Raw genomic sequence first — 81,445 nt, forward strand, 5'->3', positions numbered from 1 at the left:
ACGAAACCCAGCATGTCGCGTTCGTCGAAGTACTTGAAACCGTGCACCTCGTCCTGAGGCGTCACCGCGCCACGCAGCCGGCCCATGATCTCGGTAGCGAGTGCGAAGCACAGGTCCAACCGTGAAGCCCCGATGTGGAAGAGCAGGTCACCCGGGGTGGCGACCGCCCGGTGCACCGGCCCGTCCAGCTCCCGGAACGGACGCAGCCCGGCCGGACGCGCCAAATCCGCAAGGCCGACCGTCGGCGGCTGGTCAGCTGCTGCGGCCGAAGGCGCCGAGGATGGCCGAGCGGCTGGTCGAGGAGATCTCTGCCGCGTTGGACGAGCAGACCGTTGCCGTTCCGGGCACCGAGGCGGCCGCGCTGATCGTCCCGACTCTGGCTGGCTCCCTGGCAGCGGTTCTCGACCAGCGCGAACTGCCGGCCGGGCGGATCGAGGAACTCCTGGAGGCTCACCCTCTTTCGAAGGTCCTGCCTTCGATGCCGGGGGCCGGCGTCAGGAGGCGCCACCATCGCGGAGACGCGCTTCGGCGAGTGGGCCGCAGGGCAGCGGTAGGCCTGTCCCGGGCCATCGTGCCGGGTTCCCGCTCTCGGGGGGAGCGGGAACCCGGCACGACCGGTGACCCGCGGCCGGTGGGCGGAGAGGTCACCAGAGCCGCTCACACCGTTTCGGTGGGCGGGAAGAACACGACCTGAGGCTCGGCGTTCTCGTCCAGGCGAAGGCTGTGGTACATCGTGAGCGTGTGGTTCACCCCGAGGGTCTCCACCCCGGCCAGCCGCCCGGACCACTTCTCGAGGAGCGGCTGCGACGCCTCCGCGGCGGCCGCCTCGTACATGGTCTTGAAGTAGACGTAGATGTGGTCCAGACCGACCGTCTCACGAGCCAGTTCGCGCTTCTGCGGCGTGATCTCCAGCGCGTGCCGGGCCGCGGCGCGGACGTCGTGCATGTATTCACGCTGGATCTCGATGTCCTCCCGGGTGCCGAGACGGGTGAGGTGCCCCGTGATCATCGTGTCGAAGTCGAACGAGAGCGCGTGGTCGTGGTGCGCCATGAAGCCCGGGATGTTCTTCGACTGGGCGATGTTCGTGAAGGGCACCCAGCCCGGGTAGATCACGTCGACCAGCATAAGGATCCGCTGCTGCGGCAGGTGGATGAAGCTGTTGCCCGGCGCGTGATTGCTCCCCTTGTAGTGCAGGTCGATCACCTGGCCGCCCACCTCCAGCCGGTACGAGTCCTTGAAGGTCACGTCGGGCAGTCGGCGCAGCGGATCGCTGTGCTCGCGCAGCATCGAGTGGGTCTCCTGCTGCGCGACGCGGACGGCGTCGTCCGGAAACTGGTTCACGGAGCCGATGTGGTCGCCGTGGTAGTGCGTGTACACCACGTGGGTGATGGGTTTGTCGGTCACGTCCCGGATGGCCCGGGTGACGAGTCCGCCGAGCGAGGGCGGCGCGTCGATGGCGACGACTCCGTGGTCGTGCACCACAAACGCGCACTGGTAACCCCCGTCCGTCACCCAGTGGACGCCGGCGGTGATCTCCTCGACCAGGTACCCGCGCGCCGGCACCCTGGGGCCGATCGCGTTCCGGGGAACCGGTGGGATCTCGAATCCACGGGCTGTCTGCGTCATCGTTTCTTCCTTCGGAACAGACGGTTCGCCGGGGCTCGGCCTGCTGGCGGTGGCCCCGGCACGGTGTGGGGACGCTCGCGGCGGCCGGCGATCCGGTCCTGCGGGCGTTGAGCTGCGAGTGCGGTCGGTGCACGGACGGCGGCCGGCCACCGGGCGCGAGCTGAGGCGGACCGGCGACCGGCGGCCGAGGACCTCGGACGGTCCGGACCGGCCGCGGGGAGAGATCGGCGTCTCCCGCCGGGTGGACGGGCCGTCTGCGTGGCCTACCGGAGCACGACGGGTTCGCCGCCCCGTACCGGGAGCACGGGGCGGATCGACTCGTACGTCACCGGGTCTCTCCGGCCTCGGGCAGGGCCCGCCAGTCGTCGGGGAAGAAGAAGGCGTCCGAGGTGGGCGGCACCGGCGACTGGACCTCGATCCAACGGGCGGGCTCGTCACGCTCGTTGACGAATCCGTGTGTGCCGTCGGTGCTGACCCAGACCAGGTCGCCGGTCTGGGTGACTTCCTCGTTGCCGTCGATCCAGCCGCGCATGCCGCCGCCGATGAAGTAGTAGATCTCCTCGAAGGGGTGGTAGTGGACCTTCGCGGCCCGGCCAGGCCCGGAGCGTCCGGCGATGCTGGCGATGAAGGTCGTGTGGTGCTGCGCGCCGAGCAGTTGGTCGACCATCATGCGGATGCCGATGTTCTTGATGTTGGGCCCGTGATAGCCCGGCATGGACAGGTCGCCGAAGGGGACCACGTCGGTCGACTCGCTGTAGTGGCCGACGAACCGGTGCCGCGGGTCGTTCTCCGACGGCCGTCCCAGGTACTCGCCGGACAGCGGCTCGGTCGAGATGTGGCTGCGCGCGCCGTCGAACGTCGGAGGCTTCGGCGCCCGGACCGAGAACCAGCTCAGGCCCTGGTCGCCGGCCGACAGCGAGTGTGGCATGCCGACGGGGGCCACCCCGTAGTCACCGGCACCGAGGTCGTACTCGAGGCCCGCGAGGGCCGCGCGGCCGTTGCCCGCCGTCACGAACCATGACTCCTCGAACGGGCAGCGGTTCCAGCCCAGGGTGGCGCCGGGCGCCAGTTCGTACAGGGAGATCTCCATGTGGTGCGACCCGTGGACCTCGCCGACCATCAGCGCCTGGCGCAGCCCGGGCACGTCCTTGACGTCGATCCATTCGCGTTCGGCGGCACGTGAGATGTGGTATGCCATGAGTTCCCTCCACGGTTGGTGCGTAGTGGCGGGACCGAGTGTGGTAGCCGGTGTGTTAATCCACCGGAAACCGTGCGGACCGTTCAGCGGCGCAGACGGGAGACGAGGCGGCGCATCTCGGCGGACGGTGCGACGCCGAACTCGCGCATCACCGTGGTGTACCGCCGGTACAGCCCGAGCACCGAGTCGTCGCTGCCGCTGGCGTGGGCCAGGGAGATGGCCAACTGCCATGCCTGCTCACGGTGCGGGCTCGTCCTCAGTACTTCGTTCACGAGCCGCCGTGCCTCGCGGTACCTACTGAGCCGGAACGCGAGTCGCGCCGCCTCGATCCGGCCGCCGGTGACGCGTTCGTCGATCTCGGACCGGCGTTGCTCCACCCACAGGCTGGACACGGGCTCCAGGTAGGGCCCCCGGTCGGCGTGGGCCAGCGCCTCGGTCATGGTGCGCAGCCGGATCTCGCCGTCCTGGTGGTCCGCCTGCACGAGTGAGTCGAGCACGACCTGCGCGGTACCGCTGACCAGGTCGGGGCAGGCGAGGGAGAACCGGTCGCCGTCCTGGTGCGGCACCAGTTCCTCCGGCAGCACCTCACGCAGTCGGTAGAGCGTCTGCCGCAGGTAGCTGCGCCCGGCCGCGTTGTCACGGCCGTCGAACAGCGCGTCCAGGAGTTCCTGGCGTGGCACCTCGCGCCGGGCGCCGAGCAGATAGCTGAGCAGTTCCATGCTCTTGCTCAGCCGCGGCGCGGTCTCCCGCCCGTCGACGGTCAGTACGGGCTCGCCGAATTCCTCCAGGGACAGCCGCGGCGCCCGTGCACTGACCCGCAGCGGGTCCTGACTGGACAGCGTGGCGATCAGTTCGTGCCAGCGCGACATCCGGGTCGGTGAGGCGTCCGCCTCCCTCACCGCGACGGCGGGCACGTCCGTCAGCGCGGCCAGCAGCAGGTGCTGGGACCCCTGTGCCGCGGATTCGGTGAGGGCGAGTTCGGCGGCGGCATCCGAGGCCTCTTCCTCGCCCAGCCGCCAGTACGCCTCCGCCAGGTAGGCGGCGGCGGTGGCGAGTTCGAGCCGCCGGTCGCCGCGGCGCATTCCGTCGACGCAGGCCTCAAGTTCGGTGCGTGCCTCGGTGTCACGGTTGCGGATGAGGAGGCTGAGTCCGCGCCACAGTTGACCCAGTTCCCTACTGAACGCGTGCTCGGAGGCGCCGCTCGCCTCCGCCTCGGCGAGCGCGCGGTCGGCCGCGTCGGTGTCGCGGTGCAGGCGCAGGCACAGTTTCGCCTCGTTGAGCAGGCCGAAGACGTGGTACAGGCGTGAACCCGTCTCGGCGATCAGTCGCCGGCCGCGTTTCAGCGCGGCCCACGCCTCGTCCGGCCGTCCGAGGTCGACCATCAGGTCCACGGCGTCGAACGCGTGCAGCCAGGGCGGCTGCCACGAGTCCCGGCGCACCTCGTACATCTCCATGGCCTCGTCCAGGCGGCCTGTCGCGCGCAGCCCGGCGATGATCCAGGGTGCGCCCAGCACCGACCTCCACGGGTCGAACGCCCCAGGCCGTTCGAGCCCGCCGAGCCGGCCACGGAAGTAGGCGATCCGCATGAGCAGACCGTCCACGGTCCCCGAGGACGCCGATACCGGGTCGGGGAAGGGCGGCGCATCGGCACCGGACAGCGCCAGCAGGTTGTCGGCGCCCTCCCGTGCCCGGCCGACGGGCAGCCGGTCGGCCACCGTACGCGCCTCGGCGAGCCGGCCAGAGTGCCACAGGCACCAGGTCGTCAGCAGCAGCGCCTCCTCGAAGTGCGGTGACCCCGGCCCCGGGAGCCAGTCGTAGCCATGCCGGTCCAGTAACTCGTTGCCGCGGCCCCACTGTTCGAGGGCGAAGGAGACGCGCAGGACCACGGTGCCGACCTCGGGGGTCGGCGTCCTGCGGGAGGCGTCCATCGCGTCCAGCCACCGGGCAGCCGAGGCGAAGTCCATCCGCGCCACCAGGTCGGGAAGGGCGACCGCGGCCTGCCGCCAGGCGTCCTCCGTGTCCCCCAGGCGCAGGAGCGTGTCCACGGCCTCCTCCAACGCGCCCTGCTGCACCAGCAGGTCGGCGTGGAGCCGGTGCAGTCGCCGCACCTTCTCCGGGTGCTCCGTCCGCTCGAGTTCCCCGGTCAGGAACTCCCGGAACTGGGGGTGCGGGGTCAGCCGGGTCCCGTCTCTCGACCAGAGCACCGGCAGCCGCTGGGACCGCAGGCGGGTCATCAGCCGGGCCGCGTCGCTCTGGCCGAGTGCCACCGCGTCGGCGACCGAGATCTCGGCCAGGGGGCTGGTGTGCAGCAGGAAGGTGCGTTCGTCGGCTGGAAGGGCGCGCAGGATGTTCGCGGACAGGTAGTCGCGCAGGGCGTCGGACCTGTCGTCGGCCGCCTCGGCCGACCGCCACCCCTCGAACAGCACCCCCGCCACCCAGCCGCCCGTCATGTCGACGACGCCCTCGGCGTCCGCGTCGGACTCGCCGATCAGCCGCAGGGCCTCCTCGGCCTCGCCGGCGTCGAAGGCGAGATCCTCCTCGCCCAGTTCACCCACCCGGAAGACGTCGCCGATCGACCCGAAGTCGAGCGGAACGCGGGTGCGGGAGAGGAGGACCAGGTTGACGCCGGCGGGCAGGTACCGGGCCAGCGCGGACAGGACGGCGACGCATCCCTCGTCGGAGCTGATGCGTTCGACGTTGTCGCACACCAGTACCAGTTCGCTGTCCTGGAGGCTCTCCGCGAGCAGGCCCGCGGCCTCGCCGGTCTGGATGCCGTCGCGCAGGGCGTCGGTGGCGACACGGCCTGCTGCGGGGACGTGGCCCTCGACCGCTGCCTCCAGGTAGACCAGCAGCCGTCCCGGGGCCTGTTCCGTACCGTCGAGCGACAGCCAGGCGACGGGACGGCCGAGGTCCCGCAGGGCCACGGCGACGGCCGTGGTCTTGCCCCCGCCGGCGGTGGCACACACCGTGACCACGGGGTGACGGTCGACGAGCGAGCGGATCCGCTCGGTCAGGCGGTCGCGCCGTACGATGTCGTCGACCGGCTCGGGCGCGGTCAGCTTCCGCCGGATCACCATCCGCCGGCCGTTCGCGTGAAGCCCGTCCTCGTCGCGCAATGTGGCCCGCCCAACTCGAAGTCAGAACACCGTTTCACCGGGCTGGCATCGGCCGCGGCAGACCGATGCCACGTGACGCCCGAACGACCCCACGGTGTCATGGTCGAGAACACCGTGGCGACGGTCAAGCCCGGTTTCCCCGGGATTAACAGAACGGACCGCGACACCGCCGCTTTCGAGCGGGTCAGGCGAAAGCTTCCGGGTTGCGGAAGTACGCCTTGCCGTTCGGGTACGACACCAGTTCGCACTGGAGCCCCCACGGCGAGAGGAAGTACACCCACCGCTGTCCTTCGTGCGGACCCTTGCTGTCCGTGGGGTCCCCGAGGACGCGCAGGCCGCGCCGCCGCAGGTCGGCCACCGCCGCATCGATGTCCTCGACGTACAGGGCGAGGTGGTGTCCGCCGATGTCGCTGTTGCGCGGGGGCTCCAGCCGCTGGTCGGGTGACTGGTACTCGAAGGCCTCCAGAACGGCATGGCCGCCGATTCCGAAGAAGAAGATGCGCGGTGACACGGCCCTGTCGTGCACGTTGAGGTGCTCGCTCATCCAGTGGCCCTCGTCGTCACGCAGCGGTCCGAGCCGGTACAGGTACGTGAAGCCGAGCACGTCTTCGAAGAACTCGCGCGCCTGGTCCAGATCGGGGACGGTGATTCCGAAATGATCGGCGCGGGTGAGTCCGGGTATGGGCATGGGTGCCTCCGTGTGATGCGGTTTGCTTGCGGGTCCGGGCGGTTCACGGGAAGACGACGGTGCGCTTCCCGTCCAGCAGGACGCGGTTCTCCGTATGCCAACGCACCGCTCGGGACAATGCCAGGCATTCGACGTCCCGGCCGAGGGTGGCGGCGTCGGCCGCGTTCATGGAGTGATCGATGCGCGCCACCTCCTGCTCGATGATGGGGCCTTCGTCGAGGTCGGGGGTGACGTAGTGCGCGGTGGCCCCGACAAGCTTCACCCCTCGGGCATGGGCCTGGTGGTAGGGGCGTCCGCCCTTGAAACTGGGCAGCATCGAGTGGTGGATGTTGATGGCCCGCCCCTCCAGCCTCTTGCACAGTTCCGGGGAGAGGATCTGCATGTAGCGGGCCAGGACGACGAGGTCCACCCCGAGGTCCTCGACCAGGCCGACCAGTTCCTTCTCGGCGGCCGGCTTGGTCTCCGGCGTGACCGGGATGTGGTGGTAGTCGACGTCGTACGTCTCGGCCAGGTGCCGCAGGTCCGGGTGGTTCGACACCACGGCGGCGACCTCGGCGTTCAATCCGCCGTTGAAGGCCCGGAACAGCAGGTCGTTGAGACAGTGGCCGTACCGGCTGACCATGATCAGGAGTCGCTGGGGCCTGGAGGCGTCGATCAGCCGCCATTGCATGGAGAACCGCTCCGGCACGCTGGTGAATCCGTCGCGTAGCGCGTCGATCGTGGTCAGGGGGTCGAGGGGCTCGAACTCGATCCGCATGAAGAAGGTGCCTGCACCGCGCTCACTGAACTGCTGGCTTTCCACGATGGTGCACCCGTTGCCCAGCAGGAACGTCGAGACGGCGTGGACGATCCCCGGCCGGTCGGGGCAGTTCAGGGTGAGGACGTAGCGGGATGCGGTCATGAGGAATCACGTCCTCCACGATGGGGGGCTGAGCCCCGAGGGTCCTGGCGTGGCACGGTCACACCAGGGGCCGGGTGCGGAGCGTGGCACGGATGTGGCGCTGGACGTGCGGTTCGACGGTGGGCTTGGCCGAACCGCCGTCCGGCTCACCGACCACGATCGTCACCTCGCGGCCGTCGACGGCCTCGTGTTCGTCCACCATGGCCAGCGAGGACCAGCCCCCGACGTTGACGGTGTATCCGGCGTTCGCGGAGATGCCCACGGGCCGGCCGTCGACGAGGATCCGGTCGTAGGACCCGGTGGCGTAGTTGGAGACCGGCATCTCCAGGTACTTCGCGTGCGGACCCGAGCCGAACAGGCTGTCGGCGATCAGCTCGGCCGTGTCCCGGTCGTTCCAGCGCAGCCACACCTTCCGGCGGTGGGGCTTGGCGGCCATCCCCTCCAGTGCCTCGCGCCCGATGAAGTCGTGGTCGAACTTGATCACCCGGCCGTAGCCGAGATCCCACGGCGTGACGTAGTAGTCCTCAATCTTCTCCGACACGAAGCTGCCGCCGACGGACGCGTTCGCCTCGAAGCCGTCCGCGGACAGCCACTCCCGGAACGGCCTCATCGACTCCCCCGTGTAGATGGCCGGCACCGGCGCGGGGATCCAGCCGGACTCGATGGCGGTGGAGGGGTAGGCACGTGAACCGCCCAGGCGCAGACCGAACTCCTCGCCTGCCGCGAGGAGCGCCTCGCGGACCGTTTCGCCGTGCTCCGAGGGGCCGACCAGTTCCAGTCCGGTGAACTCCTCCCCGGGCGCCCCGATCATGGTGTGGTTGAGAGCGCGGACAGGGACTCCCGCGATCTCGAACTCGCCCATGGCGAAGAACCTGATCCGCGGGAGCGGCGCACCCACCGCCTTCTCGACGATCCGGTGGGTCGCCGGGCCGTTGAGCTGGAACCGGAACGTGAGGCGCCTGCCGTTGTTGGCCACGGACCGCTCGTCGCGCGTCACCGTGACGCGGTAGTTGCCGTTCTCGGCGTGGAAGGCGGCCCAGTTGGGTGCGACCGGCCGCCCCACCAGGCTGAACTCGTCGTCCTCGAAGGCGAACAGGATGGCGTCCCCGACGAAGTATCCGTCGTGGTTGCACGCCACGAACTGCTTCGCCTTGTTCCTGCCGAAGTTCTTGAATCCATTGACGCCGAGGTCGGACATCAGCCGCAACGCGTCCGGACCCTTGAAGTATATGTCCGTCATATGGTGCGACTGGTCGAAGAGTACCGCCGTCTCTCGCCACGCACGCTGTTCGTCCCGCCAGTTCGTGTACTCGGCGCGCATGGGGTACACGTAGGGACCCTGCGGAGCGTTGCGCAGCATCTCCACGACGTTTCCGGACTTCTGGATCTTCTCTTCCAGATTCATGAACACCCTCGTTCCTCTGTCCGCGGATTCGTTTGTGCCGGAATTGCCGTTCAGTGACATCAGCCGGCCTTCTTCACACCGCTCGCGCGGTACAACCATTCGAGCGTGGTGTCGACCTGGTTGAAGGAGAAGAGATGCAGTCCTTCCACCGAGAGATCGGTGAAGGAGATTTCCTCTCGAACGGCCAGCAGCAGATCCAGCGGCTCATAGGCGCGCCCGAGCAGCAGATTGCCGACCATTCCGTGCTGTTTGGACAAGAATCGCAGTGACTGGCCAACCCCGATCTTGACCGAGAGTTCGATCAGTTTCCTGATCTGCAGCGGGGCCGCGACGCCCATGCGCAAGGGCAGGGTGACGCCGCGTTCGCGGGCCGAACGCAGCCAGCCGGCCAGTGCGGAGGCGTCGAAGCACAGTTGACTGACCATGTAGTCGGAGTGCTGCTGCTTGCGCAGCAGTGCCTCGAACAGCACGTCGTCGGCGATCTTCGGATGCCCTTCCGGGTAGCAGCCGACGCCGATCCGGGACAGGCCGTGGTCGAACTCGCCCAGTTCCTCCAGGATTTCCGCCGCCTCGCTGAACCGGCCGACGGGCTTCTCGCCGTCGCCGCCGATGACGAAGAGCTCCTCGACCCCGAGATCGGTCACCCCTCGCACGAAGTCGCGGAGCGCGGCCCGGTCCTCCACCATGCGTGCCGCCAGGTGCGGCACGACCCGGTGCCCGGAGCGGCGGGCCGCGGCGACGTGATCGAGTGTGCGCGCGAGACCGAACCGGGGAGAACAGGTCACGCTGACGGTGGTGCCGACGGGTACGGCGTCCACCTTCTCCTGCGCGCCTTTCAGCGGAACTATCTCAATGCTCGAATTGCGGACGAGCTCGTCGACCGAAAGTTCCGGGTCAGCAGAATGCGCCATTGCGGTTCTCCGCCTTCTTGAGCTGGAGCACATCGGGGTCCCTCATGCGGTGAACACCGGAGAGAACGCAAGTGACCTTAGGGCAGCAGACGTTAGCCACTTGTTAATCGAATCCAGGCGGAGTTAGCGGAGCCGTTAGCCGGTCTTGCCGCCCGGGCGCTCCCCGGAGACGCTCGCCGTGGCGGTGCCGAACCACCGCGCAAGCAATCCGCGAATGGAGACCTCAGCAATGACTCTTGGGATTCGACTGGACGGACGGACGGCGCTGGTGACGGGAGGCGGCAGCGGTCTCGGCCTGGCCATGGCCGAGGCCCTGCACGCACAGGGCGCCGCGGTGGCCGTACTGGGGCGCACCAAGGCCAAGCTGGACGCCGCCGAGCGGCAGATCGCGGCGGGCGGCGACGGCCGCGTGCGTTCCGTGGTCGCCGACGTCAACGAGGACGACGCGGTGGCGGACGCGCTCCGCCAGGTGCACGAGTGGCAGGGCCGGCTGGACATCGTGATCAACTGCGCGGCACCACTGCTGGCCGTGAGCCCGCTGGCGGAGGCGGACGAGGCCGTCGTGACCGAGGCGCTCAACGCCAAGACCGTCGGTTACCACCGGGTCGCCCGCGCCGCGCTCCCCCTCATCGAGAAAGGCGGCACCGGGCGCATCATCAACGTCGCGGGTATGGCGGCGCACGTGCTCGTTCCCAACATCGGCGTCGCCGCGGTGGTGAACGGCGCCGTCGTCGCCCTGACCAGCTACCTTGCCGCCGAGGCGGCCCCCCACGGTGTCCTCGTGAACGGCATCTCGCCGGGCATGACCCTGACCCAGGTCTGGCACGACCGGCACGCGGCCACCGCGAAGGCGAAGAACATCACCCCCGAGCAGGTGCGGGACGGGATGGTCGAGAACCTCGGTATCCGGCTTGGCCGCTGGGGACGCCCCGAGGAGATCGCGGCCGCCGCCCTGTTCCTCGCCTCGGACCTCTCCTCGTACGTGACCGGCCAGACCCTCCAGGTCGACGGTGGGCTCGGCAAGTCCGTCATCTGACGGCCGGAAGTGGCAAGTGAGGAGCTTCGCATGACACACGTGTCGGTTGCCGGTCTCGGCAACATGGGCCGCGGCATGGCCCGCCGCCTGCTCGCGGAAGGGCATGGGGTGACGGTCTGGAACCGCTCCCCCGAGGCCGTCGACGAACTCGTGGCGCTGGGTGCCGAGCGTGCCGGCACCGTCGCCGAGTTGTTCGCCGCCGGGCCGGTGCTGTCGGTGCTGTCCGACGACACCGCCGTGGCCGAGGTGTTCGACGAGTCCGTGCTGGCCCAGGCGGGGCCGGACGCCGTCCATGTCGGGATGTCGACCATCTCGGTCGACGCCGGTCGCGCCCTGGCCGAGCGTCACGCGGTGGCCGGGGTCCGCTATCTGGCGGTCCCGGTTCTGGGGCGGCCGTCGGTGGCGGAGGCGGGGCAGCTCAATCTCCTCGCCGCCGGCGACAGCACTCTGATCGAGTCGCTGCGCCCTGTGTTCTCCTCGCTCGGCCGGCGGACCTGGCAGGTGGGCGACCGGCCGTGGCAGGCCAACGTCGTCAAGATCACCACGAACCTTCTGATCATCCACGCGCTGGAGGCGATGGCGGAGGGCTTCACCCTGGCGGAGCGGCACGGAGTCAACGCGCACCACCTGCACGAGCTGATCGTCGGGACCGTGTTCCCTGGTGCGGTGTACGAGGGCTACGGCAGGGCGATGGCGGACCGCGTGTACCTGCCCGCCGGCTTCCGTACCGCGCTCGGCAGCAAGGACCTGTCTCTGGCCGGGGCCGCGGCCGCATCGGCCGGACTGGAGCTGCCCACGCTGTCCGCGCTGCGCGAGACCTTCGAAACGGCCGTCGGCCGGGGCATGGCCGACCACGACTGGGCGTCCATCGCCGAAGTGCTGCGCGGGGACTGACCCCCGCGGCTCCATCCACCACCCCCCGTCCGGCCCTGCGCGCAGATCCGTCCGGGCCGGACCCCATCTGATACGAGGAGGGTGCTGACATGGCACTCGTACCGTTGGTTCCCAAGGCACGCGTGGACGCGGCCGATCTCCCCCTGATCGAGGCGGGCGAGGAGTCGTTCGGCACGCTGCTCAACACCTGGCTGGCCATCGCCAACTGTCCCGGGATGTTCTCGACGTACCTGCCCTTCATCCGCTCCGTGACCGGTCCCGGTGCGTTGGACGGGCGAGTCAAGGAACTCACCGCCGTCTACGTGTCGTTGTTGAACCACTGCCGGTACTCGGCGAGCCACCGCTGCTACTCCGCCCTGCGCAAAGGCGTCGCCGAGGCCGACCTGGAACGGCTGGCTGCCGGGGACTTCGCCTCGTTCTCCGAAACCGAGCAGCTCGCCCTGCGGTTCACCCGTGCGCTGACGCTCGACATACCGGTGACCGGCAGGGACGCCGGTGTGACCGGTGTCGATCCCGAGTTGCTGGCACAAGTTCGGGACGCCTTCGAGCCTCCGGCTCTGGTGGAGTTCGTCATGTCCGTCAGCCTGTGGAACGCCCTCACCCGCTTCCACCGGGTGATGGACTTCGATCTCGACCTCGGCGAGCCGCCGGCCGCGGTGGACGCCGCCGTCTGAGCACGTGGACCCGTCTCCCGGCCGACCGAGGCGGCGGGGTACGCCGGACTGTCAGCCGGGCGCCACGGTCGCGCCGTCGATGAGCCGACGGGCCGCGGCGTCGGTCCGGGTGACGTCGTGGGTCACCAGACGGTCCTGGCACAGCCCACGCAGCCCGGAAACGAGCAGTGTGGCGTCGGCCCGTGCCTGCTCCGGCGGGTGACCCAACCGGGTGTAGGCGGCGGCGATCGGGGCGACCATCGTCTCGACGGTGTCGGCGGCGAGGTCGCCGTACTGCCGTGGATCCGTGGTGGCCAGGCTCAGCAGTTGCAGCAGCATGCGCACCGCCCCGGCCTGGTCCCCGACGGTCATCGCCTCCCACAGGGCGTGTGCGGCCCGCCGGAGGCCGGCGTGGTCATGGACGTCCTGGAACATCGCGTGGGCGTCGGGACGATTCGCGAGCAGTGCCTGCGCCAGCAGGTTCTCCCGGCTGCCGAAGTAGTACAGGAGCATTCGCTTGGTGGTGCCGACGGCCTCGGCGAGCGGGCTCAGCGACATCTGCGCGACACCGTGCTGCTGCAGGTAGGAAACCACCTGCAGCAGCAGTTCGGTTCGTTTGGCGACATTGACGGGGCGGGGCATGACTTTGACTGTACCGGTCGGTACGCGTAAGGTCCCCACGTATTAATGATCCGATCGGTTCATTAATGGACCGACGCTGCGGCAACGGCCGAGCGCGGAGCACGTAGAGGGGCATCATGGAACTGGCCGCACTGCCGGGGACGATCACGGAGCGCAGGGCAGGAGGGTCCGCAGGCACGATGCCGCGGAGATCCGGTCGCGGGCAGGTCGGCGGCATGCGGGTGGTGGGGCTGTGAAGCACCGGATGGAACGCCCCCGGGGCGTTTCGCGGGCCAAGCATCTGGCAGAGATCCTTATGTTCCCGACCGTGCTCTTCCTCGGCCTCCTGTTCTGCTTCTCGGCCGCGTTTCACGCCCCCCAGCCGCACCACACGAAGGTCGTCGTGGCTCAGCCGGCCCTGGAACGCCAGGTCGACACCGCGCTGCGGCAGGAACAGCCCGGCGGCTTCGACGTCACCGCCGTGGCGGACGCCCGTGAGGCCCGACGCGCGGTGCTGGAACGAGACGCGGTGGCGGGTTACGCCGTCGAGGGGACGCACAGCGTGCTCTACATGGCCCAGGCCAACGGCATGTCCCTGGAGCAGGCCCTGACCCAGGGATTCGCCCGGATCTCTGCCCACGACCACCAGAAGCTCACGGTGGAGGACGTGGCGCCCACCGTTCGCGAGGACCGGAACGGCACGACCCTGGTCTATCTCGGAGTCGCGTGGAGCGTCCCCGGCTACATCCTCGCGACGACCCTGCTGCGGGCGGTGACCTTCAACCGCCGCAGGAAGCTGATGACGATCGCGGCGGTCTCGGCGCTGTTCGCCACCGTGGGGTACCTCGTCGCCGTCTGGCTGGACTACCTTCCGAACGAGCCCTCGGCCCTGGTGATCGGTTGTCTGCTCACCGCTGCCGTGGCCACGTTCTCCGCGGGGGTCGCGCCCTTCACCAAACAGTTCTTCCCCCTGGTGGGCATGGGCCTGTTCATCGTGTTGAGTGTTCCCACCAGCGGCGTGGCTCCCATCCCCCTGCTGCCCACGTTCTTCCAGGACCTGCACCTCTTCATGCCTCTCGGCAACGCGGTGGACGCCCTGAAGGGCGTCCTGTACTTCGACGGCGCGGGCGTCCTGAGGCCGGTCCTCGTGCTGTGCGCATGGGTGGCGGCTGGTCTCGCCCTGCTGGGGCTCGACGCGTGGCGACACCACCGCGAGGCGGTGCGCGGCGAGGCGGACGACGAGGAAGAAGACGTTCCGGAGCCGCCTGTGGAGGACCCGTCCCTGGAGGCGCCCATGCCGACCGCGCTGCCGGTCCACCGCCACCACCACTTCGGCGAGGCGCTCCCGATGCTGGAGGGCAGCGTCCATGACGTCGACCACCGGCCCGTCCACCACGCCGCCGTGACCGTGATGGACACCCGGGGTCACCAACTGGTGCGAACCGCGACGAACGGCCAAGGCGAGTACGCCGTGACCGGTCTGCCCGAGGGATACATCACCGTGGTGGTCTCCTGCCCCGGCAGGAGTCCCGTCGTGGACCAGAAACTACTGCAGTCGGGTGTGGCCGTCCGGGCCGACTTCCTGCTGGACACCCGCTCCCCCTGGCCGCCGTCCACCTTGTTGACGCAGCACTGAAGCCCGCACTTCCTCCCGGCTTCGGCGCACAGGCGGAGCCGTCGTCCAGGTCGACGACGGCTGGCAGCGGGGGTGGTCGACCGCGAGGCCAACGTCAAGTCCGCCACCGGCATGCGGGCGCTGGCCGGGAGGATCACCGACGCGGGCCGCGCCCCGGTCTCCGGCTCACCCTCTAACCTGCATCTCCGAAACCGTTTGGCGAGCTGCCGCGCTCCTGCGCTCCTGCGCTCCTGCGCTCCGCCATGTGGCTTGGGCTTCTCCCCCACCGCGACACTCTCCGTCGTCCTGCTTCAGCCGCCGGGTATGTGAGCGCCCACCATGACCGCAGAAAACGACGGTGGCGTGCAGAAGCCGCACGCACATTCGACAGAGGCGGAGAAGGAGAGGCGGACACGGCGCGGGCATGTCGTTGCGACTCTGGGAGACAGGTGTGCGGACCGCGTCAGCTGTGGCCGCAGATGAGGAGCACCGCCCGGGCGGGAGTCGCAGGCGCAGGGTTCCGCTGCTTCTCCCGGCCGGTCGGCGCCGGCTCCCCCGGTCCGGCGCCCGTCCTGTCGATTTCGGCCGGCATCTGGTGCAGGTTGAGCGACCAGGTCTGCCCATCGGCCTGATGTCGACGAACGCCACCGTGCTCCAAGAGGCCGGGAGGCTGGGGACGCATCTCGTGGACTCGTCCCTGCTGCTGCGTGGATCTCAGGGGGAGAGCGTTCCGGGCCGGGCGGCACACCCGACGGCCGGTTCCAGTGAGCCCCGCACATGCGCCGGCGCCGCGGTCGCGTCTCCTTCCGGCCCTCGCGGAGGGCAACACCCACAGGGTCGGCCCCGCTGGACGGGCCGGGCGATGATCGTGCCGCCCTGGGTCGCACCCCGATTTCCTGTGGATTAACGCCCAGCCCACCACACTCGGGCCGGCCAACGGTAGGCCGGGACAGCGCCTCCGCGGAGTCTCAACTCGCCGCTCGAACAAGGAACACCGTACTCAGCCCTGACCACGACTCCGCCTGGTCGCCGAACGGCCCCTCGTCACCGGAACCACCGGGACGGCCCTTTCGAACCCGACCTCCAGGAGAACGTGATGACACAATCGCCACCCTCGACCGAGTCGGCGGGCACAGCACCCCCGGGTGCGAGGACTCCTCGATGGTATCGCTCCCTCTCGCGGCAGCACCGACCCGTGTTCTGGGCCGGATTCGCGGGATGGGGTCTGGACGCCTTCGACTTCAACACCCTCCCGCTGGCGTTGGGGGCGATCGCCACGGCCTTCTCCCTCAGCTCCACGGAGTCGGGCTGGATCATGACGGTGACCCTGCTGGCCTCGGCGGTCGGCGGGGCCCTGGCGGGACTGCTGTCGGACCGGATGGGTCGGGTGCGGATCCTGATGATCACCATCGCGACCTTCGCGGTGTTCACCGCGCTGTCCGGCCTGTCCCAGAACTACGAACAGATGCTGGTGTTCAAGGGCTTTCAGGGTCTCGGATTCGGCGGTGAGTTCGCTGCTGGTGCTGTACTGATCGCCGAGGTGGCCCCCGCCGAGCAGCGCGGCCGACTTCTGGGCTATGTCCACAGTTCCTGGGCGATCGGGTGGGGTTGTGCCGTTCTCGCCTACACACTGATCTTCAGCCACGCCGGACCTGATGCCTGGCGCTACCTGTTCTTCCTCGGGATCCTGCCGGCCTTCGCGCTGCTGTTCGTGCGGCGCAACGTCAAGGACTCCGACGCGTCGAAGGAGAACCGCCGACGGGCCGCCGGGCAGACCACTTCGCTCTGGAGCGGCCTCGCCGTCCTGTTCCACCACGACCTGCGGCGCACCACGCTGCTCGCGGTTCTGGTCGGGATCGGTGTGCAGGGCGGGTATTTCGCCGTGTTCACATGGCTGCCGTCCTATCTGCACACGGAGCGCGGACTGACGGTCGTCGGGACCGGCGGCTACCTCTCCGTCGTCATCGCCGGCTGCTTCCTCGGCTACGTCTGTGCGGGACATCTGCACGACCGGCTCGGCCGCCGGACCACGTTCATCCTGTTCTCGGTCAGCGGGGTGGTGTGTGTCGTGGCCTACACATGGATACCGCAGGGGGCCAACAGTCTGCTGCTGGTGCTGGGCGTGCCGTTGGGAGTGGCGGCGTGCGGATCCCTGGCCGGCACGGGCGTGTTCTTCAGCGAGTTGTTTCCCAGCCGGGTGCGCGGCACGGGAGTCGGTATCGTCCACAACTTCGGTCGCGGAGTCGCCGCGTTCTTCCCCTCCCTGGTCGGGACGCTGTCCTCCGTGCTCGGGCTGAAGGCGGCGATGGGGGTCGGGGCCCTCGGATACGTGCTGGTGATCATCGGGGTGCTGGGGCTGCCGGAGACCAAGGGCCGGCAGATCGCGTAGCGCCTTGTCCGTGGCACGGTCCGCCTGCCGTCGTGACGGTCGGCGGGCCGCGCCGCGAGCGTCGCGGAAACCTGGCCGCGGACCGCCGGTTCCACGACGATCACGGCCCGCGGCCATCCCCCTACACCCCGGTTCGCTCTGCCCGGTCCTCTTCGGCACGGCGAAACCCTGGCCGCCCCCGGTTCCGCCCAGGGCCTCCACCTGATGGTCTCGGACATCGACAAGGCGCGGGACGGGCTGATTGGCCGGGGCGTGGAGGTCGGCGAGGTCTACCACGACACCAGCGACATCTTCCACCGCTGCACGGGCGAGAAGTGGATCAGCGGACCCGACCCGCAGCGCCGCAACTACTGCACGTACGCGAAGTTCACCGACCCCGAGGCAATGGCTGGGTCCTCCGGGAGGTTCCGAACCCGTGGGGCGACGGTGAGCGCGCCGCCGCGGCGCCAGACCTGGCCTCTGCACCACCGTCGATACGGAGTTGCGCTGTTCACCACCCCGGGGAGGAGCTGAATATGGCTTCCCGTTCTCCCGGTCCGGCGAGACCGGCTGCCTCGACGAGGTGAGGTCGCCCGTCGCACGACAGATGAACGACGACACGGTCGATCTCACAGACGTATCGGCCGAGTGTCCGCGACAGCTGCGGGTCGCACCACACGGGTGCGGATCCCTGGTCCCGCCTCAGCTGCTGCGCTGGTTCCAGGAACTAAGCAGCCAGTGCGCTGACAGTGGTCAGCAGGGTGCGTTCGTCCCGCCACCGGCGGCCGTGTTGAGGTGGGACTGCGAGTCGCGCAGGGTCGGCAGCGCCCCACCCACGGCGTAGTACCTCTGCCCGGCGACGATGAGATCCTCGGCGGGGAACTTCGTGATCACCTCGCAGCCGTCGGCGGTGACCACGACCTCCTCCTCGATGCGTGCCGCACCCACGCCGTCCGCCGAGGGCCAGTAGGTCTCCAGGGCGAACACCATGCCCTCCTGAAGCACTTCGGGATGCTCGAGCGAGACCAGCCGGGAGAAGATCGGCTTCTCCCAGATGGACAGGCCGACGCCGTGGCCGTACTGGAGGGCGAACGCCGCCTCCTCGTCGGGGAAGCCGAACTCCTGCGCCGTGGGCCACACCGAGACGATGTCGGCAGTGGTGGCTCCGGGGTGTACCAGTGCGATCGCCCGGTCCATGTACTCCCGGGCCCGCTTGTAGGCGTCGTGCTGGGCCCGGCTCGCGGAGCCGACCGCGAACGTGCGGTAGTAGCAGGTGCGGTAACCGTTGAAGCTGTGCAGGATGTCGAAGAAGGCCGGGTCGCCGGGGCGGATGAGCCGGTCGGAGAAGACGTGGGGATGGGGCGAGCACCGTTCGCCGCTGATGGCGTTTACGCCTTCGACGTATTCGGAGCCGAGGTCGTAGAGCTTCTTGGCGACCAGGCCGACGCACTCGTTCTCCCGTACGCCCGGGCGGAGGAACCGGTAAAGCTCGTCATAGGCGGCGTCGACCATGGAGGCGGCCTGGGTCAGCAGGGCGATCTCGTCGTGGCTCTTGATCCGCCGGGCCTCCATGAAGATCTGCTGGCCGTCGACGACGTCGATGCCCTCGTCGCGCAGAGCGAAGAGGACGGGCAACTCGATGACGTCCACACCGAGCGGCTCGTTCGCCAGACCGTACTTCTCCAACTCCCTCTTGATCTTGCGGGCCACCGAACGGGCGGCGTCCGCGTCGGGACTGATGGCCCCGCGGAGGGTGGATATACCGGCCCGTGCGCCGGACTCGGCGCGCGGCCGCACCGCACCGTGGTGCGGCGCGTGCGGGTCCGCGTCGGCCTCGGCCGTGGTCTCCGACAGCCAGGGGTTGTACAGCTGGTGGTGCTTGGCGGCGGAGCCGAAGTCCCAGGAGATCGGGTCGGTCATCCGGGTGAGCAGACTGAAGCGGATGAGCTTGTCCATCGCCCACGTGCCGATGTGTGTGGCGGTCATGTACCGGATGTTGGAGAAGTCGAAGGCCAGTACGGCCCCGCAGTCCGAAGCGTCGAGCTGCGCCTTGAGCCGCGCCAGTCGGTCGCCGCGCAGGCGCGCGTAGTCGATCCTCTCCTCCCAGTCGACCGCGTTGATTCCCGTGCTGGCCACGCTGCTGATCATGTGGAGCTCTCCTCGCTGACCAATTCGTTCAGTCCCACTCATACCGTGTGTTGTCACTGAACACTATGAGGCGTGACATCTCCCCGCAAGACTGAGTGGCGATGCTCTTCTGGTGCCGCATTACATAGCAACACGACAAGTCATGAGGGATGAGGCGATGTTTTCCCCACGTGGACCAACCTCGGCAGCGAGGTTGGCAGCACTGACTTCGTTATGCACTACTGAACACCCGGCAGGTCGATGCCCGCTTGGACCCCGAGGCCGTCTTCGCCCACCTCTACGACACCACTCCGATACCGGTATCCGGCATCCTCCGGACGCAGGAACCGGCACCGGCTCAATCGCGGCGCCAACCAAGCCCTGCACACCATCGTGCTCAGTCGCATGCGCCGGCACGCTGTCTGAACGCCATGTCGCCCGCGATCTCTACCGCTTCCTCATGATGTCGCTCCGCACGCAGCGCAACGGCCCCAACACCGCCCAGAGCGGCCTCGTCGAAGTCGCTTGACAGCCACAGAAGCATCCTTCGTCGACAGGTCCGGGCCGCAAGTGCGGTCCGGACCTGTCGAGTCACACCAGCAGCCGGTACGGCCGGGCGACAGCGTCCACCAAGGCGTCGAGCCACTGCGCCGCGAGCGCACCGTCCACGGCACGGTGGTCGACGGAGAGCACGAGGGACATGGACGAGGCGGCGACGACCTCCGACTCGCGCACCACGGGCACGGATCGGATCGCGCCCACGGCGAGGATCATCGACTGCGGAGGGTTGATGATGGCGGAAAACTCGTCGACCCCGTGCATGCCGAGATTGGTGACGGTGATCGACCCGCCCTCCAGGTCCCGCTGCCGCAACGCCCCCTCCTCCGCCGCGCGGACGAACCGGCGCACCTCTGCGGAGACTGAACCGACCGACTTGTCTCCGACGCCGCGCAGCACCGGCGTCACCAGCCCACGCGCGGAGGCTATCGCGACGGCGACATCGGCCGCCTCGTAGTGGAGCAGCGCGTCCTCGGTCCACACCACGTTGGCCTGCGGTACGGCGGTGTGCGCCGCGGCGACGGCCTTGACCAGCAGGTCGTTGACCGAGATCCGCACGCCCGCACCGGCATTGAGGTCCGCGCGCAGCCGCAGCAACGCGTCCACCTCGACCGACCTCTTGAGGTAGAAGTGGGGCACGTCGTGCTTGCTCTGCGTGAGCCTGGTCGCGATGGCGCGGCGCAGTCGGCTGTGCGGTGTGGCCTGGGCCGGTTCAGTGAACCCCAGGGGCAGTTGTGTACCTGTGTCACCGGCTGCCACCGCGGGCGTCGGCGGCGCGGGCGGTGCCGCTGCCTGCGCCGCCCGTTGGACTGCCTCTTCGGCGTCGCGCCGGACGATGCGTCCGCCCGGTCCGCTGCCGGTCACCGTAGCGATGTCGATGCCCGCGGTGCGCAGCAGCCGGCGTGCGAGCGGGCTGGCGAAACGACGGCCGCCGGAGACGCCAGTGCCGGGATCCTGCGGGCCCACCGGTTCCGGCGCCTCAGCGGGTGACACGGACGAGGCGTCCGCGGGCGGAGCGTCCTGGGCAGGAGGTGCCCCGGGACCTGCCTCCTCCGGGGTGCCGACGGCTTCGATACCCAGCCCGGCCAGGACGGCGTCCAGGTCGGAGTTCCGTTCGGCGTCGGTGCCGAGCAGCGCCATCGGCGCGCCGACAGGGACACGCGTGCCCGGTCGCACCAGGGTGCGCAGCAGCACCGTCTCCGTTTCCGCCTCCACTTCGACCTGCGCCTTGTCGGTCTCGACGACCGCTAGCGGGGCGCCCGCGGTGAGTTCCGCGCCCTCGGGCACCAGCCATTCACCCATGATGACGTCGGTGGCTCCGGCCGCGACCTCGGGCACACGCATGAGTTCAGTCATGATTTCCACCTCAGGCGTTCTTGACGGCTCGCAGAGCGGCCACTACTTCGTCGGTTCGGGCGACGGCGGCCCGTTCCAGGACCTTGCTGATGCTCGGGGACGCCTCCCCTCCAGTGACCCGCTGCACGGGGGCGTCGAGCCAGTCGAACAGGCGCCGGGCGATCTCGTCGGCCAGCCAGGCTCCGTACGAGGTACCTCGCGCGCCCTGTTCGACGACGAGGACACGGTTCGTACGGCGCACGCTCTTCTCGATCGTCGTCCAGTCCAGGGAGGCGCGGTCGAGCCACCGCAGGTCGATGAGGTCGGCCTGCACGTCGGTGACGATGTCGAGCGCCTCCAGGCAGTGGCCGACCATGCTCAGGTAGGAGATGACGGTGACGTCGTCGCCGTGGCGCCGCACTGCCGCCCGGCCGACCGGAAGTGCGTAGTCCAGGTCACCGGCCGGCACCCGGCCCGAGGTCGGGTACAGGTCGACGTGCTCGAGGACCACGACCGGGTCGTCGCAGGCGATCGCCGTGTTCATGAGGCCGATGTAGTCGGCCGGGTCCGAAGGTGCCACGATCCTCAGCCCGGGAGCGGTGGCGAGGATCCCGGCCGGGTCCATGGAGTGCTGTGAGCCGTAGCCTGTCCCGGCCGCGAGCTTGCTGCGCAGTACGAGGGGCACGGCGGTGGTGCCGCCGAACATGTGCCGGGCCTTGGCTACCTGGTTGAACAACTGATCCGCCGCGACCCACATGAAGTCGGCGTACATGAACTCCACTACGGGCCGGTAGCGTCCGTCGATCGCCATCCCGGCCGCCAGGCCGGTGAACGCGTTCTCGCTGATCGGAGTGCCCAGCACCCGATCGGGGAAGCCCTGCAGGGGTGCCTTGGTCGCCCCGTTGGTCCCGCCGTTGAGCCGGTGGACGTCCTCCCCGAGGACCACGATGCGGCCGTCCTGTCCCATACGCCGGGCCAGTACGCCGGAGACGGCGTCGATGAAGCGCATCTCCTCCTTCTCCCCCGCCGGTTCGTCCGTGGCGTATCGGAGCCCCTGCAGCTCGGAGAGCTCTCCGCGTACGCCGACGTCGACGAAGGCGGTGTCCGGCCACAGGTCCCCGATGATGCGCCTCTCTCCGGGCTTGCCGCCGGACACGGCTTCGAGGAAGGAGTCGCCGATCTCCGCCATGGCGTCGGCGGCCCGTGTCCGCAGCGCGCTCACCTGCTCCTCGGTGAGCAGTCCGGCCTCGATCGCGTGGGTCTGCAGCCGGATGAGCGGGTCGCGGTCGCGCCACTCCTTCTCCTCGGCCTTGCTGCGGTACCCGAAGGCGCTGCCGGGGAAGGGGCCGTTCTGGTGGAAGTAGCGGTAGACCTCGGCCTCGACGACGGTCGGACCGTTGCCCGCCCGCATGTGTGCCACGGCCTCCGCCATCGCCGCACGTACGGCGAGGGGGTCCATACCGTCCACCCGCCAGGACGGAATGCCGAAGCCCGGACCGCGGGCCGAGAGCCGGGGCTCCGCGGTCACGTCCGCGACGTGGGTGGAGACGGCGTAGAGATTGTTCTCCACGAAGAAGCACAGCGGCAGCTTCCAGGCCGCGGCGAGGTTGAACGTCTCCAGCACCGACCCGATGTTCACGGCACCGTCGCCGAAGTAGGTGACGGTGACCGCGTCGGTGCCTGCCCTGCGCTGGTTCCAGGCGAATCCGGCGGCCTGGGGCACCCCGCCGCCGACGATCGCGTTGGTTCCCATCGCGCCGGCCTGCCGCCACATCAGGTGCATCGACCCACCGCGGCCCCGGCTCCAGCCCTGGTCCAGTCCGCAGATCTCCGCGAGGGTTCGCCGCAGCACGTCCTTGACCTCGCCGGTCAGTTCGGGCAGGCCGGTCCCCGGTGCGACGACGTGGCCGAACGCCTTCGCGAGGAACTGGTGGTGGCCGCGGTGGGATCCATTGACGAAGTCGTCGGAGCGCAGGTCCAGCAGGGAACCGACGGCGCCGCCCTCCTGGCCGATGCTTGAGTGCGCGGGGCCGTGCACGAGGCCCTTGGCGGCGAGTTCCAGGACGTACTCCTCGAAGGTCCGCACCCACTGGGTGAAGGCCAGCATGCGAAGCACCACGTCCGGGTCGGCTTGCTTCCGGTCCGCTGCGGTGAGGCTTAGCTCGACCCACGGTTGTGCCGCGGACAGCTTGGAACGTTTGGCCACGATCAGCCCCTCTCGTCTCGATGAATCCAATACGGGTGACCCAGGGCTGAGGTTTCACGGGTTCCCGGTGGGTAAGTGCGGCTAATGTAGGGCGATGATTGGATCCAATGCAACGGGTAAGAGTGAGACGCCCCTCCTCTGCCCGGGGTCCGCCGCTCGACCACATCGGGCCCACCGTGCCGGACCCGGAACAGGCCCGCCGCTTCTTCGTGGAGGTGCTGGGATGCGAGTACATGTACCGGCTCGGCCCCTTCGGGCCGTCGCCCGAGTCGGCGGCGCGGCTCGTTGTTGAGGACACCGTCATGCACGAGTGGCGGTTGGTCCGCCTGCAAGCGCACGGCATCGACGCGATGGGAACGCCCACGGCCGGCACCAGCCCGGGCCAGGGCCGGCGGTGGGTGTACTTCAAGGCGCCCTGGGGCCTGTGGTGCGAACTGGCCTCGTCCCCCGGCGGGAAGACCTACGACCTGGACCCGCACGCCTTCGGCCGGCCGCCGTCACAAGCCCCCGGCGAGGTGCCGCGCCAGATCCGAAGCAACTGCCAAGCCGCGCACACTCGGAGCCCGGGCCATAGCGACGATGTCACTCAAGGATCCAATAGCGAGCTCACCCCCGCGTCGTGAACTGATCGATTCCTCCCATGATGACGGAGAGAGTCGCGCCATGATGGATCCAATCAAGACAGGCCGCCGTGCATCAAGGAGAGACTCATGCCGATCGCCACTGTCAATCCGGCCACCGGTGCGCTGGTCCGGTGCTTCCACTGGATTCGATGGGCCGGAGGAGGTGGAGGAGCGGCTGGCGCTAGTTCCCCGCGGCCGCCCGTCTCGGTCGCGAGCGGTCCGACGGTGTCCCGTGACTCGTCTGTCGCCAGATCGGCGGCGGTCCACGCGGCCCGCTCGGCGAGGGTGGTCCTCCTCATCTCCCGGGCCGCTTCGACGCTCAACTGGTCGAGCTGGTGGAGGACGCCGTCTCGCTCGGACCGCCACTGCGGTGCGGTGGCGCGGCGATCGAGGGACCGGGCTGGTTGTTCGAACCCACCGTGCTGGAGAACGTCACGCCCGAGATGCGACTGTACCGGGAGGAGGCGTTCGAGCTGTGGCGGTCGTCCTCCGGGTTGCTGATGTGGAGGAGGCCGTGTCGGTGGCCAATGGCACGGCGTTCGGCTGAGTTCCTCGGTGTGGACCACGGAAGCGGAAGAGGAGCAGTCTGAACAAAATTCCTGACCCGGACGCCCAGGAGGCGTCGTCGGCCTACTCGGCGATCCTGGAGACGGCGTCCGGGGAGACCAGCACCACGCGAACGCAGCGTGCACGGGCGGCCAGGCCGGTCACAGTGACGGCGAATTCGCGGCGGGCCGCTCCGGCGGTACCGCCCGGAACAGGGCGACGAGACCCGCCCGGTGCGTTCAGGTGCGCAGGGAGGGCAGGTGCGTGACGTCGGGTGCGGGGGCGGCTGCCGTGTGGGCCCGCTCGTCGCTCCGCCCGCCGACGACGAACCACACGGCTTCGACGGGCGCCTCGGACTCGTTGCTCAGGCGGTGCGGCGTCATGGAGTCGAACGTGACCGAGTCTCCCTCGGTCAGATCGTAGGTCTCGAAGCCGATCTGGACACGGATCCGGCCGGACAGGATCAAGGCGTACTCGCGTCCGCCGTGCCGCATCATGTCGTCGGGGGCGCACGATGCGCTACCGGGCTCGTAGCGTACATGCAGGAAGTCCACCAACGGGTCCGACGCCTGCGTCAGCCGCTCCCAGACCACTCCCGGGAACCGGATCCGCGCCCGGTCCTGGACGTGAAGCACCGGACTGTCCACTGCTCCGAACCGGCTCACCACGGCACTCGGAACGCCCGGGGCCGGCGAGTCCGGTTCGGCTGCCGGAGGGGTGGGCCGTGCCGCTCCCGGCGATCCGGGATCCGCCGACACGAGATGGTCCAGGGACAGGTCGAGGGCCTCCACCAGGGTGTACAGGGTGCCCACGCTCGCATTGGTCTTGTTGCGTTCGAGCTGGGAGAGGAAGCTCGGAGAGACACCGATCTGGCGCGCCAGCGCCCGCAGTGACATCCCGCGCGCTTCGCGTGCGGCCCGCACCGCGGGGCCGATGCGCTGTCCTGCCGATGTCGCCGACCGTACTCCGTCAGGGTCCGTTGTGCTGTTCACGCGATCTCCCTCACCGTGACGACCTCGTCGCGGGACGTTGCGCACCGATCACGCGCCGTCCGGTCCGACAGAAACGGCGCTCGCCGACAATGTTGAGTGTCACTGTACAGATGACTACGGCCGCTGAACACGCGTCCTCCGCCGGAAGGCCGGGTACGGCTCTGTCTCAGCCGGAAGTGGCGACGCCCTCAATTGCCGCCGCGCCCCGCCCATGCCCGTACATGTCTGGACGGCCACATGGGCTACCACCGGTGCGGACCGTCAGTCTTGGGGTGTCACAGCAGCGCTGCTCCGACGACGGCCGCCGCCACTCCGAGGATCAGTGCCACGGTGCCGCAGGTGATGTCGAGCCGGCGGGAACGGTCCTCGGACGCGAGGTTCGGGGGGTGAAGACGGCGGGATCGTCGGGGTCGGTAGATGATCGGCTCGAAGGCGTTGAGCTGCAGTTGCCCGCCCTCCGCGGCGAGGGTGACGGTCACGTCGTTGCCCACCGCTTCGAACGCGATCTGGTTGACCGCCTCCGGGATCACCGGATTCACCTTGCCCGGCATGATGGACGAGCCGGCCTGGCGGGCGGGCAGGTTGAACGCCGACGTCCTGTGTGGCCTCGATCAGGTCCGGCGAGGACACCAGGGTGGGGATGCCGGTCAGGTCACGCAGGTGCGCCACCGCGCGTTCCCGGTAGCCCGGGCGGGCCAGGGCGCTGACACGGCCGAGGCACGCTCGCCGGCGAGCTGCTCGCTCATCCGCTCAAAAACCGTCTCGGCCACGGCGAGTTCGTCCCGCTCGGCCCGTATCTCCGCCAACTGCGCGGCCAACTGTTCTTCGAGCTCGTCCAGTTCGGTGTGCCGTGCAGTGATCCGTGCCAGCAGCTCAGGATCCAGCATGCAACGGATCGTAGAGGCCGTGCGGCCGGCGCGAGCAGGAACCGGCGAACCGACCGTGCTGACGGGCGATCTACTCCGCGGACAGTCGCCCACGACGGGCATGAGCACCCCGTACACCGGTCACACCAGCCCTTTGAGCTGCGACTTCAAGTTGGCGGAGGCTCGGTCTGGCGCAGGTCAAGGTAGCAGCGCAGCCTCACCCCCGGTTGGCCCGCATCCCGCGTCGTACGTTCTACCGCCGAGGTCGCCCAGCGAGCGGCCGACACCGTGTGGAACGCGAACGCGAACGCGTCACCGGCCGCGGCGACATCGACCACAACCAAACCGGGCTCCGACACGTACACTTCGTTGACCGCATCCCTGCCCCGCATCACGCACTGCCACGGTGGGCGGGTTCTACCACGACCCCGTATTCACCCGAGCGGGTGCGTCCCGTGAACACAACGTTGTGACCAGGCGCGTAAACGTCTGCTATGTCCAAAGGGCATCGACCCCAAGGCGGCGTCACCCTGGCGGTGCTTCATCTGGGCTGGTCCGACTGGAAGTTCTGAACGCCACGCCTGCCCCGAGACGTCCGACTACGGCGGCGCACCAAAGCACAACGTTGTGATCCGACGTGTAGATCGTCTGCTAGGTTCAAAGGGCATCGACCCCAGGTCGGCGTGGATATCTGATCCGCCGACGGTCGATGAGACCCCCACCTCTGCCCAGAATTGGGAAGTTGATGACAAGAGAGACGACCTCCCGTCGGAAACATGCTCTCCGACGGCGCCCCGTGGTGCTCGGCGCGGCGGCCGTAGCCGTGGCCGGAGCCATCGCCATTCCAGTGGTGGCCCAGGCCACACAGGGCAATCCGGCCGACGACCCCGCCCTCCAGAAGGACTTCGCCGCCGCCGCGGCCGAGTACGACGTCCCCCAGCAGGTGCTGCTCGCGGTGGCCTACGAGCAGTCGGCCTGGGACACCCACAAGGGGCGGCACAGCGCCTCGGGCGGCTACGGCCCCATGCATCTGACCGATGTCACCCCCGAGATGATCGCCGGCGGCTCGGCGGGCATGGCCGGCCGCGCCGAGGCCGCGCACCTCGCCAAGGGTGCGGCGAAGCACACCCTCCAGCGGGCCGCGAAGCTCTCCGGACTGTCAGCCGACAAGGTGCGCACCGATCCCTCGTCCAACATCCGGGCGGGCGCCGCGCTCCTGGCCTCGTACCAGAAAGAGCTGAACGGCAAGACCTCCGAGAACCCGGACGACTGGTACGGCGCCGTCGCCCGGTACAGCCAGGCCACGGTGCGCCAGGGCGCCTCGGCGTTCGCGGACCGAGTCTTCGAGACCATGAAGAAGGGTGCCGCCCGCAAGACGGACGCGGGCGAGACCGTGCGGCTCAGCGCCGACAAGCAGGTCGACCCGGCCACCTCCCAGGTGACCTCACTCAAGCTGCCCAGCGCCCCGGCGTCCACGGACCCCGAGTGCCCGCCTACCCTGGACTGCACCTTCGTCCCGGCGGCCCCGGGCAACGGGCAGGCCTCGAACCGGCCGGCGAACGGGGTCCGGATCGACCAGATCGTGATCCACGACACCGAGTCGTCCTACGAGTCGGCGATCGCCACGTTCCAGGACCCGACCAGCTCCACGTCGGCGCACTACGTGGTGCGGTCCTCCGACGGCGCGGTGACCCAGATGGTGCCCACCAAGAACCTGGGCTTCCACGCGGGCAACTACTCCACCAACCTGCACTCGATCGGCATCGAGCACGAGGGCTACGCCGCGCGCGGCGCGACCTGGTACACCGAGTCGCAGTACCGCGCCACCGCGGAGCTGGTGAAGTACCTGGCCAAGCGGTTCGACATCCCGGTGGACCGGCAGCACATCGTCGGCCACGACAACGTCCTGGCCCCGGCCGACCGGTTCACCAACGACCAGCACTGGGACCCGGGACCCTCCTGGGACTGGGAGCGCTTCATGTCCCTGGTCGGGGCACCGCTGCGGGGACGGCACGGCGTCGGTCCGGTGGGTTCGGCCGTGACCATCGCGCCGGGCTTCACCGACAACGAGCAGACCATGGAGCTGTGCCCGCAGGACGACGGCAGCGGTGCCACCGAGGAGTGTTCGACGGTGAGCCGGCCGGCGAACTTCGTGCCCCTGCGCACCGAACCGCGCGCCGACGCACCGCTGTTCGGCGAACAGTCGATCCACCCCAACGAGCCCGGTACCGACCGGATCAGCGACTGGGGAGCCGCCGCCCAGGCCGGCCAGCAGTTCGTCGTCGCCGACAAGAAGCGTGACTGGACCGCGATCTGGTACAGCGGCAGCAAGGTGTGGTTCCACAACCCGCGCGGCAGCGTCACCATCCCCGCCCACGGCGTCACCGTCGTCCGGCCGGCCGGCACCGAGGCTTTGAAGGTCTTCGGGACCAGCTACCCGGACGCTAACGAGTACCCCGAGGGCCTCTCGCCCTCGACGCAGGCCCCGCTGAGCATGTACGGCGTGCCCGCCGGGCAGGCGTACGTGGCCACGGCGGCACCCGCGCTCACCGACGACTTCTTCCCCTCCAGCGGCAAGGTCGTCTTCGGCGCGAAGAAGATGTACACGATCCAGTACAGCCACAAGACCGCGCTGATACACGCGGACGAGGTCAACGCCAGGCGGCGGTAGTTCCCGCCCGGCCGTACGGATGCCGAGCGCTCGCGGCACCTGAACCGAGCACTCGCCACAGGCCCACCCGCGCCCCGCGCCCGCGTGGGGCGCGGGTGGGCTGTCCATTCCGGGCGGCGTGGTCGATCGGGTCACGGTCCGCTTCATCACGTGGGGCGCCATCATCGACGCGTGCGAAGAGCGGTTGCGCCGGGGTAGCTGGCAGCTGGCAGCTGGACAGTCGTTCAGGACCGTTGCGTCCACGCGACGGCCCGGCGACCGGGGGGTTGCAGTGGCTTCGTGGCAGCCGGTCGGTCAGCGCGCCTGGTCGGTCGGGCGCACGAGGATCTCGTTGACGGCGACGTGGTGAGGTTGGGTGACCGCGTACAGCACGGCGGCCGCGATGTCGTCGGCCCGAAGGGTCCGCATGGACTGGGCCAGCTTCTTGGCCATGGCCCTGCTGGCGGGGTTGGTGGAGTGGCTGATCAACTCGGTGGAGACGAAGCCAGGCTCGATCACGACGACGCGCACGCCCTGCTCCGTGACCTCCTGACGCAGCGCTTCCGAGAACGCGGTGATGCCGAACTTGGTCGCCGAGTAAGCGCCGGTCCCGGCCGACGATGTGCGTCCGGACGTGGAGGATATCTGCACGACAGTGCCCTTCGACTCCAGCAGGTGGGGCAGTGAGGCGTGGACTGTGTACATCGAGCCGAGCAGGTTGGTCTCGATCATGCGGGTCCACTGCGTCGTGTCCGCGTCCAGGACCAGGCCGTTCAGCATGAGCCCCGCGTTGTTCACCACGACGTCCAGGGCGCCGAAACGGTCCACGGTCGCCTCGACGGCGTCCCGTACGGACTGGGGGTCGGTGACGTCCATGTCGAGCGCCAGCATCTCGCCGGGCGCTTCCTCGACCAGGCCGGCGATGCGGCCGGCCCGGCGGCCGCCGACGGCAACCTTGGCTCCCGCCTCGGACAGGGCGAGCGCGGTCGCGCGGCCGATGCCGGAGGAGGCGCCTGTAACTAGGGCGACCTTGGTGTCGAGGGTGGTGCTCATATCTCCTCCGAAAGGGTGGGCCATGCGGCGACATGCCGCGTGTTTGTTGGTTGGCCGCCCGCCGTCTGACATCCCTGTCCCTGCACGGCGTAGGCATCCACGAGCCGTCCCCCGCTCTCCCGGACGTCCGTCCGGCATGCACGGCAGGTGATGACAGACGGGCCGGGAACACCGCCCCGCCAGTCCGAGGGGAACGCTTCACGCTCGCATTCACTGAGACCGGAGAATGTTCGGCCTTGTGACCGGTCGTGAGATTCTTTAGCCCCCTATTACCCGCGGAGGGGGAGCCCTCAAGGCGGCACAGGCCCGGCCTGTCGTCGACGACGACTGGTCCCGCCGCGGCGGTACGTTCGGGCAGGCCACGGCATCAGACGTGCTGCAGCGTTCTTCACGCGGCTGATCGGTGGCAGCCGCCGAGTGCGCGTGTCAGTGGTGGCGGTTGTGGGTGTGCAGGAAGGCAAGGCTGCCAGGGCTGCTGTGGTCGCTGCCGTGCGCGGTGAAGAAGGCGACGGCCGGCGGAGGAAGGCGGGTGTGGTCGTCGACGGCGCAGTGGGTGTAGCCGAAGCCCATGCGCTGCGGACGGCGGGATGACGGTGCCGTCGTTGTCGACGCGATAGAGGGTGCCGGCGTTCGGCGTGTTGTCGTAGGCCATGCTGCCCGCCCAGAAGCGGCCCCATGGTTCGGCGACCCCGTCGTTCATGAGCATGCTCCGCCCGGGGTGGTCCTCGGGTGTGACGAGCCACCGGGTGATGCCGTTGGGGTTGAGGAGGCAGACGGCCGTGCCGGCGGCCGCGATCCGCGTGCCAGGGCATCCGGCGACGGGCTCTACGGCGCCCAGGGGGACGGTATGACACCGTGCGGTACCTACGAACAGCTTCGGGCGTCCGGCGTGTCACACTCCGGGCGTCTGGTCGGTCATTCGGGCAAAAGCGTCACAACAACGTCGAAAGCGCATCGCCATGACCAGCACACCGTACGAAGCGGGCCGGATCGGGCTGCTCCTCATCGACACGACGAACGAGGTCTTCCACGAGAACGGGAAGGGATACCCGTTCTACCAGGCGGAGTTCGACCGGATCGGCACCTTCCGCAACCTCAAGCGACTGCTGGCAGGGGCGCGCGAACTGGGCCTCCCGGTGTTCTTCGCCCCCATGTCATACACAGAGGAGGACTACACCACCTGGAAGCGCCTGGCCGGCATCCACCAGGTGATGTTCGAGAACCGCATGTTCGAGGAGGGCAGCTGGGGCGCGGAGTTCCACCCGGACCTCTCTCCCGCCCGGGGCGAGGTCGTCATCGCTCCGCACAAGAACATCGACGTCCTGGCCACGACCGACCTCGACGTGCAGCTCCGTCAGCACGGGGTGGAATACATCGCCGTCGCCGGGATGATCGGCACCATGTGCGTCGAGTCCACGGCCCGTAGCTGCATGGAGCGCGGCTACCACGTGACCACGTTCACCGACGCCACCGCATCGGACGCGGGGCCCGAGGCCTACGACGCGATGATCAAACGCTATCCGGCCATCTCGCACGCCGTCTACGACGTCGATCAGTACCTGAAGGCCGTCCGCGCGGCCCTCACCTGAGCCACCGGGGGCCTGGGCGTCGGATCGGTTCCACGACGTACCACGACCTGGATGAGGTGCCACAAGGGATGTGTCCGGTCGTCTGTCCGACGATCGTCGGCTTCGACGACGACCCGGCCGGGGAAACGGCCCGCGAGCCCAACGGGCTCCATGGCCTGCCGGCCCAGGTCCACCACGGTTACCGCACCCGGCCGTCCTGGCGCCGCTTGAACGGTTCGGGGCACCGGCGGCATCCCGCCCATGACACCGACGTGAACATGATGTGAGTTCGTTGCGGTGAGTTTCACACGTTAGTGTGGGTTGCGTGATGGGCCGTCACAAGCTTTGATCGCGAACTGTCGTGGAGAGAGTAGGACGGAGTGACCTCGTCACTTCGTCGATGGCTTCGGTCGACGCTCTCCAAAGGACGACAACATGAACCAGATCAACGTCGCACACCCGGACGCACCGATGAGGGACGAAGCAGTTCCGTCGCGCTACGCGCTGAAGGTCGGGGACATCGATGTCACAGTGATCAGCGACGGGGTGCTGGCGATCAACCCCGCGACGCTGGCCACCAACGCCGCCAAAGCCGAGCTGTCGGCCTGGCTCAGTGACAACTTCCTGCCGCCCGAGGTGATCGACTACCCGCTGAACGTGTCGGTGGTGCGGAGTGGGGACCGGACCATCCTCATCGACTCCGGGCTGGGTACGGAGTTCCCGGGCTTCCCCCGGGCCGGGCAGTTGGCCATGAGGCTGGACGCCGCCGGGATCGATCCCGCGTCCGTGACCGACGTGGTGCTCACCCACTTGCACATGGACCACATCGGGGGACTGCTCGTCGAGGGCCTGAGGGGCCGACTGCGCAAGGATCTTCGCGTCCACCTGGCCGCCGCCGAAGCCGAGTTCTGGCAAGCGCCCGACTTCTCCCGCACCGCCATGCCGGCGCCGGTGCCCGAGACTCTTGTCACGACCGCCTCGCGGTTCCTGGACGTGTACCGCGGCCAGTTGCGGCCGTTCGAGAGCGAATTCGAGGTGGCGCCGGGCGTGCTGATCGAGCGTACTGGCGGTCACACTCCTGGCCACAGCATCGTCCGCCTGGAGTCGGGCGGACAGCGCCTGACGTTCGCCGGCGACGCCGTGTTCCAGTGCGGGTTCGACCAGCCCGGCTGGTACAACGGCTTCGAACACGACCCTGAGGAATCGGCTCGGGTCCGGATGCGTCTGCTGAGCGAGATGGCGGCGAGCGGTGAGCACCTGATGGCCAGCCACCTGCCCTTCCCGTCCGTCTGCCACGTGGCGACCGCCGGCAATGCCTTCCGTTTCGTGCCGACGGTCTGGGACTACTGAGCCTCGGCGTCGCCGCCGATTCCGTCAGCTAGGTCCTGGACGGGGGCGGATGCGGGCCGGATGCGGCAAGCGCCGCAGCCTGCCCGCACCGCCGCCTGGCGGCGCGTTCGACGCCATCGCCCGGTGTCTGGTGTCTGGTGTCTGGTGTCTGGTGTCTGGTAATCATGCCGTTCACCTCGCGGCTCTCTGCGAGATGTCCCTACGGCTCGATGAGCACCTTGCTGAGGAGCGGACGGTGCACCGATGCCGTCGGGTCGCCCCTGAGGATCTGAGTGACCAGGGGCGTCACCTTCCGGGTCGCGTAGATGAGATTGATGCGCTCCGTCGGCATCTCGCGATCGAAGGCCCGGGCCGGGGCCACCCACGCCCTGACACCACATCCCGTCCAGGTCGGTGGGAGCCGACGATCCGCCGCTCGGGCATGAATGACTCGACCTCGCGGAAGCTGAGAGGGGAAGCGTTGATACAGCCACGCAAGGGTGACGGCCCTCGACCGGGTACCGGTGACCTTTGCGCGACGGCGGCGTGCTCTCCGCGCCCGGCCTCTCCGGCGTGATCAACGCGAAGATCATCCCCAGGGGAGCGGCAGACTTCCCCACCAGACCGGTTCCTCCGGTCACGGCCCCATGCATGTGCCTCCGTGCGGGCCCCCCGTTCAGGCGGGTGCCGTCGTCGGCCGTTCGGCGAGGACCGTGCGCAGTTGCCGTCTGGAGCTGATCCCGAGTTTGGCGAACACCTTGCGCAGGTGCCACTCGACCGTGTGCGGGCTGAGGAACAGTTGCGCACCGATCTCCGGGTTGGTCAGCCCGTCCCGGGCGAGCCCAGCGATGTGCGCCTCCTGCGGGGTCAGGGCCGCCCCGGCCGCCGTGCCACGCCGCGCCACCGTCTCTCCGGTGGCCCGCAACTCGCCGGCGGCACGGGCCGCGTACCCGCTCGCGCCGAAGTCGGTGAACATGTCGTACGCCGTCCGCAGCTGTTCCCGGGCGTCGCCCCTTCGGTTCTCCCGCCGCAGCCACTCCCCGTACACGAGGTGCGCGCGGGCCAGTTCGACCCGTAGCCGGGTGCGGCCCAGCCGGTCGACGGCCTCCCGATAGGACTTCTCGGCGTTTCCCTCCTTCTCCAACAACGCACGCGAACGCGCCTGCACCCCCAGCGCCCAGTTCGTCCCGGCGGCCTCCGTCGTCCCGGTGAGCCGGTCCAGGGCGTCGTGCGCGGCGTCCTGCGCACCGCTGCGCGCGCCCGCCTCCACCAGCTCGACGAGGTACCAGCCGAAGAAGCCGAAGTCCTCGTACTCGCAGGCCCGCTGGGCACCGGCGAGCGCGGCGCCGTGCCGGGACAGGCCGTTGTACAGGACGGCGGTCACATGGTGAGCCAGCCCGAGGGCCCGTCCCTGGCCCTTGTCGGTTGCCGTCCGAACCGCCTCGTCGATCGCCTTCTTCGCTTGGTACTCGTCCTCGCGCCAGGCGACCAGCAACAGTGAGGTGTAGTCCGGCGGGGCGTTGCCGGTGGCCGTGCTCAGCGCGTCCGCCTCGTCGATCAGGGCGGACGCCTCGGCGAACTCACCGGCCTGCAGGTGCACGCCGGCCCGGTAGGTGAGCGCGACGGGGAGCGACACGAGCGCGCCGGCACCGCGGGCGAGCCGGACCGCGCTGTCCGCCAGGTTGTGCCACGCCTCGTCGTCCCACAGCTCCGGCGCGATGGGTTCGGGAGCCACGGGGCAGGCCAGCCACAGCCAGCGGGCGGTGTCCACGTGTCCGCCTCCGGCCTCCCGCTGGAAGGCCCGCAGAGCCCCCCTGAGCGGTTCCACGGCGGCGGCGTAACCGGCCGTGAACCGCGTCGAGACCCCCTCGAGGATGTGGTCCACGCGGCTGGGCGGGCCGGGCACGCGAGGAGCGGCCCGGGCGAAGTCCGCCGCCTCCCGTACGGTTGTCCCGCCGCCCAGTCGCCCGGCGTAGATGGCCGCCGCCAAGGCCTCGAGACATGTCTCGCGGGTCAGCGCCGCATCAAGCGGTGCCAGGCGGTCGGCTGCCTCCAGGAAGAGCGGGGCGGCCTCGCTGCCGCGGCTGCGGGCGAAGACGATCCGCGCGTGCAACCGCCGCACCCGGGCGGACTGGAGAGGGTCGAGGGGGCCGGCCTCCGCCGCTCTGGCCAGGTGATAGGCGGAGTCGACCGATGCCGCGTCGAATGCCGCCTCGGCGGCCGTCAGGGCACGCGCGCACCGCGTCGTGCGGTCCAAGGTCAGCTCCGTGGCGCGTTCGAAGAAGGCCGCCGCCGCGGCGAGCCCGCCCCTTGCGCGTGCCCGGTCGGCGCACCTCACCAGTTCGGCGGCCACGTCCTCGTCGGGGAGTACGGTGGCCAGGGCGCGGTGCCAGGCCCGGCGGTCCGCGTCCAGCACCGGGTCGGTGGCCTCGGCCAGGGCGCGGTGGGCCTCGGTGCGGTCGTACTCGTCCGCGTGGTCGTAGCAGGCCGAGCGCACGAGCGGATGGCGGAAGCGGACCCGACCGCCGATCTCGATCAGTCCGAGCGCCAGGGCCGGTGACGCCGCGTCCATGTCGATACCGAGCCGCTCCGCTCCTCGACGCAGCAGGGTGACGTCACCGAGCGGTTCGGCCGCCGCGAGGAGCAGCAGGCGCCGCGTGGCGGGCGGCAGGGACCCGATCCGGTCACGGAAGCTCTCTTCGATGCGGCTCGCCGAAGGCTGCGACGCCCGGCGGGGGAATCCGCCGCCCAGATCGGCCATGGTGATGCCGCGCGGCAGTTCCATCAGGGCGAGCGGATTGCCCCGTGCTTCGGCGAGGATCCGGCTGCGGACGTGCGCGTCGATCGGTCCGGGTATCACCGAGCGCAGCAGGTCCAGGGCTTCGTCCTCCGGCAGCCCTTCGAGCGTCAGCGCCGGCAGACCCTCGAGCATCCCCTCGGTGTCAGGCTGCCGCACGGCGAAGACGAGACCGACCGATTCCGCTTGCAGGCGCCGGGCGACGAACCCGAGCACCTGCACGGACGCGCGGTCGAGCCACTGTGCGTCGTCCACCAGGCAGATCAGCGGTCTCTCCCGGGCCGCCTCCGCGACCGTGTTCAGCGTCGCCAGACCAAGGAGGAACGCGTTCGGGGCGGGGCCGGCGGCGAGACCGAACGCCACGTCGAGTGCTTCGCGCTGGGGGGTGGAGAGGTGGTCGGCGTCGTCGAGCAGGGGGCCGCAGAGCTGGTGGAGTCCGGCGAACGGCAGCTCCATCTCGGCCTCGCTGCCCGCGGCACGAAGCGTGCGGCAGCCCTGCGCGTGGGCCGCCAAGTGGTCGAGGAGTGCGGTCTTGCCGATACCGGCCTCTCCCCGCACCACAAGGGCGGCGCTGCGGCCGGCCCCTACTTGCGCCGCCAGTTGTTCCACGGTCTGACGTTCACGGCTGCGACCGAGCACCACGCACCCCGCACTGGACCAGAAGGCAGTGACAGCGACGAGCCTACTCCTGCCGGTGTCGCACGTCCCGCGCTGCGGACGTCGGCACGAGCCCTCCCGAAGCCGTCACCAGCGCGTTTCCTGTCTCGCTTCGGGCGTGAGCTGCGCGCGGGCGTCCTTCCCCTACCGGGTGGTGAACCGCAGCGGGCGCCTGTTCGGCGGTGTCGGGGCCACCTCGCGCAGCAGGATCCACTCCAGAATCTCCAGGTCACCGCCTCGTGCGGCGCCGAGGAACGCCTGCACGAACCGGCGGTGCGTGGCGGCGTCGACGGCCCGCCGCCGTCGTGAGGTGTCCTGGCGCTACTGGTCGCGCGACAGCGGTGTCAGTTTCTTCAGCAACCGCGCTCCCGCCCACTCCAGCGCGTTCTGCCCCTCGACCACCACGTCCGGCTCGGTCTCGTCGTCGTCCGCCGGTTCCGGCAGGTAGGGGTGGCGCAGTATTCCCGGCGCCGGCGAGCGCAGTGGAGGACGTTGACGGCCACCCGGACGGTCATCGTCCGTAGCAGGGCCGCGCGGCTGTGCACGGCCCGAGGGTCGGCGCGCTGCAGGCGCAGCCACAGCTCCTGGAGCGCGTCCTCCGCCTCGCCGGCGTTGCCGAGGACCTGGTGGGCGATCTTGAGGAGAGCGGGCCGAGCACGCCGGAACACCGACGCGGCCTCGTCCAGGTCGTCCATGGCCGGGGATGCCGCCCGACCGTCCGGCACCGCGCGGTGTCCGGCCTCCATCCTGTTCGTGTTCACCGTCGTCCTCCGCTCGGTGGGGCAACGGCCCCAGTCGGCCGCTGCATCCGACCTCGCGCGCCGACCCTGTGACCGCGCCAGGGGAAGTCCGTGGCAACTGGGTGGTGGCCCCCCGGTGGGCCGTAGGGGATGCGTTGCCCCCGTCGGCGGACGCGCCGGTTTCACATGGGCGGGCAGGACGGCCGAGAGAGGGATCAGAACAGAAGCCCTCCGACGGCGGCCGGGTCCGACGGTGTCGGCGAGGTGCTTCGTCACCGTGCGGGCCGCACGCCCCTGCTCGTCGGGGCGCCCAGGCTCGATCTCCCTCCCCTGTTCCTGAGGCCGATCTCCTTGTCACACTTCTGACGGGTATGCGGTCTGTGATCCGTAACCTCCCTGATCCCGAGGAGCCCTCGGATCAATGTCATCGAGTGGCAGCCCGCCGACGACCGGCTGCGCGGTGAGGTTTCCGGCCCGTCCGCCCCCTGACGCGGAGCACAGAGGATCACCATGCAAGAACGCCAGACACTGACCCCCATCCGGCGCGTGCGAACGGACGTCCTGGACGTCGCCTACCACGAGGCGGGCCCCGAGAACGGTGACACCGTCCTGCTCCTGCACGGCTTCCCCTACGACGTCCACAGCTACGTGGACGTGGCCCCGCTGCTGGCCGACCACGGTTTCCACGTCGTGGTCCCCTACCTGCGGGGCCACGGACCCACGGCCTTCCGGTCGCCGTCGACTCCCCGTTCCGGTCAACAGGCAGCGCTCGGCGCCGACGTCCTCGCCCTCATGGACGCGTTGGGCGTCGAACGGGCCTATCTCGCGGGCTACGACTGGGGAGGCCGCGCCGCGTGCGTCACCGCGGCCCTGTGGCCCGAGCGCGTCCTCGGCCTGGTCTCGGTGAACGGCTATCTCATTCAGGACATCGGCGCCGCGACGCGGCCCCTCCCGCCAGAACGTGAGGCCGGCTTCTGGTACTTCTACTACTTCCTCACCGAACGGGGCCGTACCGGTCTGGCCGCCGACCCCCGGGAGGTCGCTCGGGTCATCTGGGAACGCAACTCCCCCGAGTGGGCCTTCCACGCGCGCGACCTGGATCGGACCGCGAGGGCCTTCGCCAACCCCGACTACACCGACGTCGTGGTCCACTCCTACCGGCACCGACTGGGCTTCGCGCCCGGCGCCGATGCGTACGCGAAGCTCGAAGCACGTCTCGCCGGCCTCCCACCGGTTCCCGTGCCGACGGTCACCCTCGACGGCTTGGCCGACGGCAACTTCCCGGCTACGGACGGCTCCGCGACGGCCCGGCACTTCACCGGGCCCCGACTGCACCGCAAGGTGGCCGGCGCCGGTCACAACCTCCCACAGGAACGTCCCGAGGCGTTCGCGGCGGCCGTGTGCGACGTGCGCGTACTGCGGCAGGAGAACACCGGGCCGGGCCGGACCGCCGGGTGACGTCAGCACCGGCATGCCCAGCGAGTGCTGCTCCCGGTGGTAGGAGCGCGACCACCGCTGCGGGGAACGGGGACGCGCCCCTGCCTTCCGCGACCAGCATGTGGTGCGGCCGGTCGGAACCAGGGCATGTGACACGACCGGCGCGGTGGCGTGCGCGGCAGCCGGAGGCGATGCCGGAGTCCAGGCGTCTGGTGGGGCGCGGGTTCCGTGGGCTGATCCGACGGCGCCGTTTCTGGTCTACCCCTTGGATTGGTTACCGTCCCTCTTGAGAGACACGGGGCGTTTGCAGTGCCGACCGGCGGATCGCCTCACTCGTGCTGTCGTGCGGGCGAAGCGGTCGCTCGGGGGGTGGGTGAGTCCGGCCTCCGCCCTTTCCTTCTCCCAGTGCACACCCTGCGTCCTCCTGCGGCGCCCTTGGAATGCCGTGGGCCGATGCGTGAGGCCCCCTGGCGGATCCGTGGCCCCGGGGCGGGCCGGCCGTGGCGGTTCCGTGGCCCCGGGGGCGGACCGGCCGGAGGGAGTGGGCTGCGGGCCCGGAACCGTCGCGGCCGTCGGTCAGTGCTCTTCGGGACGGACGATCCGCAGGGCCGGCCGGCCCCGCCCGCTCGACGTGGTGCCGGTGCCGTCCGGCCCGTACGTCGGAAGCGCCTTGAGATACACGTTCCAGGTGCCCTCGCCGTCCGTGCCGTACCGGTAGTCGCCTCCCGGGTCGTGGGCTCGGTAGGCCGCCAGCGCGGTGACACACTGTGCCCGGCTGAGGAAGGGACCGCCCACGTGCTGCCAACCCGGTCCCGGTGTGATGCTGCCGACCGAGGCTTCCGAGCGCGGTGCCCGGCCCCTCACAGTCACGCGGAGAGCCATCGCAGCTCGGTGTGCCGCGCGCGCCATCCCTGACGCACGGGAAACCAGGAGAGTCAAACGCACGGTGTCACCTGTCCTACTCGGAGTCACTGTACGGACCGATCAAGGGCCTCGTCTGTGACAAGGTCCCGCCGAGTCTCGAGGTGCCGGAGGGCGCGGCCGGCACAGCAACACCTTTGACGGCCCGAGACAGCGGCGTGTCCAGTGGTACGGACGCCATCCGTGCGGCGTTCTTCCCCACTGCGGACACCGCGGCGCTTGAGCCGCCACTCGTAGAGGAAGGGGTCGGCGGAGTCGCTCGGCCATCAGGCAGACCGGGCCGGACGTGGCCGGCCGGGCGCTCAACCTCCGGCTGCGACGGTGTATCCAACGCGCGAGGATCCAGGCTCCCAGTGGCGGCCGTGTGCCCGCGGACATCTCCGGTAGCGGGGTGCGTCACACATCACACCTCCGTGCGGTCTCATGGAGTGAAGAGGATATTCCGGAACATTTACCCGAGAGGTCGTGCCATGAGTGACACGGTCCTCGCGCGGACAATGGAAAGGTCAATCCGATGACATCAGGGAAGCCCACCGTCGTACTCGTCCACGGCGCCTTCGCGGACTCGTCCAGTTGGAACGGCGTGGTGGAATGGCTCCAGTCCCATGACTACAAGGTGGTGTCCGCAAGCAATCCGCTGCGCGGCCTGACCAGCGACGCCGCGTACGTGAGGGAACTCGTGGCCGGCATTGACGGCCCCGTGGTCCTGGCGGGCCACTCCTACGGCGGCTCGGTCATGAGCGTCGCCGCGAAGGGACTGGACAACGTCAGGGCGCTCGTCTTCGCCGCGGCCTTCCTGCCCGAAGTGGGCGAGAGCGCCGTCACACTGTCCGGCAAGTTCCCCGGCAGCACACTCGCGGACGTGCTCCGCCCGGTGCCTGTCACGCTGCTCGACGGAAGCCAGGCCGCGGACCTCTACATCGAGCAGAGCGCGTTCCATCAGCAGTTCGCCGCTGACGTCCCCGCGGAGACCACCGCGGTCATGGCAGCCATCCAGCGGCCCGTGACCGATGCCGCGCTGGGGGAGGGCGCCTCGGCCGCGGCGTGGAAGGACATTGCCTCGTGGGTTCTCGTGGCCACCGAGGACCGCAACATCCCGGCGCAGACCCAGATCTTCATGGCTGAACGCGCGAAGGCCACGGTCATGAGCCTCACCTCCTCGCACGCGGTCAGCGTCTCGCGTCCCGGCGATGTCGCGCGCCTCATCAACGAGGCGGCACAGGCCACCGCCTGAGTGTCCGACGCTCACACAGAGCACCGTCGGGCGGTCGGCCGGGAGAGCCCCCGGCCGCCCGACGGGCGAAACGATGAGTAATGGGGTTACTCAGCGGCTGGAGACCATCCGCTCGACGTGTCCGAGGCGCCGCTTGCGGTCCGAAGGGCGCCGGATACGTCACACCACATCGCATTGCTCGACGGCCAGCCGCTGACACGCGGCTGGCCGTCCCGCGTTCCCGGAGCCGGCAGAGCTGACTGTCCGCCGAGTACGACCGCCGCCCGCCGGAGCGACAACGACCGCTCAGGGAGCGGGCGGTGGGGTGGGAGCGCCGCGTGGTGGGGCGATCTTCGCGTACGTCGCCGTCCCCGCAGCCTGCGCGGGAACGACGGCGGCCGCTTCCGCGGGGGCGGCGGTGATGCCACCGCCCGGGATCCAGCCGCGGTCCACGACCTTCGTCTGCATGATCCAGGCACCGGCCAGGATGATCAGACCGAAGATCAGCATGCCGATCAGACCCACGGTTCCGTCGAGCTTGCCGATGCTGCCGAGCACGGCACCGAACCAGCCGAAGTCGGCGTCGCCGAAGGTCGTGTTGGCCTCTCCGAACGAGCCGAGCGCCTTGAGCAGGATCGCCGGCAGGAACGTGATCAGCAGACCGTTGAGGAAGGAGCCCACCGCGGCGCCGCGACGTCCGCCGGTGGCGTTGCCGTAGACACCGGCCGCGCCACCGGTGAAGAAGTGCGGCACGAGGCCGGGCAGCACCAGCGCCAGCCCGAATGCCGGGTTGAACACCCAGATGAGCGCCGCCAGACCCGTCAGGCCGCCCAGGAAGCTGAAGATGAACCCGATCAGTACGGCGTTCTGCGCGTACGGGAAGACGATCGGGGCGTCCAGGGCCGGCTTGGCACCGGGCACCACTCGGCTGGCGATGCCCTGGAAGGCGGGCACCAGTTCACCGAGGATGGTGCGGACACCGAACAGGATGACCGCGACGCCGATACCGAACTGCAGGCCCTGCATCACCGACTGCATGATGTAGTTGCCCACGTTGGCCGCAGGGTCACCGCCGCTTCCGGCGAACGCCTTGAACGCCGCGTCCTGGCCGACCTTGGACAGGAACAGCAGGGACATCACCAGGTAGATGAGGACCATCGACAGAGCGGTGGCGACCATGGAGTCACGCAGGAAGCGCAGCCCCTCGGGCAGCTTCATCTCCTCAGTGCTGCGGCTGTTCTTGCCCACGAGCTGCCCCGTGGCGCCTGACACGATGTAGCCGGCGGTGCCGAAGTGGCCGATGGCCAACGTGTCGTTGCCGGTGACCTTCTTCGTCCAGGGATGTGCGAAGGCCGGGAGGGCGACCAGCAGGATGCCCAGGAGCACGCCGCCGCCGAGCACCACCGCGACCGAGCCCTGTCCGGCGGTGGCCATGACGATGGTCAGCAGCGTCGCCATGAACAGCATGTGGTGGCCGGTGAGGAACACGTAGCGCAGCGGCGTGAACCGGGCCAGCGCCAGGCTGACCAGGAATCCGAGGATCATCAGCCAGGCGACCCGGGCACCGAACTCGCTCTGCGCGATGCCGACGATGGCCTCGTTGGTCGGAATCACCCCGTGGGTGCCGGTGGTGCCCTGGATCATCCGGCCCAGCGGATCCAGGGACGAGCTGACCAGCCCCGCGCCTGCCCCGACCAGCAGCAGGCCCAGGGTGGCCTTGATGGCACCGCCGACCGTCTGCCCGACGGACTTCTTCAGAGCGGCCAGCCCCACCGCGGTGATGATGCCGATCAGGTAGGCGGGCTGGCTGAGTATCTCGTTGACGAGAAACTTCGCTATGTCTATGACCCAGTCCATGACAGGTTCTCTCTCGTCACACGTCGTAGGTGTCGCGCAGGACGGCGTCGACCTCGGTGGTGCTGCTGAAATCGCGGACGACCTTCACGGGGATGCCGACGTCACCCAGCGTTCTGGCTATCTCCTGAGAGGTGAGGATGGCGACGGCTTCCGACGCCTTCCCCTTGGCGGAGATGGTGTCGGTGGCCTCCACCGACACCTGACGGGACCAGCCCCAGCGGTCGAGCACCTGCTCCAGGGTGTTCTTCAGGAACAGACTGGTTCCCACGCCGTTGCCGCAGACGGTGAGGATCTTGTGCTCCGAAGGGGCCGGAGGAGCCTCCTTGGCCGCGGCAGTCCGCGAGCCTGTCTGGCCGTCGGCGCCGCTGGGCTCACCCTCGAGCACCCGCAGCACTTCCTCGGGGCTCGTCGCCTGCTGAAGGGCGCGGACGTTGTCGCCGTCGGCGAGTATCTTCGCCAGAGCCGCAAGCGCCGCCGTGTGCGCCTGGGAGTCGACGGCGGCCAGCCCCACGACGAGTTGCACCGGATCATTGGTCTCGTGACCGAAGGCCACGGGGGAGGCCAGCCTCACCCAGGACATGCCGGTCTTCAGCACCGCCTCGAAGGGACGGGTGTGGGCCAGAGCGAACCCCGGGGCGATGACGATGTAGGGGCCGTTCTCCTCGACGTTCCGTACCATCGCCTCGGTGTACTCGGCCGTACTGATGCCCTCGTCGACCAGCACCTGCCCGGACGCGCGAACGGCGGACCTCCAGTCCTCCGCTTCTACATCGAGCCGGATGCCGTCGGCCGACAGAAGGTCGGTGAGTGCGCTCATGACAGTGGAACCTCCTTCGTGGGCGTAAGTCGGTCGGTCCCAGCTCATGACTGTTCCGCCGTTACACCCCTTCTTGACCATCCGTGACCTGATATGTGACGCCGCTAAGGTGTGAGGTGCGTCTCGCCGTCCGGAACAGGAAACGGTCGACGACCAGGAAGGGACGCGCCGTCGAGATGCCTGGTGATCTCGAACTTCGCACCTATGCCATCACCGGGAGCGACTCCGGTCAGTCGTCCCCGTCCGCCCGGGCGAAAGCTCCGTCCCCATCGGCCGCCTCGGCCCGGGCAAAGGCGGGCGAGGCGCCTGCGGAAGCGCCAAAAGCGTCCCCGTCGCCCGCCTCGACACGGAAACCGTTCGTTCTCGAACCGGCTCTGGCGCCCGTGACCGCGCTCTTCGGCGACAACCGGATGTCCGGGCGATGCTGGACGTCGACAGCGGTGCCATGGCGACGTACGGACACGACGCCTTCGACACCGCCGGCTTCGTGAAGGCGGACATCCTGGCGAGCCTGCTGCTTCAAGCGCAGGACCAGGGGCGGAGGTTGAGCACCGAGGAGCGCGCCCAGTCCGCTGCCATGAGCCAGAAGAGCGAAAACGAATCGACCAGCACCGTCTGGGGCATCACCCAGACCACAGCGGAAGATCAGATACGCCTGTTCCAGTCCGTGTTCAGCGACAAGCCGCCCCTGAGTGAGGCGTCGCGTGAGTCCGCTGCGGCGTTCTCCCGGAAACTCGGGGAGAAGTCCACTACCTGACGCCCCGACCAGAACCCGGGAGCGTGTCGACGCCTCGACGGGACCGGAGGCAGGCCGCTGCCGGGCTTGAGTCTCCCCCCGGGAGAGGGCCCACGCTGGCGGACATGAACAGCAATGATCTCGACGAACGCGTCGCCGTGGTGGCGGGCGGCAGCAAGGGAGCCGGGCTGGCGACGGCACGGCTGCTGCGGGAGGCGGGGGCGAGGGTCGTCTCCATCGCCCGCACGGCTCCGGAGACGGCGGACGTGGCCTTCGTGCCCGCCGACCTGAGCACACCCGAGGGCGTCAAGGCGTCGTCCGAGGCCGTGGCCGGGCTGGTCGGCGTGCCGGACATCCTGGTGCATGTCGTGGGCGGCTCCCGCTCTCCGGCCGGTGGATACGCGGCGCTCGACGACGAGCGGTGGGCGCAGGAACTGTCACTCAATCTTCTGCCCGCGGTCCGGCTCGACCGCGCGATCGTCCCCGGCATGGTGGCTCGTGGTTCGGGCGCGGTCGTGCACGTGACCTCCATCCAGCGCCGGATGCCGCTGCACGACTCGACCCTGGCCTACGCCGCGGCCAAGAGTGCGCTGACCACGTACAGCAAGGGGCTCGCCAACGAGGTGGCCCCGGCGGGTGTCCGGGTCAACTCGGTCGCTCCCGGCTTCATCCGCACCGACGGCGCCGAGGGGCTACTCGCCCGCCGGATGAGCGAGAACGGCATCACCCGCGAGGCGGCACTCGGCGAGCTGATGCGGGTACTGGGCGGCATCCCGCTGGGACGGCCCGCGGAGCCCGAAGAGGTCGCCGAGACGATCGCGTTCCTGGTCTCGGACCGTGCCGGCGGCATCACCGGGTCCGAGCTCGTGGTCGACGGCGGCACCATCCGCACCGTGTGAACCTTCACCCTCACGACATGGGAGACAGCCGTGCAGGACATCCGTGCCTTCGTCGAGGAGTACGTCGCCGCGGCGACGGGTCCCGACCACGGGCACTACATCGCTCTGTTCCACGACGACGCCGCCGTGCACGACGACGGGCGCAGCCTGAGAGGGCTCGCGCAAGTGCGAAGGTGGCGCGAGGAGACGCCGAACGTCGACTACGACCTGCTGGAGGTGGCCGGCACTCCTACCGCCTGCCGAGCCGTCGCGCAGATCTCCGGGGACTTCCCCGGCAGCCCGGTCACCCTCCGCTTCGCCTTCGAGCGCGACGCACGGGGGAAGATCACCGTGCTGACCATCACTCCCTGACCCCGCGCGGCCGGACGACGGGCCGCCCACGAGGAGGAGCGCACCATGGCGGACAGACTCACGATCGGGGAGTTCTCCCGCATCACGCACCTGAGCATCCGCATGCTCCGCCGGTACCACGAGCAGGACCTGCTCGTCCCCGCCGAGGTCGACCCGGACACCGGCTACCGCTACTACTCCCCCGCGCAGATCCGCCCGGCGCTGACCGTCAGGCGCTTCCGTGACCTGGACCTCCCGCTGGCGGACCTGCGGCGGTTCCTCGCCGCCGAGTCCGCGGACGGGCCGGACGACGGCACCGCGCAGCAGGTCGTCGCGGCGCACCTCCGCAGGCTCGAGGACCGGCTCGGCCGTACCCAGCGGGCCGTCGAAGCGCTCCGGGAACTCCTCGACCCGGAGGCGGAGCGGGCGGTGGCGCTGGAGGAACTCCCCGCTCGGCACGTCCTGGCGGTGTCCCTCGACGTGCCGGAGGGAGCAGGCCTCGACTGGTACGACGAAGCCATGCGGGACTTGGACGCGGCAGCCGGAGAGCGCTCCGTCCTCCCACCGGGCGGCCGGTACGAGCACACCCTGTTCACCGAAGGACATGGCCGCGCCACCGTCTACGTTCCCTTCGAAGCACCGCTGCCACCGGGGGCGCCGGGCACGGTGCGCGAGCTGCACCTGCCGAGGCGCACGGCCGCGGTCGCCACCCATCAGGGACGGCACGACGACCTCGACCTGACCTACGGCGCCGTGGGTTCCTTCGCGGCCCGCAACGACCTGCGCGCGCAGGACCTAGTCGAGGAGGTCTATCTCGTGGGCCCGCGCGACACCGACCGGCCCGAGCGGTGGCGCACCCTGGTGGCGTGGTTGATCGCTCCGGAGAACGGTTGACCCGCGGCGGTCGGTGCCGTCCGCCGCCTGCCCGGCCGACCGGGGCCGCGGGTCAGCGGAGGGAGTGGCCCGCGACGGGCCCGCACACGTAGTTGCCCGGATCGGCGGGGTCGTCACTGATCCAGAACTGGATCCACAGCGCGGCGAACTCGGACCGGCTGAGGTGACCGTCGGCATCCTGGTCGAGACGGTCGAACACGTCACCGGTCGCGATCCCCTGCCCGTGCCACACGTCGATCAGCCCCTGGTGCTCGTTTCTCGAGATGCGGCCGTCACCGTTCTCGTCCACCGCGTCGAAGACCGTGTCGGCGGTGGCGGCCACCGCGTCCCGCATGGTGGGCAGTCGGTCGACCATGGCGAGGAGGTCGTCCATGTCGATCCTGCCGTCGTTGTCCGTGTCGACGGCCTCCGAGTGATGGCGCCACCATCCCAGCAACACGTCCTCCACCCGCGCGGCCAGTTCGCCGTCCGACCGCACGCGGGACAGCCGGCTCCACCGGGTCGTCAGGGCCGCGAAGTCCGCCTCCTCCAGGCAGCCGTCGCCGTTCACGTCGAAGGCGTTGAACATGTCCCGCAGCTTGGTCCGCTGAAACTCACTGGCCATCACAAGCCTCTTCTCTCGCGGTGCTGAGAGGATGCTGTCCGCGCGGGCCGGTCCCCCAACAGCGTGTGAGAGCGCGAGGTGTCACAGCAGCGCCGCCGAGCGCCCTGTCCGTGCGCCGAGCGCGCAGCGCCGCCAGACTCAGCTCCTGATCCCCGGTGTTGATCCAGCCACCCTTGCCCACCAGCTCGGGGGCGCGGACCCGTGCACGCTTCACCATGGTCCGACCCCATCACATCGCCGGCACTCGGACCGGGAGCGTGTGACGCGTGCTCGTCCCGAACCAGGCTGAACGCCGCGTGTGACGGCTGCAGAGGCCCGCCGGACGGAGTCCGGGGTCGCTGCATCCGGCCCGGGCAGGGCCCTCTCTCGGGACACTCGCGGCCGCCGCTCCGGAAGTCCTCAGGGGGCGTGGACCCGGGCTGTGACGAACGCGGCGATCTCCGCCACGTAGGGGAATTCGGGCTCGAGCCGGAGGCGGCCGAAGGGGCCCGGATCCGCTGCGGGCTGGACCTCCAGCCTGTGGGTCCGCTTGAACTCCTTGCCGTACTGATCCCGCACCGACGTCACGGTGTGCCACGCGCCCGCGATCTCGTCCCAGGCCAGGGCCACGGGGACACCACCCTCCGAAAGCCATGCGAGCCCTTCCTCCCACACCACGACCCACGTGGCCGGGTGCTGGAGGCCGGGTCGGCAGGCCCACGCGAGCCACAGTGTCAGGAGGGTCATGACGTAGCCGAACGACAGGGCCATGACGCCCTGCAACGGCACTTCGGGCCACAAGGAGACCATCAGCCAGGTCGTCAGGCCACCGATGACGAGCGCGAAGCCGAGCGCAACGGTCAGCGCGAACCAGGACCCACCGCGTCGTCGTCCCCCGACGCTGTAGCGCGCATCCCCCCAGCCGGTTCCCGCGATCGCTTCCCGGAACGCTGCCAGCACCTGATCGGAGAACTCCACGCGCTCCATCTCGCTCCTTGGTCGAGCAGCCGACCCAACTGATCAGTGGGTCATGGGATTTGAGGTCTGTGCCGACGTCAGTATGCAGCTACCCAAACGTTTGCGCCAAACGTTTGGGTAGCTTCGGTCCGGCCTTCGGCAGCCGGCGCGCGCAGACTCCCTCCCCCTTGGCGGACCGTGCCTCACGGGCCTGCGCGACAATGGGTTCCACCGCAGGCACGGGTGGGCTATTGAACGAAGGGCGGGGTGCGGTCATGACGGGCGAAGGTCCAGTGACGCTCCAGGGCATCGCCGAGCGGCTCGGCTTGCACGTGTCGACCGTCTCGCGGGTGCTCAACGGGTCGCGCGACGACGGCACGCGCGCCGCGTCGGGCACCACGGCGCGACGCATCCGGGAACTCGCGGACGAACTGGGGTATCGGCCCAATCCGTTGGCGAAGGGCCTGCGCACCCGCCGGAGCAATCTCATCGGTGTCCTCGTGCCGAGACTGTCCGAGATCGCGATGGCCACGATCTACGAAGGAGCCGAGCAGGCCGCTTCGGCACACGGACTGTCGGCCTTCGTCACGAACACACACGACGATCCGGACCTCCAGCGAGAGCGGATCGCCATGGTGCTGGCCCGCCGCGTGGACGGCCTGGTCATCGGTGACGCGCACCTGGACGGCGCGGCCCTCGCCCTGCCGGCCCTGCGCGCCACGCCCTTCGTCCTCGTCAATCGCCGGACCGACGCCGTCCACACCTCCGTCACGTGCGACGACCGGCTGGGCGGTCGGCTCGTCGCGGAGCACTTGCTCAGCCTGGGCCACACCTCCGTCGGCGTCATCGCCGGAGAACCCTTCGCCAGCACCGGAACCGACCGGTCCCAGGGGTTCGTCGACTACTACCGGGACGCGGGAGTGCCCCTGCCGGCCCGGCGTGTCGTGCACTCGGCCTTCGACACGGCCGGCGGACGCCGTGCCGCGCTCCGTCTGCTGTCCGCGTCACACGACCGGCCGACGGCCCTTTTCGCCGTGAACGACTTCGCGGCCATTGGAGCCGCGGGTGCCGCCCGCGACCTCGGGCTTCGCCTCGGACGCGACCTCGCGCTGGCCGGCTACAACGACACGCCCCTGGCCGCCGAACTCCCCGTCCCGCTCACCAGCGTCCACTCCCCCATGGCCGAGCAGGGACACCGGGCGGTCGAACTGCTGATCCGGCGCATGGCGGGTCAGGAGGTCGGCTCCGAGAGGCTCACACCGCATCTGGTGGTACGGGAGTCCACGGGTGCGCACACGCCCACACCTCCCGCCCGGCGGCGGCAAGCACCCGAGTGATCAGCCGTCCGGCGGATCACCCACCCGACACCATGGCACCGCACGGGGACGAAACGGCACAACACTCGCTGAATACCGTTGTGCTCGCCCCACTGGGTGCACGGGCGGCCCACGCGCCCGAAGGGGGCGCCGGCCCGGGGCACGGGCGTTTTGCCCAGTGACTGAAGACCGCGTCACACCGTGTGCACCGTGCGGCTTTGGAACGCTAAGCTACGCTGCGACAGTCGGCTCATCATCTTTCCATGACCGCTCCGTGGTTTCCGAGTTCACAGGAGACTGAGTGCCTCCCCAGCCCAAGCCGCAGGACCCCTCGCTCCTCGACGGGGCCTCCTCGCGCTTCGCCGACGCGTTCGTCCGGCGCACGACGAAGTCCTCGCAAGGCACCAACCCACGCCCCCGGCCGTGGAAGTGGCTGGTCGCCGCAGGCGCCCTCACCGCGGTAGCGATCCTGGTCGTCTTCGCCGTCGCCAACCTCCCGTCCGACCCGGCCGACAAGAAGAAGACCGCAGCGGCCGACGTCGTCTCACCGGCCGCCTCGACTCCCGCACCGCACAACACCGCGTCCGCGCCGGGCAAGTCGGACGGTGGCAGGGCTGCCGCGCCCGGCACCGGCGGTTCGGGCGGAGGCGGCTCCTACGGCCTGCCGGTCACGAAGGGATCCGCGGGCACCGGCGGCGACGTCGCGGACCCGCCGGAAGCCGCGGACCCGCCGTCGTCCCCGGCCGGCACCCGTCCCGCCTCCGGATCGGGTTCGGCCTCGGGCGGCTCCAACGGTGGCTCGTCCTCGGGCGATTCGACCGACACGACCCAGCAGAACAGCACCCAGCGGGATCAGGACGTGGCGCCGGGCGTCTCCGTCTACAGCCACGACAGCGGTCGCTGCATCTCCGCGCCGGCCGCCAAGGACGGCACCCGCCTGCAGATCTGGGACTGCGACGGCAGCTCCTCCCAGAAGATCGACTTCCGTTCCGACGGCACGGCCCGGATGTACGGCCTCTGCATGGACCTGGCGGGCGCCTCCGACGGCAGCGGCACCCCCGTCCAGCTCGCCCGGTGCAATGGCGGCTGGGCCCAGAAGTTCAAGGTGAACAAGTCTCACGACCTGGTGAACACCGTGATCGGCAAGTGCGTGGACATCACCGACAAACGCACCGCCAACGGCACAAAACTCCAGCTCTGGACCTGCTACGGCACCGACAACCAGAAGTGGAGCAAGCGCTGACCCGGCGCCGGGCCGGCGCCCCACCCCCTGTCCGGCCTTCATACGATCGGAACGCAGACGTGAACCTCGACGGCGGCCCCGGCCTTCAGAGACTCCTCGACAACACCCGGCAGCTCCAGCAGGACCTGGCCCGTGCCCAGGAGGAGTTCAGCGCGCTGACCGTGCAGGGCACGGCAGGGGGCGGCGCGGTGAAGGCCACGGTCGACAGCAACGGCGTACTCACCGACCTGCGGATCACCCCGGCCGTGGCCACCCCGGACAACGCCCAGGGCCTGGCCGACCTGGTCCTGGCCGCCGTACGGGAGGCCCAGCGGGCGCTGGCGGTGCGGCACGAGGAGCACTTCGTGCCGCTGCTGAAGTCACTCGACTCTCAGCTCGGCAACTTCCCCGGCTGATCGGCCGCGACCTCGCACGGCAGCGCGTCACCACGACGCCGGGGCTGCCCTGGACCTGCCACGGTCCGGGCGGCCCCGGCGTTTTCGCGCCGGGGCCTTTCCTCAGACGACGTGCTTCAGGTTCCCGCCCAGCACCAGTTCGCAGAAGCGGGCCGCTCCGCCGCCTGCCTCGGCGGCCAACAGCCGCGGATCCGGATTGATCACCCGAGCCTGCGGATCGAGGTCGATCGACACCACGATGCCCTGTGCGGTCTGCGGCGCCCCGGTCACCTGAGCCGTGGACTGCTCCAACCAGCGGATCTCGCCCACGATGTTCATCGCCCACACCTGCTCGCCGGGGACCGCGCCCAGGACGAGCGAGCGGGCGCCGGGACCCGCTTCCAGCAGCAGTCGTTCCAGTCGTGCCACCTCCTCCGTCACCGGCCCCTGCCACGTCCGTTTGGCCAGCGCGACGCGTTCGCGGTAGCCGAGCGGCCCGGTGGACGCCGTGTCCATGGGGTCGAGGGACACCTGTTCGGCCTGCCGCCGGTGCCGGGTGGCCCGGGCCTCCGCCTGCCCGGCGAGTCGGCCGACGACCAGGCGGCGCCTCTCGTCCTTCGTGGTGGTCGCGTAGGCGCGGGCTCGGTCCGCCAGCCGATCGAGCGCCTGCGCGCGAAGGGCGTGGTCGTCGGCGTCGATCCGCCCGTACTCGTTCAGCAACCGGTCGACATCCGCCACGCGCGACAGCGACCGGAGGCCGGACGCCGCCGGATGCGTGGTCTGCTGACGGAACCGCTCCAAGTCGAGAAGATCGGCCTGATCGACGCTCTCCGCCTCCTCGGTGAGCGCCGCCTCCTCGGCGGCCGCCGCTGCCGCCTCGGCGGGCTCGGCCCCGTCGTCGGTCAACGGCACGTCGGTCGCGGCGTGTTCCTCGGCCAACGGCAGGGCGACCACGCGGCCCACGTGTCCGACGGGGACGAGATACATCCGTGCATCGTCCGCCGTCAGGCTGTACCGGGCCGGATCGGCCGGCAGCGCCGCCCGCAGTTCGGCCCAGTTCAGTACCCTGCCGATCCAGCCGTGGTCGCCCCGCAGCACGAACCCCTGCTCGTGCAGGAAGTCGTCTCCGAACCGTGTCCAGTCACCGGTGAGTACGGAACCGTCCGGCAGCACCAGCGTTCCTGCGGTGCCCACCTCGTACTGGTACGACCGCGAGGCGTGCGGATACGGACGGTTGAAGGAGCGGAACTCCTCCGCTGCCTTGCCGCCGTGTGCTGCCGGCCCCGTGAACACATGTTCCTGCTCCCGCTCCAGCAGCCCGAAGCGCGGCGCCATGACGGTGATGCCACGCCCGGTCTCCCAGCCCTCGGCCCGCGGATCCAGGCCGTGCTCGCGAGAGCCGCCCTGGAGGGCGGCGGTCACGACGGGCGCGTGCTGCTCCACGGTCGACAGCGTGGCGAGGCCCGTCCGTTCGTGGTCCAGCAGCTCCATCAGGGTCCGGACCTCGGGCTCGGTGAGCCGCTCGGCCGCGCGCGACCGGAGCGACCGCACCCCCCGCTCGATCTCCGCGGCGCTGGTGGACATGGTGCGTACGGCGGGAACCAGTTCGTCCAGCGCCTGCGCCACCCGCTCCGGCGTCTCTCGTCCGGAGAGGATTCCGGCAACCCTGCCCACCTGTGCGGCCAGCATCGCCAGTTCCGCGGCCTTGGTCTCCATTTCCGCCAGGGCCGCTTCGACGCTCACGTCGGCGAGCCCGGCCGCACGGTCGGTCAGCGAGTAGGGAACGCCGAAGTTCGAGGCGACGTCCAACGTCTCGTGGAGCGTGTGGTAGGCCAGCTTCTCCCGGTGGTCGTAGTGCAGGCGCCAGAAGGCGAAGATGCCCCACGCCTCCGCGGCGATCTCGTGCCGGGACGCGCCTGCCCATCGGGCCAAGTTGAACATCCGCATGGCGGTGTTCGACTGTCCCGCCCACACCGGAATGCGCAGCGTGCGCGCCAGGATCGTGGACGGAGCGTGCTCGTCCCGCGTCGAGGGGTGCTTCGTGCCGTCCTTGAGGACGTTCTGCGCGCGGTGCGCCGAGGAGTGGGTGCGTCGGCCGTCCGCGCCGATGACGACCGTTGCCTGCTGGTCGTGCAGGGTGTCCTCGGGCAGCAGTCCGCTGCCGTACGTCTGCGGGTAGTGGGAACTCGCCTTGAAGTACTCCATGAGGTCGTGCAGGACCATCATCTTGTCGCGGAAGCCGAACCCCGCGGGGTCGCGCAGGACGCCCGCCATGCCACCGCGGTCCCCCACCGTCGTCGCCAGGTGCGCCAAGTCCTCCGGCAGGTTCCGCCTGTTGAAGTGTCTGAGATAGGCGCCCAGTGGCGTGCCGTCGACGTGCGAGATGCCTGCTTCCATCTCGGCGAGCATCCGTTGCCCGTCGGGAAGGCCCCGGACGTGCGTGTGAATTCGGGTCAGCAACACGTCCAGGAGCGGTTCGACACGTCCCTCGGACTCGACCCGGAGGGCGAGTTCCTTCTCTGCGTGCCGGTTCGGCTTCGCCGCGATCCACCCCATGACGCCGCGGGCCAGGTCGGAGTAGGTGTCGACCTTGATGTCCTGCCGCTTCGCACCGAAGTCCGGGTGCCTGCCGATGCTCCTGCTCAGCAGGTCGTGGTGGCCCCGGTGCCCGGTGGGCTCCACGATCAGGCGCGACAGTCTCTCGCGGATCCGGTCCCGGTCGGCTCGGAGCTCCTGCCATTCCCGCTCGTCGAGGAGCTCGTGGCGGTACTCGTTCTCCAGGCTCCGTTCGATGTGTCTGACGAGATCGGCGAGGTGCCTGCGCTGCTCGCGCAGCACATCCGCGGGGAGCGCGGCTATCTCGTCGCGGAGCTCCTCGATCTCCTCGGCCGGATCGACGGCGGGCCCCACGGGACGGGAGCGCATGCCGAACCATCCCGAGATCCGGCTACGGACCGACGGCGCCTGCTTGGGGGCGTTCGCCTGCTTGATCCGCAGGTCGAGCTGGGCCCGCAGGTGCTCCAGGTCACGTTCGAGGCCCTCCTCCAGGTCCCTCGCCGTCTCCCAGAAGTCCCTGGTCAGGTCGTGGCCGCCGACGGTGACCGCACCGCCGGGAAGTCTCTCGCGGCTGGTGCCGAGCTGTTCGGAGAGGTCTGCCGCGAGGATGCGGGCCGAGGCCTCGTCGCCCTGCAGCAGTTCGGCCGCGACGGCGACGGTCGCCGCGCGGTACGTGTCCGCAGCCTCGCGCAGGACCCGCTCGGAACCGAACACCACGGCCGGCGAGCCCAGCAGCCGCCCGGCCCGTTCCATGAGGGCGAGGAACCGCGAGGCCGGCAGCTCGCTCAGCTGTGCCGGGAGCAAGGGGTCGTCCCGGCCGGAGAGGTCTCCCAGCCCCACCTCCTCCATGCGACGCTCGGCCGCGTCGAAGCGGGTCAGGGCGCTGTCCAGCGCCTGGGCGTGTGCGGCGGCGGAACGGGTGTCGGCCGACGAACCGGCGCCGTCGGTCCGCTCCCGGAGGGCGGCCTCGCGGGTGAACGCCTCGGCCAGACCTTGCGCCGCCCTGGCGAACTCCTCCATGGCGCCCAGCCGTTCGGCCGGTGCACTACGGGCGAGCGTGTCGCGCAGGGCCGCGGCCCGCGCGAGGCGCACCTGCCGGAGCGTCTGCCACCCGGCGCCGCGCTCCGTTACGGCGGTCCGGGTGGTGCGCGGAACCGCGGCGAGGTAGGCGTCGCCCCTTCGGTAGACGGTTACCTCGGGGAGGGTGGCGGAGTTGTCGTCGACGGCTCCCGGGTACGACGTGTGGGTTCCGTTCTCTTCGACGACGGTCAGGTTCACGGCCAGGGTCCGCGCGGTCGCCCGGGCGGCCGCGTCCGCCGTCTGAGCGTTCCAGCCTCGCGCCGTGCGCAGGTTCCGGCGGACCAGTCCCCGGGTCTCCTGCGAGGTGAGCCGGGAGCGCAGCGCCTTGGGCAGTCGCCCGCCGTCGGCCGACATCCGCTCGCGGATCTGCTCCCGCAGGCCCGGCTCGCCCCGGAAGGCCCGGTCCAGTGCGGCGGCCACTTCCCTGGTGTGGAAGACGGCCTGCGGGTCGAGGCCGAGACCGTCCGGGATGTGCGAACTGCGCGCGACCTGTGCGGCCAGGCGCGCGGGGTCACCGGTCCGGCTTCCCCTGGCTGCGAGGACCGCCGCGTAGAACCCGTTGCCGTCGCCCTCGGGCCGGTGCAGGTCGAAGAGCACGCGGCGACCGTCGGGCTCGGTGGCCGTGATGCTGCGGTGATCGGACGCGGCGTCGAAATACCGGTGTTGTGCGGAGTCCTCGCCGCCCTGCCCTCGCTGCCAGGGTGCGTCGGAGTACGCGGGTCGTGTCTCGTCTTCCTGTCCGGCGGTTGTCGCCACCGTGGACGGCTCCCCCCTCACAGCCGCCGCGTTCGGGGGCTGCGCGTTCGGGGCCTGCGCCTTGGTTGCAGGGAGCTTGCGGCTCGCCGGTTCGGGGGCTGCGGGTTCCGTGAAGACGGCCCGGGGCGGCGCCGGGGTGTCCGCGAGCTGGATGCGCCCCTGCGGGGTGGCGCTGAGCTGGTGCCAGTTCGTCAGGCGGTCAGTGGCCTCGCGCACCTCGGCGTAGATGATCGCCAGACCGTCGGCGTGGGCCCGGAGCGCCGCCAAGTCCTCCTTCACCTCGTTCAGCCGCTGCTCCGCCACCGCCCGCTTCACCTGCGCCCGGGCCAGCTCGATCCGCTCGTCGCGCACCTCGGCCCAGCCGTCGTGGTCGGGTTCGGCGACCGTGTCCTGCCGTTCCAGGGCGTCGAGGGCCGCGCGGGCGTCCTCGACGGACAGCGCGGGCAGCGGCTCGCCGCCGTTGAGTTCGGACACCGTGCGTTCGGCGGCGGTCAGTGCGGTCTCCCGCTCGAAGCCGTCGCCGCGGCGCAGGTTCCAGTAGTTCTCGTCGGCGGTGGTCCAGGCCTTCTCCGCGTCGGCCACCGCGTCCCAGGACGCAGACACCTCGGCCGGGAAGAGGGTGCCGTCGATCAGGCCGAGCTGCCGGGCGACGTCCTCGCGCACCCAGGCGAGCACCGTGGCCTCGGTCTCCACCGCCAGCGGCAGCCGTTGCGGGTTGCCGAAGGCGCTGCGGAGGAACCGGGCCGGGGTGCTGTCCTTGACGTGGTGCCGCACGTGGGCGACGGACAGCCACGTGGTGGGGATGGCGAACAGGAACGTGCGGGCCTTGTCCGGCTTGATGTTCACCGACGCGAGCTGCTCGCCGGTCTGGCCCGAGGCGGCCGAGTCGAGCCCCTGCGCCCCTGACCCGCTGCCGATCTGGTTGGTGCCGAGCGCCGGGGAGGTGGTCGTCGGACCGGCGTGCAGGACGTGCTCGGCCGCCCCCGCCCGGTCGGCTGACGCCCCCGCGCCGTGCGTGCTGCGGTGGGCGTGCTCGAACTTCGCGCCGTCCGTGACGGTCAGCAGCCGCGCCCCGGACAGGTCCGGCTTGGAGTACAGGGTGAGGCTGCCGTCCGCTCCGCCCCAGAAGCCGCGGTCGGTGAGCCCGGCGACCTGGTAACCGTCCGGCGTCAGCGTCTGCCCGTAGAACGCGGCCAGCGCGCCGTTGGACGTGCCGTCCTCCAGGCTCTGGGCCGGTCCGGAGCCCGCCCGGGTCAGGGGCGTGTCCTGTGCCCGCGCCAGCAGGTCGGGGCCGAGCGGGCCGTGTGCGGGCACCGGCAGGGACGCGTCGTAGGCGGCGCCCAGCGCCAGCGTGTTGGCGGCGTGCAGCCCCTCCAGTCCGACGATGCCGCGTACGGAGAAGCCCTGCTCGGGCATCTCGAACGGCTTGGTCCGCGGGCCGCGCCCCGGGTGCGCGACCTCGTGCCAGCCGCCCGCGCCGAACGCCCGCGGCAGCTCGGCCCGGTGCGGTTGTGCGTGCCCGTCCAGCTCCGGCGGCGCCAGCGGATCGGGGCGGTCGGCCGTCGCCACTCCGGCGGCCTGCCCGTCGGTGGTCTGCGGATCGGGGCGCATCAGGCTCATCGGCAGGTGTTCGACGAGCCGTCCGACGCTCTGCTGGACGGAGATGTTGTGCTTGCGCCGCCCCGTCCACGTCCGCCACCAGTCGCCGGCCGCGTCCGGCGCCCGCTCCGCTCCGCGCCGCGCCGGTGCCGGTGTGACGGGTGCGGAGTCCGTGATCTCCAGGTCGAGCCTCAGCTCGTACTGCGTGGCGTACTCACCGTGGGCCTGCGAGATCGCGACCGTCGAGATGTCGACGGTGCCCTCGCTCCACGTCTGCGCCCGGGTCTGCGTCGAGGAGCCCGTCTGCGTGTACGTGGGTCCCGCCATCGGGACCGCGGTGTCACCGGTGTGGGCGCCCTCGGTCACGGCGATGCCGATCATCCGGCCCGTGCTGCGCCCCTCGGCGCGCTGGACGGACTCCACAGCGTGGCGGGCCTCTTCCAGCTCCACGCTGTGGCCCAGGCCGCCGAAGCCGTCCGAGGTGGCACGCAGGGGTACGAGCTGGGCCCGCAGCCTCACTTGGCGGTGGCCGACCCAGGTCTCGGCCCACTCCGCCCCCCAGCGGCCGATACGGGCGGGCACGGAGGCGCCGGTACCGCCGCTCATCTCCTTGCCGAGGGCCCGCATCACGCGACCGGAGACGAGCCGGCGCAGTTGCTCCCGGTCCTGTGTGGTGAGCCCCAGGGGCGCCAGTTGCTCCTCGAACCGCTTCAGTGCCGCCGCCGTGTTGAGCGGGTTGACCGGCCAGCCGCCGAACGCCCCGCGCAGCCAGGGGAAGGGCGACCACGAACGCTGCTTGTACAGGGGTACGTCGCCGAAGGCGTCCTTGAGGGCCCCGAGCCGGTGGGCGTTCTTCTCGGGGACGTGCACCAGGAGGCCGTCGGGGACCACGACCCTGCTCCCCGCGGCCGAGGCAAGGGACGTCGGCATGTGGGGGACGCGGTGCGCCCAGGTCCCCAGCCGGTCGGAGGCGGCAGCGAACTCGTGCAGGAGCGAGGCGGCCACCAGGGCGTGGCGCCCGCTGTCCCTGCGGGTGACCTCGGACACCGCGGAGCGCTGCACCGTGGCCGACGTGGACAGGTCCCGCCGGTAGGGGCTGAGGACCAGGCCGTAGTTGCCGGTGACGCCCGTTCCCGCGTCGTGGGTCCTGCGGAAGCCCACCTGGCCGCCGAAGAACAGGGCGGTGGTGCGGGCGCTGCGGCCGGACGCCTGAAGGGTGCCGCCGACGACGGAGTCGGAGTTGATGGTCTCCGCCCGGGTCAGTGCGGTCAGGCCCGGCAGGACGGTCGTGCGGTGGGCGAGCCACGTCGAACGGTTCAGGTACGGTGCCGCCGCCCACAGCTCCGGTGCCCGCCAGCCCATGGGGGTGGAGGCCTGGTCGTGGTTGGCCCGCAGCGTCTTGCTGTCGGTGAGCTGGATCGCCGCGTCGTGGACCGGGGCGCCCTTCCGGCCGGCCGTCCAGGAACGCCCGGTGGCCTTGTCGAGCGTCGTCTCCAGTGCCCGCGTCATCTCGGGGCCGGACGTGACGGAGACCGTCTGGTGCGGGTGCGATGCCAGCACGGTGGCCTCCCGGCCTGCCGCGTCCTCCAGCGCCTTGCCCGTCCCCAACGCCAGGTCGAGGGCCTCCTGCCGGGTCATCTCCGGCGCCGTCCCCGGGACGTCCTGCGTCTGCGGGCCGGACTCGGTCCGTGTGGTGGTGGCGGACGTGGCGGCCGGGGCGTGCTCGACCGGGACGCTCAGCAGCACCCTCCCCAGCCCCGCCGCCTCCTCCGTGCCCGGCCGGGGGGTGAACAGGGGGCTCTCCGGCTCGCCGAACACGAAGGGCTGGGTGCCCAGCAGGTTCTGGAGCACCAGGCCCCGCATCCACCGGCGGGGGCGGGAGTAGCCGCCGCGCTTGGCGTCGAGGCGCAGGTCGTAACTGTAGAGGCGGGAGCCGCCGGTGTTGTACGACATCTGCTCGTTGGCCGCGGACATGCCGTAGCCGCTCTCGGAGTCGGTGCGCCCGCCCGCACGGATGCCTGCCGTGAGGGTGCCGGTCTGGAGTACGCCGCCCAGGTCGCTGGGGGTGGTGTCGCTCAGCGAGAGCATGCCCTCCACTCCCACCTGGCCGCCGCGGGAACCGCTTCGCTGGCCGCCGACGGCCTCGGTGCCGGGAGCGCTGAGTCGCACCCGCAGGTCCTGCTGGTCCCCCTCGTAGCGCCGTCCGGTCAGCTTGGCGTCGATCCATACGTAGCGGTGGCCGCGGGAGAGCGCGGCCGACTCCACCAGGTCGATGCGGAGCCCGGTGGTCATCATCGTCTCGACGTTCGTCGCCAGGCTGTGGTGGGCGAGCTGGTGGTAGATCTCCAGGGTGTTGTTCAGCACCGTCTTGAAGTGGTCGGCGCCGCGCCAGCGGGGGTTGTCCGGGTTCAGCTCGCGCAGGGGGGCGACCAGGTCCGGATAGGCCCTGCCGACCTCTTTGAGCACGGCGTCGGCGAAGTGTTCGGGGAACGTCACCGTCCTGCCGTCGACGACCTTGCTGACGGTTCCGTCGGTGAACGTGAACTCCTCGACCCGGCTCATGCCGAGCGTCGTCGGATCGTTCTCCGTCAGATAGCGCGGAGCCCGCGGTTCCGGCGTCGTCCGCTCGGGTGTCCTGTCCAGCCCTGCCAGCCGCCGGGCCTCGGTGCGGGTGATCCGTTCAATGGCGTAGGTGTCGAAGACCCGGGTGGCCGGTTCCTCGCTCCACTTCCGCGGCGAGTGCTTGCGCAGCCTGCCGGGACGGTCCCCCTCGCCCGGCCCGGACCTGAGCGGCGCGGCCTGCTTGTTGGGCGGCGCGGTCACCGTGACCTTCTTGTGCACCAGGTACAGGCCGGTGTCGGTGGTCTTGGCCTGCCCGGCGATCTTCACGGCGGCGGTCCCGCCCGAGACGGTGCCGCGGTTGCGCGCGGCGGCGTAGCGGGCGGTCAGTCCCGCCTGCGCCCGCAGGTTGAGCGCGCCGCCGTCCAGGTCGAACAACTGGAAGGCGGGGCCGAGCACGGCGCCGACGTCGACGGTCCGCGCCTTGCCGACCTGCCGTTCGTTGCGCGAGGTGCTCTGCGCGATGTCGCGGAGCTCCGCCGCCTTCGTCTCGCTGATCAGGACCGCTTCGCCGGACTCGACCCGCACCGAGAACACGCCGAGCGGGTCGGCGCCGTGCGTGCCGCCGAGGAGCGGCGGGGTGAACACGGGGCCGGAGTTCAGTACGCGGGACATCGCGTGGAAGCCGCTGGTGGAGAAGAACGCGCCGATCTGTTCCGCGGCCACGGTGTCAGGTCCCACACCGGCCTGCTCGACCACCCAGTCGTGGATGTGGCCCACCGGACCGAAGTCCTCGGTGCTCACCAGCCGGTAGCGGGCGTCGCCCGTCATGGTCAGGCGTTCCGGCAGCTGGCCCGCGGGCGGTGCGCCGCTGGTCGACGAGTCGGGGATGCGCACCGTGAGGCCGTCGCGCACGGCGAAGCCGAACCCGGCCGCCTGCCGGTCCGTGTCGCCGTCGGTGATCGCCCTGCCGTTCAGGTCGACGGGCCGGCCGCGCCGGTCGTGGACCGAGAACTCGTACCAGACGTCGTCGACATGGAGGTGCGATGCGTCCGTGGCGCGGGATTCGGTCTGGTTGATCACCTGGCGCTGCTGGTTGTACTTCACCTGCTTGCCGAAGTTGACCTGCGCGTGCAGCCGGGCCCACGGTGACAGGAACGACTTGAGGGGGCCGAGGGGCACGCTCGGGGACAGACCGAAGGAGGTTCCGTTGGCCTTGACCTGTCCACCGGTCGTGGTCGACCGGCGCATCACGTCGTTCTTGACCGGGTTCGCGTAGCCGAAGGTGAACCGTTCCCAGCTGCCGTAGGGCCGGGCGGTGATCCGCAGGACGCGGGTCCTGCCGTTCGCCGTCCGGTAGCCGAACGTCTTGCCGTCGCCGAAGAATCCCCGTGTGTCGTCGCGCAGGGCACGGCTCACCTGCTCCAACAGGACGGGGGTGCCCTGCTTCTGTCCCCTGGGCAGCGCGGGACGGGTGCTCTCCCGGGTCGCCAGCTCCCGGCCCAGCTCGCCCACGACCTGGTCGATGCCGCGCAGTCGGGGGTTGCTCTGGCCGAAGGCGAACGAGCGGCGTACGACGTCCGGCGGCAGTCCGGTCAGCCGGGTGCCGACGCCCTCGGCCATCTGAACGGGCAGCCGGGTACCGTCGCTGAACTTCACCGGTCCCGTGGTCGTCGGCGCGGGCGGCAGCTCGCGGTCGAGTCGCGGCGGCCGGCGTTCTTCCAGGTCCACACCGATCGTCGCGGGCCGGGTCGTGGCCGTGGGGGTCTCGTGGACAGCTCCCGGAGTCTCCTCCACCTCGGGGACGGTCTCCAACGGAGCGGTGCCGAGCAGGCGTTCGGGGGCCCCAGCCGCGGTGGTGACATCGGCGGCGATGCCGTGGCGCAGGGGGTGACCGGGGACGCCCTCGGTGGTCGGCGGGAACGACGCCGCCCGCTCGGGAGCGTGGACAGGCGCGTCCTGCCCCGCCGCCGCTCCGTGCCCGTCCGTCTTGGCACCACCTGGCGTGAGGTCGCTCCGCATTCCCGCGATGTGCCGCGCGGTCCTCTCCACCCGCGCCCGGAAGTCCAGGTGCGCGAAGGTGTCCCCGGCCGATCCCAGCTCCCGGTATGCCTCGATGGCCCGCTCGGCGTCGACGGGCTCGTGCCCGAGCCGCGTCAGCCGCCGGTTGACCCTCTGGGCCAGGTCCGCGTCCAGCCCCAGCACGCGGGAGACGCCCGGTCCGGCGTACCACCGGCCGAGTCCGGCGTGCCGCTCCCCGGTGAGGGTCATGACGAACTGCGCGAAGGAGTCGGCGTTCATCAGCGAACGCCTGCCCATGGCGTACCAGTTGTGCTGCTTGGCGGGGAGGACCGATTCGTCCGAACCGGTGTAGGTCATCGGATCGCGGGCCTGCCGGTTCTCCAGCCTCGGGGCGCCGAGAGCGTCCTCGACCCGCTCCATCTCGTAGCTGCTGTACTGGTAGTCGTCCGTTCCGGCGTACCGGTGCGTGGCCTCGTGGACGAGGGTCCACGCCAGGTCCCAGTCCTTGTCGTTCGCCTTGGTGAGGTGGATGGGGCCCTTGCGTGCGAAGACTGGTGCGATCTCGTCGCGCTTCATCCGGTGGGGGTCCAGGAGACGGCCGGTCACGTCCCGGGCGACGGGGTCGACCCAGCCCACCGCGCCGGCCCTCTCCGCCAGTGCCGCGGCCAGGTGGTAGGAGGTCCTGCCCACCAGGGTGACGGCCGCCGTGCCGGAGTCGAGTCCGGCGCCCACCCGCTCCAGCACCTGGGTGAGGTGGGCGAGGAAGGGGGCGGCCTCCTGCGGGGTCGCCCGCTGGAACAGCGGGAAACTGCTCGTCAGCGCGTCGAGCAGCGCCCCCTGGGGAGCGCCGTCGGCGGCGCGCAGCTCCCGCAGGGCCAGTTCGACCCGCCGCTTGGTGTCGGGCAGCACCCGGCGCACCGTGTTGGCCCAGCGGTCGGGCGCCGTGATCTCGCCGAGCGTCGAGATCTTGACGTTTCCGCTGCCGTAGGCGCGGTCCGTCACCTCGTCGAACTGGTCGCCGTGCTCCCGGTGGCCGGGCCCGAGCCCCAGTTGCTCCGAGGTCGCGGTGCGGGACGGATTGCGGACGTCCCGCCACAGGCCATCGCCCCGCTGCCCGGTGTGGGTGTGCGGCAAGGCCGTACGGTCGTACCTCCACACGGTGACCGGGACATGGAAATCCTCGGTGACCGTCGGGACGGCGGCCTGCGGGGGCTGCTGCGACACCGGGGCCCGCCGGTCCGTGTCGACCCGGCGGTCGTCCCGGGCCAGCCGGGCGGCCAGTGCCCGGGCGGCCTCGGGACCGTTGCGGTGCAACTCCCAGCCGATGTCGGCCAGCTCCCGAAGTCGCTCCCGGTGCCGCATCCCGGGGACCCAGGATCCCTCGGACTGCCGCATGTGGAAGGCCTCGCGCGTCGCGTCCAGCGGCAGTCCGTGCAGCAGGGGCTCGTCCTCGTAGGCCTCCCGCAGGGCCTGGTCGAGGGTCACCGCTTCCCGGTCCGGCTCCAGTACGCGGCCCGAACTCGCCGAACCCTGGACGAACTCCGGGTCCTCGTCCACCTGGTCCTGTGCGACGCCCTTGCCCTTGCCGACGGCCGTGGTGTCGTCCGCCCGCGTCCGCGGGGGCCGCTGCTCGAAGGTGTCGCGTGCCCCTCCCGGACGACCGGTGTGGGGCAGGCCCGCGAGACGGGTGGCGACCGCTTCCGCGCGGAAGACGCTGTTGCCCCGCGAGAAGGCCGTTCCACGCGAGGTTTCCAGGCTCCGGTGGGTCTGGTGCACCCGCCAGGGCGACACCCTTTCCCGGCCCATGCCGGTGAGCAGGTCGTTGACCGAGTGGACGAAGAGATCGTCCACGTCGGGGTCCCGGGGCCCTCCGTAGAGGGAGTCGGCGATCCGCTCCGCCCGGTCGGCCGGCGGCCCGTTGCGTACGGCGTCGTCCAGTCCGTCGTAGGCGTCCCGGACCCGGAGGTCGAAGAACGCGTCCTCCCTGACGCCCCGGGGCAGCCGGCTCTGCACCTGCCTGCCCAGTTCCGTCCGCTCGTCGTGCGGCAGCCGTTGCCAGGCGCTGGCGCCGGTCACGGCTGCGCTCTCCTCACGCAGGCCCTTGATCCAGTCTTCCAGCCGGGGGGTGACCAGAGCATCGAGGATGCTCCGGACCAGCGGGAGGAACCTCTCCACCTGCTTGCGGTCCTTCTCCAGGCGAGTCCTGGCGTGGTATTCCGCCTCTCCGGTGATGCGCAGGTCGCCGCGCTCCGCCGCGAACCGGTCGGCCAGAACCCACAGGGCGGTGAAGTCCTGCGCCCGGCCCAGCCGGTCGATCTCGCGCCCGATCTGCCCGCGCACCGAGGTGGCGAGGTCGGAGACGGTCTTCGCCACCGCGCCCTTCGGCTTGGCGCCCAGGGCGCGGTTGATCTCGATGTTCACCGTGGACAGGACGCTGTGCAGCTCGGTGCGCGCCTTGCGCTGGTACGACGCGGCCGTCGTCCGCGGGTTCTCCGGGGCCAACTCGCCGCGCAACTGTTCGATCCAGTCCTGGCCCGGCCGGTTGACGAACTGGTCGACCATCCGCTCGGCGTGGTCGCGCCGCGCCGTGACAGCCGCCTTGGTCTTCTCCGTGGTGGCCCACGAGGCCGCCTCCGCGGCGGCCCGCGCGACCTGCTTCTCCAGGTCGGTCCTCAGCGCGGCCCGCCCGTTCGAGAACGTGTCCGCGAGGCCACGCAGTGCGTCGAACGTCGTGGGCGTGCCGAGCAGGCCGATCTCGCCCTGGATGTGCGCGGCGATACGGTCGTGCAGTGCGCGCAGCATCCCGGTGTCCGGGCCCTGGGGTCGCACGCCCTCGATGTTGCGCAACGCCTGCGGCAGGTCCCAGTCGTGCAGTTCGCTGTGGACCAGGCTCTGGTAGGCGGTCTTCGTGTACGTCAGCTCGTGGCCCGGTTCGGTGTGCACCGCGCGGCTGCGGACGCGGGCCAGGGTCGTCGTGGTGTCCGTCGCCCCCGTGTGGGTCTCCTGGCTGACGAACTCCCAGCCGTCCCTGCCGTACGCCATCACGTTGGCGACCTCGAAGAGCTCCCCTTCCGCGACGCCGCCGAAGTACTCGCCCGCGCCGTACCAGTCCGTCGGCCGCTGCTCCCTGCGGAACACCACCGGGGCCGGCATCTTGGTGTCCGGCGACTGGTAGTGCCACACCGTGATCCGGCCCGCCCGCGCCGAGGGCGTGACGGCGTAGGCGCAGCCGTTCATCGTCGGCGTCAGCACCAGGCGGGGGTCCGTCAGGCCGGGATGCGCCAGCACGTCCGCGTGACCGACGTTGTCCGCGTAGTCCTCCGAGCCGCGCGTCAGGTAGGGCACGAAGACGGCGTTCACGTACTCGCCCTCGGGCCTCGGGGCGGGCAGGACCGTGTCCTCGCTGAAGGAGAAGCGGTCGGCGCCGTAGTGCCCGACGTACCACTCGACCGCCGGGGCCAGCGCGAACACCGCCTTCCCCGCGGTGTCCACGCCCCGCTGCGACAGGACGAAGCGGTGCTCGGACAGGTGCCCCGCGTGACCCGGCAGAATCGACAGGGCGTTGATGAAGTCGTCCAGGTCCTTCGGTCCCAGACCCGGCGCATGGGTCTCGAGACCGGTCTTCATGTCCAGGGACAGTACGTGCGTTCCGAGGAACGACTTGGGGTCGGCGCTCAGGTGCGCCTCCGGATGTGCGAAGTGCGCCTGCTCAGTGGTCTGCGTGGCGCCCGAAGGATCTGCGGACCGACCGGCGGTCGAGGTCGCCGCCTGCTCGGAGCTGCCGCCGAACAGGCCCGTTCGGTCTCCGTGTTCGGACAGCCGTCCGGCCAGGTCCCAGGCGGCTTCGGCACCGTGCAGGTGCAGCTCGCGGCCGATCCGGCCCAGGTGCTGCAGACGGGTGAGCCGCTCCGCGCCGGCGACGGCGGGATCGGTGTGCTCCTGGATGCGGAACGCGTCAAGCAGTTCGCCCGGGGTCAGGTCGCGCAGCAGAGGGTCCTGGGTCTGCAGCTCGCGAAGGGCCCGTTCCTGGTCGAAGCCGTCCTCCGGCCCCTCGGTGCGCTCCTGCGGGTCGGGGTCCCGGCCGCGGTCCACGGCTTTGCCCTTGTCCACCGTGCGCGCTGCCGTGGTCTCGGCCCGGTCCTGCCGGGGCGTCCCCAGGATGTGGTCGGCGATGGCCTCCACCTGCGCGGGGACCGACAGGGACGTGAACGCCTCGCCGGTCTCCGACGCCAGCTGCCACGCCGCGTCGCCGACCTCCTCGTAGGACACCGGCCGGCCGGCCCTCGCACCCAGCTCGTCGTTGACCGCGTCGGTCAGCCGCTCGCTCTCGGTCACGAAGTCCGCGACGACCGCGACGCGTTCGGCGAGTGTCGACTGCGGGGTGAGGATGCCGACGTTCAGCAGGTCCTCGTGAGCCCGGTCGATCCGGTCGGCCGGGAGGTCCTCGATGCCGCGTTCTGCCAGGACGCCCCGGATGGTCTCCGCCGCCTCGGTCGGGTCGACGGACGGGACAGGGTGGTACGGGGCCGCCGCCGGCCTGCCGAAGTTCTCGTCCAGGGTCCGGGCGACCACGAGGTCCGCCCGCTGGGCGGGCGTGAGGTCCTGGAACTCGGTGCCGAATTGCTCGAACAGCTCCTGGTGCACCTGGTGGATCCGCTGGTTGTCGGGATAACGGTCCGTGTACCGCAGCAACGTCTGGCTCGCGGCCTTCCGCATCTGCTCCTGGGAGCGCAGCATCTCGTCGGCGACCAACGTCGCCTGCGTCCTGGCGGGGAGCTTCACGACGTCGGGACGCTGCTCCAGCAGCCGCTGGTGGGCGTGCTCCGCCTGGGCCCGGGTGCCGGTGAACTCCGAGGAACCCCGGACGATGCGGCCCACCTCGGCGGGCAGGTCGAGGGTCTGTGCGTCGTCCTGGCGAAGTCCCTGCGCAGGCTGCTGCGCTCGGTGCTGCTGCTCCGAGCCGTGGGCGCTCGCCTCGGGTGTGCGGACCGCGGTCCCGGGCGTGCCGGCCGCGTCCCGGTCCAGGGTGACCTGCGTGCGTACGAGTGCGGGTGCTTCTGGCTTCGGCTGCGCGGACGCCTGCGTGTGCGCGGTGGGGTCCGTCCGCGGGGGCGCCGGTGTCCGCGAGGGCGAGGGGACCGGTGCGTCGGAGGTCGCGTCGTGTGCGGGGGCGGATGTCCGGTGCCCGGGGGCCGCGTCGCCGTCCCCGGAGACGGACCGGTCCGGGGTGTCCGGGCGGGCGGCCGGGTGCCCCTCGGCGGACGGGACGCGATCCGCGCGCCAGTCCCGGAAGGCCGGGTAGGACCAGCTCCGCAACTCGGGCACGAAGTCGCCGTCGCGCAGGTCGTCGAGGCGGGCCTGGAAGCCGTCCTCGCCGCGCGACTCGTGCGACAGCCAGGCCGAGGTCCGGTGTCCCTCGGGGGCGAACAGTTCGTCGTACCGGGTGACGCGCTCCGTGCGGAAGTCGTTGCCGAGTCTGCTGAGGGTGTCCTCGTGCAGGGGGAAGGCCTCGGTGCTGCCGGGGTGTCCCGCGATTTCGTGGAAGGCGTGTGCGGCCTCGCCGACGACGGCCTGGAGGTCGCCCTCGTGCCGGATGCGTTCGGGCAGGGACGTACGCAGGTCGTCGCGGGCGCCGGACCACTCCGCGGCGGTCTCCTCGGCCTTCGCCGGACTGTCCAGCCACTCGTCGAAGTGCCGCTGGGCGGTGGCCCGTACGGCGTCGAGGTACTCGGCGACCACGCGCTCGCGGCCGCCCTCGCCGAAGCGGCCGAGGAAGTCCTCGCCCAACTGGGCCAGGTGGTTCTGCGCGAAGGCGGTCTCCTCGGCCAACCGGGCCCGGACAAAGTGCTCCTTGGCGATGCGGCCGGGGAGTTCGTCGATCGCCCGGCTCGTCCTCAGGTCCCACAGAGCGCGGGGTCCGTCTCCGTCGCCGTGGCGGAAGACGAGGTCGTGGTCGGTGCGCAGGTCGTGCTCGAAGTCCTGGCGCACCTTGGCCACGAAGTCCTCGGACAGCGCGTCGGGGCCCCGCGAGTTCCACCGGATGAGGTCGTCGAACTGCTCGCCGGTCGCGGTCCGGATGTCCCGCTCCCGGGATGCGATGGCCCCGATGTCGTCGGACACGCCCTCCACGAGGGTGTCGATCTGGCGGCCGGTGCGGGCGGGCAGTCCCCCGCCGGTCTCCCCGTGGTGCAGGTACCGGTCGAGGATCCCGTCGAGCTGGGCCTCCTTGGTGAGGTAGTACTGCTCCAGCACGTTGTAGTCGTGCGACCGGTCACGGAAGGGGTCGGCGGGCGCGGTGGTGCCGTCGTCGGGGTGGCCGTACAGCTTGCTGTCGTCCTTGACGAATCGGTTGAGGTCCTTGTCGAAGACGGACTTCGTGGGCGCGTGCTGGAAGTCCGGCAGCAGTTCCCCGTCACCGAACCGGTTCGCCTTGTAGGAGTCGATCCTTTCCTTGACGACAGCGGCGAACCTCTCCTTCTGGTCCGCGCGCACGATGTAGTGGTGGGCGCTCGCCTTGGCGTCGTGGACGATGCGGTCGAACGCCTCGGAGGAGACGCGTCCCGTGCTCTCGACCTCGGTCCGGAACTGCTGGGTGATGTCGTGGCGCCACTGCCAGTGGGCGTTGCGCATCTGGTGCCCGTCCCGGGCGATGCCCGTTCCGCCGAACACGTCGTTCTCGGCGAACGTGTCGTACGCCTTGTTCCACGAGGCGGTGAGTTCCTCCCCGCGGAACTCCAGCCGGGCCTCGGCCTCGACGACGGGCAGGGTCCGCTCGTTTTGCCCCTGCCGGTAGGTGTGCCACCGCTGCTCGGGCGTCGCGCCGCCGTCGGGAGCGGGGGTGTGCGGGCTCTGGGGGCCGAGCGTGTCCTGTGCGGCACGGTCGGGGCGGGCGGGCACGGCGGCGGCCTCGTGGGCGGGCTCGACGGGACGCGCGCCGCGGTGCGGGGCTCCCTGGGGTCCGTCGTGGGCCGTGGTGCCCGCTGCCGCTTCGTGGTGGGCGGGCGCCGGAGCCTCGGCGGCCGAGGAGGACACCGAGTCCGGCCTGCGGACCGGGGCCGCGTGGGTTTCGACGCTCGCCGCCGTCCGCACCGGCGTGCCCTGCGCGGGGCGCTCGCCGGTGCCGGACGCGGGCGTGCCCGGGCGTACGGGGGTGGGTTCGGGCGTGCCGGTGCCGCGGGCGGGGGGCTGCGTGACGCCGGCTCCCTCGGCGGGCGTGCCGTGCGGCGTCGGCGTCGTGGCCCGTCCGGCGCCCGCCCCCGCGGGGCCCTCGGCGAGGGGTGCCCGGGGGTTGCCCGCGTGCGAGGTGACGGTGTTGCGCGGGGTCGTCTCCCCCGAGCCCGGGGCGTGTGACGTCGCGGTGGGGTTGTTCTGTTCGCCCCGGGGGCTGTTCGGGCGTGGCACGCCGCCGGGGCCGGCGGGGGCGGTCTCGCGCACCGCTCCGGCGCCGCCGTGCGGGCTCGGGGAGACCGCCGGGGCGTCCGGGAGGCCGGCGCTGCGCGGACCGTCCAGGAAGGCGTGCGGCGTCTGGGGGGTGGAGGGACTGCTGCGTACGGCGGCGGGCGGTGTGCCGTTGCCGGTGGCGATGTCGTTGCCTGCGGTGTGGGGAACCTGGTTGCCCGGCCGCGGGGCGACCGGCGCGTTCGGCACCGTGGCAGCCGGCGAGCTCCCGCCGGTGCGGACCTCCCCCGGCCAAGGGGCGACCGGCGCGTTCGGTCCCGTGACGGCGGGCGAGCTCCCGCCGGTGCGGACCTCCCCCGGACGCGGGGCGACCGGCGCGTTCGGTCCCGACACCGCCGGGGACGTCCCCTCGGGGTGGACCTGGCCGGGCCGGACGGTGTGGGGCCGCTGTCCGCCGCCCTCGGTCCGGCCCGCGGAGGGGGTGGGGAGGGGGTGGGGCGCCGGGGAGTCCGGCCGGGCCGTGCCGGGTGTCTGCGTGCCCGGCCGCTCCTGCCCGGGGCGCACGGTGCCCGGCAGCGGGGTGGCGCTGCCCGGAGCCCCGGCGTTCGGTCCGGGCGCGGCGGTCACGGGGTTGGTGGCGCCGGCACCGGTGGGCGGTGCGTGGTTGGTCTGGACGACCGAGTTCGGGAAGGGGGCGAGGTCTCCCACGTGTGGCAGCCCGACGTTGGGGATGTTGTTGCCCGCGTGCGGCACGGAGAGGCTGGACGCCTTGCTGGGGCTGGGGGCAGGGCCGGGGGTGGCGATGTTCGGCAGGCCCTTGCCGCCCGCGGCGGTGTTCGGGCCCTTGAGGATGTCGACTCCGCCCATTCCCCAGCCCGTCCACACGCCCAGGCCCATGTTGACGCCCTCGGACTCCCAGTCGATGTGCATGGGCCCGTGCCCCGCTTTGGAGCCCAGCAACCCTGCGAACAGGTCGGTGCCGAGGGTCACGCCCGCGTTGAGCACCGAGTCCGCGGTGAACGCCGCCGCCCGCCCGACGTTCGCGGCCGCGGCCGCGATCCGGGAGATGCTGGAAGCGATGCTCTGCACCAGTTGGCCCACGAGCGAGGTCAGCCGCGCCAGGACGGCGCCGATGCCGAACGAGGCGACGCCGAGGACCATGCCGAAGATCGTGGTCAGCGCTCCGATGAGGGCGGCGCGGTTGATCTCGTCGATGGCCTTCTGCAACTCGTCGGCGTAGTTGATGATCGCCTGCCCGATCTCGACGGCCACCGTGCCCGCCTCCAGCAGCGCGTGCCGGATGTTGTGGTCGGCGACGCCGTTCCAGACGAGTTCCGCCGCCTGGCCCGCCTTGCCCGTCCAGCCTCCGGCCATGGAACTCACGGCGCCGTCCATGATCCCGACGGCTTCCTGCAGCATCTCGCCGGTGGAGATCCACAATTGGCCGAGTTCTCGGATGTGCGCGTCGTCGTAGTGGACTGGCATGGTGTGTCCTCACAAGCGGGGGCCGGGGCGGTAGACCGCGGTCCGGTCAAGAGGTTCGCGTGTCGGTCTCGGTGGTGCGCGGGGCCGTGGACCCCGCGCACCTGCTAGTCGTCGGCCGGGTCGTAGACGGTCTGCAGCAGGGCGGCGCCGGCGCGGCGGGAGACGAGGAGGCCGCGGCCGGGCGGGAGGCGCCGGGCCCGCTGGTCGTGCAGGACGGCCCCCTCGCGGGGATCGCCCGAGAGCAGCAGCCCGTCGGCTCCCAGTTCACGGATGCGTCCGCCGACCGGGTCGGAGAGGGAGCGGGACAGCCCGCCGCTGCGGCGGGCCAGCACCACGTGGAAGCCGATCTCGGCGGCCTGGGTCACGTAGTCGCCGATCGCGGCCAGCGGCCCGCGTCCGCCCGCCCCGGCGGGGGCTACGAGGTCGTAGTCGTCCACGACCAGGTACAGCTCGGGCCCGGCCCACCAGTCGCGTTCCTTGAGCTGGCGCGGGGTGATGCCGGGGGGCGGCATGCGCTCCTTCAGCTTCTCCACGACCTGCCCGAGGTACGCGGTGGCGGTGTCCGGGTCGCCGGCGACCGCGCCCATGTAGTCGTCGGGTACGGCGCCCAGCAGTCCGCGCCGGTAGTCGACGACGATGAACCGCACGTCCCAGGGCGACCGGCGGGCGGCCGTCTGCCGCATCCAGGACCGGAGGAACGACGTCTTGCCCGATCCTGAGTCGCCGTAGACCAGGAAGTGCGGCCCGTCCGTCTCCAGGTCGATGACCGCGGGGGCCAGGTCGAGTTCCCCGATGCCGATCGGCACGGCGCCCGCGGGCAGCGCCTCGGCGCCTCCGGGGAGGGTTTCCACGGCCTGCGCCAGGTCCTTGGGCGTCACCACGTCGGCCAGCACGCGCAGCGGCGGGGCCACGGCGCCCTTCCAGCCGGTGGCGAGATCCGCGACCGCGGTCTCCTGTGCCTTGGTCAGGTTGTCGACGGACGCGGCGCCGTCCAGGCGGGGCAGCACTGCCTGGAAGAAGCTGCCCGGTGCCGTGAGGCCGCGCCCAGGGACGAAGGCACGCACCTGTTTGGCCAGCGGCCGGGAGATCTCCGACTCCGCGGGCTCGGCCAGCCGCAGCTCGAGGCGTCCGGTGATGGTGTCGCGCAGGTTGGCTCGCAGTTCCGCCCAGCGGTTGGCGGTGAGTACCAGGTGCACGCCCACGTTGAGGCCGCGTACGGCGATGTCGGGGACGATCGCCTCGGCCTCCTCCACGGTGGCGCGCAGCGCGCTCCAGTTGTCCACGACGAGGACGACGTCGGCGGCGTTGACCCCGGGGGGCAGGGCGTTCTCGTCGCGGAGTCGGCGGAAGTCCGCCGCGGAGTCGACGCGCAGTTCCTGGAAGAGCCGTTCGCGTTCGTCGACCAGTCGGCGGACCACCGCGAGGGCGCGCCGGGTGCGCGCCTCGTCGTGCCGGGTGGTGATGCCCGACACGTGCGGTGCGTTCTCCAGGCCGATGAGGCTGCCACCGCCGAAGTCGATGCCCGTGAACTGGAGTTCGTCCGGGGTGTGGGTGAGCATGGCGCTGAGCATGAGGGAGCGCAGCAGGGTGCTCTTGCCGGACTGGGGAGCGCCGACCAGGATGAGGTGCCCCTGCTGGCCGGACAGGTCGAGGAGCAGCGCGCGCTGTTCCTGGCGGGCGGGGAGGTCCACCACGCCGACCGGGAAGGTGAGTCCGCCGCCCTGGGGCCACAGCAGGGAGTGGTGTCCCCGCTCGTCGTCGGTCTCCAGCGGGGCGAGTACCGATTCGAGTTCGATCATCGGGGGCAGGGGCGGCAGCCACACCTGGTGCACGGGGCTGCCGTGCACCTTCACCTGCTCGACGACGACCTGCATCTCGGTGCGCCGGCCGGGCAGCGTGCGAGGCGGGGAGGCCGAGGGCTCGGTCTCTTCGCCCTCCTCCTCCCGGGCGTCCTCGGCGGTGCGCAGGCCGAAGGGGACGGGCACCGCGGGCGGTCCGGTCTGCGTCACATGTTCGTCGGCCTCCTCGTAGGCGCCGGAGATGTGGGCGACGCGGAAGCGTTCGTAGACCGACTCGTCGACCTTGAGGTAGGCGGAGCCCGGGATCGAGGGCAGCCGGTAGGCGTCGGTGGTCCCGATCACGGCCCGGCTCTCCTGGGCGCTGAAGGTGCGCAGGCACACGCGGTAAGACAGATGTGACTCCAGCCCGCGCAGCCTTCCCTCGTCCAGCCGCTGGGTGGCCAGCAGCAGGTGCATGCCGAGGCTTCGGCCGACTCGTCCGACCTGCACGAACAGCTCGATGAAGTCGGGGCGCTGGGTGAGGAGTTCACCGAACTCATCGACGACGATCATCAGGTACGGCATCGGCTCCAGCGGCCTGCCGTCCTCGTCGGTGCCGCCATTCGCCCGGAGGATCTGGTACTCGCGCACCGAGTCCACGTTGCCGGCCGCCCGCAGCATCCGCTGACGGCGCTGCTGCTCGCCCTGGAGGGCGGTGCGGACCCGGTCGACCATGGCCAGGTCGTCGGCGAGGTTGGTGATCAGACCTGCCACGTGCGGGAGTTCGGTCACGCCGGCGAAGGTGGCGCCGCCCTTGAAGTCGACCAGGACGAAGCTGAGGTGTTCGGGCGCGTGGGTCATGGTCAGGCCCGTCACCAGGGTGCGCAGCAGTTCGCTCTTGCCGGAGCCGGTGGCGCCCACGACCAGGCCGTGCGGGCCGATGCCGCCCTGTGCGGACTCCTTGAGGTCCAGCACCAGCGGAGAGCCGTCCCCGGTGAAGCCGATCGGCAGCCGCAGCAGCGCCTCGTCGTCGGGCTCGCGCCACAGCGCGGTGGGGTCGAACGCGCCGAGATCAGACACGCCCAACATCTCGGGCAGGGCGACGGTACGCGCAAGGACCTGTTCCTGTTCGCCGGACAGCCTCAGCGGGGCCAACGCGCGGGCCGTCTGCTCGCCGAGCGGAGGCGGGCACACGTCGGCGACCGCGTCCTCGGCGGTCTGCACCAGCGCGGGGTGACGTGTTTCCAGGGTGAGAGCGCCCTCGGCGTCCACCCGGGCGCGGGCGTCGACCCGGCTGGGCTCCTCGCTCTCCTTGGCGACCACGCACACCACGTGCAGGCCGCTGTCCGGGCCCGCCTCCGCCAGCAGGTCGGACACTAGGGGCAGCCCGGCCCAGTCCGCGTCGGGCCGGAAGCCGTCGAGGACGACCACCAGATGCCGTACGGTCCTGGGCTCGCGGCGTATCCCGAGCGAGCCGGCGCGCTCGGCGCGCTCTTCACGCACCCGGTCGACGTGGGTCTGAAGGATGTCGGCGAGACCGTCCATGCTCAGCGCGATCATGGGCACCGAGTCGCCCCGGCCGGGCCGACGGGCGTGCGGCAGCCACTTCGCCCAAGCCCAGGAGCGGTCCTCGTCCTGGACGAGAGCCGCGATCTGCACGTCGTCGGGGGCGTGCAGCACGGCGAGTTGCAGCAGCAGCGATCCGGTCAGCTCGGCGGTGCGCTCCTCGGGGCCGAGCAGGCTCAGGACACCGGTACCCGCGAGGTCGACCCAGGCGGGCTGGAGTCCGACGGTCTCGAAGTCGCGGGACAGCTTCTCGGCCCGGCGGCGGGCGTCCTGGTCGTGTTCCGTCGTGGGGTCGCTGTGCCGGCTCAGTGCGATGCGCATCGCTGGGGCGCCGCGGCCGATGCCGAGCCGGAGCTTCATGAAGTCGGCGTCGGCGGGCCTGCGTTCCCACACCCGGCGCGGGCCGGTGGTGGCGATCGCCCACAGGCGCCTGGGGCTCGGGTGGACGAAGGCGCTGACCGCGCGCTGCGCCGCCGCCGACTCGCGGGCCTGGTTCCGGATGTCCCCCAGGTACTCGACGTACCGGTCGCGCTGCCGGTACTGGGTGCGCCGGCCGGCGTTCTTGGTCTGGGTCCTGACGACGACCGTCACGCCGATGGAGACGACGACGAAGCCGATGCCCAGCATGATCATCCAGGGTCGCCCGAAGGTGACCATGTAGGCGGCCATGCTGATGCTGCTGAGCAGCGGAAGCAGCATGTAGAGCCAGGTCTGCGCCTGATTCTGCGCGGCCTTCTGCGGTGGCGCGGCCAGCGAGACCTGCTGCTCCGGGACCGAGGGCGGAAACGTCCTGGCCGGGCGGTGGAAGCTTGTCCTGGTCATTGGTTCGGGAAGTCCTGAGTGAAGGGGAATTCGGGTCCGAGGTGGTCCGAGGGCCCGCCGCCGTCACCGGTGGGGACAGCCATTTCGTTGGAGAAGTTGGTGAAGGCCCACCACAGTTCGTTCTCCAGATGGCTGAAGCCCACGGCCGCGCCGAGTATTCCTCCGGCGATGGCGGGAAGGACGCCGAGTTGGCCGCCCTCCTGGCCGAACATCTCCGTCATCACACGCGTCCATCGGTCGCCGAATTCCTGGGCCTCCGTGGCGCTCGGGGCGACCCAGCCGAGTCTCAGCCCGGCGGCGATGTTGTTGACACGCATGATCGACTCACCGATCTCGCCGGCGAGCGACGCGAGTGTGGTGCCCTCCGTGCCGAGTGCCGGCGGATCGATCCTTATCGTCACGGCGTCGTAGTTCGCGCTCTCGGGCATCGTCAGCCTCCGGAGTTGGTGGTGTTGGCCTGTTCGGCGGAGGCGTAGTTGTCGTAGGCGGTCTCCATGCGGTGCGCCATCTCGCGCAGCAGTTCCTCCAGATCGTGCGAGGCCCTGGCGAACCAACTGGTCATCACCTCGGCGGTCGCGGCCGCGGGGCTCTGCCAGTGGGTCTGCGCCGCCTCGAAGCGGGCCTCCACCTGGCCGATCAGTCCCGCGATGTGTTCGCTCTCGCCGCGCACCGCGCCGATCGCCCGCCTGAGTTCGCCGAGCGCGACCCGGAACTCCTGCGGGGACATGCCGCCGCCGTGACCGCCCGAACCCTCGCCGTCCGAACCACTGTTGTTTCCGGCCGGTGTTGACATGACTGACACTCCTTGAACCTTGACCGCCGTCCACGGCACACGGAAGCCGGGCGGCCTCCCGGGCATGGGCTCCGACGCTTTCACCGCCGGAGCTCGGTGTGACAACATTGCGAGGGTCGGCGTCGTCCGACCAGAAGGCCGGCTGTCTGTCGCCGACGGACGCTCACATGGGAGCAGCGAATGCCCAATCCCCAGAACGAACCCGCCCCGGGCGGCGAGGGCGGCGGAGCCGTCGAAGATCCGGACAAGGGGAAGGAGCTCGGTCACCTCGTCCCCGGCATGTCGGTGGGCTGGGAGACACCGCCCAGCTTCAACCAGGACCCGAGCGGCGGGTCGGGCGGCGAATCGGCGACCGACGTGGCCGACAGCGGCCCGATCCTGTTCGACGCGACCACCGTCCGGGCGACCGAGACCACCCTGCTGGCCCAGGGGCGCAACGCGGTCAACAACTACGAGACCCTGCGGGCCAGGGTCGACACCGCCGTGCACTCGCAGTTCTGGGCGCTGGCCAAGCCGAAGCCGGCCATCTCCTCGGGCTCCTACGGCCCCACGACGCCCGGCGGCACCGGCTGGAGCCCGACGGTGCAGGAGACCAACGACAACGATGCGCGCATCGTCGCCGAGATCGGTGAGGAGTTCGCCGCCCACATCAACCCGGCCATGCAGAAGGCACTGGCCCTGCAGGCCAACGCCCTCGCGCTGCTGGGCAACTACATCGCGCTCATCAACAGCTCGGGTCAGTCCTACTCCCGTCTCGACCGTGCCTCGCACTTCCCGGAGCCTCCGGGTCCCGTGACGAGCTGAACAGCACACGGTGTACCGCCCGGCACCGGCGTGTCGGGCGGACACACCACGGCCCGCCATCAGGACACCGCCGCGGGGACGTCGGCCGGCAGCAGCACCATGAGGTCGTCGGCGTCCGGGTCGGACAGGTCGGCCACCCGCATGGCGTGCTGTTCGGTCATCTGCTGGAACACCTGGCGGGCGGTGCGCCCGTTGCCGAAGCGCTCGGTCCGGGCGATCGAGGCGAAGTGGTCCAGCAGCGCCGCGGCCGTGTCCTCGCCGATGCGGTACTCGTGCCGGGCCGCCTGGTGCTCCACGATCCGCACGAGGTCCTGCGACGAGTAGTCGTCGAAGCGCAGGGTCCGGGTGAAGCGCGAGGCCAGGCCGGGGTTGGAGTCGATCAGGCGCTCCATGTCCTGCGGGTATCCGGCCGCGATCACCACCACGTCGTCGCGGTGGTCCTCCATCAGCTTCACCAGGGTGGAGATCGCCTCCTGCCCGAAGTCCGTGCTCTGCCCGGCCGGCACCAGGGAGTATGCCTCGTCGATGAACAGCACGCCGCCCAGCGCCCGTTTGAAGACGGCGGTGGTGCGGGGCGCGGTGTGGCCGACGTACTCCCCCACCAGGGCGCCGCGGTCGGCCTCCACCAGGTGCCCGTCGGTCAGCAGTCCGAGAGCGGCAAGCAACCGTCCGTAGAGTCGCGCCACCGTCGTCTTCCCCGTGCCCGGGTTCCCAGCGAAGACCAGGTGGCGGCTCAGTGGCGGCGGTTGCAGGCCCGCCTCCTGACGCCGTTTGACCAACTGCATCAGCTTGGCCATGGACTCCACCTCGCGCTTGACGCTCTCCAGACCCACCAGATCGCCCAGTTCGGCCAGCAGCTCCTGCAACCGGTCCTCGCCCGGTCCTTCCCGGACGGCGACCGCCGTGCCGGATGCCATGCCGGGGCCGGTCGCGGGTACGCCCGCGGTGCCCGCCGCGCGGGCCGGTCCGGTGCCGTCGTCCTCGTCGGCCGTGGGCAGGGTGGAGGCCGCGACACCGCTGGTGCGGCACTGCTCGAACCGGGCCGCCGCGTCGTCGGCCTGGGACAGGTCCTCATCCGTGTCCTGCACCAGGCAGCGGCGCAGAAGGGGGGACGCCTTGGACCCCACGTACACCGCCGGATAGCCGGTGGCGGAGATCGTGCAGTCCTCCAGCAGACCCTCGGACCCGTCGCCCGCGTACACACCGTTCTTGGTGGTGCCCGCGATCGTGACCGAGCGGACGCGGGGCCGGGCTCCGGCCCAGATCACCAGGCCACTGCCCCGGGCGTCCGAGATGGTGAGGTCCTCGATCCAGGCCTCACTGCGTTCGTCGAGGAAGACCCCGGCCGATCCGGATCCCTCGATCCGGCCGCCCACCAGCAGGGCGCTGGTGCCCGCCGCGATCTCGACGCCGGTCCTGGCGGGCCGCAGCACCTCGCAGTCGGCCAGCAGCGGCCGGTGCCGGCTGTCCAGACGGATGCCGGTGTCCGTGTCGGCGACGACGAGCGCGCGCAGGACGGCGTCGGCGTCCTTGACGTCCACGCCCGTCATCCGGGCTCGTTCGATGCGGGTGTCCTCGGCGGTGAAGTCGGCCGCGCCCTCGACGCGCACGGCGTGCTGGGCGCTGTCCCGGACGGTGCAGGAGCGCAGTTCGGCGCGGACGTTGCCGGCGATGTGCAGCGCGGTGTAGGCCGTCGTGGAGATCTCGCACTCGGTGAGCCGTACGGTGCACCGGTCCGTGGCGTGCACGCCGTTGGCCCCGGTCCGGGCCACCGTGCCGCCGTGCACCCGAAGTTCCGCGTCCTCCACGACGGCCAGGCCGGTACCAGGTACGTCGACGACGCGGACGCGGTCCATCTCGACGCGTCCGGTGCCCGCGGCGATGACGCCCGCGCCGCCGGTCTCCCGTATCTGGCAGTCGTCCATCCGCAGCCGGGCCGCGTCGCCCGCCAGGACGCCCTCGCTGCCGGTGCGGAAGATCTCGCACGTCTCCAGCCTGGTGCGGGGCGCCCCGCGCTCGGCCGCTGCGGCGTGCTCCCCCTCTTCGGCCGCGGGGGTGACGGCCGTGGCGGTGGCGCCGTCGGCGGCGCGTACGCCTTGCGTCCTGACGTCGTGCAGCCGGCAGTCCCGCAGGAGCGGGCGCGACCGGGTCTGCGCCAGCAGACCGGCGTCGCCGACGTGGCGGACCGTGCAGGCGTCGAAGGTGCCCTGCGACTCGCCGGTCAGCACGATGCCGCAACCGGTGACACGTTCGACCGTGGTGTGCCGCACCTGCGCGCGGGCGGCATCACTGAGTGTCAGGCCGTGCCCCGCCGTGGAGCGGATCACACACTCTTCCAGGACGACCTGAGCGGTGCCGGTGACGAGGACACCGGAGCCCTCGGCGTTCTCGATGGTGCAGGTGCGCAGTTCGGCGGCTCCGCGGCCGATCTCGACGCGCCCCACGGAGACGGCGCAGTGGTCGAGGACGGCCCGGCCGCCGCGGACGAGCACGGAGGGCTCTCGGTCGGCGGTGCCCTCGACCGTCAGATCACGTAGCTCGCAGGTACCGCCCCGCACCGTGATCGCGGGTCCGTGGGCGGCGACGACGCGCACCGTTCCCGGGCCCTTCTCGGCGATCAGGGTGATGTCGCGGTCCAGCACCACGGATTCGCGGTAGTCCCCGGGCTGGACGTGGATGACCGCGCCCTCACCGGCCGCGCGAACGGCGGCCGTGACGGTGCGATGTGTGCCCCAGCCCCGGTCCGCCACCCTGAGGGCGTTGCGTTTCACCGCCGCACCGCTCCGGCCTCGGGGCCCCTCACGGCGTCTGTCCCGACTGCAGCAGCGAGGTGTAGACGCCGAAGACTCCGACGGCGACCGGCACGGAGGCCAGCAGGAAGAACCCGGCGAGTGTGTCGATCCAGGTCGGCCGCTCCTCGTCCGAGTCGGCGCGGAACGCGCGGCCGAGGCCGAACGCCAGCGCCGGCACGGCCGCGCCCAGCAGGGCGACGGGCCCGGTCCACGCCGGTGCCCCGAAGTTGCCCGGGACCCGGACCAGTGCCACGGCCAGGCCGAGCGTCCCGGCTGCCACCATCGGGACGACGGCGGGCGCCATCGTCAGCCGCCCCGCCCGCAGGATCAGCGCCAGTCCGAGGCAGGCGGTGAGCGCGACCGCGAAGGCGTGGTCCGCCGAGCCCAGGATCACCAGGCACGCCGCGGCGACGGCCGAGCCGAGTATGTTCGTGCTGATGAGCACGCGCTCCCCTCGCTTCACCAGCCGCAGGACGTCCGCCTCGTCGGCGTAGGGGTCCGTGCCGCCCGCCCGCGAGCCCGCCAGCACCGCGAAGTGCCCGGCCGCCTTGGGTGCGGCGGCGAGCACGCCCATGGTGGTCACGGACACCACGGCCGCCGACTCCAGCAGCGAGGTACGGCCGAGGGTGAGAGCGGCGGTCAGCACCAGGGTGATGCCGGTGATCGCCACGGCCATCAGCGTCGTGACGTGACGGATCGCCAGCAGCCCGGCGAGGGCTCCGACCAGGGCACCCACGCTCAGGGCCAGGAGCAGGCCGGAGGCGCTCGCGCTCGCCACCGGCAGGCAGGCGGCGGACGTGGCGAGCAAGGGTACTCCCGCGTGCGCCATCGTCAGCCTCAGGCCCAGTGAGAGCGACCAGCTCTGGCGGGTGGAGTGCCAGGCCAGCAGGGTCAGGGCGAACGCCACGACCATCGCGCCGATCCCGGTGCCGGGACGGTAGGAGTCCGCGGAACCCGACCACGCCATTACCACGAAGGCCGCGATGAGGCCCAGGACGGCCAGGACCAGTGTGGTGTAGGCGCGGACCCGTCGGCCCCAGGCAGTGACACCGTCGCGGGTCTTCTCGACGGACTCCTCCAGGTCGGTGACCACAGGCTCGTCGAACTCACCCGCGGCCAGGTCCCGGAGGTAGAGCGTGGCGCCGTCCGCGACGCCCGCCTCCCGCAGCGAGGCTTCGGGCGCGAGGGGCGGGGCGCCGGGCAGGGCCAGCGACCACACCGGGGGGAACGTCTCGTCCAGTTCCACCTGCCCCACGAGCGTGAGCAGGGCCGGGGTGTACTCGGCGATGGCCGCGTCCGCGGGCACCGCGAGATCGACCCGCCGCCGTGCTCCCACCACGGTCACATGACAGCGTTCATTCTCCACTGGATGTCTTCCTTGTCACGCGTAGCCGGGGCCTGTCGAGGGGCGGCGGGGTCAGTGCACCGAGTTCCAGGTCCTGATGTTGGCCTCCTCGGCACCGACGTAGTTGCCCCAGTTCACCCGCATGACGTGGGCGATCTCGCCGAGCACGCCGTCGTCCTCCTCGCTGCCGAAGAGGCCCACCGCGGCCATGTCCCACTCGTGCATGCGCAGTTGGTAGTCGGTCGCCGACTGGGCGTTCCAGGTGTCGATCAGCGACTGGATCCGGCTCTTCAGGGCGTGCAGCTCGCCCATGATGTGCTGGGCCGCGGCGTTGATGTCCTGGCCGGCGGTCTCCAGGCCCTGGCCGACATAGATCGGCACACTTTCGATATCGGGCATCGCGATTCCTTCCTCGGAGGGTGTGAGCAGCGAACGGAGGTGCGGACGCAGGCCGGGATCAGGACAGGTTGGCCTTCGGAAGTGACACGTTGTTGAGGTTCGCCAGGTTCGAGTGCTCGGAGCCGAGGTAGTTGTCGGCGCTGGAGTCCAGGCCGCCCGCGATGGCGAGCAGCGCGTTCTGGAGCTGTGCCGCGTAGACGTCCCACTCCCTCATCAGTTCCTGGAAGGTGTTCGACGCGACGCCCTGCCAGTTCGCCTCCATCGCGACGACGTAGCTCTTGAGGGCATCGAGTTCGGCCTGCACGATCTGTTCGGTCGTGCGGATGTCCAGGGCCTTGGCCTTCAGATCCTCCGGTGTCGTTTTGTACAGGACACCGTCCGAGCCCCTGAAACCGCCCTGCCCTCCGTCGGGTGTCGCCATGAGGCCCCGCCTTCCTGAACTCGATTCGATGGCTCACCTGCCCGGCGCGCCGGGCAGGTGGGAGAGGTCGCGGAACCGACAGCCGTCGGCGGAACTGTCCGTCGGACAGGCGGAATCCACCCGACCGGCACACGAACGGCTGATCGGGAAACCAATGTTAGGGGAAAACAACGGCATACCTGTCAGTGGATGGCCAAGTTCACGTTGGCTTGGCTCACTGTCACACACGTCCACACCCTTCGGACATAGTGTGAGGCGGACGTATGCCGGCCCTGCCCGTCGCGTCGTACCAGCTCGGACAGCAGGTCGGCTCAACGTGCGCTCAGAATATCGGGGTTCGGAGGTGGAACGTCGTCGCCTCGATCGGTGCGAACGATGCGGTCCCGCCGTGACCGAGGACACTGTCCTGCCCGGGCCTTCCGGCAGCGTCACGGGCAGCCGCAGTCGGTGGCGTAGAGCAGCACGAAGAGAGCCGTCGCGGCGGTCGCACCGAAGGCTTTGGCGGTCAGACCGCTCCGCCCATCCGTCGTACGACGCCCTTGATGAGTGCGGCGAGGGCCGCCACCCGCTCGGGCGTGGCCTGGGACTTGAGCAGCGAGGAGCTGACGGCGAAG

Annotated in this window: 55 protein-coding genes and 4 pseudogenes; 24 read left to right on the forward strand and 35 right to left on the reverse strand. The window is 70.7% G+C overall.

Annotated features, from left to right (window positions below; translation table 11 throughout):
* A partial coding sequence (locus tag ACZ6IM_RS36385; RefSeq protein ID WP_469562729.1) for a Dyp-type peroxidase domain-containing protein occupies window positions 1–224 on the reverse strand: 224 nt, incomplete at its 3' end.
* Here ACZ6IM_RS36385 and ACZ6IM_RS36390 point away from each other — a divergent pair.
* Window positions 225–499 (forward strand): annotated as a pseudogene (locus ACZ6IM_RS36390) (IS110 family transposase); the annotation flags it as partial.
* Window positions 500–657: 158 nt separating this feature from the next.
* On the opposite strand, the gene ACZ6IM_RS36395 reads toward ACZ6IM_RS36390, so the two are convergent.
* From ACZ6IM_RS36395 to ACZ6IM_RS36425, 7 genes are all read right to left on the reverse strand, one after another.
* On the reverse strand, window positions 658–1,626 hold the full coding sequence (locus ACZ6IM_RS36395) for an MBL fold metallo-hydrolase (protein WP_469562731.1): 969 nt from the start codon (window positions 1,624–1,626) through the stop codon (window positions 658–660).
* 325 nt (window positions 1,627–1,951) lie between these two features.
* Entirely contained in the window at window positions 1,952–2,824 is an 873-nt protein-coding gene (locus ACZ6IM_RS36400) for a cupin domain-containing protein (protein ID WP_399895369.1), read from the reverse strand.
* 83 nt (window positions 2,825–2,907) lie between these two features.
* Complete coding sequence (locus ACZ6IM_RS36405; protein WP_469562736.1) at window positions 2,908–5,901, reverse strand: winged helix-turn-helix domain-containing protein; 2,994 nt, start codon at window positions 5,899–5,901, stop codon at window positions 2,908–2,910.
* 223 nt (window positions 5,902–6,124) lie between these two features.
* Window positions 6,125–6,628 carry a VOC family protein gene (locus tag ACZ6IM_RS36410; RefSeq protein WP_469562739.1) on the reverse strand — a complete coding sequence of 168 codons (504 nt, stop codon included), beginning with the start codon at window positions 6,626–6,628 and terminating at the stop codon, window positions 6,125–6,127.
* 43 nt (window positions 6,629–6,671) lie between these two features.
* The gene (gene purU / locus ACZ6IM_RS36415; protein ID WP_469562742.1) at window positions 6,672–7,529 is read right to left on the reverse strand and encodes a formyltetrahydrofolate deformylase; all 858 of its coding nucleotides are present in this window, start codon (window positions 7,527–7,529) and stop codon (window positions 6,672–6,674) included.
* A gap of 58 nt (window positions 7,530–7,587) precedes the next feature.
* The gene (locus ACZ6IM_RS36420; RefSeq protein ID WP_469562745.1) at window positions 7,588–8,934 is read right to left on the reverse strand and encodes an aminomethyl transferase family protein; all 1,347 of its coding nucleotides are present in this window, start codon (window positions 8,932–8,934) and stop codon (window positions 7,588–7,590) included.
* Between the two features lie 59 nt (window positions 8,935–8,993).
* Complete coding sequence (locus tag ACZ6IM_RS36425; RefSeq protein ID WP_469562748.1) at window positions 8,994–9,845, reverse strand: methylenetetrahydrofolate reductase; 852 nt, start codon at window positions 9,843–9,845, stop codon at window positions 8,994–8,996.
* A gap of 229 nt (window positions 9,846–10,074) precedes the next feature.
* Between ACZ6IM_RS36425 and ACZ6IM_RS36430 the strand changes: the two genes are divergently transcribed.
* From ACZ6IM_RS36430 to ACZ6IM_RS36440, 3 genes are all read left to right on the forward strand, one after another.
* Entirely contained in the window at window positions 10,075–10,881 is an 807-nt protein-coding gene (locus tag ACZ6IM_RS36430; RefSeq protein ID WP_469562750.1) for an SDR family NAD(P)-dependent oxidoreductase, read from the forward strand.
* A gap of 9 nt (window positions 10,882–10,890) precedes the next feature.
* Entirely contained in the window at window positions 10,891–11,775 is an 885-nt protein-coding gene (locus ACZ6IM_RS36435) for an NAD(P)-dependent oxidoreductase (RefSeq protein WP_469562754.1), read from the forward strand.
* Between the two features lie 89 nt (window positions 11,776–11,864).
* Window positions 11,865–12,449: a carboxymuconolactone decarboxylase family protein gene (locus ACZ6IM_RS36440; protein WP_469562757.1), complete on the forward strand. Its 585-nt coding sequence runs from the start codon at window positions 11,865–11,867 to the stop codon at window positions 12,447–12,449.
* A 51-nt stretch (window positions 12,450–12,500) separates the two neighbouring features.
* Here the strand turns inward: ACZ6IM_RS36440 and ACZ6IM_RS36445 are convergent, their stop codons facing one another.
* Window positions 12,501–13,070, reverse strand: a complete 570-nt coding sequence (locus ACZ6IM_RS36445) for a TetR/AcrR family transcriptional regulator (RefSeq protein WP_469562760.1) — start codon at window positions 13,068–13,070, stop codon at window positions 12,501–12,503.
* Between the two features lie 295 nt (window positions 13,071–13,365).
* Between ACZ6IM_RS36445 and ACZ6IM_RS36450 the strand changes: the two genes are divergently transcribed.
* The 3 genes from ACZ6IM_RS36450 to ACZ6IM_RS36460 all read left to right on the forward strand — a co-directional run bounded on the left by ACZ6IM_RS36450 (window position 13,366) and on the right by ACZ6IM_RS36460 (window position 17,566).
* Window positions 13,366–14,685, forward strand: a complete 1,320-nt coding sequence (locus tag ACZ6IM_RS36450; RefSeq protein WP_469562763.1) for a carboxypeptidase regulatory-like domain-containing protein — start codon at window positions 13,366–13,368, stop codon at window positions 14,683–14,685.
* A gap of 1,174 nt (window positions 14,686–15,859) precedes the next feature.
* On the forward strand, window positions 15,860–17,053 hold the full coding sequence (locus tag ACZ6IM_RS36455) for an MFS transporter (protein WP_469562766.1): 1,194 nt from the start codon (window positions 15,860–15,862) through the stop codon (window positions 17,051–17,053).
* A 204-nt stretch (window positions 17,054–17,257) separates the two neighbouring features.
* Window positions 17,258–17,566 carry a hypothetical protein gene (locus tag ACZ6IM_RS36460; protein WP_469562769.1) on the forward strand — a complete coding sequence of 103 codons (309 nt, stop codon included), beginning with the start codon at window positions 17,258–17,260 and terminating at the stop codon, window positions 17,564–17,566.
* A 219-nt stretch (window positions 17,567–17,785) separates the two neighbouring features.
* Here the strand turns inward: ACZ6IM_RS36460 and ACZ6IM_RS36465 are convergent, their stop codons facing one another.
* A complete protein-coding gene (locus ACZ6IM_RS36465; protein ID WP_469562772.1) occupies window positions 17,786–19,180 on the reverse strand; it encodes a M24 family metallopeptidase in 1,395 nt (464 codons plus the stop codon).
* Window positions 19,181–19,425: 245 nt separating this feature from the next.
* On the opposite strand from ACZ6IM_RS36465, the pseudogene ACZ6IM_RS36470 reads away from it, so the two are divergent.
* Window positions 19,426–19,570 (forward strand): annotated as a pseudogene (locus ACZ6IM_RS36470) (IS110 family transposase); the annotation flags it as partial.
* Between the two features lie 180 nt (window positions 19,571–19,750).
* Here ACZ6IM_RS36470 and ACZ6IM_RS36475 read toward each other — a convergent pair.
* Both ACZ6IM_RS36475 and ACZ6IM_RS36480 read right to left on the reverse strand, forming a co-directional pair.
* Window positions 19,751–21,073 carry a dihydrolipoamide acetyltransferase family protein gene (locus ACZ6IM_RS36475; protein WP_469562775.1) on the reverse strand — a complete coding sequence of 441 codons (1,323 nt, stop codon included), beginning with the start codon at window positions 21,071–21,073 and terminating at the stop codon, window positions 19,751–19,753.
* A 10-nt stretch (window positions 21,074–21,083) separates the two neighbouring features.
* Window positions 21,084–23,258 (reverse strand): alpha-ketoacid dehydrogenase subunit alpha/beta, encoded by a 2,175-nt coding sequence (locus tag ACZ6IM_RS36480; RefSeq protein WP_469562778.1) that lies wholly within the window; start codon window positions 23,256–23,258, stop codon window positions 21,084–21,086.
* Between the two features lie 176 nt (window positions 23,259–23,434).
* On the opposite strand from ACZ6IM_RS36480, the gene ACZ6IM_RS36485 reads away from it, so the two are divergent.
* Window positions 23,435–23,881 carry a VOC family protein gene (locus ACZ6IM_RS36485; RefSeq protein ID WP_469562781.1) on the forward strand — a complete coding sequence of 149 codons (447 nt, stop codon included), beginning with the start codon at window positions 23,435–23,437 and terminating at the stop codon, window positions 23,879–23,881.
* A gap of 335 nt (window positions 23,882–24,216) precedes the next feature.
* Complete coding sequence (locus tag ACZ6IM_RS36490; RefSeq protein WP_469562784.1) at window positions 24,217–24,471, forward strand: aldehyde dehydrogenase family protein; 255 nt, start codon at window positions 24,217–24,219, stop codon at window positions 24,469–24,471.
* A gap of 195 nt (window positions 24,472–24,666) precedes the next feature.
* Here the strand turns inward: ACZ6IM_RS36490 and ACZ6IM_RS36495 are convergent, their stop codons facing one another.
* The 4 genes and pseudogenes from ACZ6IM_RS36495 to ACZ6IM_RS36510 form a co-directional block, all read right to left on the reverse strand.
* Complete coding sequence (locus ACZ6IM_RS36495) at window positions 24,667–25,419, reverse strand: helix-turn-helix domain-containing protein (RefSeq protein ID WP_469562787.1); 753 nt, start codon at window positions 25,417–25,419, stop codon at window positions 24,667–24,669.
* Window positions 25,420–25,835: 416 nt separating this feature from the next.
* Window positions 25,836–26,115 (reverse strand): annotated as a pseudogene (locus tag ACZ6IM_RS36500) (lyase family protein); the annotation flags it as partial.
* Window positions 26,067–26,306 (reverse strand): hypothetical protein, encoded by a 240-nt coding sequence (locus tag ACZ6IM_RS36505; protein WP_469562789.1) that lies wholly within the window; start codon window positions 26,304–26,306, stop codon window positions 26,067–26,069. The pseudogene ACZ6IM_RS36500 and the gene ACZ6IM_RS36505, both read right to left, overlap by 49 nt.
* A gap of 146 nt (window positions 26,307–26,452) precedes the next feature.
* Complete coding sequence (locus tag ACZ6IM_RS36510; RefSeq protein WP_469562846.1) at window positions 26,453–26,677, reverse strand: DUF6207 family protein; 225 nt, start codon at window positions 26,675–26,677, stop codon at window positions 26,453–26,455.
* A 353-nt stretch (window positions 26,678–27,030) separates the two neighbouring features.
* Between ACZ6IM_RS36510 and ACZ6IM_RS36515 the strand changes: the two genes are divergently transcribed.
* Window positions 27,031–28,956 carry an N-acetylmuramoyl-L-alanine amidase gene (locus tag ACZ6IM_RS36515; protein WP_469562792.1) on the forward strand — a complete coding sequence of 642 codons (1,926 nt, stop codon included), beginning with the start codon at window positions 27,031–27,033 and terminating at the stop codon, window positions 28,954–28,956.
* A gap of 294 nt (window positions 28,957–29,250) precedes the next feature.
* Here the strand turns inward: ACZ6IM_RS36515 and ACZ6IM_RS36520 are convergent, their stop codons facing one another.
* From ACZ6IM_RS36520 to ACZ6IM_RS36530, 3 genes and pseudogenes are all read right to left on the reverse strand, one after another.
* Window positions 29,251–29,988 (reverse strand): SDR family NAD(P)-dependent oxidoreductase, encoded by a 738-nt coding sequence (locus ACZ6IM_RS36520; protein ID WP_469562795.1) that lies wholly within the window; start codon window positions 29,986–29,988, stop codon window positions 29,251–29,253.
* Between the two features lie 426 nt (window positions 29,989–30,414).
* Window positions 30,415–30,558 (reverse strand): hypothetical protein, encoded by a 144-nt coding sequence (locus ACZ6IM_RS36525; protein ID WP_469562797.1) that lies wholly within the window; start codon window positions 30,556–30,558, stop codon window positions 30,415–30,417.
* A gap of 31 nt (window positions 30,559–30,589) precedes the next feature.
* Window positions 30,590–30,862 (reverse strand): annotated as a pseudogene (locus ACZ6IM_RS36530) (SMP-30/gluconolactonase/LRE family protein); the annotation flags it as partial.
* 85 nt (window positions 30,863–30,947) lie between these two features.
* On the opposite strand from ACZ6IM_RS36530, the gene ACZ6IM_RS36535 reads away from it, so the two are divergent.
* From ACZ6IM_RS36535 to ACZ6IM_RS36545, 3 genes are all read left to right on the forward strand, one after another.
* Window positions 30,948–31,577, forward strand: a complete 630-nt coding sequence (locus ACZ6IM_RS36535; protein WP_469562800.1) for a cysteine hydrolase family protein — start codon at window positions 30,948–30,950, stop codon at window positions 31,575–31,577.
* A 68-nt stretch (window positions 31,578–31,645) separates the two neighbouring features.
* Window positions 31,646–31,843 (forward strand): hypothetical protein, encoded by a 198-nt coding sequence (locus ACZ6IM_RS36540; protein WP_402678077.1) that lies wholly within the window; start codon window positions 31,646–31,648, stop codon window positions 31,841–31,843.
* A gap of 148 nt (window positions 31,844–31,991) precedes the next feature.
* Window positions 31,992–32,906, forward strand: coding sequence for an MBL fold metallo-hydrolase (locus tag ACZ6IM_RS36545; protein ID WP_399936763.1), 915 nt, complete (start codon window positions 31,992–31,994; stop codon window positions 32,904–32,906).
* 199 nt (window positions 32,907–33,105) lie between these two features.
* Here the strand turns inward: ACZ6IM_RS36545 and ACZ6IM_RS36550 are convergent, their stop codons facing one another.
* From ACZ6IM_RS36550 to ACZ6IM_RS36560, 3 genes are all read right to left on the reverse strand, one after another.
* Entirely contained in the window at window positions 33,106–33,237 is a 132-nt protein-coding gene (locus ACZ6IM_RS36550) for a hypothetical protein (RefSeq protein ID WP_402678076.1), read from the reverse strand.
* A 324-nt stretch (window positions 33,238–33,561) separates the two neighbouring features.
* Complete coding sequence (locus ACZ6IM_RS36555) at window positions 33,562–36,324, reverse strand: helix-turn-helix transcriptional regulator (protein ID WP_469562805.1); 2,763 nt, start codon at window positions 36,322–36,324, stop codon at window positions 33,562–33,564.
* A gap of 368 nt (window positions 36,325–36,692) precedes the next feature.
* Window positions 36,693–37,100, reverse strand: coding sequence for a sigma factor (locus ACZ6IM_RS36560; RefSeq protein WP_469562808.1), 408 nt, complete (start codon window positions 37,098–37,100; stop codon window positions 36,693–36,695).
* A 525-nt stretch (window positions 37,101–37,625) separates the two neighbouring features.
* Here ACZ6IM_RS36560 and ACZ6IM_RS36565 point away from each other — a divergent pair.
* Window positions 37,626–38,537, forward strand: coding sequence for an alpha/beta fold hydrolase (locus tag ACZ6IM_RS36565; protein ID WP_402678073.1), 912 nt, complete (start codon window positions 37,626–37,628; stop codon window positions 38,535–38,537).
* Between the two features lie 555 nt (window positions 38,538–39,092).
* Here the strand turns inward: ACZ6IM_RS36565 and ACZ6IM_RS36570 are convergent.
* Window positions 39,093–39,311 carry a hypothetical protein gene (locus tag ACZ6IM_RS36570; protein ID WP_402678072.1) on the reverse strand — a complete coding sequence of 73 codons (219 nt, stop codon included), beginning with the start codon at window positions 39,309–39,311 and terminating at the stop codon, window positions 39,093–39,095.
* Between the two features lie 640 nt (window positions 39,312–39,951).
* Between ACZ6IM_RS36570 and ACZ6IM_RS36575 the strand changes: the two genes are divergently transcribed.
* Window positions 39,952–40,671, forward strand: coding sequence for an alpha/beta fold hydrolase (locus tag ACZ6IM_RS36575; protein ID WP_402678071.1), 720 nt, complete (start codon window positions 39,952–39,954; stop codon window positions 40,669–40,671).
* Window positions 40,672–40,956: 285 nt separating this feature from the next.
* Here the strand turns inward: ACZ6IM_RS36575 and ACZ6IM_RS36580 are convergent, their stop codons facing one another.
* Window positions 40,957–42,507, reverse strand: coding sequence for a PTS ascorbate transporter subunit IIC (locus ACZ6IM_RS36580; protein WP_469562812.1), 1,551 nt, complete (start codon window positions 42,505–42,507; stop codon window positions 40,957–40,959).
* 16 nt (window positions 42,508–42,523) lie between these two features.
* Window positions 42,524–43,324, reverse strand: coding sequence for a PTS sugar transporter subunit IIA (locus tag ACZ6IM_RS36585; RefSeq protein WP_469562815.1), 801 nt, complete (start codon window positions 43,322–43,324; stop codon window positions 42,524–42,526).
* A 421-nt stretch (window positions 43,325–43,745) separates the two neighbouring features.
* Between ACZ6IM_RS36585 and ACZ6IM_RS36590 the strand changes: the two genes are divergently transcribed.
* From ACZ6IM_RS36590 to ACZ6IM_RS36605, 4 genes are all read left to right on the forward strand, one after another.
* Entirely contained in the window at window positions 43,746–44,081 is a 336-nt protein-coding gene (locus ACZ6IM_RS36590) for a hypothetical protein (protein WP_402678068.1), read from the forward strand.
* A 104-nt stretch (window positions 44,082–44,185) separates the two neighbouring features.
* Window positions 44,186–44,959 (forward strand): SDR family oxidoreductase, encoded by a 774-nt coding sequence (locus ACZ6IM_RS36595; RefSeq protein ID WP_402678067.1) that lies wholly within the window; start codon window positions 44,186–44,188, stop codon window positions 44,957–44,959.
* A 30-nt stretch (window positions 44,960–44,989) separates the two neighbouring features.
* Window positions 44,990–45,310 carry a nuclear transport factor 2 family protein gene (locus ACZ6IM_RS36600; protein WP_402678066.1) on the forward strand — a complete coding sequence of 107 codons (321 nt, stop codon included), beginning with the start codon at window positions 44,990–44,992 and terminating at the stop codon, window positions 45,308–45,310.
* A 45-nt stretch (window positions 45,311–45,355) separates the two neighbouring features.
* Window positions 45,356–46,183 (forward strand): MerR family transcriptional regulator, encoded by an 828-nt coding sequence (locus ACZ6IM_RS36605; protein ID WP_469562820.1) that lies wholly within the window; start codon window positions 45,356–45,358, stop codon window positions 46,181–46,183.
* A gap of 52 nt (window positions 46,184–46,235) precedes the next feature.
* On the opposite strand, the gene ACZ6IM_RS36610 is transcribed toward ACZ6IM_RS36605, so the two are convergent.
* Window positions 46,236–46,787 (reverse strand): EF-hand domain-containing protein, encoded by a 552-nt coding sequence (locus tag ACZ6IM_RS36610; protein WP_469562823.1) that lies wholly within the window; start codon window positions 46,785–46,787, stop codon window positions 46,236–46,238.
* A gap of 399 nt (window positions 46,788–47,186) precedes the next feature.
* Window positions 47,187–47,753, reverse strand: a complete 567-nt coding sequence (locus tag ACZ6IM_RS36615; protein ID WP_402678064.1) for a hypothetical protein — start codon at window positions 47,751–47,753, stop codon at window positions 47,187–47,189.
* A gap of 245 nt (window positions 47,754–47,998) precedes the next feature.
* Between ACZ6IM_RS36615 and ACZ6IM_RS36620 the strand changes: the two genes are divergently transcribed.
* The 3 genes from ACZ6IM_RS36620 to ACZ6IM_RS36630 all read left to right on the forward strand — a co-directional run bounded on the left by ACZ6IM_RS36620 (window position 47,999) and on the right by ACZ6IM_RS36630 (window position 50,677).
* Window positions 47,999–49,060: a LacI family DNA-binding transcriptional regulator gene (locus tag ACZ6IM_RS36620; protein WP_469562826.1), complete on the forward strand. Its 1,062-nt coding sequence runs from the start codon at window positions 47,999–48,001 to the stop codon at window positions 49,058–49,060.
* A 280-nt stretch (window positions 49,061–49,340) separates the two neighbouring features.
* Window positions 49,341–50,282: a ricin-type beta-trefoil lectin domain protein gene (locus tag ACZ6IM_RS36625; RefSeq protein ID WP_402678063.1), complete on the forward strand. Its 942-nt coding sequence runs from the start codon at window positions 49,341–49,343 to the stop codon at window positions 50,280–50,282.
* A gap of 59 nt (window positions 50,283–50,341) precedes the next feature.
* Entirely contained in the window at window positions 50,342–50,677 is a 336-nt protein-coding gene (locus tag ACZ6IM_RS36630) for a YbaB/EbfC family nucleoid-associated protein (RefSeq protein WP_361468058.1), read from the forward strand.
* A 102-nt stretch (window positions 50,678–50,779) separates the two neighbouring features.
* Here ACZ6IM_RS36630 and ACZ6IM_RS36635 read toward each other — a convergent pair whose 3' ends face one another.
* The 4 genes from ACZ6IM_RS36635 to ACZ6IM_RS36650 all read right to left on the reverse strand — a co-directional run bounded on the left by ACZ6IM_RS36635 (window position 50,780) and on the right by ACZ6IM_RS36650 (window position 75,070).
* Window positions 50,780–70,111: a hypothetical protein gene (locus ACZ6IM_RS36635; RefSeq protein WP_469562831.1), complete on the reverse strand. Its 19,332-nt coding sequence runs from the start codon at window positions 70,109–70,111 to the stop codon at window positions 50,780–50,782.
* Window positions 70,112–70,215: 104 nt separating this feature from the next.
* Window positions 70,216–74,277 carry a type VII secretion protein EccCa gene (gene eccCa, locus ACZ6IM_RS36640; RefSeq protein WP_469562834.1) on the reverse strand — a complete coding sequence of 1,354 codons (4,062 nt, stop codon included), beginning with the start codon at window positions 74,275–74,277 and terminating at the stop codon, window positions 70,216–70,218.
* Complete coding sequence (locus ACZ6IM_RS36645) at window positions 74,274–74,705, reverse strand: hypothetical protein (protein WP_469562836.1); 432 nt, start codon at window positions 74,703–74,705, stop codon at window positions 74,274–74,276. Before ACZ6IM_RS36645 ends, eccCa begins: the two co-directional genes overlap by 4 nt.
* Window positions 74,706–74,707: 2 nt before the next feature.
* On the reverse strand, window positions 74,708–75,070 hold the full coding sequence (locus ACZ6IM_RS36650; protein ID WP_402678058.1) for a WXG100 family type VII secretion target: 363 nt from the start codon (window positions 75,068–75,070) through the stop codon (window positions 74,708–74,710).
* 180 nt (window positions 75,071–75,250) lie between these two features.
* On the opposite strand from ACZ6IM_RS36650, the gene ACZ6IM_RS36655 reads away from it, so the two are divergent.
* Window positions 75,251–75,874: a hypothetical protein gene (locus ACZ6IM_RS36655; protein ID WP_402678057.1), complete on the forward strand. Its 624-nt coding sequence runs from the start codon at window positions 75,251–75,253 to the stop codon at window positions 75,872–75,874.
* Window positions 75,875–75,933: 59 nt separating this feature from the next.
* On the opposite strand, the gene ACZ6IM_RS36660 is transcribed toward ACZ6IM_RS36655, so the two are convergent.
* The 4 genes from ACZ6IM_RS36660 to ACZ6IM_RS36675 form a co-directional block, all read right to left on the reverse strand.
* The gene (locus ACZ6IM_RS36660; RefSeq protein WP_402678056.1) at window positions 75,934–78,645 is read right to left on the reverse strand and encodes a right-handed parallel beta-helix repeat-containing protein; all 2,712 of its coding nucleotides are present in this window, start codon (window positions 78,643–78,645) and stop codon (window positions 75,934–75,936) included.
* 28 nt (window positions 78,646–78,673) lie between these two features.
* Window positions 78,674–80,005 (reverse strand): type VII secretion integral membrane protein EccD, encoded by a 1,332-nt coding sequence (eccD, locus tag ACZ6IM_RS36665; RefSeq protein ID WP_469562841.1) that lies wholly within the window; start codon window positions 80,003–80,005, stop codon window positions 78,674–78,676.
* 78 nt (window positions 80,006–80,083) lie between these two features.
* Window positions 80,084–80,410 carry a WXG100 family type VII secretion target gene (locus ACZ6IM_RS36670; RefSeq protein WP_109030543.1) on the reverse strand — a complete coding sequence of 109 codons (327 nt, stop codon included), beginning with the start codon at window positions 80,408–80,410 and terminating at the stop codon, window positions 80,084–80,086.
* A 58-nt stretch (window positions 80,411–80,468) separates the two neighbouring features.
* Entirely contained in the window at window positions 80,469–80,831 is a 363-nt protein-coding gene (locus ACZ6IM_RS36675) for a WXG100 family type VII secretion target (protein ID WP_104630818.1), read from the reverse strand.
* Window positions 80,832–81,445 lie beyond the last annotated feature (614 nt).

It is taken from the genome of Streptomyces sp. NPDC042336 (assembly GCF_055581985.1).

Coding starts and splice junctions, on each gene's coding strand:
- ACZ6IM_RS36395 (WP_469562731.1), bottom strand. CDS start 1,626: ATGACGCAGACAGCCCGTGGATTCGAGATCCCACCGGTTCCCCGGAAC.
- ACZ6IM_RS36400 (WP_399895369.1), bottom strand. CDS start 2,824: ATGGCATACCACATCTCACGTGCCGCCGAACGCGAATGGATCGACGTC.
- ACZ6IM_RS36405 (WP_469562736.1), bottom strand. CDS start 5,901: ATGGTGATCCGGCGGAAGCTGACCGCGCCCGAGCCGGTCGACGACATC.
- ACZ6IM_RS36410 (WP_469562739.1), bottom strand. CDS start 6,628: ATGCCCATACCCGGACTCACCCGCGCCGATCATTTCGGAATCACCGTC.
- purU (WP_469562742.1), bottom strand. CDS start 7,529: ATGACCGCATCCCGCTACGTCCTCACCCTGAACTGCCCCGACCGGCCG.
- ACZ6IM_RS36420 (WP_469562745.1), bottom strand. CDS start 8,934: ATGAATCTGGAAGAGAAGATCCAGAAGTCCGGAAACGTCGTGGAGATG.
- ACZ6IM_RS36425 (WP_469562748.1), bottom strand. CDS start 9,845: ATGGCGCATTCTGCTGACCCGGAACTTTCGGTCGACGAGCTCGTCCGC.
- ACZ6IM_RS36430 (WP_469562750.1), top strand. CDS start 10,075: ATGACTCTTGGGATTCGACTGGACGGACGGACGGCGCTGGTGACGGGA.
- ACZ6IM_RS36440 (WP_469562757.1), top strand. CDS start 11,865: ATGGCACTCGTACCGTTGGTTCCCAAGGCACGCGTGGACGCGGCCGAT.
- ACZ6IM_RS36445 (WP_469562760.1), bottom strand. CDS start 13,070: ATGCCCCGCCCCGTCAATGTCGCCAAACGAACCGAACTGCTGCTGCAG.
- ACZ6IM_RS36450 (WP_469562763.1), top strand. CDS start 13,366: ATGTTCCCGACCGTGCTCTTCCTCGGCCTCCTGTTCTGCTTCTCGGCC.
- ACZ6IM_RS36460 (WP_469562769.1), top strand. CDS start 17,258: ATGGTCTCGGACATCGACAAGGCGCGGGACGGGCTGATTGGCCGGGGC.
- ACZ6IM_RS36465 (WP_469562772.1), bottom strand. CDS start 19,180: ATGATCAGCAGCGTGGCCAGCACGGGAATCAACGCGGTCGACTGGGAG.
- ACZ6IM_RS36475 (WP_469562775.1), bottom strand. CDS start 21,073: ATGACTGAACTCATGCGTGTGCCCGAGGTCGCGGCCGGAGCCACCGAC.
- ACZ6IM_RS36505 (WP_469562789.1), bottom strand. CDS start 26,306: ATGCTGGATCCTGAGCTGCTGGCACGGATCACTGCACGGCACACCGAA.
- ACZ6IM_RS36510 (WP_469562846.1), bottom strand. CDS start 26,677: ATGCGGGGCAGGGATGCGGTCAACGAAGTGTACGTGTCGGAGCCCGGT.
- ACZ6IM_RS36515 (WP_469562792.1), top strand. CDS start 27,031: ATGACAAGAGAGACGACCTCCCGTCGGAAACATGCTCTCCGACGGCGC.
- ACZ6IM_RS36520 (WP_469562795.1), bottom strand. CDS start 29,988: ATGAGCACCACCCTCGACACCAAGGTCGCCCTAGTTACAGGCGCCTCC.
- ACZ6IM_RS36525 (WP_469562797.1), bottom strand. CDS start 30,558: ATGGGCTTCGGCTACACCCACTGCGCCGTCGACGACCACACCCGCCTT.
- ACZ6IM_RS36535 (WP_469562800.1), top strand. CDS start 30,948: ATGACCAGCACACCGTACGAAGCGGGCCGGATCGGGCTGCTCCTCATC.
- ACZ6IM_RS36540 (WP_402678077.1), top strand. CDS start 31,646: ATGTGTCCGGTCGTCTGTCCGACGATCGTCGGCTTCGACGACGACCCG.
- ACZ6IM_RS36545 (WP_399936763.1), top strand. CDS start 31,992: ATGAACCAGATCAACGTCGCACACCCGGACGCACCGATGAGGGACGAA.
- ACZ6IM_RS36550 (WP_402678076.1), bottom strand. CDS start 33,237: ATGCCGACGGAGCGCATCAATCTCATCTACGCGACCCGGAAGGTGACG.
- ACZ6IM_RS36575 (WP_402678071.1), top strand. CDS start 39,952: ATGACATCAGGGAAGCCCACCGTCGTACTCGTCCACGGCGCCTTCGCG.
- ACZ6IM_RS36580 (WP_469562812.1), bottom strand. CDS start 42,507: ATGGACTGGGTCATAGACATAGCGAAGTTTCTCGTCAACGAGATACTC.
- ACZ6IM_RS36585 (WP_469562815.1), bottom strand. CDS start 43,324: ATGAGCGCACTCACCGACCTTCTGTCGGCCGACGGCATCCGGCTCGAT.
- ACZ6IM_RS36590 (WP_402678068.1), top strand. CDS start 43,746: ATGCTGGACGTCGACAGCGGTGCCATGGCGACGTACGGACACGACGCC.
- ACZ6IM_RS36595 (WP_402678067.1), top strand. CDS start 44,186: ATGAACAGCAATGATCTCGACGAACGCGTCGCCGTGGTGGCGGGCGGC.
- ACZ6IM_RS36605 (WP_469562820.1), top strand. CDS start 45,356: ATGGCGGACAGACTCACGATCGGGGAGTTCTCCCGCATCACGCACCTG.
- ACZ6IM_RS36610 (WP_469562823.1), bottom strand. CDS start 46,787: ATGGCCAGTGAGTTTCAGCGGACCAAGCTGCGGGACATGTTCAACGCC.
- ACZ6IM_RS36615 (WP_402678064.1), bottom strand. CDS start 47,753: ATGGAGCGCGTGGAGTTCTCCGATCAGGTGCTGGCAGCGTTCCGGGAA.
- ACZ6IM_RS36620 (WP_469562826.1), top strand. CDS start 47,999: ATGACGGGCGAAGGTCCAGTGACGCTCCAGGGCATCGCCGAGCGGCTC.
- ACZ6IM_RS36635 (WP_469562831.1), bottom strand. CDS start 70,111: ATGCCAGTCCACTACGACGACGCGCACATCCGAGAACTCGGCCAATTG.
- eccCa (WP_469562834.1), bottom strand. CDS start 74,277: ATGACCAGGACAAGCTTCCACCGCCCGGCCAGGACGTTTCCGCCCTCG.
- ACZ6IM_RS36645 (WP_469562836.1), bottom strand. CDS start 74,705: ATGCCCGAGAGCGCGAACTACGACGCCGTGACGATAAGGATCGATCCG.
- ACZ6IM_RS36650 (WP_402678058.1), bottom strand. CDS start 75,070: ATGTCAACACCGGCCGGAAACAACAGTGGTTCGGACGGCGAGGGTTCG.
- ACZ6IM_RS36655 (WP_402678057.1), top strand. CDS start 75,251: ATGCCCAATCCCCAGAACGAACCCGCCCCGGGCGGCGAGGGCGGCGGA.
- ACZ6IM_RS36670 (WP_109030543.1), bottom strand. CDS start 80,410: ATGCCCGATATCGAAAGTGTGCCGATCTATGTCGGCCAGGGCCTGGAG.
- ACZ6IM_RS36675 (WP_104630818.1), bottom strand. CDS start 80,831: ATGGCGACACCCGACGGAGGGCAGGGCGGTTTCAGGGGCTCGGACGGT.